The organism is Streptomyces sp. NPDC091371 (assembly GCF_040684275.1).
Classification (GTDB): domain Bacteria; phylum Actinomycetota; class Actinomycetes; order Streptomycetales; family Streptomycetaceae; genus Streptomyces.
On sequence record NZ_JBFBFP010000001.1, the window covers coordinates 114058 to 222849 of the forward strand.

The window sequence follows — 108792 nt, forward strand, 5'->3', positions numbered from 1 at the left end:
GCATGGAGATGCCGAAGTCGGACAGCCGCAGGTGCGGCCGCCCGGTGCCGGTGGCCTCCATCAGGATGTTGGCCGGTTTGATGTCGCGGTGGACGACGCCCTCCGCGTGCACCGCCGCCAGCCCCGACAGGAGCTGGTCGAGCAGCGCGCACACGAATCGGGGCGGCAGGGGGCCGTAGTCGCCGATCACGTGGGCGAGGGAGCCGCCGCCGACCAGGTCCATCGTGAACAGGACCTTGTCGTCGTCGGCCGCCCAGCTGGCCGGGGCCAGGACGTGCGGGTGATCGATGCGCAGGGCCTGCTCCCGGACGAACCGGAGCAGGGTGTGGGCATCGCTCTGCAGCAGGACCTTCGCGGCGACGTACCGGCGACGGCGGTGGTCCCAGGCCCGCCACACGGCACCCGCACCACCGCGCCCGATCGGATCGATCAGCTCGTACCGGCCGGCGAAGATCTCACCCATCGCTGCGCCCGTCCCCCGTCACCCGTTGTCCGCTTGTCCGTCTGTCAGTTCTGGTGTGACTCGTAGTGGGCGACCGCGTCGGCGGTGCGGCCCGCTCCGTACACCCGGAGGAACTCTGCCAGTTCCGGGTGGCTGGGGGCGAGGGAGGCCGCCGCGTCGATGATGTCGCCGGCGGCGGAGACCGAGCGCAGCAGCGACTGGATCTCGCGGACGACCCGCTTGACGGTGGGAGCGCCCGAACCGGTGGGGGTCTGGCCGCTGTTGCTGAGGACGGAGCCGCCCTGGGTCTTCTTGATCTCGTCCATCCGGTCGGTGGCCTCCGCCGCGCTGACGCTTCCGTCGGCCACCTGGCCCGCGAGATCCTGGAGTGCCTGGACGCGCTGGACGACGGCCGGGTTGCCGATCTTGGCGCGCTGGCCGCTCATCAGCTGGGACAGCATGGGCGCCGACAGTCCGAGCACGGCAGCGAGGCGGGCCTGGTTCAAGCCGAGGTCATCTATGAGCCGGCGGAAGAGCGCTCCGAGCGGCTCCCCGTACCAACTGCGCTGAAGCTCTCTGGCTCTGGCCGTGGCCTCTTGCTGAACTGCGTCCACTCTTACTACTCCCCTTCGCTGGTGCGAACCTCGCGAGCATCTTACGGAGAGTGGTCGCGGGGCGGGAGTCCCTATCATTTTGCGAGATGAGGGGGTACACCCGGTACTCTGTTCTGCGGAACGACCCCGATTTCCCGGGGGACAGTTGCGTCCAGTTCCACGGGGCCTTAGCTCAGTTGGTAGAGCGCTGCCTTTGCAAGGCAGATGTCAGGAGTTCGAATCTCCTAGGCTCCACAGCAAAAGAGGTCCCCCGACCTGCGCAAACGCGGTCGGGGGGCCTCTTTTTCGCTACCGGGTCGGCAGGAGCTCGATCCAGTAGCGGCGCTTGGGGCCGACCAGGGTCTCGCGGACGTCCTCCAGGACGCCGCCGTTCGCCTCGATCGCGCGTACGGACGCCGTGTTGTCCGGGTCGCAGGTCAGCAGGACCCGGTCCATGCCCAGGACCCGGGCCTCGTGCAGGACCTCGCGCAGCGCCCAGGTGGCCAGCCCCCGGCCGCGTGCCGAGGGCCGGACGCTGTAGCCGATGTGGCCGCCGGCGTCGAGGAGGAAGGCGTTCAGGTAGTGGCGCAGGTCGATGGCGCCGAGATAGGTGTCGCCCTCGGCGATCCACCAGTACGTCGCGTGGACGCGGCCCTGCTCGACCGGCACCGTGCGGTCGCTCCGCCGGTGCAGCGTCTCCACCCAGGCCGCGAACCCCTCCGGGCTCTCCACGTCGTCCTCGGAGCCCAGCCCGGCCCCGTCCATGTGCGCGTCGGGACCCCACTCCTCCTGCGCGGCGAGCCAGGAAGCGTGCAGGCGGGCGGTGGGGGCGACGAGTTCAGGCATGCTCCGGACGATAACAACCGGCCCGTGGCGTTTACTGGCTGCCGGTGCCGGCCCAGCCCCCGTACCGGTTCGTGCCCCGTGATCCGTGACCGCGACTGGAGAGAACCGACAATGACCCGCAAGTTCGTGTTCCTGCTCGCCAGCACCCGCCTGGACGGCAACACCGAGACGCTCGCCCGCCAGGCCGCGGCCGCCCTCCCGGCGGAGGTCGAGCAGGAGTGGATCCGGCTGAAGGACCTGCCGATCCCGGCCTTCGAGGACCGCCGCCACGACGGCGCCGGCATCTACCCGGAGCCCGAGGGCAACGCCAGACTGCTCCTGGACGCCACCCTCTCCGCCACCGACCTGGTCTTCGCCTCGCCGCTGTACTGGTACAGCCTCCCGGCCACCGCCCAGCTCTACCTCGACCACTGGTCGGGCTGGATGCGGGTGCCCGGCCTGGACTTCAAGCCGCGGATGGCCGGCAAGACCCTGTGGGGCATCACCGCACTGGCCACCGAGGACCCCTCGGTGGCCGACCCGCTGATCGGGACCCTGCGCCACACCGCCGCCTACATGGGCATGCGCTGGGGCGGATCCCTGCTCGGCCGGGGGAACGCCCCCGGCACGGTCCGGGACGACACCGAAGCCCTGCGGGGCGCCGACGGCTTCTTCCTGAACGACCGTGAGTCCCTCACGGTGTGAGGGACTCACGGTCGTGATGGCCTACGCGGCCGATGTTTCACGTGAAACATCGGCGGTCCCGCGCCGGGCGGCACCCCCCGGCCGCAGCAGCGTCGCGGCCAGGGCCATCGCGGCCACGAGGAGCGCCGAGCCGATGAGGAACGCCAGGTGGTAGCCGCCGGTGAGGGCCTCGGCCGGTGAACTCCCGCTCCCGGTCAGGGACTCGGTGCGGGAGGCCGCCAGGGTGGACAGCACGGCCACGCCCAGCGCCATCCCGATCTGCTGGGTGGTGTTGAACAGCCCCGAGGCGAGTCCGGCGTCGCGCTCGTCGGCGCCGGACATGCCCAGCGTCGTGAGGGCCGGCAGCGCCAGGCCGAAGCCGGCGGCCAGCAGCATCACCGGCAGCAGGTCGGTGAGGTAGTCGGCGCGCACCGGGAGCCGGGTCAGCAGGCCGAGGGCCACGACGAGCAGTCCGAGGCCGGCGAGCAGGACGCCCCGCTCCCCGAACCGGGCGTTCAGCCGGGCGGAGACGCCGAGGGAGACCGCGCCGATCACCAGGGCGGCGGGGAGCATCGCCAGGCCGGTGGCCGCGGCTCCGTAGCCCAGCACCTTCTGGAGGTAGAGGGCCACCAGGATCTGGAAGGAGAACAGCGCGGCCACCATCAGCATCTGCACCAGGTTCGCGCCGACCACCGTGCGGGAGCGGAAGATCCGCAGCGGTACCAGCGGGGTGCGGGCCTTGGCCTGGCGCAGGGTGAACGCGGCCAGCAGCGCCGCCGAGAGGGCCCCGAGGCCGAGGGTGTGCGCGGAGGTCCAGCCGTACTGCTCCACCTTGACCACGGTGTAGATGCCGAGCATCAGTCCGGCGGTGACCAGGACCGCGCCGAGTACGTCGGCACCCGCGCGCAGGCCCGGTCCGCCGAGGGCGCTGTCGGCGGGCAGGGCGGGCAGGGCCAGCAGCAGGGCGGCGAGCCCGATGGGCAGGTTGATGAAGAAGATCCAGTGCCAGTCGAGGGCGTCCGTCAGCACACCTCCGAGCACTTGGCCCAGCGAGGCGCCGGCCGCGCCGGTGAAGGAGAAGACGGCGATCGCCTTCGCCCGCTCGCGCGGCTCGGTGAACAGGGTGATCAGGATGCCGAGGCTGACGGCGGAGGCCATCGCGCTGCCGACCCCCTGCAGGAAGCGGGCGGCGATCAGCACGGCGGGGGAGGCGGCGAGGCCGGCGAGGATCGAGGCGCCGGTGAAGACGGCGGTTCCGGCCAGGAACATCTGCTTGCGGCCGATCAGGTCGCCGAGGCGTCCGGCGAGCAGCAGCAGGCTGCCGAAGGCGATCAGGTAGGCGTTCACGACCCAGCTGAGACCGGCCGGGGAGAAGCCCAGGTCGCTCTGGATGGCCGGCATGGCCACCGTGACGATGCTGCCGTCGAGGATCGTCATCAGCATTCCGGTGGAGAGCACGCCGAGGGCGGTCCAGCGGGAGTGCAGGCCGCGCGGGGCGGCGGTGGCCGCCGAGGGGGCGGTGGGCGGAGCGGAGGTGAGCACGGCAGGCATCGGAACTCCAGTCGGTGGGGCGGCAGCGGTCGGTGCGGCCAACTGGTATGACCGTAGCAGATAGTTTTGTTGCAGACTATTTTCTTCGGATCGAATCGGTAGAGTGGATCGCATGACCGCCATGGCACCCACCCGGACCGAGCCCGACCTCTCCTTCCTCCTGGACCACACCAGCCACGTTCTGCGCACCCGCATGGCAGCCGCCCTCGACGAGATCGGCCTCACCCCCCGCATGCACTGCGTCCTCGTCCACGCCCTGGAGGAGGAGCGCACCCAGATCCAGCTCGCCGAGATCGGCGACATGGACAAGACGACGATGGTCGTCACCGTGGACGCCCTGGAGAAGGCCGGCCTGGCCGAACGCCGCCCCTCCGCCAAGGACCGCCGGGCCCGCGTCATCGCCGTCACCGACGAGGGCGCCGCCGTCGCCGTCCAGAGCCAGCGCATCGTCGACCAGGTCCACGCCGACGCCCTCGCCTCCCTCGGCGAAACCGAGCGCACCGCCCTCCTGCGCGCCCTCGGACGCCTCGTCGAAGGCGACCTCGCCACCCCCTCCGAGAGCCCCCGCCCGGCCCGCCGCGCCCGCCAGTAGCAGCCCCCGTACGTCTCCCGCACCTCTCCCGCACCTCTCCCGCACCTCTCCCGCAGGTCCCCCGAACGGCCCAGTCACAGGGCCGCCCGGCGCCCCCTGCCGGACAGTGGAGGAAGGCACCCAGCCGAGGGGGGCACCACCACGCCGGAGGCGTACACACCATGGGACTCTTCGACTTCCTGAAGTCCGACAAGAAGAAGGCGCACGAGGCCGCCGAGAAGGCGAAGGAACAGGTCGAGCAGCAGATGGCCAGGGGAAGCACGCCCCCCGTGAGCCAGGCCTCCGACGCCGCCTCCGCCACCAGGGCCGCCGCCGAGCGCATGGCGGCCGCCGCACCCCCCAAGCCCGCAGCCCCGACCCCCGGGTCGGCCGCCCACAAGGCCGTACCCGTCGCCCCCAAGCCCACCCCCATGCCGCCGAAGCCCACCGCGGCCGGCGTCATGCCCGGCGCCCCGCACACCCCCACCCCGGCCTCCGCCGCGCACAAGGCCGTCCCGGCCGCGCCGGGCCGCAAGCCGATGGCGACGGCCAAGAAGCGCACGTACACCGTCAAGCCCGGCGACTCGCTCTCCGCGATCGCCCGCCACCAGCTCGGCAACGAGGCCCGCTGGCGCGAGCTCTACGCCATGAACAGGGGCGTCATCGGCGCCAACCCCGACCTCATCCACCCGGGGCAGGTCCTCACCCTCCCCACCTGACCGACGCCCGGCGCGGACAACGGGAAAGAACGAAAAGAACGAAGGGGCCCGGATCCACCCAGGATCCGGGCCCCTTCCGCGTCACTCGCCCCTCAGGGCACTCTCAGGACGCTCAGAGCTTCGTGTCCGGCGAGCTCGACCCCGCCTCGCGCTCCTTCTCCGCCAGCTCGTCGTCGAAGCTCGCCGGCTCCGCGTCGCTCGCCGACAGCTCCGTCGCCGCCGGCGGTTCGACGAGCCAGTCCGGGTTCGCCTGCTGGTCCCACCACTTCCACGCCGCGAACGCAACGCCGGCCACCACGCCGGCCAGCACGAAGCCCTTGACCCACCGGCCCGCACGCGCCCGCCGCTCATGGCGCCGCACCAGCTGCTGCACCTCCTTGGCCGACACCTGGCCGCGCAGCGCCGCCAGGGCAGCCGTCGACCGCGAAGCAGCCTCCTCGGCGACCGGAGTGGCCGCCGCGATCGCGCTCTCGATGCGCGGCTGCGTGTATTCGGCGGCCTGGCGCGCCGCCACGAGCGTCTGCTGCACCGCCCTGGTCGCCGCCCGGTCCACATTCGGCGGCACGTGCGTGCGCGCCGCTCGGATCCGGGGCTGCACATGGCATTCGTACGTCGAACGGGCATGCCGCGCGGCCCCGTGGGCGGCGTGCGACACCTTCGGAGCCAGCAGGTCGTTCGCCTCGTGCGCGTAGTGCACCGCCGCGTCCTTGGCGGATCCGGCGTACGGCACCACCACTTCCGCCGCGTGCTTCACGGCTTCCCTGGCGTGCTCGGCGGCCAGGTGCATGTCCTTGCGGGTCACTGGAACCTCCTACTCGGCGGTGGACACAGTTCACCTTTCCACCCTTTCCCGGATCATGCCCTGCATATCGCTGCCCGGCATGCGTGACAGGGCATACGGGTGGACGATTTCTGTGCCGTACAGCCCTCCGTGCGACCATCTGGACCGACAGTGACGACTATGGAAGGCAGATCCGTGGCCGAGAAGCTCTACGCCACCCTGAAGACCAGCGAAGGCGACATCGAGATCGAGCTGCTGCCGAATTTCGCCCCGAAGACCGTCCGCAACTTCGTGGAACTCGCCACCGGCGCCCGTGAATGGACCCGTCCCACCGACGGCCAGAAGACCACGGACCCGCTCTACGACGGCACCGTCTTCCACCGCGTGATCAGCGGATTCATGATCCAGGGCGGCGACCCGCTCGGGAACGGCACCGGCGGCCCCGGCTACCAGTTCGCCGACGAGTTCCACCCCGACCTGGCCTTCACCAAGCCCTACCTGCTCGCCATGGCCAACGCCGGCCCGGGCACCAACGGCTCGCAGTTCTTCATCACCGTCGCGCCCACCGCCTGGCTCACGCGCAAGCACACCATCTTCGGCGAGGTCACCGACCAGGCCAGCAAGCAGGTCGTGCACGCCATCGCGGCCAGCGCCACCAACCCCCGCACCGAGCGGCCGGTGGAAGACGTCGTCATCAAGTCCGTCGTCATCGAGAAGCGCTGACCCACGACCCCGGGGGAACCGATGGACACCGACCGTCTGCCGCGCTGCTACCGCCACCCGGACCGCGACACGGGAATCAGCTGCACCCGCTGCGAGCGTCCCATCTGCCCCGAGTGCATGATCAGCGCCTCGGTCGGCTTCCAGTGCCCCGAATGCGTCCGAGACGGCTCCGGCACCGGGCACCGCCCCGCCGCGAACGTGCCGCGCAACCTCGCGGGCGGGGTGGTCACGGGCGACCCCCAGCTGGTCACCAAGATCCTCATCGCGGTCAACGCCGCGGTGTTCCTGCTCGGGCTGGTCGCCCCGGCCGTCGTCATCCACCTGGAGCTGCTCGGCCGGTACCGGGAATTCCCCGGCGGCCCCATCGAAGGGATCTCCACCGGCCAGTACCACCGCCTGCTGACCTCGGTGTTCCTCCACGTCGAGTGGTGGCACATCTTCGGCAACATGATCGGCCTGTGGTTCATCGGCGGCCCGCTGGAAGCGGCCCTGGGCCGCGCCCGCTACCTCGCCGTCTACCTGCTCTCCGGCCTCGGCGCCAGCGCCTTCGTCTATCTGCTGAGCCCGCCGAACACCCCGACCCTCGGCGCGTCCGGCGCCGTCTTCGGCCTGCTCGGCGCCACCGTCGTCCTGGCGCGCCGGCTGCGCTACGAGATGCGGCCGGTGATCGTCATGGTCGTACTGATGCTGGTGCTGACCTTCGTACCGCTCGGCGGCGCGCTGTCCGTGTCCTGGCAGGCCCACGTCGGCGGCCTGATCACCGGCGGACTGCTGGGTCTGGGCATGCTGTGGCCCGCCACCGGCAGGAACCGCACACTGGTCCAATGGGGAACCTGCGCGGCGGTATTCCTGCTGGCCGCGGCGGTGATCCTGCTCCGGACGGCGGAACTCACCTGATCACACCACCGTCAACCCTCCACAGAGTTATCCACAGATCTTCTGTCTTTTCCTCAGGTGTGGATGACGCTGTGGATAACTCATGGGGAGAGCTTGCGTCAGAGACGGATCGGTGCTGGATCCGGTGTCACTTCCACTGCGTCGAGACGCCGAATCCCGCCGCGATGAATCCGAATCCGACCACGATGTTCCAATTGCCCAGGGATTCGATGGGCAGGCGGGTCTCGGTCACATAGAAAACGACGATCCACGCGAGTCCGATGAGGAAGAGCGCCAGCATGACCGGAGCGACCCAGCTGCGGTTCGTCAGCCGGATGCTCTGCGGCTGCCGAGTCGGCGGCGGCGTGTAGTCGTCCTTCTTGCGGATACGTGACTTCGGCACGAGGGGCTCTCCTGTCGATGGGCTGGGGACCTTGCCTGCCCCGGGCGTCCGTTAGCGTAGTGGACCTGTGGCGTTGAAGGAGAAGGGTACGTTGAGCAATTCCGACGACTCCTCCGCGGGTGTCCGACGCCGGGCCAGGCCGGTCCGGCTGCTGACGGCCGCGGTCTTCGCCCTGGCCGGGCTGCTCTTCGTCACCAGCTTCAACACCTCCAAGGGTACGAACCTCCGGACCGACGCCTCGATGCTGAAGCTGTCGGACCTCATCCACGAGCGCAGCCAGAACAATGCCGAGCTGGAGCAGAGCATGGGCGCGGTACGGCGCCGGGTGGACGCCCTCGCCGAGCGTGACGACGGCAGCACCAAGGCCGAGGACGCCAAGCTGGCCGCCCTGCGCGCGGCCTCGGGTACCGAGGAGCTGTCCGGCAAGGGCCTGACGGTCACCCTCAACGACGCCCCGCCGAACGCCACCGCCCGCATCCCCAACGTGCCCGAGCCGCAGCCCAACGACCTGGTGATCCACCAGCAGGACCTGCAGGCCGTGGTGAACGCCCTGTGGCAGGGCGGCGCCGAGGGCATCCAGGTCATGGACCAGCGGCTGATCTCCACCAGCGCGGTGCGCTGCGTGGGCAACACGCTGATCCTCCAGGGCCGCGTCTACTCGCCGCCGTACAAGATCTCGGCGGTCGGCGACCCGGCCGCGCTGCGCAAGGCGATGGCGGCCTCGCCGGCCCTGCAGAACTACCAGCTGTACGTGAACGCGTACGGGCTCGGCTGGAAAGTGGACGAGCACAAGGCGCTGACACTTCCGGGCTACTCCGGCACAGTGGACCTCCACTATGCGAAGCCGGTGGGCCCTGCCAATGAAGCGAGTCACTCCTGACCTCGTACTGCGCCTGGTGGTACGGACGTTCAGCGAGGTGTGCCTGACCGCGGGCACCTTGATCGTGCTGTTCGTGGCGTACGTGCTGCTGTGGACCGGGGTCAAGGCCGACCTGGCCATGGAGGGGGAGATGTCGGCCCTGCGCGACCGCTGGGCGGCGGCCCCCGCGGCCGCCCCCGCCCCCGCCCCGCAGCCGACGGCCGCCGCGCCCGCTCCCGCCCCGGCCGCCCCTCCCGCACCGGAGCCGGCGGGCTATCCGGCGGGCCGGGCCTTCGCCGAGATGTACATCCCGCGCTTCGGCCGGGACTGGAAGAAGCCCGTCCTGGAGGGCACCGACCCCGAGGTGCTGAAGAAGGGCCTCGGCCACTACCCGGGCACGGCCCGCCTCGGCGCCGCCGGGAACTTCTCGGTCGCCGGCCACCGCCGCACGTACGGCGACCCCTTCAAGGACTTCCCCGAGCTGCGCCCGGGTGACGAGGTGATCCTCAAGGACGCCACCGGCTGGTACACGTACACCGTGCGCGGCGGTCCCCTGCGCACGCTGCCGACCGAGGTCGGGGTGGTCGACCCGGTGCCGGCGAAGTCGCCGTTCACGACGCCCGGCCGCTATCTGACCCTCACGACCTGTGACCCGGAGTGGGGCCACAGCCACCGGCTCGTCGTCTGGGCGGAACTGACCGGCACGCGCGCCGCGGGGCAGGGCAGGCCGGAGGGTTTGGCGAGCTGACCCACCCGCCGGGCCGCTGGCTTTAGTCTGTTCGCGTACCGCCTCCCGCGGTGCTTGGAACAAACGTGGACGAAAAGGAAACAGGCGGCATGTACGGCTGGATCTGGCGTCATCTGCCGGGCAACGCGTGGGTACGCGCGCTGATCTCCCTCGTACTGGTCCTCGCGGTGGTCTTCGTGCTCTTCCAGTACGTCTTCCCCTGGGCCGAGCCGCTCCTGCCTTTCAACGACGTGACGGTGGACGAGGGATCGGGAGTCACTCCGTGAGCGCGCGCATTCTTGTCGTGGACAACTACGACAGCTTTGTCTTCAACCTGGTCCAGTACCTCTACCAGCTCGGGGCCGAGTGCGAGGTGCTGCGCAACGACGAGGTCGAGCTCTCCCACGCGCAGGACGGTTTCGACGGCGTGCTGCTCTCCCCGGGGCCCGGGACGCCGGAGGAGGCGGGGGTCTGCGTCGACATGGTCCGCCACTGCGCGCAGACCGGCGTCCCCGTCTTCGGCGTGTGCCTCGGCATGCAGTCGATGGCGGTGGCGTACGGGGGCGTCGTGGGCCGGGCGCCGGAGCTGCTGCACGGCAAGACCTCGCCGGTGGTCCACGAGGGCCAGGGCGTGTTCGAGGGGCTGCCGTCGCCCTTCACCGCGACCCGCTACCACTCGCTCGCCGCCGAGCCGCCGACCCTGCCGGACACGCTGGAGGTCACGGCGCGGACGGAGGACGGGATCATCATGGGCCTGCGCCACCGCGAGTACGACGTCGAGGGCGTCCAGTTCCACCCCGAGTCGGTGCTCACCGAGTGGGGCCACCGGATGCTGGCGAACTGGCTGGTGCGCTGCGGTGACGCGGGCGCGGTGGAGCGGTCGGTGGGGCTCGCTCCGGTGGTGGGCAAGGCCGTCGCGTGACGGCGGTCGCGCCGTCCGCGCCCACGGAGGGCCGGGCCGCGCGACGCAGGGCAGCGCAGGAGGCCGCCAAGCGGGCCGCCAGGCAGAGCAGGAGACGGGGCGGGCGGCGGCGCAGGCGGCCGGCGTCGGGCGGACCGGTGATCGTCCTGAGCCGGCTGGGCGGCGAGCTGTTCATCACGATGGGCGTGGTGATGCTGCTGTTCGTCGCCTACCAGCTCTGGTACACGAACCTGCTGGGGCAGTGGACGGCGGACGGCGCCGCGGGCTCGCTCCAGCAGACCTGGCAGCGGGAGCCGGGCGGCGGCACGCCTTCCGGGGACGGGGGCGGGGGCGGGGCCGGGGCCGCGGCGCCGCCGGTGACGGCCTTCGAGCCGGGCCAGGGTTTCGCGATCCTGTACATCCCGAAGCTGGACGTGAAGGTGCCGGTCGCGGAGGGCGTCAGCAAGCCGAAGGTGCTGGACCGGGGGATGGTCGGGCACTACGGCGAGGGTGCGCTGAAGACGGCGATGCCGGCGGACAAGCAGGGCAACTTCGCGGTGGCGGGCCACCGCAACACACACGGCGAGCCCTTCCGCTACATCAACAAGCTGGTGCCGGGGGACCCCGTGGTGGTGGAGACCCGGGACGCGTACTACACGTACGAGACGACCTCGACGCTGGCGCAGACCCCGCCGACGAACGTGTCGGTGATCAAGCCGGTGCCGGAGGGTTCGGGGTTCACCTCGCCCGGGCGGTACATCACGCTGACGACCTGCACGCCCGAGTTCACCAGCACCTATCGGATGATCGTATGGGGCAGGATGACCGATGAACGCCCGCGCAGCCAGGGCCCGCCGCCCGCGCTGACCAGCTAAGGACGAATCGCCGTGTCCCGTGCCCGCCGCCGCACCGCGGCCCCGCCCGCGCCTGAGCCCGCCGGCGGCCGCAGCCTGCTCGCCGGGTTCCTGAGCCTGCTGGGCGAGGTCCTGATCACGGCGGGCCTGGTACTGGCCCTGTTCGTGGCGTACTCGCTGTGGTGGACGAACGTCCTCGCGGACCGGCAGGCGTCGGCGCGCGGCGACGAGATCCGCCAGCAGTGGCAGGCCCCGGCGACGGCCGCGCCGGCGGAGCCGGGTGCGCTGGACGTCCAGGGCGGGATCGGCTTCCTGCACGTCCCGGCGATGAAGAACGGCGAGGTGCTGGTCAAGAAGGGCACCGACCCGGACACCCTCGACGACGGCGTCGCGGGCTACTACACGGAGCCGGTGAAGTCGGCGCTGCCGTGGGACGGGAAGGGGAACTTCACCCTCGCCGCGCACCGGGACGGACACGGCGCGAAGTTCCACAACATCGACAAGGTGAAGAACGGCGACGCGATCGTCTTCGAGACGCGGGACACCTGGTACGTGTACAAGGTCTTCGCGGAGCTGCGCCAGACGTCGAAGTACAACACGGACGTGATCAACCCGGTCCCGAAGGACTCGGGCAAGACGGCCGAGGGCCGCTACATCACGCTGACCACGTGCACGCCGGTGTACACGTCGAAGTACCGGTACGTGGTGTGGGGCGAGCTGGTGCGGACGGAGAAAGTGGACGCGGGGCGGACGCCGCCGGCGGAGTTGCGGTGACTGACCTCCTTTGAGGAGGTCAGTCAGCGGTGGACCTGTGGATAAGTCGGCGTTTGATAGTGACAACTTGTCACTATCAAGTCAGCGCAGCACCTGGAGCTGGACTCCCGCGCTCCAGGCCTCCAGAAGGCCCCTGTGAACGGCTGTGACGCCTCCCTGGGCGGCGATGGCCAGGGACTCCCGGGTGAAGGCGCACGTGGCCACGTAGAGGGCCACGTCGGCCTTGTGGAGGACCTTCGAGGCGCCGAGGAACTTCTGCATCTCGCCGCTGAGCACGTGCCGGAAGGGCGCGAAGTTCTTGCACTGCACGGCGACCGTGCGGCCGTCGGCGGTGCGGGCGGAGATGTCGACCCCGCGGTCGCCGCCGTGCCCGCCGTACAGCTCGACGTCGGTGCAGCCGTCACGCCGCAGCAGCCCGGCGACGTGCTCTTCGAACTCCCGCCAGTTCATGGCGTCGATGGTCCCGATGACCCCGGTGAGGGCCTTCACGTCCTGGCCGCGCTGGAGGCGGCTGAGCTGGATGTCGTGCTCGATGAGTTTCATCTGGATCTGCTGGACGTCCTCCCGGAGGGAGATCAGCTCGCGGCTCTGCTCGCCGGATGTCTCGATGAGAGCGTTGAACATGGGCACGACGGTCTTGCCGAGTACGTCCGTGATGCGGCTGTCGACGCGCTCGTCGAGCCCGTCCCAACTCGCCCTGTGGATAAGGTTATCCACAGGGCGAGTACGGACCTCGTACTCGGCGTCGAGGAGGTACGTACGCACCTGACGTGCGACTTCGCTGTCCCGGAGGAGCATTCCAACGTTGAGTACGGCCCGCCGGGAGAAGATCGCGAGTGACGCGGAGCGTGACTGGGAGCGACTGAGTGCCTTAAAGGCACTCAGTTGTGTACCTGTCAGGACGTGATAGCCGTTGGCTTCCAGCTCGTCGCGGTGGTCTGCGATAAGTGAGCGGATGGCTGTGACGTTCACTTCGTAGTACGCCGCCACCATCGCCGTCGTCACGTGCAGCCCGTCCGGCAGCAGGGACAGCGCCTTCACCTTGTCCAGGACGTGCGTCCGTTCCAGCACGCTCGTGCGCAGGGTCTTGGACTCCAGCAGTACCGACTCGTTGATCACGGCTCTCCGCTCCTCCCCGGCGGAGCCCGATACCCCACCCCATCCGGGGTAACGAATTCGCACATATGAAGACACGTACGGAAAAAGGTCCGGCCCCTCTCCTCGGAGAGGGGCCGGACCCATACGTGCGGGGCGGGTGCCGCGGTTAGCGGCGGCCGCCCGTCAGGCCTCCGAAGAGGCCGCCGTCCTGCTGCTGGCCCGCGGCCGTCCAGATGTCGATGTTCGTGCCGGTGTTGACCGGGCTGCCGGCGGTCGGGTTGGTGGCGATCACCAACGCGTTGTCGTCCGTCGGGCCGGTGATGGTGCCCGGCTTCAGGTTGGCGCGGCGGAGTTCGTCCTTGTACTGGCCCAGCGTCCGGTTGGCCGGCTGCGGGACCGTGGTCTGCTGGCTGGCCTTGGCGATGGTCACGTTGACCGTCTTGTTGACGTCCAGCGACTCACCCGGCGCGTACTGCTGCTCGATGATCGTCTTCGGCGCGGCCCCGGGGGACTCGACCTCCGTCGTGCTGCCGAGCCGCAGCTTCGCCGCGGTGAGGGCCGCGATCGCCTCTTCCTTGGTCTTGCCCTTGAGGTCCGGGACCGTGGCCTTGGAGAGTTCCTTGGCGACGGTCAGCGTGATGACGGAGTTCTTCTCCGCCTCGCCGCCCGCCTTCGGGTTCTGGTCGAGGACGGTGCCGGCGGGGCGCTCGGACTCCTGGGGCTTGCGGTCGACCTGGAAGCCCCTCTCCTTGAGCATTGCCTCGGCCTGTTCGTAGGTCAGGCTGACCACGCTGGGGACCGGGACCTTGGGTGCGCCCGTGGAGACCGTCACCGTGACCGTGGAGTTCTTTTCGACCTTGGTGTCGGGGGCCTTGTCCTGCTTGCAGACGTTGCCCTTGGGCTGGTCCGGGCAGGCCTCGTCGGCGCCCTTGACGACCTTGATGCCGACGTTCTCGCCGCTCTTCTGGGCCTGTTCCAGGGTCTGGCCGATGAGCTTGGGTACGGAGGGCCGGTTGTCGGCGGTGTCGCTCATGAAGGCGCGGCCGATGAGGATGGCTCCGATGAGGACGAGGAGGCCGGCCGCGACGAGCAGGATCGTGGAGGCTTTGCTCTTCTGGCTCTGGCGGCGGCGCGGGCCCTGGTCGTAGCCGCCGTGGCCCTGGTTGCCGCCGTAGCCGCCGTCGTTCTGGTTCATCGGCGGGAGCATGGAGGTCTGGCCGGGGTCGGCGGTGCGCAGGGCGGTGGTGGGCTGGTCGTAGCCCTGCTGTCCGTAGCCGTGGCCCTGGTCGCCGGGGTAGCCGTAGCCGGCGGCGCCCATGGCGGCGGTGGCGGCTACGGGCTGGCCGTCGAGGCAGGCCTCGATGTCGGCGCGCATCTCGTCGGCGGACTGGTAGCGGTAGTCGGGGTCCTTGACCAGTGCCTTGAGGACGATGGCGTCCATTTCGGGCGTGATCTCGGGGTCGAAGTTCGACGGCGGCTGCGGTTCTTCCCGTACGTGCTGGTAGGCGACGGCGACGGGGGAGTCGCCGACGAACGGGGGCCGGACGCTGAGGAGCTCGTAGAGGAGGCAGCCCGCGGAGTAGAGGTCGGAGCGTGCGTCGACCTGTTCGCCCTTGGCCTGCTCGGGGGAGAGGTACTGGGCGGTGCCGATGACGGCCGCGGTCTGTGTCATGGTCATGCCGGAGTCGCCCATGGCGCGGGCGATGCCGAAGTCCATGACCTTGACCTGGCCGGTGCGGGTCAGCATGACGTTGGCGGGCTTGATGTCGCGGTGGACGATGCCGGCGCGGTGCGAGTACTCGAGGGCCTGGAGGATGCCGATGCACATCTCCAGGGTGCGCTCGGGCAGCAGTTTGCGGCCGGAGTGCAGGAGTTCGCGCAGCGTGGATCCGTCGACGTACTCCATCACGATGTACGGGATGGAGATGTTGTCGACGTAGTCCTCGCCGGTGTCGTAGACGGCGACGATCGCCGGGTGGTTCAGCGACGCGGCCGACTGGGCCTCGCGCCGGAACCGGGCCTGGAAGGACGGGTCGCGGGCGAGGTCGGCGCGCAGGGTCTTGACGGCGACGGTACGACCGAGCCGGGTGTCGTGGGCGAGGTAGACCTCGGCCATGCCACCGCGGCCGAGCACGTGGCTCAGCTCGTACCGGCCGCCGAGGCGACGCGGCTCTTCCATAACGTGCAGCCCTCTCCGTCAGTCCCGACCGCACCTGTGTGTGGTCCGGCGGTGTGCTGTTCGCGCAAAGGCTACCGGCCGATCGTCTGTGATCGGATCGTGGCCACAGTCTGATACTGGACCGGTACCGTGCGCTCGGATCCGGGCGTGATCAGTGATGTGGATCACTCCGCCGCGGTCCGTCATCAGTGGGTCACTCCTGGCTCATGCCGGGCCGGTTCAGCCCTTGCTCTTGTTGAGGACGGCTTCCATGACCGCCTTGGCCACGGGGGCGGCGAGGCCGCCGCCGCTGATGTCCTCGCGGTCCGCGTTGCTGTCCTCGATGACGACGGCGACGGCGACGGGGGAGGTGCCGTCGGGGTTCTCGGCGTAGGAGATGAACCAGGCGTAGGGCTTCTTGGCGTTCTTCTCGCCGTGCTGGGCGGTGCCGGTCTTGCCGCCGACGGTGGTTCCGTTGATCTTGGCCTTGGTGCCGGTGCCGTTCTCGACGACGTTGACCATCATCTGCTGGACCTTCTGCGCGTTGGCGGCGGAGAGGGGCCGGCTCATTTCCTGCGGCTCGTGCTTCTCGATGACGTCGAGGTTGGGGGCGGTGAGCTGGTCGACCATGTACGGCTTCATGAGCTTGCCGTCGTTGGCGATCGCGGCGGTGACCATGGCCATCTGGAGCGGGGTGGCGGCGGTGTTGAACTGGCCGATGGCGCTCTGGGCGTTGCCGTCCTTGCCCATGGTCTTGTCGTAGATGCTGGCGAAGGCGCGGACCGGGGTGTCGATCTTGTCGTTGTTGAAGCCGAACTTCTGCGCGGTCTCCACCATCTTGTCGCGGGTGACCTTGTCGCCCATGTTGGCGAAGACCGAGTTGCAGGAGACTTCGAGGGCCTTGTTGAGGCTGAACTTCTCGCAGTTCATGTTGTGCGAGTTGGGCAGTTGGGTCCTGGTGCCCGGCAGGATGTACGGCTCGGGGGTGTCGGTCGGGGCGTTGATGTCCTGGACGACGCCGTGCTCGAGGGCGGCGGCGGCGGTGACGACCTTGAAGGTGGAGCCGGGCGGGTAGGTCTCGCGCAGGGCGCGGTTGACGAGCTTCTTGTCCTCGCTGTCCTTCAGTTCGACCCAGGCCTTCTCGTCGGTCTTGGAGTTGCCGGCGAAGCTGGAGGGGTCGTACGAGGGGGTGGAGACGAGGGCGAGGATGGCGCCGGTGCGGGGGTCGATCGCGGCGACGGCGCCCTTCTTGCTGCCGAGCTTGTCGAAGGCGGCCTTCTGGGCGGCGGGGTTGAGCGTGGTGACGACGTTGCCGCCCTGCTTCTTCTCGCCGGTGAACATGCCGATGGTGCGGTCGAAGAAGAGCCGGTCGTCGTTGCCGGTGAGGATGCCGTCTTCGAGGGATTCGAGCTGGGTGGAGCCGAAGGCCTGGGAGGCGTACCCGGTGACGGGGGCCCACAGGGGGCCGTCCTTGTAGGTCCGCTTGAACTTGTAGTCGCTGCCGTCGGTGACCGCGGAGCCGGTGATCGGTTCGCCCGCGACGATGATGTTGCCGCGTTCGGTGGCGTACTGGGCGATCTGGACCCGGCGGTTCTCCTTGCGCGTGCTGAGTTCCTCGGCCTTTACGTACTGGAGCCAGTTCGTACGGATCAGCAGCGCGAGGACGAGCAGCCCGCAGAACAGCGAGATGCGGCGCAGGGGCTTGTTCATGACGGGCGGACCACCTGGGTCATCTCGGAGTCGGGGGACGGGGCGGGGGCCGGGGCGGGGCGGCGTGCGGTGTCGCTGATCCGGATGAGGATGCCGATGAGGGCCCAGTTCGCGAGGACGGAGGAGCCGCCCGAGGCGAGGAAGGGCATGGTCATGCCGGTGAGGGGGATGAGGCCCATGACTCCGCCGGCGACGACGAAGATCTGGAGGGCGAAGGCGCCGGAGAGACCGATGGCGAAGAGCTTGCCGAAGGGGTCGCGGGCGGCGAGCGCGGTGCGGACACCGCGTTCGATGATCAGGCCGTAGAGCAGGAGGAAGGCCATGACCCCGGTGAGGCCGAGCTCTTCGCCGACGGTGGCGAAGATGAAGTCGGAGTTGGTGGCGAAGCCGATCAGATCGGAGTTGCCCTGGCCCCAGCCGGTGCCGAGGACTCCGCCGGAGCCGAAGCTCATGATCGACTGGGCGATCTGCTCGCACGCGCCGGCGTCGCTGTCCATGCGCTGCCAGCAGCCGAAGGGGTCCAGCCAGGCGCTGACGCGGGCTCCGACGTGGCTGGAGAAGGAGGCGACGACGACGGCGCCGCCGACGGACATCAGCAGGCCGATGACGATCCAGCTGGTCCTCTCGGTCGCCACGTACAGCATGATCACGAACATGCCGAAGAACAGCAGTGAGGTGCCGAGGTCGTTCTCGAAGATCAGGATGAGCAGGCTCACGGCCCAGATCACGAGGATCGGGCCGAGGTCGCGGCCGCGGGGCAGGTAGAGGCCCATGAACCGGCGGGAGGCCAGGGCCAGGGCGTCGCGCTTCACCATCAGGTAGCCGGCGAAGAAGACCGCGAGGACGATCTTCGCGAACTCGCCGGGCTGGATGGAGAAGCCGGCGACGCGGATCCAGATCTTGGCGCCGAAGACGTCCGCGCCGAGGCCGGGGACGAGCGGCAGGAGGAGCAGCACCAGGGCGGTCACCATCGAGATGTAGGTGAACCGCTGGAGCGTGCGGTGGTCCTTGAAGACCAGGAGGACGCCGGAGAACAGGGCGATGCCGAGCGCCGTGTAGAGCATCTGGTTGGGCGCGGACTCGGAGAACGCGCCGAAGGCCGCCTTGGCGCGGTTCTGCAGGCGTTCCGACTGGTCGAGGCGCCAGATCAGCACCAGGCCGAGCCCGTTGAGCAGGATGCCGAGGGGCAGCAGCAGCGGGTCGGCGTACTTGGCGTAGCGGCGTACGACGAGGTGCGCGATCCCGGCGAGGGCCGCGAGGGCGAGGCCGTAGAGCAGCATGCCGGGGGGCAGGCTGCCGTTCATCGCGAGGCCCACGTTGGCGTAGGCGAAGATCGGGATGACCACGGCGAAGCCGAGCAGCAGGAGCTCGGTGTTCCGCCGGCTCGGCAGCTCGATGGCGCCGATGGTGGTCGTGTTGGTGACAACGCTCATGGTGTGGCGGGCCCCCTGTGCCCGCGAGTGTCTACTGCTTGACGCACAGGCCGACCACTTGCTGCTCCGCGGGAGTCAGTGTGGCGCCCGGTGTCTGGCCCTGTGCCTCGGCCTTGCGGCGTTCTTCGTCCTTCTTGCAGGCGGAGACCTGGACGCCGAGTTCGTCGACCTTCTCGCGGGCGCCGGAGAGGCTGCCTTCGCTGATGGTGTCCTCGACGAGCTTGCGCTTGAAGGGCGGGAGGTACTTCAGTTCGATGTCGGGGCGGTCGGTCTCCACCTTGGAGAGCTCCAGCGGCCCGAGCTTCTGGCTGATGCCGCGGAAGAGCGCGACGTGTTCGCCCTTGATGCCGACGTAGTACTGGGTCTGGGTCCAGCGCCAGCCGGCGTAGAGGCCGCCGCCGATGACGCCGGCGACGATCAGCAGGGTCAGGGTGCGGGTGGCCCACTTGCGCCCTTTGCCGCGGCGCCTGCGGGGGTGGTCGTACGTGTCCTCGTAGCCGGAGTCGGGTTCGTAGGCGTCGGCTTCGCCGAAGCTGCCGTATGCGCCGCCGCCCTGGTTCTGGTCGGGGTAGCCGCCGTAGCCGGGGGCCTCGCCGCTGCCGGGGGGGCCGAAGGCGCCGGCCGGGGGCGGGACCTGGCGGCCCAGGCCGGAGGCGCGGCCGGCGGGGGTCTGCATGGCGTTGCCGCCGTCGAAGAGCTGGTGCTGGTTCTCGGCGACGGCGCCGACGACGACGGGGGTGTCGCTGACCTGGGCGGCGAGGGTGTCGCCGCTGTCGGTGTCGAGGACGTCGGCGACGATGCAGGTGATGTTGTCGGGGCCGCCGCCGCGCAGTGCGAGCTGGATGAGGGACTGCACGGTGGCGCGGGGGCCGTGATAGTCGGCGAGGGTCTCTTCCAGGGTCTGGTGGGAGACGACGCCGGACAGTCCGTCGGAGCAGATCAGGTAGCGGTCGCCGGCGCGGACCTCGCGGATGGAGAGGTCGGGTTCGACGATGTCGCCGCTGCCCAGTGCGCGCATGAGCAGCGAGCGCTGCGGGTGGGTGGTGGCTTCCTCTTCGGTGATGCGGCCCTCGTCGACGAGGCGCTGCACCCAGGTGTGGTCCTGGGTGATCTGGGTGAGGACGCCGTCGCGCAGCAGGTAGGCGCGGGAGTCGCCGACGTGGACGAGGCCGAGGCGCTGGCCGGTCCACAGGAGGGCGGTCAGGGTGGTGCCCATGCCTTCGAGCTGGGGGTCCTCCTCGACCATGGCGCGCAGCTGGTCGTTGGCGCGCTGCACTGCCGTGGCGAGGGAGGTGAGGATGTCGGAGCCCGGGACGTCGTCGTCGAGCTGCACGAGGGTGGAGATCACCTCGGAGCTGGCGACTTCGCCCGCGGCCTGGCCGCCCATGCCGTCGGCGATCGCGAGGAGACGGGGTCCGGCGTAGCCGGAGTCCTCGTTGCCCTCGCGGATCATGCCCTTGTGTGATCCGGCGGCGAACCGCAGGGACAGACTCATGCGCACCTCGCCGGTCGGCTCCGGGTACAACCGGTCTCGAGCCACACTGCCCACCCTCCGGTCGGGAGCGCGCGGGTGTCCGTGTCCTCGGTGGGACGGATCGCCGCAGCGCGCTCGCTCCGCTCGCTCATTCTCGTACTACTTCCGCAGCTCGATGACGGTCTTGCCGATGCGGATCGGGGCGCCCGGCGGAATGGGCGTCGGGGTGGTCAGCCGGGTCCGGTCGAGATACGTGCCGTTGGTGGACCCGAGATCCTCGACGATCCACTGGCCGTCCCTGTCGGGGTAGATCCTGGCATGGCGGCTGGACGCGTAGTCGTCGTCCAGCACGATCGTGGAGTCGTGGGCGCGGCCGAGCGTGATCGTCTGGCCGGCGAGGGCCACGGTGGTGCCCGTGAGGGTGCCCTCGGAGACGACGAGCTTGGTGGGCGCACCGCGGCGCTGGCGCTGCTGCGGCGGCGCGGACTGCCGGCCGGCCTGCTGCGGGGCGCCGGTGGCGCCGCCGCGGCGGGAGCCGCGCTGGGTCACTCTCGTTCCGAAGAGGTCGCTGCGGATGACCTGGACGGCCACGATGACGAACAGCCACAGAACGGCCAGGAAACCCAACCGCATGACCGTCAGGGTCAGCTCTGACATTGCCCCCGCTTCACCCTTCGGCTTGCCGGTAAATGATGGTGGTGCTGCCCACGACGATCCGCGAGCCGTCGCGGAGCGTAGCGCGGGTGGTGTGCTGCCCGTCCACCACGATGCCGTTGGTGGACCCGAGATCCTGGATCGTCGAGGGCGTTCCGGTCCGGATCTCACAGTGCCGGCGCGATACGCCGGGGTCGTCGATCCGCACGTCGGCTTCGGTGCTTCGGCCGAGTACGAGCGTGGGGCGCGAGATCTGGTGGCGGGTGCCGTTGATCTCGATCCAGTGGCGCCGGGGGGCGCCGCTGCCGGGTACGGGGGCGGGTCCGCTGGGGGCCGGTCCGCGGCGGGGGGCGCCCGGGGGCGGTCCGGCGGGCATCGGCGGGGCGGAGACCGGGGGGTAGCCGTAGCCGCCCTGGGGGCCCTGGGGTGCGGCTCCGGGCTGGGAGGTGCTGGAGGCGAGGGTGCGGCTGCGGACGCGGTACAGGCCGGTGTCGAGGTCGTCGGCCTTTTCCAGGTGGACCTTGATGGGGCCCATGAAGCTGTAGCGCTGCTGCTTGGCGTACTCGCGGACCAGGCCCGCGAGCTCGTCGCCGAGCTGCCCGGAGTAGGGGCTCAGGCGGTCGTAGTCGCCGGCGCTGAGTTCGACGATGAAGTCGTTGGGGACGACGGTCCGCTCGCGGTTCCAGATGGTGGCGTTGTTGTCGCACTCCCGCTGGAGGGCGCCGGCGATCTCCACCGGCTGGACCTCGGACTTGAAGACCTTGGCGAAGGTGCCGTTCACCAGACCTTCGAGTCGCTGCTCGAACCGCTTCAGGACTCCCATGGGGCACCTCCTCCGTCGTTGTCGCCCTGTACTGCTTACTGATCGTATCCACGCGTGGCGGATTCGGCTGGTTCCCCATCGGTCCTGTGAGGACGAGTGTTGGTCCTCACAGGGGATCGTAGGGGCGGCCCGAGGACAGTGTCCCGCACCGGGAGCGGAGTGCGGGAGGGGCTGTCCACGGCGGGCTTGGGGGGTGCGGGGAAAGCGATGTGAATCCACCCCGTCCGACGTGCTAATGTTTCGACGTCGCCAGGGGAACGGCCCGAAAGGGAAGAACCACTGGGACGCTGCTCGGGCGAGTGGCGGAACGGCAGACGCGCTGGCTTCAGGTGCCAGTGTCCTTCGGGACGTGGGGGTTCAAATCCCCCCTCGCCCACATCGACGAATGGTCGTCACCGCGAAAGCGGTGGCGGCCTTTCGTGTTTTCGCGGGGTGTGCTCCGTGCCTGGTGCCGGTTGTGGTGTGCGCTGCGTTCCCCGGCAGGTGTGATGCGGATCGCTTTCGCCGGGTCCGGCCCGCGGAGGTCGAAGTCCGGGGCCGGGCGGGCGGCTTCGGGTCGGGTTCAGGGGCGGTTCAGACCCGTTCCAGGGGCCGGAAGGGGCCCTGGGGGAGTTCCGTTTCGATCGTGTCGCCGGGGCGGACGACGCCGCCTTCCCGCACCGTGGTCATGATTCCGGCCTTGCGTACGACGTTCCCGGCTTCGTCGCGGCCGACGACCTGCTTCAGCAGGCCGTCCTGGAAGGCGTCGATCTGCAGGCAGGGGTTGCGCAGTCCGGTCACTTCCAGCACCGCCGCGTCGCCGATGCGCAGGAGGGTGCCGGTCGGCAGGCCGAGCAGGTCGATGCCGCGCGTGGTGATGTTCTCGCCGAGCTGGCCGGGCGCCACCTCGAATCCCTGGTCACCGACCTCGGTGAAGAGCTCTTCGTGGATGAGGTGGACCTGGCGCAGGTTCGGCTGGGTCGGGTCCTGTGCGACGCGGGAGCGGTGTTTGACCGTCACGCCGGCGTGTACGTCGCCTTCCACGCCGAGGCCGGTGAGCAGGGTGATGCTGTCCCGGTTCGGCTTGGTGAACGAGTATTCGCCGTTGCTGCTGACTGCCGTCACTGTCGCGTTCATTGCTGGGAGCCCCCTCCTCGGTGGTGCGGATCGTCCACGACTGTAGACGGGCGTGGACGTTCGACTTTCGTTGCGCGGGGCGCGACGAAAGGGGGCGGCGGGGCCGGGGTCCGGGTGTCTAGGGTCGGGCGCGTGGATGTCATGGCGAAGGCACGGGCGGGCTGGGACTGGTTGAAGGGGCCCGAGCCCTGGACGCGGCGGATGCTGGCGGGGGATCTGGCCATCGCCGTCGTGATGGGCGTGCTCGGCCTGGGGGTCGAGGAGCTCGACAAGGGGTCCGGGCAGCGGATGGCGGCGTCCGTGGTGGCCGTGGTGGTGTTGACCCTGCTGCGGCGGCGGCTGCCGGGGACCACGCTCGTGGTCGGTTCGGCGGCGGCGGCGGTGCTGCCCGGGGCGTTCCTGATCACGGTCCTGCTGGGCTGGTCCGCGGGGCGCCGGATCGTCGGGGTGGGCAGGGCGCTGGTCGCGTTCACGCTGGCGTTCGCGGCGGCGGTGGGTCTGAGCGTGTGGGATCAGTGGTCGCAGATGCGGCCGTTGCTGGTGCTCGTGTTCACCACGCTGGTGTTCCTGGTGATCACGCTGATGCCGGGTCTGGCCAGCCGGTACTGGTCCCAGCGCCGGACCCTGCTGCGGGCGCTGCAGGAGCGCAACGGCCAACTGCTGCGCGAGCGCGCCATGGTCGCGGGTCAGGCGCGGCTGCGCGAGCGGCAGCGGATCGCGCAGGACATGCACGACAGCCTCGGTCACCAGCTGGCGCTGATCTCGGTGCACACGGGCGCGCTGGAGGTGGATCCGAAGCTGACCGACCGCCAGCGCGAGGCGGTGGGTGTGCTGCGGCAGGCCTCGGTGGCGGCGATGCACGAGCTGCGCGAGGTCGTCGGGATCCTGCGGGACGGGGTGGAGGCGCCGCTGCCCGTGGAGGAGGCGGCGCAGCCGGCGGCGCGCGGGGTGGCCGGGATCGAGGGGGTCGTGGAGGCGGCCCGGGGCGCGGGTACCGAGGTGCGGCTGAGGAGGTCGGGGCAGCCGAGGCCGCTGGTGGCGGCTTGCGACCACGCGGCGTACAGGATCGTGCAGGAGGCGCTGACGAACGCGTACAAGCACGCTCCGGGGGCGCCGATCACGGTGGAACTGCGCTACGAGGACGACTCGCTGGTGGTGGAGATCGCCAATGGGCCGGCGCCCGGTCGGGGGGCCGGTGAGGTGGTCTCGGGCGGGCAGGGGCTGACGGGGCTGCGGGAGCGGGCGCGGCTGGTCGGCGGGATGGTGCACGCGGGCGGGACCGAGGACGGCGGGTTCCGGGTGGCGGGGGTGCTGCCCTACGGGGCGGGGCCGGCCGGGGTCGCGGAGCCGGCCGACGACTTCGGGCAGCAGGCCCAGGCGCGGGGGGTGTGGAGCCGCAAGGGTTCCAAGAGCGTGCCTCCGATGGACTGGGACGCGGTGGACCGGGAGTTGGCGGTGCGGGTGCGCAGCCGCTCCGGGAGCGTGGCCATGGGCTGCGGGATCGCGTTCGCGGCGGTGGTGCTGCTGGTGATCGTGGTCGGGATCGGGGTCGCCGTCGTACTGGGGTCGGTGAACAAGTCGATGATCGACCGGGCCGAGTTCGACGCGGTGCGGGTGGGCGAGTCCGAGGAACTGGTGCGCGGCAGGCTGCCCGAGGGTGGCAACCTGCTGACGTCGGGAATGGAGTACAAGGGGCCGCCGCGGCCGGAGGGCGCCAGTTGCCTGGTGCTGCTGTCGACGGAGCCCCAGGAGAACCTCAACAGCGACACCGTTTTCCGGTTCTGCTTCAAGGACGGCAAGCTCGTCGACAAGCAGGTCTACGAGGTCAAGCAGTAGGAGCGCGGGTGACAGCCGAAGTGATCAGAGTGGTGATCGCCGACGACGAGCCGCTGATCCGGGCCGGGATCAGGATGATCCTTACCTCGGCACCGGACATCGAGGTCGTCGCGGAGGCGGCGAACGGCCGGGAGGCGGTGGAGCTGGCCCGTTCGCACGCGCCGGACGTGGTGCTGCTGGACATCCAGATGCCCGTGATGGACGGGCTGACCGCGCTGGGGGAGCTGGTGCGGGCGGTGCCCCAGGCGCGGGCGCTGATCCTGACGACCTTCGGGGAGAAGGAGAACGTGCTGCGGGCGCTGGGCCAGGGCGGTGCGGGCTTCCTGCTGAAGGACTCGGCGCCGGGCGAGCTGATCGGCGCGGTGCGGGCGGCCGCGGCCGGGGACGCGTACCTCTCGCCGGGAGCGACCCGGCACGTGGTGGACCAGCTGGCGTCCGGGAAGGCCGCGGTGCGCGGCGAGGAGGCCCGGCGGCAGGTGGCGGAGCTGAGCGAACGGGAGCGCGGGGTGCTGGCGCTGCTGGGGGAGGGGCTGTCGAACGCGGACGCGGGCCGGCGGCTGCACATGAGCGAGGCGACCGTGAAGACGTACGTGAGCCGGATCCTGGCGAAGCTGGGGTGCGAGAACCGGGTGCAGGCGGCACTGCTGGCCAGGGACGCCGGGCTGTAGGTACGGTCAGCCCGTTCTGGCAGCGATCAATGTACGGGTGACGGGTGGGGGCGGCGCGGATGGCGGCGGTTGTCGGGCAGCGTGCGGGGCAGCGGATCCCTGGGGTGGCGGGCTTCGCGCCGCGGGTGGCGGCCGGCTCGCCGAAGGAGGAGGGCAGGGCGCTGCGCGGCCGCGTGCCGCGGTCGGCGCACGCCCGCTTCGAGGTGCCGGCCGGGCGTCCGGACGCCGTGCGCGCGGTGGAGGAGTCCAACGCGGGGCGGGTCGCCGAGCTGACGCCGATACGGGTGGGGCGGATGGCCGCGAACCCGTTCGCGTTCCTGCGCGGGGCGGCCGGGCTGATGGCGCACGACCTGTCGGGCGGCGTGGTGACCGGCATCGGCACGCAGCTGTGCGGGGACGCGCACGCGGCGAACTTCGGGCTGTACGGGGATGCGCGGGGGCGGCTCGTCATCGACCTGAACGACTTCGACGAGACGGTGTTCGGTCCGTGGGAGTGGGACGTGAAGCGGCTGGCGGCCTCGCTGGTGCTGGCCGGGCGGGTGGCCGGCGCGGACGAGGACACCTGCCGGGCGGCCGCGCTGGACGCGGTGGGCGCCTACCGGCGGACCATGCGGCTGCTGGCGAAGCTGCCGGCGCTGGACGCGTGGAACGCCATCGCGGACGAGGAGCTCGTCTCGCACACCGATGCGCGTGATCTGCTGGGCACGCTGGAGCGGGTCTCGCACAAGGCCCGTAACAACACCTCGGCCCGGTTCGCCGCCAAGTCGACGGAGATCGGGCCGGACGGCGGGCGCCGCTTCGTGGACGCGCTGCCGGTGCTGCGCCGGGTCGGGGACGAGGAGGCGGCGGCCGTGGCGGCCTCGCTGGGCCCGTACCTGAGCACGCTGCAGGGGGACCGGCTGCCGCTGCTGGCCCGGTACGCGATCCACGACGTGGCGTTCCGCGTGGTGGGGACCGGGAGCGTGGGCACCCGTTCGTACGTCGTGCTGCTGCTGGACCACCGGGGCGAGCCGCTGGTGCTGCAGGTGAAGGAGGCGCGGCCGTCGGTGCTGCTGCCGCACCTGCCGGCGGGCTTCGAGACGGGGCCGGTGCAGCACGAGGGGCGCCGGGTGGTGTCCGGGCAGAAGCGGATGCAGGTGGTGTCGGACATCATGCTGGGCTGGACCACGGTGGAGGGCCGGCCGTTCCAGGTGAGGCAGTTCCGCAACCGCAAGGGGAGCGTGGACCCGGCGGCGCTGGCCGTCGACCAGATCGACGACTACGGGCGGATGACCGGGGCCCTGCTGGCCCGGGCGCACGCGCACAGCGCCGATCCGCGGCTGCTGGCCGGCTACTGCGGGAAGAACGACGAGCTGGACGAGGCGGTGGCCGCGTTCGCGGTGGCCTACGCGGACCGCACGGAGGCCGACCACGCGGATCTGGTGGCGGCGGTGCGGAGCGGGCGGATCGCGGCGGAGCTGGGCGTCTGACGTGACCCCTCGCCGGGCGCCTTGCGGCGGGCCGGGCGGGGTGGTGGGTGCGGCGCCGCTGCGCGAGCGGCTCCGGGCCGCGCCCGGGCGCTGGATGGGGCGATGTTTCACGTGAAACATCGCCCCTTGTGGGGGGCCGTAGGCTGGCCGGGTGAGCGAGTACACCGAGCAGCCTGAGCAGACCGCCGACGAGCGGCCCGAGGCGCGGCTGGAGCGGGCCGTGCGGGCCGCCGAGCAGGCGCTGATCGAGTTCGAGATCGCGGTGGAGACCTTCCGGGTGGAGGTGGAGAACTTCTCCCGCCTGCACCACCAGAAGCTCGGCCCGATGTACACGCGGCTCGACGAGCTGGACGCGCTGATCGCCGAGGCGAAGGCGGCCCGTACCGGGGATCCCGAGGACCTGCGGCGGGCGCGGGACGCGCGTTCGCTGGTCATGCCGATGCCCGGGGTGGACGAGCTGTTCCACGACTGGATGGGCTCGGAGGGGATCTCCGACGACGCGGGTGCGATGCTCACCGACCAGCCGGTGCGGCCGCCGGAGCGGGTGCGGCCGACGGAGGAGGTACGCCGGCTCTACCGCGAGCTGGTCCGCCAGGCCCACCCGGACCTCGCCCAGGACGAGGCCGAGCGGGAGCGGCGCGACGCGTTCATCGCGCGGGTCAACGCGGCGTACGGGCGCGGCGAGGAGAAGCTGCTGCGCGAGCTGGCCGAGGAGTGGGCGGCGGGGCCCGTGCCGGAAGCGGCGGTGGTGCCGAGCGAGAGCGAGGAGCTGTACGCCCGGCTGGAGTGGCTCTCGCAGCGCAAGGAGCTGCTGGCGCTCGTCGCCAAGGAGCTGGAGGACAGTGCGATCGGGTCCATGCTGAGGATGGCCCCGGACGACCCGGACCGGCTGCTGGAGGAGATCGCGGAGCAGCTGCTCGCGCAGGTTTCCGAGCGGGAGGCGGAACTGGCCGAGGCGCTGGCCGCCGGTTGATGTGGGCCGGGGGGCGGGGCGGGTGCGGCGCCGCTGCGCGAGCGGCCCGGGCTGCGCCCGGCTTTCGGGGCTCCGCCCCGGACCCCGCGCCTCAAACGCCGGCGGGGCTGGATTTGCCCCCGGCGGGTCGGAGGGTGCCGGCGGGGCTGGATTTGGCTGCGGCGGGTGTGGATGGGGGGCTGGTGGGGCGGATAGGTTGGGGGTCGGATCTGTGATGAGAGAAGGCGACGTATGAACTTCGGACCGCTTCCCTCGGTGGACGCCGCCGCGGTGCCCTCCGAAGGCTTTGTCCTGGACGTCCGTGAGGACGATGAATGGGCGGCCGGGCACGTCGAGGGTGCGCTGCACATCCCGATGAGCGACTTCGTGGCCCGCTTCGGTGAGCTGACGGAGGCCGTCGAGGACGGCCGCCGGGTGCACGTGATGTGCCGGGTGGGCGGGCGTTCCGCGCAGGTCACCCAGTACCTGGTGCGCCAGGACATCGACGCCGTGAACGTCGACGGCGGGATGCAGGCCTGGGAACGTGCCGGGCGCCCGATGGTGACGGAGAGCGGGAACCCGGCCTTCGTCCTCTAGGCGAGGGGGTGGGCGGCCAGGAGGTCGCCCAGGGCTTCCTCGTGGGCCGCGGCCGGGCCCAGCTGGAGTTCCAGCTGCTTGGCCCACGCGTGGTAGCGGTGCAGCGGGTAGTCGGTGTCGGCGCCGAAGCCGCCGTGCAGGTGCTGGGCGGTCTGCACGACCCGGCGTACGCCCTCCGAGGCCCAGATCTTGGCGACCGCGACGTCGCCCGAGCTCGGCAGCGGGCCGCCTGCTCCGGCGGTCGCCGCGTCGAGCCGCCAGGCGGCCTGCCAGAGGGTGACCTCCATGGCGCGCAGGTCGATGTAGCGGTCCGCGGCCTGGACGGCGACGGCCTGGAAGGTGGCCACCGGGAAGCCGAACTGCTCGCGCTTGCTCGTGTATTGGCTGGTCATCGCTAGGACGCCTTCGCCGAGGCCCAGGGCCAGGGCGCAGGTTCCGGTGGCGAGGAGCTGGCGCAGCCGCTCCCAGGCGCCCGGGGTGTCGATGAGGTGCGTCGCGGCCACCCGTACGCCGTCCAGGGCGAGTTCGGCGAGCCGCTCCCCGTTGGTGGAGACCTGTTCGGCGAGCGCGAGGCCGCAGGCGGTGCGTGCGACGAGCGCGAGGACGGCTTCGCCTTCTCCGGTGTGGGCGGGTACGGCGATCCAGTCGGCGCTCTGTGCCCAGGGGACGGCGGTCTGGGTGCCCTCCAGGATCCATTCCGTGCCGTCCCGGCGGGCGAGGACGGCGAGTTCGGCCGGGTCGTGGCCGGAGCGGCCGTGCGCGGCGACGGTCAGGACGAGGGTGCCGCGCCCGGCGCCGGGCAGCAGGGCGGCGGCCAGCTCGGGGCTGCCGTGGGCCTGGACGGCCATGGCGGTGGCGCAGTGCTCCAGCAGCGGCACCCGGGCCAGTACCTTCGAGGCCTCGCGCAGCACCAGGCACAGGGCGATGGCGTCCAGGCCGGCGCCGCCGTGTTCCTCGGCGAGGACCAGGCCCAGCAGGTCGGACCCGGCGAGTTTGGCCCACAGCGGGCGGTCGAAGTCGTCGGCGACGGCCCCGGGGGTGAGCGCGGGGCTGGGCACGCCGTCGGCCGCGACGTCCGCGAACACGGCCTTCGCCGCTTCGACGGCCGCCTGCTGCTCCTCGGTGAAGGTGAAGTCCACTGCCTGTCCTCCCGTGCGCGCACCGGATCCGTTCTGTCTGACGGTGCGTCAAGATAGAACACGTTCCTGGAAATGGACAGGGCCCTGTGGCGGCGCAGGGGGCGGGTGCCCGGCGGTTCAGCGGTCGAAGTCGATCTCCACTTCCTCCGTCACCGCGTGCGACTGGCACGCCAGGACGAAGCCGGCCTCGGTCTCCTCGGATTCGAGGGCGAAGTTCCGCTCCATCGTGACCTCGCCCGTCACCAGGAACGCCCGGCACGTGCCGCAGACGCCGCCCTTGCAGGCGTAGGGGGCGTCCGCGCGGTTGCGGAGCACCGCGTCGAGGAGGGATTCGCCGTCCTGGACCGGCCAGGTGCCGGAGCGGCCGTCGAGGCGGGCGGTGACCCGCACGTGGGAGGCGGCCGTCGAAGCAGCGGTGCGGACCGGGGCCGGGGCGGTGTCCTCGACGTGGAAGATCTCCTCGTGCACCCGGGTGCGGGCGACTCCCAGCGCGGCCAGGGCCCGCTCCGCGCCCTGCACCAGCCCGTAGGGGCCGCACAGGAACCAGCCCGTCACCTCCGCGACGGGCAGCAGCGCGGGCAGCAGGCCGGCCAGGCGCTCCTCGTCGAGGCGGCCGGAGGGCAGCCCGGCTTCCTGCTCCTCGCGGGAGAGGACCGTCACCAGCTGGAAGCGGGCCGGGTAGCGGTCCTTGAGGTCGGCGACCTCCTCCAGGAACATCGTCGACGCGGCCGTGCGGTCGCTGCGGACCAGGCAGAAGCGGGCGTCGGGCCGGGCGGAGAGGACGGTCGCGGCGATCGACAGCACCGGGGTGATGCCGCTGCCGCCGACGATCGCCGCGTAGTGCCCGGCGGCCGGGGCGGTGGCCGGGTCCAGTACGAACCGGCCGGCCGGGACCATGACGTCCAGCACGTCCCCGGCGGCGATCTCCTTGTGGGCGAACGTGGAGAACTCGCCGCCCTCCACCAGCCGCACGCCGACCCGCAGCAGCTCCGGGCCCGGGCCGTCCGGCGCCGGGGCGGGGGAGCAGATCGAGTAGGTCCGCCGGATCTCCGCGGCTCCCTCGGGGGCGGCGCGGCGCAGGGTCAGGTGCTGGCCGGGGGCGTGCCGGTAGTCCTCGCGCAGTTCCTCGGGGACCCGCAGGGTCAGGGCCACCGAGTCGTCGGTGAGCCGGTCGACGTCCGCCACCGTCAGCGGGTGGAACGCGCCGTGGCGGGGTGCGGCCATCTACAGCTCCTTGAAGTGGTCGAACGGTTCGCGGCAGGCGACGCAGCGGCGCAGTGCCTTGCACGCGGTGGAGGAGAACCGGCTGAGCAGTTCGGTGTCGGTCGATCCGCAGTTCGGGCAGCGGACGGACAGGGTGAGCGGGACCGGCCCGCCGGCCGCGTGCGGCCGGGGCGGGGCGATGCCGAACTCGGCGAGCTTGCGGCGGCCCTCGGCGCTGATGTCGTCGGTGGACCAGGCGGGGGAGAGCACCGTGGTCACCCGCACCTCGGGTATGCCGTGGCCGGTGAGGGCCCGCTCGATGTCGGCGGACATGGCCTCGATGGCCGGGCAGCCGGTGTAGGTGGGGGTGAGGGTGACCTCGGCGTGGCCGTCCTCGTGCATCCGCACGCCGCGCACCACGCCGAGCTCCCCGAGGGTGAGCACGGGCAGTTCGGGGTCGGGAACGGACCCGGCCAGTTCGGCCAGCTCCGCCTCCAGGCGGGTGGTCGCGGTGCCGGTCACCATGACGCCCCCGGATGGCTGCGGTGCAGGTGCTGCATCTCGGCGAGCATCCGGCCGAACGGCTCGGTGTGCAGGCCCTGGCGGCCGGCTCCGGCCGCCCAGGCCCCGGTGCGGGGCCCTTCGGGCAGGTCGAGCCCGGCCCGCCGCAGGACGTCGCCCACGGCGGCCAGCCAGCGCTGTTCCAAGGCGGCCCAGTCCACGCCGTCGAGCCCCTCCACCGGCTGGAACATCTCGCCGGTGAACTTCCACAGCGCGGCCAGCGCGGCCCGCATGCGGTCGTGGCTCTCCCGCGTGCCGTCGCCGAGCCGCAGGGTCCACTGCTCGGCGTGGTCGCGGTGGTACGCGGTCTCCTTGACGGCCTTGGCCGCCAGCGGGGCGAACGGGCCGTCGCCGCGCGCCAGTTCCCCGTACAGCTCGTGCTGGTGGAAGGAGAAGAACAGCTGGCGGGCGATGGTGTGGGCGAAGTCCCCGTTGGGCTGCTCGACCAGCTGGAGGTTGCGGAAGGAGCGCTCCTCGCGCAGGAAGGCCAGCTCGTCCTCGTCACCGGCCATGGACAGCAGGATGCGGGCCTGGCCGAGCAGGTCGAGGGCGATGTTGGCGAGGGCGACCTCCTCCTCCAGGACCGGGGCGTGCCCGGCCCATTCGCCGAGGCGGTGGGAGAGGATCAGCGCGTCGTCACCCAGGGCGAGGGCGGCCGACATGGTGACATCGGTGCTGGTCACAGGTGGCTCACCCCCTCCGGGATGTCGTAGAAGGTGGGGTGCCGGTAGGGCTTGTCGGCGGACGCGGCGAAGAAGGGGTCCCGCTCGTCCGGGGAGGAGGCGGTTATCTCCGTGGAGGGCACGACCCAGATGGAGATGCCCTCACCGCGCCGCGTGTACAGGTCGCGGGCGTTGCGCAGGGCCATTTCCGCGTCGGGGGCGTGCAGGCTTCCCGCGTGCGTGTGCGAGAGGCCTCGCCGCGAGCGCACGAACACCTCCCACAGGGGCCAGTTCTGCGTCATACCCGTGCCTCCACGTCGTTCTGTGCGTTCTGTGCGTTCCCTGCGGCAGCGTTCGCCGCTTGCTTCTCCGCGTACGCCGCGGCCGCGTCGCGCACCCAGGCGCCCTCTTCGTGGGCCCTGCGCCGCTGGCCGAGCCGCTGCTCGTTGCAGGGGCCGTTGCCCTTGAGGACGTCCCAGAACTCGGCCCAGTCGATGGCGCCGAAGTCGTGGTGCCCGCGCTCCTCGTTCCACTTGAGGTCCGGGTCGGGCAGGGTCAGGCCCAGGGCCTCCGCCTGCGGGACGGCGATGTCCACGAACCGCTGGCGCAGCTCGTCGTTGGAGTGCCGCTTGATCCGCCAGGCCATCGACTGGGCCGAGTGCGACGACTCGTCGTCCGGCGGGCCGAACATCATCAGGGAGGGCCACCACCAGCGGTCCACCGCGTCCTGCGCCATCGCGTGCTGGGCCTCGGTGCCCTTGGACAGGGCCATGAGGAGCTCGAAGCCCTGGCGCTGGTGGAAGGACTCCTCCTTGCAGATCCGGACCATGGCGCGGGCGTACGGCCCGTAGGAGCAGCGGCAGATCGGCACCTGGTTGGTGATCGCCGCGCCGTCCACGAGCCAGCCGATGGCGCCGACGTCCGCCCAGGTCAGGGTGGGGTAGTTGAAGATCGACGAGTACTTCTGCTTGCCCGCGTGGAGCATGTCGAGCAGCTCGTCGCGGCTGGTGCCGAGCGTCTCGGCCGCGCTGTAGAGGTACAGCCCGTGGCCGGCCTCGTCCTGCACCTTGGCCATCAGGATGGCCTTGCGGCGCAGCGAGGGGGCGCGGGTGATCCAGTTCGCCTCCGGCTGCATGCCGATGATCTCGGAGTGGGCGTGCTGGGCCATCTGGCGGACCAAGGTCGCGCGGTACTTCTCGGGCATCCAGTCGCGCGGTTCCACGCGCTCCTCCGCCGCCACGGCCGCGTCGAACGCCGCCGCGAGCTGTGCGCTCATGTCCGGATCTGTCTCCGGGGTCACTGCCACCATCCCGGCCCCTTGGTAAGAGTCTGCCGTCCGCCCGACCGACCGATCGTTCGGTTCATCCTCTTCAATGGTGAGACGGCGGCCCGTAGGGTGTCAACCTCTGTGGTCAACCCTGTGGACGCCGGAGGATCGGGGCGGGATGGATTCCTACGAGGACGAGCGCGGCGGAGGGGCCGCCGAACCGCCCGTTTCGTCGGCCGTTCCACCGCCGCCGCGGGTGCCGGGTATCGCCGGACTGGCCACCCCGTACCGGGTCGTGGCCGCCCTGGCCCTGGGGGCCGTGGCCGCGGCCGCCTGCGCGCACCTCGCGCTCGTCTTCCTGCACGTCGCCCCGTCCAACACGGTGAGCAAGCAGCACGCGAAGACGGTCGACGACTGGATCTACCCCGAGTTCGAACAGAACTGGAAGCTCTTCGCGCCCAACCCGCTCCAGCAGAACATCGCCGTGGAGGTACGCGCCCAGGTGCGCACCGCCGCCGGCGAGCTGGTCACCACCGACTGGCGCGACCTGAGCGCCGAGGACGCCGCGGCCATCCGGCACAGCCTGCTGCCGAGCCACACCGAGCAGAACGAGCTCCGCAGGGCCTGGGACTTCTTCACCGGCTCCCACGACGACGACAACAACCCGAACGGGGAGCGCGGCGAGCTGTCCGAGCAGTACCTGCGGCGGATCGCGGTGGCCCGGCTGACCCCGGAGCACGTGGAGCGCGCGGGCGGACGCCTGCTGCAGATCCAGCTGCGCTCGGCGACGACGGCGGTGGCCGCGCCGAAGTGGAGCGACGAGAACACCGACACCCAGACGTACTACCGGGAGCTGCCGTGGTGGACCGTGTGAGAGCCGGTCTGGCGAGGGGGCTCGCGCAGGTCACGGGGCGGGCGCTGGGCCCGTACCAGAGCGCCGTGGTGCGCATCGGCTTCGCCGGGACGTGGCTCTTCTTCCTGCTGCGGGAGTTCCCGAACCGCGGCGAGCTGTACGGGCCGGACGGGCCGTGGAGCTGGGAGCTCGCCGAGCGGCTGACGGACTCCAACGGGGCCTTCAGCGTGCTGATGTGGTCCGACTCGGCCGTGTGGTTCGAGATCGTCTACGCGGTCGCCGTGCTGGCGAGCGTCGGGCTGCTGCTGGGCTGGCGGACCAGGGCCACGTCCGTGGTGTTCATGATCGGGGTGCTGTCCCTGCAGAACCGCAGCGTCTTCATGGGCGACGGCGGGGACAACGTCATCCACCTGATGGCGATCTACCTGGTGCTGACCCGCTGCGCGCAGGTGTGGTCGCTGGACGCGCGCAGGGCCGCCGGGCGGGGGTCGGCCTCGGCCGGCGCCGCAGGGCCGGTGCTGTGGGGCGTGCTGGGGGTGCTGTACGCGTACGGGACGGTGACCTGGCGGTTCAGCGCGGGCTGGGTGGCGGCGTTCGCGGCGCTGTGGGTGGTGTGCGGGCTGTGGTGGCTGGTGGACCGCTACGAGCCGGAGGGGGAGGGGCGGGCCGTCCTGGACGTCCTGGCCAACCTGCTGCACAACGCGGGGATGCTGGTGATCATGGCGGAGGTCTGCCTGATCTACGCCACGGCGGGCTGGTACAAGATCCAGGGCTCGCGGTGGCAGGACGGGACGGCCTTGTACTACCCGCTGGGGCTGGACTACTTCACGCCGTGGCCGGGGCTGTCGGGGGTGCTGGCGGGCAGCGGGACGCTGGTGCTGCTGCTGACGTACGGGACGGTGGCGGTGCAGGTCGCGTTCCCGTTCACGCTGTTCAACCGGCGGATCAAGAACGTGCTGCTCGGGGTGATGATGCTGGAGCATGCGGGGATCGCGGTGCTGTTGGGGCTGCCGTTCTTCTCCTTGGCGATGATCGCCGCCGATGCGGTGTTCTTGCCGACGGGGTTCTTGGTGTGGGCGGGGGCGCGGGTGGCCGTGGTGCGGTTCGGGCGGCGGCGGGTTGCCGCGGAGGCGGAGCCGGCGCTTGCTCCTGCGGAGCCGGCCCCGAGCGCGATCGGCGGCTGAGCCCCTGCCCGGACCCCGGTCCTCAAACGCCGGACGGGCTGAAGCACCTGGGGCTCCGCCCCAGACCCCGCGCCTCAAACGCCGGCGAGGCTGGATTTCGCTGAGGAGCGGGGTCCGGGGCGGAGCCGCGGGGAACGGTGGAAGGGCGGGTAGGGGACGGCCCCGCGCAGCGGTGTGGCTGGGGGCGGACCTTAGGGTCGGGGTATGAGTGATGCGCAGGGGACCCGGGAGATCGTGCGGGAGTGGCAGGAGGCAGCCGGGGACGGCGGGCTCGTGCTGCTCGACGGGTTCCACGCGTTGAAGCACGCCCTGCGGTTCGGGGCCGACGTGCGGATGGCCGTCGCCGATGAGCCGGAGGCCGTACGGGGGCTGGCGGCAGCGCTGGCTCCCGATGTCGAGGCGGACGTGGCCCGGCTCGTGCGGCAGGCTCCGCTCAAGGGGCTGCTGCCCCGTGTGCACCCCACCGGGGTCGCCGCGCTCGCCCGGCGGCCCGACCGGGCGGCGGGCATCGCCGGGCTGGGCCGGATGCCCAGGTCCGCGCCCGTCGTCGTGCTCGACAACCCCCGCAACCTCGGCAACGTCGGCGCCGTCGTCCGGCTCGCCGCCGGCTTCGGTGCCACCGGCGTGGTGACCCGGGGCGACCTCGACCCCTGGCACCCGAACGTGGTCCGGGCCGGCGCCGGGCTGCACTACGCCACCATCGTGGAGCGGCTCGAACTGGACGAACTGCCGCCCGGGCCGCTCTACGCGCTCGACCCGGAGGGTGAGGACATCCGCGCCCTCACCCTCCCAGACGACGCCCTGCTCGCCTTCGGCTCGGAACGCCACGGCATCTCGCCCGAGCTGCGCGCCCGCGCCGATCACCTGGTGTCCCTGCCGATGCGGCCGCAGGTGTCCAGCTACAACCTGGCGACCAGCGTTGCCATGGCGCTGTTCCACTGGGGTGGGCCCCGCCAGGATTAGGCCTGGCGGCGGACCTCCACCACGCGGAAGCGGTTCGAGACGAACGCGCCGTCGCAGAGCGCCGCGTTGGCCGCCGGGTTGCCGCCCGAGCCGTGGAAGTCCGAGAAGGCCGCCGTCTGGTTGACGAAGACCCCGCCGGTCAGGTTCAGGGAGAGCTGCGCGGACTCCTCCAGGCAGACCTCCTCGATGGCGCGCTCGGTGTCCGCGGAGGTCGTGTAGGCGCCGACCGTCATCGCGCCCTTCTCGCGGACCGTGCGGCGCAGGAGCTCCAGGGCGTCCGTGGTGGAGTCGACCGCCACCGCGAAGGAGACGGGGCCGAAGCACTCCGAGAGGTACGGGGCCTCCGGGTCCGGCTTGCCGGCGTCCAGCTTGACCATCACCGGGGTGCGGACCACCGCGTCCGGGAACTCGGGGTTCACGATCTCGCGGGAGGGCAGCGCGACCTCGCCGAGGGCGGCGGCCGCCTCCAGGCGGGCCTTGACGTCCGGGTTGACCAGGGCGCCGAGCAGCGCGTTGGCCCGGGCGTCGTCGCCCAGCAGGCCGCCGACGGAGGCCGCGAGGTCGGCGACGACCTCGTCGTACGTCTTGTGGCCCGCTTCGGTGTCGATGCCGTCGCGCGGGATCAGCAGGTTCTGCGGGGTGGTGCACATCTGGCCGCTGTAGAGGGAGAGCGAGAAGGCCAGGTTGGACAGCATGCCCTTGTAGTTGTCGGTGGAGTCGATGAGGACGGTGTTGACGCCCGCCTTCTCCGTGTAGACCTGCGCCTGGCGGGCGTTGGCCTCCAGCCAGTCCCCGAACTCCGTCGAGCCGGTGTAGTCGATCAGCTTGATCTCGGGGCGGACGGCCAGGGTCTTGGCGATGCCCTCGCCCGGGCGCTCCACCGCGAGGGCGACCAGGTTCGGGTCGAAGCCGGTCTCGGCGAGCACCTCGCGGGCCGCCTTGACCGTGAGGGCGAGCGGGAGGATCGCGCGGGGGTGCGGCTTGACCAGCACCGGGTTGCCCGTGGCCAGCGAGGCGAACAGGCCCGGGTAGCCGTTCCACGTCGGGAAGGTGTTGCAGCCGATCATCAGGGAGATGCCGCGCGGGACCGCGGTGAAGGTCTTGCCGAGCTCCAGCGGCTCCTTCTTGCCCTGCGGCTTCGACCAGTCGGCCTGCCCGGGGACCCGGGTCTGCTCCTCGTACGCGTAGGCCACGGCCTCCAGGCCGCGGTCCTGCGCGTGGGGGCCGCCCGCCTGGAACGCCATCATGAAGGCCTGGCCGGTGGTGTGCATGACCGCGTGCGCGAACTCGTGGGTGCGGGCGGAGATCCGCGCGAGGATCTCGATGCAGACCAGGGCGCGCGCCTCGGGGCCGGCGTCGCGCCAGGCGCCCATGCCGGCCTTCATCGCGGGCAGCAGTACGTCCATGTCCGCGTGCGGGTACTCCACGCCGAGCTGGGGGCCGTACGGGGAGACCTCGCCGCCCGTCCAGCCGTCGGTGCCGGGCTGGTCCAGCTCGAACCGGGTGCCGCTGAGGGCCTGGAAGGCCGCGAGGCCGTCGGCGGGGGCGGTCTCGCCGTACGCCTTGGGGTGCTCGGGGTGCGGGGACCAGTAGGCGCGGCTGCGGATCGCGGACAGGGCCTGGTCCAGGGTGGGCCGGTGCCTGTCGGAGAGCGCGGACAGCTGGGGGACGGTGAGCTCGGCGGCCATCAGGGACCAACTCCTCGTTGAGCCGGGCGAAGGAGAGCAGACTGGAGTTAGAGTAACCGAACGATCGGTCGGGACAAGAGGGCCCGGCGGACCTGTGGATAAGTCGGTGCGGGAGGATCAGGACATGACAGCAATCGAGCGGTCCCGCACAGTGGCGGTCATCGGCGCGGGAACCATGGGTCAGGGCATCGCCCAGGTCGCCCTTCTCGCAGGTCACCGCGTGCTGATCTACGACATCGACGCCGCGCTCGCCGCCGACGGGGTCTCCTTCGTGCAGGACCGCGTCGAGCGGATGGCCGCCAAGGGCCGTCTCGATCGCGCCGAGGCCGAGGACGCGATCGGCCGAATCGATTCGGCCGCCGCCCTCGCCGAGCTCGCCGGCGCCGCCCTCGTCATCGAGGCGGTCGTCGAGAACGTCGAGGTCAAGCGCGCACTGTTCAAGGCCCTCGAAGAGGTGGTTTCGCCGGACGCGCTGCTGGCCACCAACACCTCCTCCCTCTCCGTCACCGAGCTCGCCGCCGGTCTCGCGCACCCCGGCCGCTTCCTCGGCCTGCACTTCTTCAACCCGGCCCCGCTGCTCCCGCTCGTCGAGGTGGTCAGCGGTTTCGCGACCGACGCGGCCGCCGCCGACCGCGCGTACCGCACCGTCCTCGGCTGGGGGAAGACCCCGGTCCGCTGCGCCGACACCCCCGGCTTCATCGTCAACCGGATCGCCCGCCCCTTCTATGCCGAGGCCTTCGCGGTGTACGAGGAGCGGGGCGCCGACCCGGCCACCATCGACGCCGTGCTCCGCGAGAGCGGCGGCTTCAAGATGGGCCCGTTCCAGCTGACCGACCTGATCGGCCAGGACGTCAACGAGGCCGTGACCCGCTCGGTGTGGGAGTCCTTCTTCCGCAGCCCCAAGTTCACCCCGTCCCTCGCGCAGCGCCGGCTGGTCCAGTCGGGCCGGCTCGGGCGCAAGTCGGGGCACGGCTGGTACCCGTACGGCCCGGACGCCGTCGCCCCGCTGCCGCACACCGCCGGCCCCGAGGACGCCCCGGAGAAGGTCACCGTCGTCGGTGACCTGGGCCCCGCGGCGCAGCTGACCGAGCTCCTGGAGGAGGCCGGGGTCGCGGTGACGGCCACCGGGCCCGGAGGCCCGTACATCCAGCTGCCCGGCGAGGGCCAGCTGGTCCTCGCGGACGGCAAGACCTCGGTGGAGTTCGCGGACGTCGTCTACTTCGACCTCGCGCTCGACTACCGCTCCGCCACCCGGATCGCGCTGTCCGCCAGCGCGGACACCAGCGAGCGGACCCTCGCCGAGGCGATCGGCCTCTTCCAGAAGCTCGGCAAGCAGGTCTCCGTCATCGGCGACGTCCCCGGCATGATCGTCGCCCGGACCGTCGCGATGCTGATCGACCTGACGGCCGACGCGGTCGCGCGCGGCGTCGCCTCCGCCGAGGACATCGACACGGCGATGCGGCTCGGGGTCAACTACCCGGTGGGCCCGGCCGAATGGCACGACCGGCTGGGCCGGGACTGGGCGTACGACCTGCTGCACCACCTGGACGAGCGCTGTCCCGGCGGCCGGTACGCGCCCTCGCTCGCGCTGTTCAAGCTCGGGTACGAGGCGGGCGAGGACGACGACGCCACGGCGGACGATACGGGGGAGACGGAATGACGACGGCCAAGCGGGACACCTACACGCCCGAGACGCTGCTGTCCGTCGCCGTCCAGGTGTTCAACGAGCGGGGCTACGACGGCACCTCGATGGAGCACCTCTCCAAGGCCGCCGGCATCTCCAAGTCCTCGATCTACCACCACGTCGCGGGCAAGGAGGAGCTGCTGCGCCGGGCCGTCAGCCGCGCCCTCGACGGCCTGTTCGCGATCCTGGAGGAGCCGGGCGCCGTACGGGGCCGCGCGGTCGAGCGCGTCGAGTACGTCACGCGCCGCACGGTCGAGGTCCTGGTCTCGGAGCTGCCGTACGTGACGCTGCTGCTGCGCGTGCGCGGCAACACCCGCACCGAGCGGTGGGCGCTGGAGCGCCGCCGCGAGTTCGACCACCAGGTGGCGGACCTGCTCAAGGCCGCCGCGGCCGACGGCGACCTGCGGGCGGACGTGGACATCCGCCTCGCCACCCGGCTGCTGTTCGGCATGGTCAACTCCCTGGTCGAGTGGTACCGCCCGCACCCGGGCACGAGCCACGCCCAGCTCGCCGACGCGGTGGTCCACATGGCCTTGGACGGGCTGCGGGTCGCCCGCTAAACGGGGGGCGCCGGGGTGGGGCGGCGTGTGAGCACGCCGCATGAGCACCTTCCTGGGTGGCCGGGGCCGGGGCCGAACTGGAGGCCCGGGGCGGGATCGTGCTGCGGCGAGCAGGACGCGGCTGCCGGTGACCCTGACGGACGTCGACTGGCCCGGCGGCGACCCCGTCTGGCCGCCGCCCGGCTACGGCCCCCGGACACCCCCTAGTCCTCCGAGATCGTCGGGTTGGCCGGCCGGTCCGGGGTGGAGTCCAGGAGGTCCGTTTCCTCGAAGACCAGGAGGGTGCGGGTCGAGAGCACCTCGGGGATGGACTGCAGGCGGGTCAGGACCAGCTCGCGCAGGGTCCGGTTGTCCGGGGTGTGGACGAGGAGCAGGACGTCGAAGTCTCCGCTGACCAGGGCGATGTGGGCGGCGCCCGGGAGTTCGCGGAGCTTCTCGCGGACCGTGCGCCAGGAGTTCTGGACGATCTTCAGGGTGATGTAGGCGGAGGCGCCCTGGCCTGCCCTTTCGTGGTTCACGCGGGCCGCGAACCCGCGGATCACGCCGTCGTCGATGAGCCGGTTGATCCGGGCGTAGGCGTTCGCGCGCGAGACGTGCACCTGTTCCGCCACGGACCGTATCGACGCGCGGCCGTCCGCTTGGAGCAGTCTGATGATCGACCGGTCGATCGGATCCAGCGGCCGGGGTGCCGCGGGCGCGGCGGGTGGTGCCGGCGGGGTCCCGGGGACGCCTCCTGGTGGGACCGGTGCGGAGCCCGCTCCGGCCATTTGTTCATCCGGCATTGCCCGATGCCTCCCTCTCCTGGACGTCCTGCGTCCATCCCAGAGCCCCGGCGCCCGTTTGTCCACAGCCTGGAGCCGCCTGTAGCCAAATTGCGCGGACAACCGAACAATCGGTAGGTGAGGCGCCTCACACCCGAGCCGTCGCCCTGCCCGCTTCCCACGAGGAGGTGTACGCCGCCATGACGGTCCAAGAGCTGCCCGGTGCCGGTGCGTCCCACCGTTCCACCCCGCCGCCCGCCTGGAGGCCCCGTACGGACGCTGCTCCGCTGCTGCCCGACGCCGAGCCCTACCGGGTCCTGGGCACCGAGGCGGCCGACCGTCTCGACCCCGCGCTGATGCGCCGCTGCTACGCCGAACTGGTGCGCGGCCGTCGCTACAACGCGCAGGCCACCGCGCTGACCAAGCAGGGGCGGCTCGCCGTCTACCCCTCCACGGTGGGCCAGGAGGCCTGTGAGATCGCGGCCGCGCTGGTCCTGGAGGAGCAGGACTGGCTCTTCCCGAGCTACCGCGACACCCTGGCGGCCGTGGCGCGCGGACTGGACCCCGTACAGGCCCTGACCCTGCTGCGCGGCGACTGGCACACCGGCTACGACCCCCGCGAGCACCGGATAGCCCCGCTGTCCACCCCGCTCGCCACCCAGCTGCCGCACGCGGTGGGCCTGGCGCACGCCGCCCGGCTGCGCGGGGACGACGTCGTCGCCCTGGCGATGGTCGGCGACGGCGGCACCAGCGAGGGCGACTTCCACGAGGCGCTGAACTTCGCCGCCGTCTGGCAGGCCCCGGTGGTCTTCCTCGTGCAGAACAACGGCTTCGCGATATCCGTCCCGCTCGCCAAGCAGAGCGCCGCCCCGACGCTGGCCCACAAGGCCGTCGGCTACGGCATGCCCGGCCGGCTGGTCGACGGCAACGACATCGCGGCGATGCACGAGGTGCTGACCGAGGCGGTCCGGCGGGCCCGGGCCGGCGGCGGTCCGACCCTGATCGAGGCCGTCACGTACCGGATGGAGGCCCACACGAACGCCGACGACGCGACCCGCTACCGGGGTGACGCCGAGGTCGAGGCCTGGAAGGCGCACGACCCGGTCGAGCTGCTCGAGCGCGAGCTGACCGCGCGCGGGATCCTGGACGAGGCGGGCGTGCAGGAGGCGCGCGAGGACGCCGAGCGGATGGCGGCGGCCCTGCGCGAGGGGATGAACGCGGACCCCGTGCTGAACCCGATGGACCTGTTCGAAAACGTCTACGCGGAGCAGACCGGCCTGCTGCGCGAGCAGGCGGCCATGCTGCGAGCCGAGCTGGAAGCCGGGGACCAGGAGTGACGACGGTGGCGGCGAAGTCCGCGAAGTCGGGGGTCAAGCCCGCGACGATGGCGCAGGCCCTGACCCGGGCCATGCGCGACGCGATGGCCGAGGACCCGACGGTCCACGTCATGGGCGAGGACGTCGGCACGCTCGGCGGGGTCTTCCGGATCACCGACGGGCTCGCGAAGGAGTTCGGCGAGGACCGCTGCACGGACACCCCGCTCGCGGAGGCCGGGATCCTGGGCGCGGCGGTCGGCATGGCCATGTACGGGCTGCGGCCGGTCGTGGAGATGCAGTTCGACGCGTTCGCGTACCCGGCCTTCGAGCAGCTGATCTCGCACGTCGCGAAGATGCGCAACCGCACGCGCGGCGCGATGCCGCTGCCCATCACCATCCGCGTGCCGTACGGCGGCGGGATCGGCGGCGTGGAGCACCACTGCGACTCCTCCGAGGCGTACTACGTGGCCACGCCCGGCCTGCACGTGGTGACCCCGGCGACGGTCGAGGACGCGTACGGGCTGCTGCGCGCGTCGATCGCGAGCGACGACCCGGTGGTCTTCCTGGAGCCCAAGCGGCTGTACTGGTCGAAGGCCGATTGGTCGGCGGAGGCGCCGACGGCCGTCCCGGGGATCGGGAAGGCGCTGGTGCGGCGGACGGGCACGAGTGCCACGCTGATCACGTACGGGCCCTCGCTGCCGGTGTGCCTGGAGGCGGCCGAGGCGGCGCGCGAGGAGGGCTGGGACCTGGAGGTCGTGGACCTGCGCTCGCTCGTGCCGTTCGACGAGGAGACGGTCGTGGCGTCCGTACGCCGGACCGGGCGCGCGGTCGTGGTCCACGAGGCCGCCGGCTTCGGCGGACCGGGCGCGGAGATCGCCGCCCGCGTCACGGAGCGGTGCTTCCACCACCTGGAGGCGCCGGTGCTGCGCGTGACGGGCTTCGACATCCCGTACCCGCCGCCGATGCTGGAGAAGCACCACCTGCCCGGTGTGGACCGGATCCTGGACACCGTGGCCCGCCTGCAGTGGGAGAACTGATGCCGCAGGTAATGGAGTTCAAGCTTCCCGATCTCGGGGAGGGCCTGACCGAGGCCGAGATCGTCCGCTGGCTGGTCGCGGTGGGCGATGTCGTCGCCATCGACCAGCCCGTGGTCGAGGTCGAGACGGCCAAGGCGATGGTGGAGGTTCCGTGCCCCTACGGCGGTGTCGTCACCGCCCGGTTCGGGGAGGAGGGCACGGAACTGCCCGTCGGGGCGCCGCTGATCACCGTGGCGGTGGGGGTGGCCGCGGTGGAGTCCGCCGCGCCCGAGGCGGAGTCCGCGGGCTCCGCGAACGCGCCCCGGCCCCTGATCGGTTACGGCTCGGACCACTCGCGCCCGGCGCGTCGGCGACGGGTGCGACCCGTCACCGCCGCGGTCTCGGCGCCGGTGGCTCCGGCCGCGCCGGTGGCTCCCGTTGCTCCCGTTGCTCCCGTTGCTCCCGTGGCTCCCGTTGTGCCGGCCGGGCCGGTGCCGGTGATCTCGCCGCTGGTGCGCAAGCTCGCGCGGGACGGCGGGGTCGATCTGCGCACGCTGTCGGGCTCCGGACCGGACGGGCTGATCATGCGGGCGGACGTCGAGGCGGCGCTGGCGGCGCTGCGGGCGCCGGAGCCGGTCGCCGCCGCCGTCGCTCCCGTGCGGGGTGACCGCGTGCCGCTCAAGGGCGTGCGCGGGGCGGTCGCGGAGAAGCTCTCGCGCAGCCGGCGGGAGATCCCGGACGCCACCTGCTGGGTCGACGCGGACGCGACCGAGCTGATGGCCGCGCGGGCCGCGATGAACGCGGTGGGCGGGCCCAAGATCTCGGTGCTCGCGCTGCTGGCCCGGATCTGCACGGCCGCGCTCGCGAAGTACCCGGAGCTCAACTCCACGGTGGACCTGGCGGCGAACGAGATCGTCCGGCTGCCGTCGGTGCACCTGGGCTTCGCCGCGCAGACGGAACGCGGGCTGATGGTCCCGGTCGTCCGGGATGCGCACGCGATGAACCCGGAGGCCCTGTCGGCGGAGTTCGCCCGGCTGACGGAGCTGGCGCGGGGCGGGAAGCTGTCCCCGGCGGACCTCACCGGCGGGACGTTCACCCTGAACAACTACGGGGTGTTCGGGGTCGACGGCTCCACGCCGATCATCAACCACCCGGAGGCGGCCATGCTGGGTGTTGGGCGGATCATGGCGAAGCCGTGGGTGCATGGGGGTGAGTTGGCGGTGAGGCAGGTCGTGCAGCTGTCTCTGACGTTCGACCACCGGGTCTGCGACGGGGGTACGGCGGGGGGCTTCCTGCGCTACGTCGCGGACTGCGTGGAATCCCCGGCGGTGCTGCTGCGCAGCCTGTAGCCGTCCGGCGGGGGCGGTTGCCGCTGCGCGGAGCCGTCCCCCACCCGCCCTTCCGCCGTTCCCCGGGCGCTGCCCGGACCCGGTCCTCAAACGCCGGACGGGCTGAAAGACCCTGGGGCGGAGCCCCCGACAGCGGAGCCGCACACGAAGCCCCACCGGCCCCCTCAGGGAAGCTTCGGTGGGGTCCAGTTCGCGTGGCGGAGGATGGCGTTGATCGTGGCTCCCGAGGGGGCCAGGCGGAGGGCCGTGTTGCGGGCGGACACCGCGAGCGGGTGGGACAGGCGGTGGCCCAGGCGGCCGGCCTGGCGGGCCGCGCGGGCCACGCTCTGGGCGCGGGGGCGGCGTACGGCGTCGTACCGGGTCAGCGCGGCCTCCACGGACGGCCCCGCGGCCAGCTCGGCGGCCAGCACCACCGCGTCCTCCAGCGCCTGGCACGCGCCCTGCCCGAGGTTCGGGGTCATGGCGTGCGCGGCGTCCCCGAGCAGCGCGACCCGGCCGACCGCGTAGGCCGGCAGCGGCGTGACCAGCTCGTGGATGTCGTGGTGCAGGACGTCCTCACTGCGGGTGGCGGCCAGGAGTTCGGGGACGGGCCGGTGCCAGTCCCCGAAGCGGCCCGCCAGAAAGGCGAGCGGGTCCCGGTGTCGGATGCCGGCCGGGGCGGCGAGCACCGCGTGCCATTCGGCGCGGCCGTCCGTGAAGCCGATGTGCCCGAACTCCGCGCCCGGCCCCCACGTCAGCTCGAAGTCGGTGTCCAGCGGGACCGGTGCGGCGGTGATGGCGCGCAGGACGGTGGAACCGCTGTAGACGGGGCCGGGGTGCCCGGGGAAGAGCTCGGCGCGGATGCCGCTGCGCACCCCGTCGGCGGCGACGAGCAGGTCGGCGTCGGCCAGGGAGGCGAGCGTGCCGACGCCCGTGCGCAGGCAGGGCTCCGGCAGGGCCGCCTGCAGCAGCCGGTGGAGTTCCGCGCGGGGGATGCCGGTCATCGGGGTGCCGAGGGCGCGTTCGAGGGCCGCGCCGTCCATCCGGGAGAGCACGCGCCCGTCGGGGGTCCGGGTCCCGCCCGTGTACTGGCGGCGCGCGGCGGCCCGTACGGCCCCGCCCACGCCCAGCGCGTCCAGGGCGCGGATCCCGTTGGCGGCGAGGGAAATTCCGGCGCCCGCGTCGTCCAGGACGGCGGCCCGTTCCAGCACGGTCACCTGCCAGCCCGTGCGGTGCAGCCCTATCGCGGCGGCGAGCCCGCCGATGCCCCCGCCGACCACCACTGCCGTGCCACTCATGGCGCACCTCCCGTTTCTACAGGTGTAGAAGTCCTGGGGGTGCAGCGTACTCCGAGGTTTCTACAGGTGTAGAAATGGGGGGTGAGTGAAGAACGCCGAACCCTGCTGGCCGACGCGGCCCTCGAAGTCCTGGCCGCATCCGGCATGCGCGGGCTGACCCACCGCGCCGTGGACCGGGCCGCCGGGCTGCCGGCCGGCACGACCTCGGCCTATTTCCGTACCCGGGCCGCCCTGCTGACCGCGCTCGTACGCCGCCTCGTGGCCCGCGACCAGGCCGAACTGCAGCGCACCGGCGAGGCGGCGCCCGTCCCGCGGACCCCGTCCGAGCTGGTCGACGGCTTCGCCGCGCTGGCCCGGAGCCGGCTGGCGGGGGAGGGCAGGACCCGCTCCCTCGCCCGCTACACCTGCGCCGTCGAGAGCGTCCGCGATCCGGAGCTCCGCGAGATCCTGGTCCCGCGCGACAACGCGGGCCGGGACCTCGTACGGGCCTTCGTCGCGGCCCACGGCGCCCCCGACCCGGACGCCCGCACGCACACCCTGCTGGCGTGCGTGGACGGGCTGATCCTGGACCGGCTGCTCGCGGGGGCCGAGGAGGTCGGCCGCGACGACCTGGAGGGGCTGGTGGCCGCCGCGCTCAGGCCGCAGGCACCGTGAGCAGCACCTTGCCGACGTGGCTGCTCGCCTCCAGGACGCGGTGGGCCTCGGCCGCCTCCGTGATCGGGAGCGCCGCGTGCACCACCGGGCGGACGCGGCCCGCGGCCACCAGGGGCCAGACGTGCTCCCGTACGGCCGCCACGATGGCCGCCTTCTCCTCCAGCGGCCTCGCCCGCAGGGTCGTCGCGGTGATCGCCGCCCGCTTGGCCAGCAGCGCGCCCAGGTTCAGCTCGGCCTTGACGCCGCCCTGGAGGCCGATCACCGCGAGGCGGCCGTTCACCGCGAGGGCGGCCACGTTCCGGTCGAGGTACTTCGCGCCCATGATGTCCAGGATCACGTCGGCCCCGGCCCCGCCGGTCGCCGCCTTGATCTCCTCCACGAAGTCCTGCTCGCGGTAGTCGATCAGGATGTCCGCGCCCAGTTCGGCGCAGCGTTCGAGCTTCTCCTTGCTGCCCGCCGTCACCGCCACCCGCGCGCCGACCGCCTTGCCGAGCTGGATGGCCGTCGTGCCGATGCCGCTGGACCCGCCGTGCACCAGCAGGGTCTCGCCGGGGCGCAGGCCCGCCACCATGAACACGTTGGACCACACCGTGCAGACCGTCTCGGGCAGCGCGGCCGCCGCCACCAGGTCCATGCCCGCCGGGACGGGCAGCAGCTGGCCCGCGGGGACGGCCACCTTCTGCGCGTAGCCGCCGCCCGACAGCAGGGCGCACACCTCGTCGCCCACCGCCCAGCCGGACACCCCGGGCCCGATCTCGCTGACCCGTCCGGAGCATTCGAGGCCGGGGTAGGGGGAGGCGCCGGGCGGCGGGTTGTAGAACCCCTGGCGCTGGAGGAGGTCGGCGCGGTTCACGGCGCTCGCCGCGACCTCGACGAGGACCTCGCCCTCGCCTGCCACCGGATCGGGTACGTCGGTCCAGACGAGGGCCTCGGGGCCGCCGGGCTGCTCGATCGTGATCGCATGCATGGCCCGGAGGCTAGCCCAACTACTCGGCCTGGCCCAGCGGCACGGGCGCGGAGGCGGGCGGTACCGCGCGGACGATGGTGATGAGACGGTCCGTCAGCTGGAGCGGGCCGGCGTGCGGGTCGTCGTAGGGCAGCAGCCGGTGTCCGCGCAGCACGCTCACCACCAGGTCGGAGGTCTCCCGGACCGACTTGCCGACCTCGGACTTGTTCACGGGCCGTTCGATGAGGTCGAGGCCGCTGCCCTGCTGGATCAGGTCCTCCATCACGGCTCCCGCGCTCGGGCTGAGCACCGACAGGCCCAGCAGCCGGCCGGCCGCGCTCGCGCTCGTGATGACCGCGTCGGCCCCGGACTGGCGCAGCAGCGGCGCGTTCTCCTCCTCGCGGACGGCGGCGACGATCTTCGCGCCCCGGTTGAGCTGGCGGGCCGTCAGGGTCACCAGCACCGCCGTGTCGTCCCGCTGCGTGGCGATGACGATCTGCCGGGCCTTCGTCAGTTCGGCGCGCAGCAGGACGTCGGAGCGGGTGGCGTCGCCGACGACGCCCGTGAACCCCTCCGCGTTGGCCGTGTCGATCACCTTGGCGCTGGGGTCGACGATGACGACCTGCTCCTTGGCGAGCCCGGTGGCCAGCAGCGTCATCAGGGCCGAGCGGCCCTTGGTGCCGAAGCCGACGACGACCGTGTGGTCACGCAAGTTCTTCCTCCAGCGGTTCAGCCGCCACTCTTCCCTCGTGCGCTCCGTGAGGACTTCCAGGGTGGTACCGACCAGGATGATCAGGAACAGCACGCGCAGGGGCGTGATGAGCAGGATGTTCGTCAGCCGCGCGCTGTCGCTGTACGGGACGATGTCGCCGTAGCCGGTCGTCGACAGGCTCACGGTCGCGTAGTAGACGCAGTCGAGGAAGTCGACTTCCTCGTCGGCGTTGTCGTGGTAGCCCTCGCGGTCCACCCACACGATGAGGACCGTCAGGAACAGCACGAACAGGGCCATCAGCAGGCGTTTGGAGACCTGCCGCAGCGGTTTCTCGACGATGCGCCTGGGCAGTTTGATGCGCCGGGAGACGAGTTTCTCGTCGGCGCCGCGGGCCATGGCGTCCTGGCCGTGGAGTTTCACGTGAAACATCCCCCCGAGGCCCAGGGCAGGTCCAGGATCTCCAGTTCCTGCCCGGACCGCGCTCCGTTCGGCGGTACGACGGCCAGCGCGTCGCCGGCCGCCACACCGCGCAGCATCGCGGGGCCGTTGTAGCGCAGCGGGACCGCGTGTTCGTCGCCCAGCCGCACCGGGACGAGCCGGGTGTCGTGCGGGTGGCCCGGTACGTCGCCCTCGACCGCCGCCGTGTAGCGCGGGCGCCGGCGGCGGCCGGCGAGGGCGCGCAGCAGCGGTTCGGCGAGGGTCAGGAGCCCGGAGACGGCGGCGAGGGGGTTGCCGGGCAGCCCCACCAGGTGCCTTCCGTCGGCCCGGTCGCCGATCCGGGCCAGCAGCATCGGATGCCCCGGGCGTACGGCGACCCCGTCGACGAGCAGTTCGGCGCCGGCCCGCTCCAGCACGGGGTGGACGTGGTCGACGGGGCCGGAGGCGGTGCCGCCGGTGGTGACCAGGAGGTCGGCGGTGGAGGTGGTGACGGCCTTCAGCAGGGCCTCGACCCCGGCGGGGTCGTCGCCGAGCCGCCGGGTGGCCACGACGTCGGCGCCGAGCCGGGTGAGCCAGGGGGCGAGCATGGGGCTGAGGGCGTCGCGGATCAGACCGTCGTGCGGGAGGCCCTCGGTGAGGAGCTCGTCGCCGAGCACCAGGATCTCCACGCGGGGCCGGGGCCGGGTGGTCAGCGCGTCGTACCCGGCGGCCGCGGCGAGGCCGAGCACGGCCGGGGTGACCAGGGATCCGGCGGGCAGCAGCAGGTCGCCGGAGCGGCACTCCTGGCCGCGCGGGCGGATGTCCTGGCCGGTGGTGACGGGCCGCTCGGCAAAGAGCTGGGCGCCGGACTCGCGGCTGTGCTCGCTGCGGATGACGGCGGTGGTGTCGGCGGGGATCCGGGCGCCGGTGGCGATCCGTACGGCCTCGCCGTCCGCGAGGGCCTCGGGCCGGTCGGTACCGGCCAGCACGCCCTCGCCGGTGCGCACGGTCCACGGGCCGGGGCCGGAGACGGCCCAGCCGTCCATGGCGGAGGTGTCGAAGGACGGGAGGTCGGTGAGGGCGTCCAGGGGCTCGGCCAGCACTTCGCCGAGGGCGTCCGCCAGGGGCACCCGGTGCGTACGCGCCCGGACCCCGCTCCCGGCGCGGACGGCGGCCTCCCGGGCCCGCGGCCAGGGGAGCGCGCGGTGGCCCCCGCCGCCGTCGCCGGCACCGGATCCGCCGCCGGAGCCGCCGTGCGGGCCGTGGCCGGGGCCGCTGCGGCTGACCAGGGCCAGTGCCTGGTCGAGGGCGTGCTCGGCGTCGAGGGGGGTCATCCGGAGCCGTTCTGGTCGGCGGTGTCGGCTTCCGCGGCCCAGCGCAGTGCCAGGTCGGCGGCCTTGCGGGAGGCCTCGGCGACGGCACGGGCGGGGTCCGCGCCGGTGGCTTCGGCTTGGGCGGCCGCGTAGCCGACGAGGAAGGTGGTCAGCGGTGCGGCGGGCCGGGCGACGCCGTGGGCGGCGTCACGTGCGAGGTCGAGCAGGGTCGTGGTGTCGACGTGGAGGTCGATGCCCAGCTCGTTCTTGACTGCGGTGATCCATTGCTCCAACACGTTTCCATGCTCCCTGATCCGGGCCCGGGCCGCCGCAAGGTCCTCCCAGGTGTCGCAGTCGAAGGAGGCCAGGGGCGCCGCTTCGATGTGCGCGAGGTCGAGTTCGGCGGTGAGGGCGCGCAGCGGGAGGCCGCCGAGGGTGCTGTGCTCGGTGGCGAGCAGGGCGATCTCGCGGCGCAGCGGTTCGGCCCGGTAGGCGGCGACGAGGGGCTGGTCGCGGCCGTCGGCGTCCCGCAGCATCGCCCCGTCCGCGGTGTCCGTGCCGGGGGCGTCGAGCAGGGCCCGGACGGTGTCCCGGTCGAGGAACGGCAGGTCGGCGGAGAGTACGAGGACCACCTCGGCCGTGGTGTGGCGGAGCCCGGCGTCCAGCGCGGCGACGGGGCCGGTGCCGGGGGGGTCCTCGCGGGTCCACAGGACGGGGCGGGAGGTGGGGTGGCGGCTGCCGACGACCACGGTGGTGCGGGCGCCCTGGCAGGCGTCGAGGACGCGGTCGAGGAGGGTGCGGCCGCCGACGCTGAGGGCGGGCTTGTCGGCCCCGCCGAGCCGCCTCGCGGCGCCGCCGGCCAGCACGATTGCGTCGTAGCTCATCCCCCGAGTATGCGTCGGCCATGTCCCCTGCGGGGAGGCACACTTACCGGCCGCTTATCCGTGGCGCGGGGGCTGCGGTGCGGGTGGGGGTGCGGCGCCGTTGCCGGGGGGCTCCGCCCCCGGACCCCCGCGCCTCAAACGCCGGCGGGGCTGGAATCGCCCCGCGGGGTCCGGGGCGGAGCCCCGGCAGTGGCGCCGCACACGGCACAGGCGGGTCCCGTCGCGCAGTGGGGGCGCGGCGGGACCCGCCTGGTTTCGGCTGACCGCCGGGGGCTAGAGGTACGGGCCCGAGCGGACCGGGCCGTGGCCGTCTTCGTCGTCCGTCGGGGCCCCCGGAGGGAGGGCGCGGCGCATCTGTTCCAGTTGGGCCCGCGCCGCCATCTGCTGTGCGAACAGGGCCGTCTGGATGCCGTGGAACAGGCCTTCCAGCCAGCCCACCAACTGCGCCTGCGCGATGCGCAGTTCCGCCTCGGAGGGAATGGCCTCCTCGGTGAACGGGAGGGACAGGCGCTCCAGTTCCTCCACGAGCTCGGGAGCCAGGCCGTCCTCCAGCTCCTTCACCGAGGCCGCATGGATGTCCTTGAGCCGGACCCGGCTCGCCTCGTCGAGAGGCGCTGCACGTACCTCTTCCAGGAGTTGCTTGATCATGCTGCCGATCCGCATGACCTTGGCGGGCTGTTCGACCATCTCCGTCACCGGGACCTCGCGCGACTCGTCATCGGCGCCGCCGACCGCCATCCCGTCCTGTCCCACGATCAAGACGTTCGGGGGGCTGTCCTGCGACCGTTCACTCCTCGGCATCTCCATGCCAGTCATTCTCTCGCACACCTTCGTCAGCAGACGTGTGCCCCCGTACGGGCGTGATCCACCCTGTACGGGGGCACGGTTTCAGCCGGCCGTCCGCCGGGCGAGCGCGCCGCTCGAACGGGTGACCAGGGCGGCGAGCAGTGCCGCGCCCAGCGGGACGGCGACGAGGAGCATGCCCAGGGTCGGCCAGGGCACCGCGATCGGCATGTACGGCATGTCGTCGAGCGTCATCGAGCCGCTCGCGATGTCCGACTGGAAGAGCCGCTCCATCGCCCGGCGCTCGGTGAGACGCAGCCCGATCGCGGGCAGGATGCCGGCCGCCGAGCCCAGGACCACGCCCATCAGGGCGACCACCCCGCACTGGAAGCCGCTCAGCGTGCGCCGCACCCGCGGTGAGGCGCCGACCGCTGCCAGGGTCTTCAGGTCGGCCTCGGCGTCGGCCTGGGCGAGCCCGGTGGCGATGCCGGCCGCGCCGATGGTGACCAGGCCGGCGAAGACGGTGAGGGCGAGCAGGGTGAGGCTGTCGTCGCCCTGGTAGCCCGCCTCGATGCGGACGTAGGCCTCCACGCCCATTCGGTCGATCTCCCCGGCGACCTTCTGCCGCTGCTCGGTGCCGGCGGTTCCGTCGAGGCTGAAGTAGGCGCCGAACGGGGCCGTGGTCAGCCCGGTGGCCTTGGCGGCCGCCGGGGGCAGGATCGCCTGGATGCCCCAGCCCTCGGCGCTGTCGGGCGCCTGGTGGACGGGGAGGGCCTTGTCCTCGCCCGGCGGGTCCTGGCCGGGCTTGGCGATGACGTCGGCCGCCTCGGAGTCGGTGATGACCCGCAGGGTGAGCTTGCCGTCCTTGACGTTGCGCTTGTCGAAGGAGACGGCCTGTCCGGCCTTGAGGGCGGCGACGGAGCCCGGATCGGTCACGGCGAGTACGGAGAGCAGCGTCTCGTCGGCGACGACGATCTCGTGCTGGGCGCCGCGCCGGCTGCGCTGGCAACGCCAGTCCTGGCGCAGTTCCTTCGCCTGGTTCGGGTCGGCGGAGGGGGGCAGGCCCACGATGCCGTCGAGCGGGCAGCGCTGTTCCCTGGGCGTGATGATCTCGACGCGGCCGCAGCCCGGTTCCGAGGAGTACGGCTCGCAGCCCGGCTTGCCGACGACGAGACGGTCGACGTCCGCCCGCACGCCCAGCGGGAGTTGCTTGGAGAGGACCTCGCGCAGGGCGGGCACCTCCTTGTGGGCGCTGTTCTCACTGGTCTCCAGCAGTCCGGTGCCGTGCGGCAGGTCGGCGACGTACGCGTGCCGCCTCTGCACCTCGTCGCTGTGCTGGTACGTGGCCACCGCCACGCTTCCCGCCACGGCGGCCAGTACCGCGGCGACGGCGGGTGCCGTACGCCCCCGGTTGCGCACGGCGTCGCGCAGTGCGAGCCGCGGCGACAGCGGCAGCCACCGCCCGAGCCGCCCGAACAGGCCGACCAGGACCGGGGTGAGGGCGACGATGCCGAGCTCGGCCAGCGCGCTGCCGGCGGCCACCACGGTGGCGCCCATCTGCGAGGTCGTGCCGTACAGGGCGATCGCGGCGCCGGCGCCGACGGCGATCAGGCCGATGACGGGCAGCACGCGGTTGGCGTGGCGGACCCCGCGGCGGCCGGTCAGCGAGGCCAGTACGGTCTGCCGGGACGCGGTGACGGCGGGGACGATCGCGGCGAGCAGGCCGGTCACCACGGCGAGCAGGGCGATGCCGGCGAGTTCCAGCGGGCGGAAGTCGAGGCCGCCGAAGCGGTTGCCGAGGTACTCCTCCAGCACCGGCCGCAGCACGATGGTGAGCGCGATGCCGACGGCCGTGCCGGTGACGGCGGCCACGGCGCCGATGACCAGGCCGCCGGAGAGCACGATGGAGCGGATGTGCCGCCGGTCGCCGCCGTTGGCGCCGACCAGGCCCAGCTGGCGGCGCGAGCGCCGGGCGCCGACCGCGAAGGCGGGTCCGGCGAGCAGGCAGATCTCCAGCATCGCGAGGCCCACGATGGTGGCGAGGGTGGCCATCTGGACGGCTCTGTTGCCGCTGGTGGTGTAGCGCTCCTTCGGCTCCTGCCGGTACAGCGGCACGTCGGAGTCGGCGGGCGGGTCGAGGGCGACGGCGCGGGAGGTGACGACCAGGCCCTTGGCGTTGGCCGCCTGGACCATGTTCCACGTGAAACCATCGCCGCCGAGCTTGACCAGGTAGGAGGCCTGGGGGTGCAACCCGGGTGCTCCGGAGGCCTGGAGGGCCTGGTCGAGCGGGGTGAACAGGGTCCCGGGCGGGGCGATGAGCTCGTCCCGCTTGAGCTCGTCCGGCACCTCGTAGGCGCCGACGATCCTGTACGAGGAGTTCATGCCGCGCGGGGTGACCGAGGAACCGACGTGGAACCCGGAGTTCTTCAGGAAGGCGGTGGTGGCGATGACCTCGCCCGCGGTCTCGGGCAGCCGCCCGCGGTCGACCGTGATCAGCCCGGCCGTCAGCGGGCTGAAGGTGTCGAGTTCGCGCAGTTCGGTGTCGAGCAGCCCGTGCCGGGTGCGGACCTTGGCGTACGCGTGGGAGTCCTTGACCGTCTGGACGCCGGCCGGGAGCGCCGCGCCCACCGGATCCGCCTGGTCCTCCTTGGGCCTGGGCCGGTAGACGTGGTCGTCGAAGCCGCCGGCGGGCGCGAAGCCGGAGCCGTCGGGCTTCTGGAAGATGGGCCCGCCCATGGACGAGGAGCGCACCCGGGCGTCGGCGGCGCCGACCTGACGGGCGACGGCCTGTTCGGGGGAGAGCTGGGCGCTGCGCAGCGTGAGGTCGGCCGCGCTCACCCCGACGATCGGCAGGGCGAGCATCGCGAGGACCAGGGAGCTGCGGCCCTTGGCGCGCCAGGCGTCGCGGCGGGCGATGCGCAGCGCCGCGACCCAGGAGTGGTACCAGCCGTGGAGCGAGGAGGTCACGGGCGGGCCGCCTGCCCGGAGAGCAGGGAGTCGGCCCCGCTGCGCAGGGTCTCGTCGATCACGTTGCCGTCGCGCAGGAAGACCACGCGGTCGGCCCAGGCGGCGAACCGCGGCTCGTGCGTGACGAGGATCCCGGCCGCGCCGGCGTCGCAGCGCGAGCGCAGCAGGGCCAGGACGGACTCGCCGGTCTCGGAGTCGAGGGCGCCGGTGGGTTCGTCGGCGAGGACCAGGCGGCGGTCGCCGACCAGGGCGCGGGCGATGGCCACGCGCTGCTGCTGGCCGCCGGACATCTCGTCGGGGAAGCGGTCGGCGAGGGAGCCCAGGCCCATCTCCTCCAGTGCGGCGAGGGCGGAGACCCGGGCCTTGCGGGCGGAGACGCCGTCCAGCTCGCGGGGCAGGGCCACGTTCTCGGCCGCGGTGAGCGCCGGGATCAGGTTGTAGTCCTGGAAGACGTAGCCGATGCTGCGGCGGCGGAGCGCGGCGAGTTCCTTGCGGCCGGCGGCCGTGATGTCGGTGCCTTCCACGATGACCCGGCCGCTGGTCGGGGTGTCGAGTCCGCCCGCGAGGGTGAGCAGCGTGGACTTCCCGGAGCCGGACGGGCCCATGACGGCGACGAGTTCGCCGGGGTACACGGAGAGGTCGATGCCGCGCAGGGCGTGGACCTCGGTGGCGCCGCTGCCGTGGGTGCGGACGAGCCGGTCCAACTGCAGTACGGGTTGCTGGGTCTGGTGCTGTTCGGACATGAAGGGTCCCCCCTGGAACGGTGGTTCAGCCTCGCCGGAAGCGTCCGGTACGGGGCCGGGTGGTGGAGGTCGGGGCCGGAGCCGGGGTCACGGCGTCTTCGGCGGCGGCCCGCGGCGGTTCGGGGTGGGGCGGTTCGGCCTGGGGCGGTCCGGGGTGTGCGGCTCTCCCGTCGGCCGGGAGGGAGAGCCGGACCAGCCGGGCTTCGCAGTGGTCGAGCCAGCGGGCCTCGGCCTCGGTCTGGAAGATCAGCTGCTCCAGGACGAGCAGCCAGGCCACGTCGTCGCGTTCGCGGGACCGCCCGCTCTCGACCGCGGCGAGCGCGGTGGCCTTGAGCCGGGTGTAGTCCTGCATCGCCTTGATGGTGGCGTGGCGTTGGGCCTGGATGACGGCGCGGATGTCCACGCCGGGGGCGCCGACGGCCATGGCGAGCTTGATGGACAGCTCGTCGCGGGGCGGGTTGGCGCGGTCGACGGGGCGCTCGTACCACTCGCGCAGTTCGCTCCGGCCGGAGTCGGTGATGGCGTAGAGGGTGTGCCCGGCGGAGTCCTCGCCGCCGGGCGCGACGAGGCCGTCCCGTTCGAGGCGGGCCAGGGTGGTGTACACCTGCCCGACGTTGAGGGGCCAGGTGGAGCCGGTGCGGGATTCGAACTCGGTGCGCAGCTGGGAGCCGTACCTGGGGCCCTGTTCGAGCAGGGCGAGCAGGCCGTGACGGATCGACATACTCGGTATGTATACCGAGTATGCTCGCCGGCGGCAACTGCCTCGGGCCGCTCCCGCGGCTCCTTACGCGCTCCGGCGCAGCCGCATGCCGAGGTAGCCCAGGCCCAGTCCCATCAGGGCGAACCCGGTGCCCAGCGGCATTATGTGCGCGGCCAGATCGGCGGCCCGCTCGTTCGGCTCGGTGCCCAGCGCGCTGATCGGCGCGGGCGGGGTCGGCTCGGTCCGCACGGGTTCCTGCGGTTCGGTGCGCGGGCGGACCGGAAGGGGCCGGGCGGCCACCACCAGCTCCGGGTTCGCGGGTTCGCCGGCCGGTCGTCCGGGCCGGTCCCGGCCGACCCCGGCCGCGGAGCCGGCCAGCTCCCGGGGGGTGTCGTCCGGCGGCGCGGGGGCGGCGGCGCGGGGGGCGGGGGCGAGGTGCCAGGCGTAGGCGTAGGCGGGGGCGGTGGGCGCGAGCGCGGCGGCGGCGAGGGCGGCGCAGGCCAGCCAGCGCGTCGGGCGGAAGCCTTGGATCACGGGGTGCCCCTCCCGTCCCGAGCGTGCAGATCGTGCGGAGATATGCGCTCAGATTTACATAACGGGGCAAAAGCGGCATCCCGGGCGCCCCATCGGGGTGCCCGGGATGCCGGTCTGGAGCAGTGTCCGCGCTATTCGGGGTTACCGGTCGACACGGTCAGCGTGTACTTCGTGCCTTCCTTCGCGATCGGGTCGCCTTGCCGCGGCGACTGCTCGAGCACGGTGTCCTTGCCGTACACGGCCTCGTCCTTCTCGACGATGTCGTACAGGCCCCCCGAGGCCTGGATGCAGGCCTTCACGGAGAGCAGGTTCTTGTACCGCAGGTCCGGCGCCGAGAACTTGCCGTCCTCCCTGTAGTGCCTCGTCGGATCCTTGCACTTGGCCGGGTCGATGGTGCGAGAGGTGTCCGGCCCCTTGAACCCGGCCTTCGCGGGGGCGGAGGAGCTGGTCGTGCCGCCCGCCGTCGAGCCGCCCTTGTCCTTCTCGTCGTCGCCGTTGGCGATCACCGCGATCAGGCCGCCGATCGCCAGCAGCGACACCGCGATCGCGCCCACGACCACCGGCATGTTCCGCTTGCCGCCCGCGCCGCCGCCCGAGCCCGACGGGCTCTGCGAGGTCGCGGGGGAGATCGTGTACGGCGGCGGGGTCTGCGGCGAGTACGCCTGCGGCGCGGGAGTGTGCGGCGCGGGCGTGTGCGGGTAGGCGTAGCCCCCCTGCGCGTGCGGCTGCGGCGCCGGCGTCGGCGGCCCGTACGGACCGGGCGGCGGGGTCTGCGGGACCGAGTACGGCTGCTGCACCGACTGCGGCTGGGCCTGGAAGCCGGAGTCCACCGGCGGGAACACGGCCGAGCCGACGCCCGACCCGCTGTTCGCGGGCCCGGCGCCCTGGATGATGACCGGCGCCCCGGTCTGCCCGGCCGCCCGCACCCGGGCGATCTCGTCGGCCATGGCCGCTGCCGTGTGGAAACGCTCGTTCGGGTTCTTCTTCAGCGCGCGCGCCACCAGCGCGTCCATCGCCGGCGTCACCGACCGGTTGATGGAGGACGGAGCGACCGGCTCCTCCTGCACGTGTGCGTACGCTATGGCCAGCGGCGAGTCCGCTTCGAACGGGAGCCGCCCGGTCAGCAGCTGGAACAGCATGATGCCGACCGAGTACAGGTCGGAGCGGGCGTCCACCGCGCGGCCCAGCGCCTGCTCGGGCGACAGGTACTGCGGGGTGCCGACGACCATGCCGGTCTGCGTCATCGAGGTGACCCCCGACTGCATGGCGCGGGCGATGCCGAAGTCCATGACCTTGACCACGCCGCGCTTGGTCATCATGACGTTGCCCGGCTTGATGTCGCGGTGGACGAGCCCCATCTCGTGGCTGGTGTCCAGGGCGGCCAGTACGTCGGCCGTCACCTTCAGCGCCTTGTCGGCCGGCATCGCGCCGTACTGCGCGATGTCCGCCTGGAGCACGGAGCCGAGCGGCTGCCCCTCCACGTACTCCATGACGATGTACGGCATGAGCGAGCCCTCGAACTCGTCCTCACCCGTGTCGAACACCGAGACGATGTTGGTGTGCGACAGTTTCGCTACAGCCTGGGCCTCGCGACGGAACCGCTCGCGGAAGGACTGCTCGCGCCCGAGCTCCGTGTGCAGCGTCTTGATGGCCACCTGGCGGTCGAGCGCCGTGTCGTGCGCGAGGTACACGGCGGCCATGCCGCCCTCGCCGAGCAAATCCCGTAGCTGGTAACGGCCACGGGCCAGGGAACCGCCTGCGTACCGGCCCTGAGTGCCGTCCTGGCTCATGACTGTTGCTTCCCCTCAGCTGCTTGTGTCGCGCCCAGTCTGCCGGAGGGCAAGCACACGTCAAGCCAGGTACCCGTTCTGTGACCGCGCTGCCACAGGACTGCTTGTCCGAACGGCGACCGGGTCCGAGGCTGTAGCGTTCATCGGAGCACCAAAGAAGAGGTATCCGCCCAGCTGCGGCCGAGAGAGACGACAGGCGAGGACTGATGGCACCCGAACCCGAGGGAAACGGCGCCGGGATGACCGAGGGTCCTGAGCACTGGGGCGCCGGCGGCCTGGTGGGAGACGGCCGTTACCGGCTGACGCACCGGCTGGGCCGGGGCGGCATGGCCGAGGTGTTCGCCGCCGAGGACGTACGCCTGGGCCGCACCGTCGCCGTCAAGCTGCTCCGCGCCGACCTGGCCGAGGACCCCGTCTCGAAGGCCCGCTTCACGCGTGAGGCACAGTCCGTCGCCGGGCTCAACCACCACGCCGTCGTCGCCGTGTACGACTCGGGCGAGGACCGGGTCGGCCCGAACACCGTCCCGTACATCGTGATGGAGCTCGTCGAGGGCCGCACCATCCGCGACCTGCTGATCAGCGCCGAGGCCCCGGGCCCCGAGCAGGCGCTCATCATCACCTCGGGCGTGCTCGAAGCACTCGCGTACTCGCACCAGCACGGCATCGTGCACCGCGACATCAAGCCCGCCAACGTCATCATCACCGAGACCGGCGCCGTGAAGGTGATGGACTTCGGCATCGCCCGCGCCCTGCACGGCGCGCAGTCGACGATGACTCAGACCGGCATGGTCATGGGCACTCCGCAGTACCTGTCGCCGGAACAGGCCCTCGGCAAGGCCGTGGACCACCGCTCCGACCTGTACGCCACCGGCTGCCTGCTGTACGAACTCCTCGCCCTGCGGCCCCCCTTCACCGGCGAGACCCCGCTGTCGGTGGTCTACCAGCACGTGCAGGACGCCCCGGTGCCGCCCTCACAGCTGCCGGAGGGCCACAGCATCCCGCCGGAGCTCGACGGCCTGGTCATGCGCTCCCTCGCCAAGGACCCGGACGACCGGTTCCAGAGCGCCGAGGAGATGCGCGGGCTGGTCCAGTACGCCCTCCAGATGCTGCACGACCAGGGGCCGGGCACCGGCACCTGGAACACCGGCCCGGTCACCATGGCCCTGCCGCACGGCCGCGGCCCGGCCCAGACCACGGCCATGTCCACGGGCGGGACGGGCGGCCAGCCGGCCTACGGGTCGAACGCCATGACCTCGCAGTTCCAGCAGCCGATGGTGCCGCCGCTGAACCCGGACGACGGCACCGCCTTCCCCGGCGGCGGCCAGGGCGGACGGGGCGGCTACGACGGCTACGACGGGTACGACGACCGGGGCAACGGCAGCCGCTGGAAGATGTGGCTCTTCGCGGTGCTCGCGGTCGTCGCCGTGGCGGTGGGCGTGGCCTACGCCGTCAGCGAGGTGGGCGGCAAGAAGGGCGGGGACGGGCCGAGCACCCAGCAGAGCACTCCCGGCGGGCAGCCGAGCACGCCCGGAGCCTCGGCGGACACGCCGTCGCACCAGACTCCGGACCACACTCCCTCGTCCAACGACTTCTCGGTCCAGCCGAGCAAGAGCCGGACGCAGAGCTCCACCCCGTCGACCTCGCCAACGCCGACGACGTCGACCTCGCCGACGCCGACCGAGTCCAAGAGCAGTTCACCGACGGTCTCGCCGTCGCGCAGCTTCTCGTTCTCGCCGTCGCCGTCGAAGAGCGACGGCGACAGCCCGCGCAACGTGGACGACGCGGAATAGCGGAAGCAGGGATCCCGGGATCCCGGAGCGTCAGAGGGCGTGCTGGTACGCGCGGTCCGGGCTTCCGGCGAGCGAGTGCACGCTGAAGAACTGGGGTTCGATGCGCATGTAGACGGGGTCGAAGACCGCTCCGTCCACGAAATGCGGACCGGAGCCGAACAGTTCCAGTTCGGCGGTGGTCGGCTCGACGATCTGGGCCGTTCCAGTGAACTGGACCGACCACAGCCGGGGGTCCCCGGAATTGAAGTTGTCCGCCCCGTAGGCGACCACGCTGCCGTTGCAGGCCTGGTGGTAGCCGAAGCCGGCGTGCATCCTCAGAATGACCTTGTCCTCCACCACGATGTGGCGGGCGAGGGCGAGGAAGGGCAGCGCGCGCATGCTGGTGGCGACTCGGCCGTAGGGCACCTGGCGCAGCAGTTCGATGGCGTGGAGTTCCTCTGGGGACATGCGTCCCACTTTCCGGTACCGACACCGTGCCGGGAAAGAGGAGCCCGCCCCCATGATCGAGGACGTTGGTCCCGAATTGAACAGCTCGCCCCGTGGAATGAGAAGGCCACGGGGTGTCACGCTGCGTCATGGAAACGGGTAGATCAATTCCGCTTTTCGGCCTGCAGGCGGGCCACATAGGCCGCGGCCTGGGAGCGGCGCTCCATGCCCAGCTTGGAGAGCAGGCTGGAGACGTAGTTCTTGATCGTCTTCTCGGCCAGGTGCAGCCGCTCGCCGATCACGCGGTTGGTCAGGCCCTCGCCGATCAGGTCGAGGATCTTCCGCTCCTGCTCGGTGAGGTTCGAGAGCCGGTCGTCGCCCTTGCCGTTCTTGCCGTCGCGCAGCCGCTCCAGCACCCGGGCGGTGGCCACCGGGTCCAGCAGCGACTTGCCCGCCGCCACGTCCCGTACGGCGCTGAGCAGCTCATTGCCGCGGATCGCCTTGAGCACGTAGCCCGAGGCGCCGGCCATGATCGCGTCGAACAGCGCCTCGTCGTCGGCGAACGAGGTCAGCATCAGGCACTTGACGTCCTCGTTCTGGGAGCGCACCTCGCGGCACACCTCCACACCGCTGCCGTCCGGCAGCCGGACGTCGAGCACGGCCACGTCGGGGCGGGTGGCGGGGATGCGGACCAGGGCGTCGGCTGCCGTACCGGCCTCGCCGACGATCTCGATGTCCTCTTCGACCGACAACAGCTCATGGACACCCCGACGTACCACTTCGTGGTCGTCCAGGAGGAATACCTTGATTTTTCCGTCTTCGCGCACGAAGTCAGTTTCACACACTCACCTCTTCCCTGCCGGAGTTACCCGGGATAACGTGCCGTTGTTCCGGCCCCCTGCAAGGCTGTGACCAGTGGTTGTTCCCGCTTCCCCGGATTTACTTGGAAATCCAAGCAAAATCGCAGGTCAAGCGGGGTTTCGCAGTTATGCGGCGCACTGGGTAACGTGCAATGCGCAGGGCACTCGCCGGGGCACCTGTCACGCCTTGATCCCGTACGCGGAGCGCACCCACCCCGTGCGCTGGTACGGATCCAGGTGAGCCGCACTGGACCCCGGAGAACCCGGGTGCCGGACCGACGGAGGAGCACCAAGTGACCGTGGAGAGCACTGCCGCGCGCAAGCCGCGACGCAGCAGCGGCACCAAGCGGGCGGCAGGCGCGGCAAACGCCGCCAAGCCCGCCGCTGCCACCGCGCAGACGCAGGACGCTGAACCTCAGCTCGTACAGCTGCTGACGCCCGAAGGGGACCGCGTCGAGAACGCGGAGAACGCAGAGTTCGCCCCCTTCGTCGCCGACATCACCACCGAGGACCTGCGCGGGCTGTACCGCGACATGGTGCTCACCCGCCGTTTCGACGGTGAGGCGACCGCACTCCAGCGGCAGGGCGAACTGGGCCTGTGGGCCTCGCTCCTCGGCCAGGAGGCTGCGCAGATCGGCTCCGGCCGGGCGCTCCGCGGCGACGACTACGTCTTCCCGACCTACCGGGAGCACGGCGTGGCCTGGTGCCGCGGCGTCGACCCGACCAACCTCCTCGGCATGTTCCGTGGCGTGAACCACGGCGGCTGGGACCCGAACACCAACAACTTCCACCTGTACACGATCGTCATCGGCTCGCAGACCCTGCACGCGACCGGTTACGCGATGGGTGTGGCCAAGGACGGCGCCGACTCGGCCGTCATCGCCTACTTCGGCGACGGCGCGTCCAGCCAGGGCGACGTGATGGAGGCCTTCAACTTCTCCGCCGTCTACAACTCGCCCGTGGTGTTCTTCTGCCAGAACAACCAGTGGGCGATCTCCGAGCCCACCGAGCGCCAGATGCGCGTGCCGCTCTACCAGCGCGCCCAGGGCTTCGGCTTCCCCGGCGTCCGCGTCGACGGCAACGACGTCCTGGCCTGCCTGGCCGTGACCCGCTGGGCGCTGGAGCGGGCCCGCCGGGGAGAGGGCCCGACCCTGGTCGAGGCGTTCACGTACCGCATGGGCGCGCACACCACCTCCGACGACCCGACGAAGTACCGGCGGGACGAGGAGACGGTGGCCTGGGAGGCCAAGGACCCGATCCTGCGCCTGAAGGCCCACCTGCTGGCCACCGGGGGCGCCGACGAGGCGTTCTTCGAGGAGCTGGAGGCCGAGAGCGAGGCCCTGGGCAAGCGGGTGCGCGAGGTCGTGCGCGCCATGCCCGACCCCGACACCATGGCGATCTTCGACAACGTCTACGCGGACGGGCACGCGCTCGTCGACGAGGAGCGCGCCCAGTTCGCCGCCTACCTCGCGTCCTTCGAGGAGGGTCACTGATGGCTGTCGAGAAGATGTCGATCGCGAAGGCGCTCAACGAGTCGCTGCGCAAGGCCATGGACCAGGACCCGAAGGTCCTGATCATGGGTGAGGACGTCGGCAAGCTGGGCGGTGTCTTCCGGATCACCGACGGCCTGCAGAAGGACTTCGGCGAGGAGCGGGTCATCGACACCCCCCTCGCGGAGTCGGGCATTGTCGGCACCGCGATCGGCCTGGCGCTGCGCGGGTACCGGCCGGTCGTGGAGATCCAGTTCGACGGGTTCGTGTTCCCGGCGTACGACCAGATCGTCACGCAGCTCGCGAAGATGCACGCCCGTGCGCTCGGCAAGATCAAGCTGCCGGTCGTCGTGCGCATCCCGTACGCGGGCGGCATCGGCGCGGTCGAGCACCACAGCGAGTCCCCGGAGGCGCTCTTCGCGCACGTGCCGGGCCTGAAGGTGGTCTCCCCGTCGAACGCGTCGGACGCGTACTGGATGCTCCAGCAGGCGATCCTCAGCGACGACCCGGTGATCTTCTTCGAGCCGAAGCGCCGCTACTGGGACAAGGGCGAGGTCGACACCGAGGCCATCCCGCACCCGCTGCACAAGGCGCGGGTGGCCCGGGACGGCGCGGACGTCACCCTGGCCGCCTACGGCCCGATGGTGAAGGTGTGCCTGGAGGCGGCGGCCGCGGCCGCCGAGGAGGGCAAGTCGGTGGAGGTCCTGGACCTGCGGTCGATGTCCCCGGTGGACTTCGACGGGATCCAGGCGTCGGTGGAGAAGACCCGTCGGCTCGTCGTCGTCCACGAGGCTCCGGTCTTCCTGGGCGTGGGCTCGGAGATCGCCGCCCGCATCACGGAGCGGTGCTTCTACCACCTGGAGGCGCCGGTGCTGCGCGTGGGCGGTTTCCACGCCCCGTACCCGCCGGCCCGCCTGGAGGACGAGTACCTGCCCGGCCTGGACCGGGTGCTCGACGCCGTCGACCGCTCGCTGGCGTTCTGAGGAGCCACGTTCATGACCATCCGCGAATTCAAGATGCCCGACGTGGGCGAGGGCCTGACCGAGGCCGAGATCCTCAAGTGGTACGTCCAGCCCGGTGACACCGTCACCGACGGGCAGGTCGTCTGCGAGGTCGAGACGGCGAAGGCGGCCGTCGAGCTGCCGATCCCGTTCGACGGCGTCGTGCACGCGCTCCTCTTCGAGGAGGGCGTCACGGTCGACGTCGGCCAGGTGATCATCTCGGTACGGACCGAGGGTGGCGCCGAGCCGGAGCCGGTGGCCGCCGAGGCCGCCCCGGCCGTCGCTGCCGCGCCCGCCCGCCAGCCCGTGCTGGTCGGCTACGGGGTCTCCGAGGCATCGACCAAGCGCCGCCCGCGCAAGGCGGTCGTGGGGACGCCCGCGCAGAACGGCACGGCTCCCGCTCCGGCCCCGGTCGCCGCGCCGGTGCTGCCCGCCGTCCCGGCCCAGCCGGCCGGTGAGCGTCCGCTGGCCAAGCCGCCCGTGCGCAAGCTCGCCAAGGACCTCGGCATCGACCTGGCCTCCGTCGTCCCCACCGGGGACGGCGGGGTCGTGACCCGCGAGGACGTCCACGCGGCGGCCGCCGCGGCCATCGCCCCGCAGGCCGCCCCGGCCCCGGCGGCGGTCTCCGTACCGGCTCCGGCCGCACCGGCTCCGGCCGCACCGGCCCAGGCTCCGGCCGCCCTCGCGGTCGAGCCCGGCGCGCGGGAGACCCGTATCCCGGTCAAGGGCGTCCGCAAGGTGACCGCGCAGGCCATGGTCGGCTCGGCCTTCACCGCGCCGCACGTCACCGAGTTCATCACCCTCGACGTGACCCGCACGATGAAGCTGGTCCAGGAGCTCAAGGACGACCCGGACCTCGCCGGTCTGCGGATCAACCCGCTGCTCCTGATCGCCAAGGCGGTCCTGGTGGCCATCCGCCGCAACCCGGACGTCAACGCGTCCTGGGACGAGGCGGCCCAGGAGATCGTGCTCAAGCACTACGTCAACCTGGGCATCGCGGCGGCCACCCCCCGCGGGCTGATCGTCCCGAACATCAAGGACGCCCACGCCAAGACCCTCGGCGAGCTCTCGGAGTCCCTGTCCTCGCTGGTCGCCACGGCCCGCGACGGCAAGACCTCCCCGGCCGACATGCAGAACGGCACCATCACCATCACCAACGTCGGCGTCTTCGGCGTCGACACCGGCACGCCCATCCTGAACCCCGGCGAGTCCGCGATCCTCGCGGTCGGCGCGATCAAGCTCCAGCCGTGGGTCCACAAGGGCAAGGTGAAGCCGCGCCAGGTCACCACCCTGGCCCTGTCGTTCGACCACCGCCTCATCGACGGCGAACTCGGCTCCCGCTTCCTGGCCGACATCGCGGCGGTCCTGGAACACCCCCGCCGCCTGATCACCTGGTCCTGACCGGACGCGCGCACGCGTGCCCTCCCGCCGCCCACGGGCCGGTGGGAGGGCACGCGCGGGTCCGCCCGCGCCCGGATCGGCGGATCAGCAGGTGATGTAGCTCATCTGCACCGAGGTGAAGGTCCTGCCCGACGGGGCGTAGAGGTTCACCGGCGAGGAGTCGCCCTTGGGGCCGGCCCAGGCGCTGTCGTGGTAGCCGCCGCCCGAGAGGTACCCACGCACGAACGGACAGCGGCCGTCCGCATTGGTGTCGTGGACGGTGCCCGTGACACGGGTGTTGCCGTCGCACCACTGGCCGTTGGCGTAGCCCTGGCTCGAGCTGATGGACCAGTTCTGGTTGCAGGCGAGCACGCCCGAGCTTCCGGCGCTCGCGGCGGGAGCCGTCACCACGAGTGCGGTGGCGGCGAGGCCGACGGCGGCGAGGGCACTGCCGAAGGTGTGGCGCTTGCGAGACGAGATCGTGCTGATCACGGTACCTCCCAAGAGGGTGCAGGGTCGCTGATCGCTCCCTGACGCAAAGTCAAACTAGCTACTCGCGCCGCTGATCGATGCGCGTCGCGGTGAACTGCCCGCCCCGTGGGCACGCATTGGCCCGAACCATTACCGGCCCGCGGTGACCCTTCCGAGGGCCTATACCGCTGGCCAGTGCCCTGCCGCCGGCAGCGGACGGAAACCTCCGCCGGACCGGCCGCACGCAGGCAGTTGGCGCGACCATTTCGGTGCTCTCGCGGGCGGGGGACCCGGGCAGCGGGCCGGACGAAAACGCCTGGGCAGGGGGCCGGTGCCGTGTGATCATCGCCGGATGTTCTTTCGCGCTGCCACCGCAGACCCCGCCGACATCGACCGCGCCCTGGCCTACCCGGCCGACGAGCCCGTCGCCGCCCTGACCGCCGACAAGATCCGCGAGGAGCTCGCCGAGAACCGGATGCGCCCCGAGTGGATCTGGTTCGCCGAGGACGAGGACGGCGAGATCCTGGCCCGCGCCCTGTGGTGGGGGCGCGCCGACAGCGAGCGGCCGATCGCGCTCGACTGCCTCCAGGTGCGGTCCACGGTGTCCGACGAGCCCGGTGTCGCCGCCGCACTGCTGGCGGCCGGGCACGAGGCCTTCGGCAACCGCCCGCTGTACAACATGACCCTGCCCGCCGACTGGCGGGAGCGCCCCGAACTGCTCGGGGCGATCACCTGGCGCCTGGAAGCCGGCATCCGGACCGGCCTGAGCAGCGCGATCGAGCGGCTGCGCTACGAGTGGACCCCCGAGGCGGGCACGCCGGAGCCCACCGGCCGGCTCGTCTTCCGGGAGGGCACCGACGAGGAGTTCCTGGAGGCCTTCGTCCGCCTCTCGGAGGGCAGCCTCGACCAGCACACGCAGGCCGAACTCCGCACGATGGACGCGGAGCAGCTCGCCCGCGAGGACATCGAGTTCTACCTCGACTGCCCCGGCGAGCGCTCCTGGTGGCGGCTCGCCCACCTCCCGGACGGCACCCTCGCGGGCATGGCGATCCCCTCGGCGACCCCGTACCACCGCAACGTCGGCTACCTGGGCGTCGTACCGGAGCAGCGCGGCAAGGGCCTGATCGACGAGATCCTCGGCGAGATCACCCGCTTCCACGCGGCCGAGGGCGCCGAGCGGATCACCGCGACCACCGACACCGTCAACGCCCCGATGGCCGCCGCCTTCGACCGCGCGGGCTACGGCGTCAGCGAGATCCGCCTGGTCCTGGAGGTGCCGTCCGGGGCGTGAGCCCGGAGAGGTAGCCTCGCGCCGGGAGGGGGGTCCGGGGTGCCATTCGCCGAACTGCAGGTGTACTCCGTCGAGGAGGCCGACGTCACGGGCGGCGTGTGCGTCGTCCGCTGCGTCGGCGGGGTCGCACGGGCCGGGCAGGTCTTCGCCGTCGGGGAGCTCCGGCTCTGGCTGCGCCGCATCGAGCGGTACGGGCGGCCCGTCGCCTTCTTCGACGCCGGGCACACCGCGAAGGTCCACCTCACGGGCGCCGTGGTCGCGCTGCTCAGCCGGGGCCAGGTGCTGACCTCGGTCCCGCCCGACGGGCACACACTGCCGGACCTGGAGGCCTGGCTGGCCACGGACCCGCCGCTGCTCGACGAGCCCGCCCCGCGGCCCCTGCGGGTCATGGCCGGCTCGCGCATGCAGGACGAGCGCCTGCCGGACGAGACCCGCCTGCGCTGGGGCCGGGTGGCGCTGGCCGCGGTGTACCGCTGCGCGCGGGCCGAGGGGACGAGCGACCTGGCCCGGGCGCCCGAGGTGGCCTACGTACGCGGCTACCTGATCCGCACCTTCGGCCCGGAGCGCGGCGGCGACCCGGCGGCGCTGTGCCGGGAGCTGCTCGCGCTGATCGACCTGACCCCGCGGGAGGCCGCGGAGCGGGGGCGGATCTGGCGGGACCTCCCCGCGGCCGAGATCCTGCACCTGCGGCGCATCAAGTTCCTGATCCCGTGGCTGGTCCTCGTACGGCCACACCTCGCGGAGGACGATCCGCTGGCGGAGGCGGTGGACGTGTGGGCGGCGGTACGGCCGGAGCTGCCTTAGGTTTTGTCCGGCGGATCACGAGTTTCCGCGCGGGTGGGCCTTCTTCGGGTAGCGGCGGTAGAAGTCCGCCAGCTCCTCGAGCGCCTTCGCCGCGCGGGCCGTCACGTCCGCCCTGCCCACCTCGTGGTGGGCGACCGGGAACCAGACCGTGCCGGGCTTGCGGTCCCATTCGAAGACGTCCGGCGCGGCGGCGCGGACGTAACAGATCGTGCCCACCGGGTTGGAATCGAAGGCGAGTTCGAGCTCCTGGAAGTCCGTCCGGCCGCCGGTCGGGTCGCTGACGAAGACCGGCTGGAACTCCTCCGAGTACGACTCCGCGTGCTTGATCTGGTCCTTGACCAGGTGGGAGTACCGCTCCAGATAGCCGAGTTCGCCGAAGGCGTCGAGCGCCGCCGCCACGGCCGGCAGCGGATCGACGTGGAGGAAGTCGGTGTCGGTGAGGACGGTTCCGGCGGCGTCCTTCAGGGCGATGCGCGTGCGCAGCGCGAAGTCGATGCCGAGGGCCCGGCCGTCGAAGTCGGTGAACGGCGCGTACCAGGGGAGCCGCCCGTCGAACGGGATCTGCCGCTCCGTGCCGGCCGGGATGGCGAAGCGGACGCCCCCGGTGTGGAAGAACGCCAGGTGGTCCGTGATCACCGCGCCACTCCGCCGATACATCGTGGCGACCGGCTGGAGGACGATGTCCTCGGTCAGCAGGTCGGCTGCCCCGGCGCGGATCACCAGCCGGCCGCTGACCTCGGCGCCCGGGCGGAGGGTGCGGGTGCTGATCCTGCTGTCGATCTCGGGCCCGTCGGCGCCCGCGTCGCCGTCCCCGATCGTTTCCTCGCCCGCCTCGAACAGCTTGCGGAATGCCACCGTCCGCCCCCTCCCCGTACGCCTTGGGGCACGAGCCTAGCCGGAGGCCGGATCCCCGCCGCGGGTTAGGCTTTTGGGGGCTCGACAGGGGAGGAAACGGTGGGGCTGCTCAGACTCTTGGGGTTCGGGCGCGGGGGCGGGGACGACGGGGGTACGCGCGAGGCCGCCGCCGCTCAGGACAAGGCGCCGCCCGAGATCGACACCGTCATCGGCACTGTCGACGCGCGGCCCGGCGAGTGGCTCAATGGCGAGGTCGTGTTCCGGGGCGGCGGTACGGGGCTGAAGGTCGACCGCTACGACCTGTGGGTCATGGCCAAGGCCCTGACCACGTACGGTGCCACGCGCGAGATGGAAGTGGCCCGGCTCGTGCCCGCCGGCTGGGAGAACTCCGCCGAGGTGGCGCCCGGCGCCGAGCACCGGATCCGGTTCAGCGGGCGGCTGCCCTGGGAGTGCCCGGTCACCGAGCTCGGCGGCCGGTCCATGGGTATCGACCTGTCGGTGGTCACCACGGTCAGCGTCCGCGAGACCGACGTGGTGAAGGACATCGACTTCCTGCACGTGGCCGCGCCGCCGCTGCACGAGGCGGTGATGGACGCGTTCTTCGCCGACGGGTACAGCCGCGTCGAGGCACAGCTGGCGGACGAGACCGCCCCGTACGTCGAGCAGCGCCGCTCCTGGCTCCAGAACTACTACCTGGAGGACCCGGGCCGGGGGGTCGACGACTTCGCGGAGATCGAGGTGTCCCTCGTCAACAGCCAGGTCGGCGCCCTCGTCTTCGTACGCCGTGCGGACCGGGACAGGATCGGCTGGCAGCAGAAGCCCCCCGCGCTGTGGTTCCCCGTCGCGCATCACGAGGTCGGCGAGGCCGACCTCGGCGCCCGCGTCCGCGAGGCGCTGGCCGACCTCCCAGGCCTGGACCGCCTCGGGAGGCGGTGAGCCCGCTTTCGCGCGGTGGGCGTTCTGCCGGACACCCCCTAGCCCTCTGCGCGGGCGGCGTTGCCGAGGACCTTGGTCGGGGTGATGCGGACGACGACCCGTACGGCCTCGTCGGCGCCCTCCGCGTACTCCTTGCCGCCGCCCGGGCCGAGGTACTCCTCGGCTATGCGGACGGCCACCGCGCGGCCGGTGTCCTCGGTGACGGTGGCGGTGCCGCGGATCTCGGCGTACTGGTAGGGGTTGGCCAGGTCGAAGACGGTGATGCCGACCCGGGCGTCCCGGACGATGTTCCGCTCCTTGCGGCGGCCCTGCTCGGTGGAGATCAGGATGTCGTGCCCGTCGCGGCTCACCCAGACCACGGAACTCTGGGGGCTGCCGTCGGGGTTGAGGGTGGACAGGACGGCGGGGTGGGGCGCGTCCAGCAGCCGGCGCACGGCGCCGTTCAGCTCAATTGTCATGCGGGCCAGGCTAGTTGGCGGTGCGGGATTCGGCTCTCCGACTAGACGAAGTCGGGCCGTCGATGGCCAGCTCGGCCCAGACGGTCTTCCCGACGACCCGCTCGGCGGCGCCCCAGCGCTCGGAGAGTGCACCCACGATGTGCAGGCCGCGTCCGTACTGCTCGTCGTGGCCGGCCACCCGCGGCTCGGGCCGCCGCTCGCCTTTCGGGTCGGTGACCGCGATACGGAGCACTGCTCCGCGGAGTTCCACCTCCACCCGGAGGTACCGGTCCCACACCGAGCCGTGGAGCAGTGCGTTGGTGGTCAACTCGCTGGTCAGCAGGGCCGCGTCCGCTGCCGCGTGCGGGTACCCCCACGCCACGGCGAGCCACGCGGCCCGGCGCCGGGCCGCCGGTACCGAGTCCTGCCGGGGCGGGTAGTTCCGTACGTCGTACCTGTCCATCTCCCGAGCACCTCCTGTGCGGGCGGTGGCATGCCGGCGCCTTGTGGGCAGCGCGGTGCACTTCCGCCAACTGACGCTGTGCAGTGAGCAGTTCGTCACCGACGGTAGGGGGCTGCCAGTTCTGGGGGCAAGCGGTTCGGGGAATATATTCCCCGTACGGATTACGGGGGTGTCGACGCCTGCGCGCGGGGGCGGGAGACTGAGCCGGTGAACCGTGGAACACGTGAGGGCCAGGGAAACCGGACGTCGACGGTGCTGGGGCGCCGGCTGGGCGGGGAGCTGCACAAGTTGCGCGCGGCTGCGGGCAGGACGCAGCTCCAGGCGGCGCAGGCGATCAGCGCCACGGCGACGAAGATCGTGAAGATGGAGAGCGGCTGGGTGCCCATGCGGGACCCGGACATCCGTGTGCTGTGCGAGTTCTACGGAGTCGCGGACGCGAAGTTCGTCAGTGGACTGCTCGACCTGGCCCGGCTCGACCGTGAGCGCCGGAAGGCCAAGGGCTGGTGGCAGCAGATGCACCTCGTCGGCAACCTGGCCGAGTACATCGCCATGGAGGAGGTCGCCACGCGCATCCGCACGTGGCAGCTCGCGCTCATCCCCGGCCTGCTCCAAACCCCCGAGTACATCAGGGCATTGGGCGTGAAGTCCGAGTGGTCGCACCCCGACGAGATCGAGGTGCTGGTGACGTCACGGACCAAGCGGCAGGCGCGGCTGTGGGGCGACTCGCCCCTGGAGTTCCACGCGGTGCTGTGGGAGGCGGCGTTGCGCCAGCAGATCGGCAGCCCGGACGTGATGCGCGGGCAGCTCAACCACTTGGCCGAGATGGCCAGACGGCCCCATATCCACGTGCAGGTGCTGCCCTTCCGCGCGGGAGCGCACCATGGCGCATCAGGTGCGTTCAACATCGTCTCGTTCGCCGAGCCCGGGGCTTTGGACGTGGCCTATGCCGAGACCGTCGCAGCTAAGGTGTGGGTGGAGGGTTCGGAAGGCAACGAGGCGTTCAGCCAGGCCTTCGCCCGGGTGTCCCGCCTGAGTCTTTCGCCGCACGACTCCATGAACCTGATCGACGCCATCAGCAAAGGTATGTAGCCCGTGAACGAGTTCGAGTTCGTGAAGTCCAGCTACAGCGACGACAAGGCTGACAGCGAGTGCGTGGAGGTGGCGATGAACGTGACGGGGACGGTCGCCGTCCGGGACAGCAAGCAGACGGCCGGGCCGGTCGTCCGGGTCACCGGCACCGCGTGGGCGGCCTTCGCCGGGGCGGTGCGGTGAAGGAAGTCACCGTGTACTGGCGGCCCGGCTGCGCGTTCTGCATCAAGCTGCGCACGCAACTGCGGCTGGCCGGGATCCCGTACGGGAAGGTCAACATCTGGAAGGACCCCGACGCGGCGGCCTTCGTGCGGAGCGTGGCCGACGGCAACGAGACCGTGCCGACGGTAGTGGTCGGCGACCACCCCGCCATGGTCAATCCGAGCCTTGGCCAGGTTCGGGAGGCCCTGCACGGCTGAGCACGCCGGCCCGGCAGAGCGGTTTCCAGTAACGGAAACCCCAGTCCCTTGCACGTCATGAGCAGGGCTCGGGATGATCGATCCGTGGATGGCAACCGGTAGAGGGGGCACCTTGCTTGTTCGGAAACTTGTCAGCTCGTGCGATGACGGGGACTGCCCCACGTTGTACGTGACAGACCGGCAGACCCTGCTCGTGCAGGGCGAGACCCCAACCGACCACGGCCTGACGCTGCCTGGGCGCGAGACGGTCGTGGAGATCCCCATCGAACTGATTCGAAGGGCCGTCCGTGACAACCTCATCTAGGACTCTCGGGGAGTGGTTCGAGGAATTCGAGGGCGAAGCGTTCCGGCTGGAAACCATGGACGACTACAGCCGGTCCGGAGGAGTCGAGGCCTATCAGGCGTTTCTGGCCGGCGAGCCCCAGCCCGCCTCGTACAAGGCGGCGGATTGGGTGGCCACCGTGAGGAAGGCCACGCAGGCGGGTAAACGCATGTATCGCGTCCACATCCTTGCCCGGCCGCTGACCCCGTATCTGCAGTTTGAACTCGGGTGGGGTTATCAGCGCAACGCGCAGGCCGGTGAAGAGTTCTATATTCTCGACGTCACGGAGCGGGAGAATCCAATTCCTGACGCTCCTGACTTCTGGCTGTTTGACGATCAGAACTGCGGGGTCATGAGCTACGACAAGGCTGGCAAGTATCTCGGATCTGAGTTCGTTGACCAGGACAGGGTGGCCGAATTCACTGCATATCGCGATGTGGCTATGGCGCACGCCGAGCCGTTCTCTGAATGGTGGGCAAAGTACGGAGCGTGAACAGAACGGATCTGGGGGCCGCGCTACGGGCGCTGCGAGAGGCGTCCGGCAAGGAGGCCAAAGCTGTCGCCCGTGGCGCGCTCATGTCTCCGAGCAAGCTCAGCAAGATTGAGAACGGCCGTACGTCGCCAGGCGTCATGGACGTGGAACGCATCCTGACTGCCATAGGTGTATCCGATGAGGTCAAGGCCGAGTACATGGCCGCAGTGCGAGCAGCGGCGACCGAGGCGGTCGCGTGGCGGCAGTTCCGGCGACTGGGATACCACAGGAAGCAGCATCAGATTCGTGCTTTGGACGAGTCTATGGCCGTTCTCAAGCTGTTTCAGCCCGCGCTGATTCCGGGTCTGTTGCAGATTCCTGAGTATGTGCGCGCAATCCTGGCGCGGAAGGATCTGGGGGAGGAGGCTCTGTCTCGTACGATTGCCGCGCGCATCGACAGGCAGCAGGTGCTGTACGACTCGGCCAAAGTGTTTCAATTCGTTATCACGGAGTCCGTCCTGCGGTGGCGAATGGTGCCTGCAGTGATGATGGCTGCCCAGCTCGACCGGCTGGTCTCCGTGTCGCGTCTGCCGAATGTGAGTATCCGAATCATCCCCCTTTCTGTCGGTCAACTGGACGTACCGGCCCATTCGTTTGTGATACGAGATGAGAAGGTGGTGACGGTCGAAACCATTCACGCGGAGCTGGCTATCACCGATCCTCGGGATGTCGCTCTCTATGTGAAGAAGTTCGACGGATTCGCTGCCGCAGGACTTTCCGGTGATGCGATGCGGGGGCTGCTCGAAGGCATCCGGGATGAATTCTTGCGAGAACAGGAAATGGGCTAGAACCTCGTCGCCCGCTCCCGACAGCATGGGCTGCCGACAGCACCCCCATCCGTGGAGAGAGGGAGTCTCACGATGACGACGACGCTGGAAACCCCTACCGCTTTGCGGTGCGGACGGGACCTCGTACGGCCCGAGCTGTTCGCGCGGCTGGCCGCCTTCTGCGCCGAGGAGTACGGGCAGGAACGGGTCCTGGCGGAGAGGGTGATGGACCAGGCGCTTGCCTTCCTCAAGGTCATGGGCGACGACCGTGCGTTCGACATGACCCCGTCCGAGACCGTCGACCCCGGATGGCACTCGTTCGTACTCCACACACAGGCGTACGCCGCGTGGTGTGAGGAGCAGTTCGGGTACTTCCTCGGTCACGAGCCCAAAGCCGCCGTCCGCACCCGCCCCCTGATCGGCTCCGTCGCGGAGCGCATCAAGGCGGCCGGGTTCTTCGTGGACGAGCGGCTGTGGGGTGCCGCGAAGGAGTGCAACCCGCCGGCCTGCTGCGGCGACGGCGACGGCTGCTGATCCGGCTCGAAGGAGAGCCCCGGGTGCGGCCAATGCGCCCGGGGTTCACCCCGAACAGAGGTATAGCGCATGTCAGTTGAAGAGACTCTGGCCGGGCGGAGCCGTGTCACGCTGTTCCGGATGTTCGGCTCCGTCTTCGGCTACGCCACCCACTCGCTCGATGCGCGGAACCTCGGCGAAGTCGCGGTAGTCGGCCCTCTGAGCCCGGGTGTCGAGTGGGGTCGGTTGTGGCAGATGGCGCGGACGATGTGCCGTCCCTCCGACGGGGACGGCGAACACGCGCGATGGATCATGGCGCAGGCGAACCGCTCGTTCATCTGCGGGAGCGATGTGGTCGTGAAGCTGCCCCAGGGGACGTGGAAGCTCGTGCGGGGGAAGTGCGCAGACCTCGGCGGGTACTGCAATCGTGATCACCTCTGGACGGGAGCCCTGACCGTGGAGGAGGTCACCCCGGACCAGGTGGCTGCGTACGAGCCGGTCTACCAGGCGTAGTCAGAGCGGACCCGACTCCGCCGTGGTCAGTCCGAGGCCCCGCCGGTTCCGGGAGGCCGCCGGCCTTCGATGACGGGGGTCAGGCCGTTGAGGAGGGCCCGCAGGCCGAAGTCGAAGAGGGCGTCCAGGCGCAGGTCGTAGCCGTTCTCGAACGCGCCGACCGTCTTGGCGAAGGCCGGGAAGCGGCCGGACTCCACCAGTTCGCCGAGGGCTTCGGCACGGCTGTCCATCCACTGCTCCTCCGACTGGCCCGTCGCCGCTTCGGCGTGCGCCTCCATCTCCAGGTGCACCGCCAGGCCCTGGACGTGGCTGAACAGCAGCACGTGGATGTCGAACACCGTGGTCGGGTCGAGGCCGTGCCCGTCGAGGGCCTCCAGGACCCATTCTCCGTGGACCATCAGGTTCGGTACGAGCAACGGGCGGGTGAGGGAGCCCAGTTGGGCCAGCCACGGGTGTTTCCGGTACAGGCGCCACAGGGTCCGCCCGCTCATCTCGATGCGGGAGCGCCAGTCCTCGGGGGCGTCGGCCGGGTAGGTCTCCTCGCCGAATGCCGCGTCGGCCATGAGGAGGACGAGGTCCTCCTTGCTCGGTACGTACCGGTACGTCGACATCGGCGCGACGCCGAGCCGGCCCGCGATGCCGCGCATGGAGAGCGCGGCCAGGCCTTCGGTGTCGGCGATCTCGATGGCGGTGCGGACGATCCGGTCGAGGGTCAGCTCCCGCTCGGGATCCGGGGCCGGTGACGGGCGTCGGCGGGGTTGTGGGGCGGGCACCGTTCCGGCGACGACCGTGCCGGTGCGGGGGCGGGTCTCGACGAGGCCCTCCAGGCGCAGGGTGGTCAGCGCCTTGGTGGCGGTGGCGAGCGCGACGCCCCAGTCGCGGGCCATCGCGCGCGTCGAGGGGACCGGGTCTCCGGGGCCGAGCTCGCCGTCGGCGATGCGCTGCCGGACGGCGGCGACGATGCGCAGGTAGGGCGGATCCCCCGCCGGGGGTGTGGCCTTCGTCACGTCCTGCCGCCTCCCTGTCCTGTACTAGTGCAGAGGGTAGCAGCGGCGATGTCGGTCGGGTGGCGTCTGCCCTAGTACAGGTTTGCTGTTTGGGCAGTTGAAGGGGGGTGCGTGGGCCCGTACGTTCAGTGCGTACGCCGTACGGACCCGCACAGCGACGGAGGACCAACCCATGCAGACCGTACTCATCTCAGGCGGCGGAATCGCCGGTCCCGTGCTCGCCCACTGGCTGCGCCGCCACGGCTTCCGGCCCACCGTCGTCGAGCGCGCCCCCGGCCGGCGCCCCGGCGGGCAGGCCGTGGACATCCGGGGCGTCGCGCTCGACGTCATGCGGCGGACGGGCCTGCTGGAGCAGGCGAGCAGCGTACGGACGCGGATGCGCGGGATGTCGGTCCTCGACCCCGAGGGCAACGAGGTCCACCGCTCCACCGAGGCCACCTTCAGCAGCGGCCGGCTCGACAGCGAGGACATCGAGGTGCTGCGCGACGACCTGGTGGGCTTGGTGTACGAGCACACGCGGGAGGACGTCGAGTACCTCTTCGACGACACCGTCACCGCGCTCCACGAGGACGAGACGGGCGTGCGGGTCGACTTCGCGCGCCACGCCTCCCGCACCTTCGACCTCGTGATCGGGGCGGACGGGCTGCACTCCACCGTGCGGCGGCTGGCCTTCGGCCCCGAGGAGCGGTTCTCGCACCACCTGGGCAGCTACCTCTCGGTGTTCGGCGCGGAGAACTTCCTCGGCTTGGATGACTGGCAGATGTGGCTGAGCGACGGCGACGCCGGCTTCGGGATCATGCCGGTGCGCGACAACACCGAGCTCAGGGTCGCCTTCGGCTTCGCGTCCGCCCCGCTCGCGGACGGCCTGGGGCGCGACCTCGGGGCCCTGCGGGAGCTGGTCGTCGGCAAGCTGGAGGGGCTGCGGTGGGAAGGGGCGCGGCTGGCGGAGGCCGCGCGGAAGGCGCCGGACTTCTACTGCGACGCCATGGCCCAGATCCGCATGGACGAGTGGTCGCGCGGCCGGGTGGCCCTGCTCGGCGACGCCGGCTACTGCCCGTCGCCCCTCTCGGGGCAGGGCACCAGCCTGGCCCTCGTGGGCGCCTACGTACTGGCCGACTCCCTCGCGAAGGCGCCCGCCGGCGACCACCGGGCGGCCTTCGCGGACTACGAGCGCCGGATGCGGCCCTTCGTCGCCGCCAACCAGGCCCTGGCCACCGAGAACCCGGGCGGCCCGGCCTCGGAGGAGTCCGTCGAGCGTGCCAAGAACGCCATTTCTCTGGACGACTGACGCAGCACAGGCTCAGATGTCGCCCATGGATCTGTACGAGATCGCCTACCTGGCGGGCGGGCGACGGCGGGTGGCCGAGGTGGCGTTGCTCGCCCTGCGGGAGCGCGGGCTGGTCACCGTGCTGGGGCCGCGGGTGCGGGCCGAGCGGCAGGCGGCCGACGGGCATCCCGTCGAGCGGGCCCTGACCGCGCTGTGCCCGCGCGGGAAGAGCGTGGCGTCGGTGCTGGCCGCCCTGGCGGAGGGGCCGGAGGTCGCGGAGGTACGGAGCCGGCTGCGCGCTGCCTGGCTGCTGGGCCGGCACCGCTCCCGCCCCACGGCGGCCGGCCGGCGGGAGCGGGCTGCGGCGCGGGCGTCGGGCGCGTGGCCCGCGTACGTCTTCGACGGGCCGCCCGCGGTGCCGGACCGCCTGCTGCGACGGGTCGTCCAGCAGGCGCAGCCGCTGCCCGGCGGGCTGGGCCGGTCCCTGATCCGGATGGGCCGCGCCCTGGACCGCGCGGACCACCGGGACGACGACCACGGCGGGTCCGCGTCCTGCGGGAGCGCCTGCGGCGGGGGCGGGGGAGGTGACTGAGGCCTTGGGACGCGCGGCGGTGCGGCTACGGCTGACGGACAACGCGGCGGTACCGCCGGGCCGCCAGGCCCCAGTACAGGCCGAACAGCAGCCAGTACGGGGACCAGAGCAGCAGGTCCCACCAGGCCTGTTCGCGCGCGAGGTCCGCGTACTGGGCCGGTACGGAGGCGCGGCCCGACAGCACGCGCAGGTCCCCGGCGAAGCCGTAGCCCAGCAGGCCGGTCGCCCTGGCCAGCATGAACGCGCAGCCCGCCCACGCCCCGGCGAGCACCGCCCCGCGGCGCAGCCGGCCGTGCGGGCCGAAGCGGCCGGCGAGGTGCAGGGCGGCCGCCATGCCGAGCAGCGCCAGGGCCACAGAGAGCCAGTGTCCTGCCACCATGACGCCGTCGCGGGCCAGCAACTCCTCGCGCAGGGCGGGCGGTAGCGGGGTCTGGCGGGCCAGGAACGCGCCGCCGAGCGCCCAGTCGAGCTTCAGCAGCCCGTACGCCAGCGCGCAGCCGAACGCTCCGTACGCCGCCCACGGGCGGCCCCGCCCCGGGCTGCGGGTCCGGGCGGCGTACGACACGGTCACCACCCCCCAGGCCGCGAGCTGGACCCCGCTCAGGGCCCAGTCCAGCGGGGACGCCCCGCCGCCCGCACGCGCCACGGTGGCCACCGCCCCCGCCAGCTGCATCGCCACCGCCAGAGCGAGCGCCCCCAGCAGCGCCCAGCGGGGTATCCGCGCCCCCCAGCGGGCGACGGCCGCCCACACCACCACCGCCGCGCCCGCCCCCAGCACCGCATTGCCGGCCTGCGCCAGTGCGGGGTGCTCGAAGCGGGCCTGTACCTCGGGGGGCGCTGGGCTGCCCGGCATGCCGATCTGGCCGCGCAGCGCCATGTACACCTTCAGCCCGGCGTAGACCAGCATCCCGCCGCCCGCCACCCACGCGGCCACCCGCACCCCGCGCCCCGCGGGCACGTACCCCTCGACCGTCATGCCCCCATGCTGGCGACGGCCCCCGCCACCCCGCGTCCGGCCAGGGGAGCATCCGCCTCCCCCGCGTGGGGGAGGGGCGTCGGCCATGAGGCAGATCAACGGCGTGTCCGGCGGGGGTGGCCCGCCGGATCCCGTCATGGTCGGCCCGATGGCGAAGTCGAGCTGAAGGGCGGCAGCCCCATGAAACCCACTCGGATGCGGGCGGCCGTGGTCTCCCTCGTGCTGGCGACGGTGCTGGCCGCAGCCGGCAGCGGCTCGGCGCAGGCGCGACAGCAGGAGCCGGCGCGGACCACGGCGGAGGCCGCCGTACCGACACCCGATCACAACTGCAAGTCCCCTGACGGGACCAACCTCAACACCTTCCTCGGCATCAGCGAGCGGATCATCGGCCCCCCGGCCTGCCGCGAAGCGTTCGTGGGCGAGCAGTGGGTCCGGTCCTTCCCCGGCTGGGGCACGGCGGCCAGCGGCGTCCGCGCCCGGTACCCGCGGGGCTACACACCTGCCCGGTTCGACCCGATGGACGACTTCCTCTCGAAGCTCCTCGGGGCCCGGGTCGTCAACGACATCGGCACCGCCCAGGAGCGGAGCCACACCTTCGGCCCGGAGGTGATCCGCCGCATCGCGGACTTCGACGGGATTCCGTTCGCCTACTTCGGCTCGCCCCCGCTGTCCTCGCTGAGCGCCGGCGCGCACACGACGACGGTCTTCATGCGGTTGAGCGCGGAGCACTGCGACGGGCTGGGCCGCCGCCCGGCCGACAACTGTCTGCCGGGAGGTGAGTTCGTGTACCACGGCCCCATCCCGGTCAGGTTCTTCCCGCTGAACGAGCAGCCAGTCTGACGGGGCATCACCTGAGGGTGATGGTGAACGTGCAGGTCAGCGGGGCGTATACGCCGGTTGCGCGGCGTGTCATGGGTGCGGCAAGTGGGGCTCCGGTTGCGGGGGGTGACGGGGTGTCCGTAGGTGGAGCGGGGCACGTCCCATGCCCCGCCCGTCGTCGTCTCCCGACAGGAGAGATCCGTTGCGCCGCTCCACCCGTTTCTCCCGCTACACCGTTCCCGCCGCCCTCTGCCTGACCCTGCTGGCCGCGTCCCCCGGCCTCGCGGGGGCCGCCAACGCCCCCGAGCGGCCGCCGGCCCCCGTCGCCGGGAAGGCGATCCCCGGTACCGAGGCGCTGCTCGCGCAGGTGCAGTCGCTCGGGGCGGTCGGCGGGCTGCTGAAACCCGTCACCGATCTGCTCAGCGCCGTGCTGAAATCGCCGGACGGCAAGATCCCGGAGGCGGACCTGGCGGCGCTGAAGGAGAAGATCGACACGGCTCTGGCCGACGTGAAGAAGAGCCTGCCGCCGGCGCCCGCGGTTCCCGTGCCGGTTCCGGACGCGCCGATCAAGCCGCCCGTGGACCTGCCGGCGCCGGTCCCGGAGCTCCCGGTGGAGCCGCCGAAGCTGCCGGTCGAGGCGCCCAAGCTGCCGGTCGAGGCCCCGAAGCTGCCCGTGGAGGCCCCGAAGCTCCCGGTTGAGGCGCCCAAGCTCCCCGTGGAGGCCCCGAAGCTGCCCGTCGAGGCCCCCAAGCTCCCCGTCGCGGCGCCCAAGCTGCCCGCCGACGCGAAGCCCAAGGCCGCCGACGGCCCCCTGGACCTCGTCACCGCCGCCCTCGACAAGCTCAAGGCCTCCATCGGCGCGCTCACCAAGACCGCCGGGCCCTGCGGCTGTTCCACCGACGCCAAGGACAAGGCCACGGGCGTCGTCACCGACCTGGTCGCCGCCCTCGTCGCGCTGCTCACCGGGGCCGGTCTGCCCGGTCTGCCCCCGCTGCCGCTCGACCCGCCGAAGGTCCCGGTCCCGGCGCCGGTTCCGCTGCCCTGACGGCCGCGACGGCCGCGACGGCCGCGAGCGCCGCCTCCAGCCGTGCCACGTCCTCGGCGTCCTTCCGGCGCCGGGGACGGCCCGGCACCCACACCGGCATCATCCGCTTGATCTCGATCTGGGCCTCCGGCGAGACGACCGGGCACGCGAGGCCGCGCAGCCGGCCCGGCTCGGGGGCGGACAGCATCCCCTCCGGCCACGCCGTTCCCGCCCACGGGCCGCCCGCCACCACCACCCGCCCCTCCGCGTCCCGCGCGACCAGCGCGAAGCTCAGCTCCTCGCCGTCGCGTACGAGGTCCAGCTGCTGGTCGTCCGCGCGAAGGACCTCGTACCCGCGTCCCACGAGGAGGCCGGTCAGCCGGTCCGCGTCCCGCGACCAGGCGAACCAGTCCACGTCCTCGTGGGGGCGGGTGATCTCGCCGAGCCAGAAGTCCATGGCCCAGCCGCCCCGCAACCAGACCTCCACGCCCAGGGTCACGACCTCCTCGATCATGGCCAACTGGCGTTGTTCGCGTGCTCGGTTCATACCCCGACCGTACGTGCCCCCGCGTGCGCCCGCGCGACCGCGCGGACCCCCTTGACGGGTTCCGCCGCCGGGGAGACGCTCCCGGGTCTGGCATTCGTACGGTTGCAGCTGGGGGGCGCTATGCCGGAGGAGTCCGTCCTGTCGGCGGGGGAGTTGCGGGCGCGGCTCGCGGAGCGCGGGGCGCGGTGGTCGGTCTCGGAGCACCTGGCCGACGAGGAGCCCGTACCGAGGCCTTCGCTGGGTCTGGTGCCCGGGGCGAACCTGACGACCGCCGAGGAGGCGGGGGCGCTCGATCTGCGGGGGCTCATCGGGCACGCGAGCGGGAACCCGCACCTCACCCGCCGTCGGGCCGCGCACGGGCTGCTGGCGGGCCCGCCGGCGACCGGCACCGCCCGGCCCGCCGCGGTCGACTGGCGCAGCCGCTGGGGCTGGCCGTGGATCACCAAGGTCAAGGACCAGAACCCCTGCGGCTCCTGCTGGGCCTTCGGCGCCGCCGGCCTGGTCGAGTCGATGGCCCGCATCGAGCACGGGGTGTGGGCGGAGCGCTCCGAGGGGGACGTGCACGACGGTCTGCGGTTCACCTGCGGGCAGGGCTCCAACCCCGAGACCGCGCTCGACTGGATCAAGACCAACGGGGGTCTCGCCGACCCGGACTGCTGGCCCTACAGCACCCCGCCCGCCGGTCTGCCCGCCACCCGCCGCGACGCCTGGCGGGCCGAGTACACGCCCAGCTGGGACCGCTCGGGCCGCACGGTCCGCATCGGCGACTACGTCCGGCTCGGCGACGTGGAGCAGCAGAAGGTGTGGCTGGACACCGTCGGGCCGCTCACCGCCTGCTTCGACGTCTACGACGACTTCTTCGGGCTCGGATCGGGCGTCTACCACCGGACCAGCGACCGACTGGCGGGCGGGCACTGCGTGTTGGTCGTCGGCTACGACGACGCGGCCGGCTGCTGGCTCTTCAAGAACTCCTGGGGGACCGGCTACCACGTCGGCGGCTACGGCCGCATCGCCTACGGCGAGGTCAACATCGACCACTGGGCCAAGTGCGGCCTGCGCGGCACCAACATCGACCCCTGGAGCAAGCGCCGCCTGCACGCCGGGAACGTCTACGAGAGCGGCAACGGCCGCGCCCACCGCAACTTCGAGCTGCTCGGGACGACCACGGGCAACCGCCTCCAGCACTGGTGGCGCGACGGCGACTCCCCCTTCCTCTGGGCCCGCGGCGGCGTCTTCGCGAACGACGCCTCCGGGCAGCCCGCCTTCACCGGCACCACTTACAACCGGAACATGGAGTCCCTGCACGTCACCACGGGCGGCCGGATGCGCCACTGGTACTACGAGCAGTCGGCCCGCGTGTGGCGCGACGGCGGCGCCTTCGGGCCGGGCGACGCGGCCGTCGGATCCACCCCGGCCTTCATCCAGAGCGACTACGGCAAGCCGGGCAACTTCGAGGTGGTCGTCCGCACCGCCGACGGCCGCCTGAACCACTGGTGGCGGATCAACGGCGCCCCCTGGACCTGGAACGACGGCGGCCGCTTCGCCTCCGGCATCGCCCACTTCGGCCCCGCCCTCGTCCAGACCCGCAGCCGCCACCTCGACCTGGTCGCCGCCCGCACCGACGGCCGGATGCAGCTGTGGTGGCGCGACGACCCCAACGGGTTCGCCTGGCGGGCCGGGGAGGTGTTCGGATCCGGGGTGACCTCCGCGCCCTGCCTGATCGAGGCCCAGTACGGGGCCGCCGACGAGGACACCGCCGGGAACTACGAACTGTGCGTGGCCGTGGCCGGGGGCCGCGTCGAGCACTGGTGGCGGGGGAACGCCTCCGGCGCCGCCTGGAGCCGCAGCGCCGTCTTCGGGCACGACGTCGCCTCGGTCACCGGGATGCTCCAGGGCAGCTTCGGGTTCAACCTGGAAGTGATCGTGCTGCGCACCGACCGCCGTCTCCAGCACTACTGGCGCGACGGAGCGGGCTGGCACGAGGGGTCGGTGATCGGCCCCGTCTGAGGCTGAGGTCCTGTTCCGGATCCGGGAGGTCGTGGCGGGTGGAGGTGCGCGAGGTCGCCCTCGCCGCCGGTGAGTCGTACGAGCTCAGGCTCACCGGGCGCGGGGCGCGCGGGTACGTGTGGACCTGGCAGGTGACCGGGGACGCGGACGCCGTGTCGGTGAGCGAGGCCGCGCCCGCCCCGGCGCAGGTGCTGCCCGGCGCGTCCCTGGAGCGGACGTACGTGGTCCGCGCGCACTGCCCGGGAGGGCGGGCCCGCATCCGCTTCGCGCAGGTCCGGCCGCCGTACCCGCAGGAGGCGCCGTACGACGAGTTCGTGCTGGAGGTGGCGGTCACTGCCGGCTGAGCTCCCATTGGCGCCCGTTATGGATCGCTTCGATCTTCGTCGTGGTGCCGGGAGCCGGGCGCTCCTAGGTTCGTGGGTGAGCGACAACCACCAGCCGAGTCCCGGAGGTCTCCCCATGTCCGACCAAGCGGTCCGTTCCGTCCTCGCCGACTACTTCGACGGGCTCTACCACTGCGATACGGAGCTGCTGGGCCGGGTCTTCCACCCTGAGGCCGTCTACGCCACCGCCACCGAAGGGCCCCTGCTGCGGCTCGGGATGGACGAGTACCTGCCGGTCGTCGCGCGCAGGGAACCCCCCTCCGCCCGGGGGGAGACCCGCCGGGACCGGATCGTCTCGGTCGAGTTCGCCGGGCCGGTGACCGCGCTGGCCCGGGTGGAATGCGCGATCGGCCCCCGGCTGTACACCGACTTCCTGACCCTGCTGCGGGTGGACGGGCAGTGGCGGATCATCGCGAAGGTGTTCCACTTCGAGACGGACGAGGACGCCCTGTCCTGAGCAGCGCCCAGTGCTGTACGGATTCCAGCGGGCCGCGCTCGAAGCGGCGCAGCCACCGTCCCGACGCCACCGCCAGTACGAGGGACACGGCCGCCCACAGGCCCATCACCCACCACGGCCCGCTCCCGCCGAAGTGCTCGGCGAGGCCCAGGCCGATGCCGTAGCAGAGCAGCATGCAGATCAGGTTCTGGGCGACGTAGCAGGACAGGGCGGTGCGGCCGACGGAGCCGAGGGCCTTCGCACCGGGCACCGCGAAGCGGTCGAGGACGGTGCCGATCAGGCCGATGTAGCCGACGGCGACCAGCGGGGCGATGCCGTAGCGGCCCAGGACGAAGAGGTCCGGGCCGCCGAGCGCGGCGGCGGCGCCGAGCGGCAGGCCGAGCCCGAGCCCCCAGGCGGCCATCCGGACGCGGATGCGCCGCCCGGCGGCGGTCGGGGTGAAGGCGCCGGCGCGGTGGAGCCGGACCCCGAGGAGGAAGAGGAACACCAGCAGCCCGAAGGAGAAGACGGGCTCGATGCGCAGGGCGGCGAAGTGGCCGAGCCGGAACGCGATCTGGGCGCCGTAGCCGCCGTCGGCGTAGAGCCGCACGGCCTCCGGGTCGGGGGCCTCCGGGCCGGCGTCGGCCTCGGCCAGGGCCCCCAGCGTCACCAGGGCGACCAGCGCCAGGTGCACCCCGGCGGCCGTCCACAGGGCCACCCGCCGCACGCGCTCCGAGCGGGCCAGCAGCCAGGCGACGAGGAGCGCGGTGACGGCGTACCCCATCAGCACGTCCCAGGCGAAGACGAGGAAGAAGTGGAGGGTCCCCTCCAGGAAGAGGAAGGCGGCCCGGCGCGGGTAGCGCCCCGGCCAGGGGTCGCCCCGGCGCGCGGCGGAGTCGTACTGGATGGCCAGGCCCACACCGAACAGGATCGTGAGCAGCGCCAGGAACTTCCCGTCGGCCAGGAAGCGGAAGACGGCCTCCGCGATGGTCGCGGGGGAGGGGTCGGCGACCGGCTCGGGGGCGGTGAGCCCGCCCTGGAGCACGCTCCACTCCGAGCCGGGGGAGGCGAAGATCCAGACGTTGGTCATGAGCGTGCCGAGGACGGCGGCGCCCCGCAGGACGTCGAGGAGCGGCAGCCGGGCGGCGGTCGCGCGGGCCGCGCCGGCGGTGAGTGTGTCGGCCATGCCTCCAGCGTCCCGGCGCGCGGGGTTTTGTACGTCCTGCCGGTGGACGAAGCCGGGGTACACCCTTCGATGCAGCAGTGGGCGCGCGGCGTCCGCATCCTGGACACCGCCCGGCTTGCACCCCTGTTGTATCTATGCTGTGCGCATGCCAGCCGCCATCAGCGTCACAAGCGCTCCGACCGCCGCCGAACGCGTCTACCAGCACGTCAAGCAGGGTGTCCTCGACCGCCGCTACGAAGGCGGCACCCTCCTCACCGAGGGCGAACTCGCCGAGGCCGTGGGCGTGTCCCGCACGCCGGTGCGCGAGGCGCTGCTGCGGCTGGAGACCGAGGGGCTGCTGAAGCTCTACCCGAAGAAGGGCGCGCTGGTCCTGCCCGTCTCCGCGCAGGAGATCAACGACGTACTCGAAACCCGGCTGCTCGTCGAGGAGTTCACCGTACGACGAGCCGTCCCCGCGCCACCGGGCCTGCTGGACCGGCTGGCCGCGCTGATCGAGGAGCAGCGCCGGCACGCCGCCGAGGGCGCCCTCCCCGCGATGATGGCCGCCGACCGGGCCTTCCACGCCGAGATCGTGCGCGCCACCGGCAACCAGATCCTCATCCGGCTCTACGACCAACTCCGCGACCGGCAGCTGCGGATGGGCGTCGCCCTGCTGCACGCGCACCCCGACCGGCTGGAGCGGACCCTCTCCGAGCACACCGAGATCCTGGACGCGCTGCGCGCCGGGGACGCGGACACGGCCGCGGCGGCCGTCCGCGGGCACATCGGGCGGGTCGACGCGCTGGTGCGGGGGACGGGCCGGTGACCGCCGCCTCCGTGATCAAGGACCCCCCGGGCGGGCGCAGGGCCGTCGCCGTCTGGTGCATCGGCGTCGCCGTCTACTTCGTCGCCGTGATCTTCCGGACCAGCCTGGGCGTGGCCGGCCTCGAAGCGGCGGACCGCTTCCACGTCAACGCCTCCGCGCTGTCCGCGTTCTCGCTGCTCCAGCTCCTCGTCTACGCGGGCATGCAGGTCCCGGTCGGGCTGATGGTGGACCGGCTCGGCACCAAGAAGGTGCTGACGCTGGGCGCGGTGCTCTTCACCGTCGGACAGCTCGGCTTCGCGCTCTCGCCCTCGTACGGGATGGCGCTCGCCGCCCGCGCGCTGCTGGGCTGCGGCGACGCGATGACGTTCATATCCGTGCTGCGGCTCGGCACCCGCTGGTTCCCGGCCCGCCGCGGGCCGCTGATGGCGCAGCTCGCCGGACTGGTCGGGATGGCCGGCAACCTCGTCTCCACCCTCGTCCTCGCGCCCGTCCTGCACGGGGTCGGCTGGACGGCGGCCTTCGCGGGCAGCGCGGCGGCGGGGCTGGTCGTCCTGGTGCCGCTGGTGCTGTTCCTGCGGGACCACCCCGAGGGGCACGAGCCGCCGGCGGCCGCGGCGCGGGGCGCGCGCGGGTTCGTACGCCGCCAGATCAAGGAGTCGTGGAGCGAGCCCGGCACCCGGATCGGGCTGTGGGTGCACTTCACGACGCAGTTCCCGGCGATGGTGTTCCTGCTGCTGTGGGGCATGCCGTTCCTGGTCGAGGCGCAGGGGCTGTCGCGGACCACCGCGGGCGGGCTGCTGACCCTGGTGGTCGCCTCGAACATGGCCCTCGGGCTGGTCTACGGCCAGATCATCGGCCGCCGCCAGTCCTCGCGGATCCCGCTCGCGCTGGGCACCGTCGGGGTCACCGCCCTGCTGTGGGGGTCGGTCCTGGCCTACCCGGGGGACCGGGCGCCGATGTGGCTGCTGATCACCCTGTGCGTGGTGCTGGGGGGCTGCGGTCCCGCGTCGATGATCGGCTTCGACTTCGCCCGCCCGGCCAATCCGCCGGAGCGTCAGGGCACGGCCTCAGGGATCACCAACATGGGCGGTTTCATCGGCTCCATGACGACACTGCTGGCGGTGGGCATCCTGCTGGACGCCACCGGGGACGACTACCGCATCGCCTTCTCGACGGTGTTCGTGCTGGAGGCGCTGGGCATCAGCCAGATCCTGCGGCTGCGGGGACGCGCCCTGGCGCGCGAACGCGAACGCGAACGCGAACGCGCCCGCGCGGCGCTCCCGGCCCAGCCGCCGGCCCCCCGCACGGCCCCGGCCGAACCCGAACCGGGGCGCGCCCTGGCCTGAGCCGGCCGCCGGGCCGCGCCGCCCCCGGCGTCCCCGGCGGTCCCGGGACGCGTGCCGGATTCCGTACGGCCCGGGGCGCCGGCCTGCGGGCCGGCCCATGCCGTCCCAGGGTGTCCCAGGGCGCCCCGGGACCGGTTGGGGACCGGGCGGGCGCGGCCCATCGTCTCCTTCACGGCCACGCACGGCCGTTCCCGTGAAGGAGACCGACATGCACCTCGCAGAGCTCGCCGGGCGCCTGCTGCTGGCCGCCGTACCGGAGTTCCTCGGCGCGCTGGCCGCCGCCCTCGCCGTGACCGGCGCCGCCTGGGCCCGGCGCCGGCTGTCCGGCCGCCGTCGCGGCGACGGCGGCCGGTGACAGGCCCCCGCTACGGCGTCACGGCGTCATCGCGTCGGCGTCACGGCGTCACGGCGAAGTTCGCCAGGATCGCGTCCGCCAGCTCCGGGTCGCCCTCGACCTTCACCCGGTCCGCGACGGTCCGCGGCCGGACGCGGCCCGCCGCGAGGCGGACGTACGTCTCCCAGTCCAGGGTGAGCGTGACCGCGGGGCCCAGCGACGGCGACTTGTCGAGCGTCCCGCGGCCCTCCGCGTCGACGCGCACGGTCCGCATGAACTCCAGCGGGCCGTGCACGTCGATGACCACCGCGGAGTGCGCCGGGGCCCCCGCCAGCTTCGCGACCACCTTCGGCAGCCCGGCCAGGAGGATGTCCCGCGCCACGTACGCGCCGGGCGAGTCCCAGTTGCCCGGCGCGCCCAGCGCCGCCCGCAGGTCCTGCTCGTGGATCCACACGTCGAAGGCGCGCAGCCGCAGCGCGTGCTCCAGCGTCACCTGGTCGCCGAGCGGCCCCCGCACCAGCGTGTCCGGATCCCGCTTCTCGTTGCGCAGCTGGCGCGAGCGGCGGATGACGGTGTACTCCAGCTCCGAGGTCATCTCCGGGGCGGTGTGGTGGCGGCGCACGTCCACCTGCACCTCCATGTACCGGCTGAACTCGTCCACCACGTGGCGCAGGTCCCGCGCCACGGTGTGGATCGGCCGGGGGTCCCCGAGCTGCTCGCATTCGATGCCGATGATGTGTGACACGACGTCACGGACCGACCAGCCCGGGCACGGCGTCGCCCGGTTCCAGTCGCCCTCCGACAGGGGGAGGACCAGCTCGGATATCGCCTCGATGGAATGCGTCCACGCGTCGGCATAGGGCTGGAGGCTGGGATGCGGATGGACGGTCAACGGGACCCCTCGCGGTGCTGATCAGTGGCGCGTTCGGAAGCAGTGGCTCGCTTTCCAAAACTACGCTGCCGGTGAGCACCCCGGCAGTGCTTTCGTGTGACGATCGTAGGCCCGAGTTGACGGCTTGAACGCCAGAACGGTGGTAGTGTGCGCGCCTCGCTGATCCAAATCGCAGTGAACGAGGGCGAGTCGGTGTCTTCCCGACGTGCCCGGGTGGCCGATCTCGTACGGGAACAGGCCGGGTCCGATCTTGTCGTCCTGCCCGAACTGTGGACGGTCGGGGCCTTCGCCTACGAACTCTTCGAGACCGAGGCCGAACCCCTGGACGGCCCCACCTTCGAGGCGATGTCCAAGGCAGCCCGCGACGCCGGGGTCTGGCTGCACGCGGGCTCGATCGTCGAGCGCGCCGGCGACGGGTCGCTCTACAACACCGCCCTCGTCCTCTCCCCGGAGGGCGAGCTGGCCGCCACCTACCGCAAGATCCACCGGTTCGGCTTCGACCAGGGCGAGGCGGTGCTGATGACCGCCGGGGACTCCCTCACCACGGTGGAGCTGCCGGAACAGACCCTCGGCATCGCCACCTGCTACGACCTGCGCTTCCCGGAACTCTTCCGCGGCCTGGTCGACGCCGGCGCCACGACGATGGTCGTCGCGGCGGGCTGGCCCGCCCGCCGCCGCGCGCACTGGACCCTGCTGAACCGGGCGCGCGCCGTCGAGGACCAGTCGTACGTCCTGGCCTGCGCCCTGGCCGGCACCCACGCGGGCGTCGAACAGTCCGGGCACAGCCTGGTCGTCGACCCGTGGGGCGAGGTGCTGGCCGAGGCGGGCCCCGGCGAGGACGTCCTCACGGTGGACCTCGACCCGGCGAAGGTCGCCGAGACCCGCGCCCAGTTCCCGGCCCTGAAGGACCGCGTACTGGGACTGCGGGCGCCGCGCTAGATCTGGACGGCGTAGGCGGTTCGATAGGGCGGGCACCGTCGGATCCCGGAGAAACCTCGATCAGTCGGCCTCCTCCTGCTCCTTCTCCCCGGAACCACAGCGCCTTGCCGCCGACGAGGAAGGCGTGGCGCCCGTCCTCGTCCTCGATCCATTGACGATCCTCCCCGCGTTATTGCACGGGGATTCCCTTCAGCTCGCGTGGGCGGGCTTAGGGGCTTCACGCATCCGCCGCCGGCTGGTGGCCGGGACTCGCACCCTGGGGATGCTGCGCGTGCTGTTGATCTCCGAGCCACCCGTCCGGCGGGTTCGGGCCTCGATCTCCACCGAGGCATTGTGGTCGGCATCATCCTCATGCCCGCACCGGGTGCAGGCGAACAGCCGACCGCATCCCTTGCGGGACTCGGGATCGACCTGGCCGCAGGCGGCGCAGGTCTGAGAGGTATGGAACGGCGGGACGGCGACGAGTACGGACCCGTACATGCGGGCCTTGTACTCAAGCTGTCGCCGCCGTTCGCCCGGGGTGTTGTCGAGGATCGACCGGTTAAGCCCAGCCTTCGCCCGGACGTTCTTCCCCGGGACCTTGGTGGTGCCCTTCGCGGACTTGGTCATATTCTTCACACGCAGGTCCTCGATACCGATCAGGCCGTGGCTTTTGGCGAGGTCGGTGGTGAGCTTGTGCGTGAAGTCCCGGCGCCGGTTGCCCCGGCGGGTGGTGAGGCTTGCGATCTGGGCGATCGTCGTGCGCAGGCGGCGGCCGTACTTCCCACCGCCGTGTTTCTTCGCGTAGGTGATCTGGCGGGCCTTGCGCTGCTCCAGCGCCTTGAGTCGCTTCTTCTCTTTGGTGGTCAGTGACGGGGGCATGAGGCGGGGTGTGGTCTCGGTGGACACGAACGCGGACGCGGCGACCCCGAAGTCCACCCCGCACGTGGCGTACCCGTTCGGTGCGTCCGGCTTGCGGCCGGTGTGGACACCGAAGGAGATGTGCCAGCCGTTGCCGTCTCGGGACAAGGTGGCGTTGCGGATTGTGCCCCCGATGGCGCGGGAGAGTCTGAACCGTAGCCAGCCGAGTTTCGGCAGACGGACCTCAGCCCAATGCCGGTTCAACTTCCGGACCTCAACCGCCTGCCCTGGAAACGGAATAGACAGGCGATGGCCGCGCTTCTTCCGCGCCGGAAATCGGGCCGGATGCTCGGGGTTCCAGAAATTGTCATACGCATGGTCGAGGCTGCGCAGGATCTGCTGACCTGTCTGAGCCGGAAGGTCGCCGATCCAGTCCAGTTCGGTGCGGGCAGCGGTGAGCTGCTTGCACTGCTCGCCTGACCGCAGGCTGTACCGACGCTGCTCCCACAGGTACACGCGCTGCTCGAGAGCCACATTCCACAGAGCGCGTGCCGTATGCCCCCACCCAGTCAGGACCTGGCCCTGATCACCTGTGGGGTATGCGCGATACTTGCGGCCCGCATCTGCCTTCACGCCCGATACTGTGCCGATGATTTGCTGTCGGCATGCCCCATATCTGGAAAGCGATACATTATGTCTTCACATGCACATCTAGTTTACTTTCATGGCGAATCGCCGACTCGAAACGTTCATCGAGGCCGAGCAGCCGAACCGTCCGCTCGGCCTCGACGGCTGTACTGGGACTGATCGTGACAGTTCGCCCGGATGGCCGGCATTTTGTCCCATACGAGGTATTTCATGCGCTGATCCGTGCCCGCGATAGGTTGCCGCCATGCCTCTCCTCTACGTGACCGACCTGGCGTACCCGTCGCGCGGCCGCCGCTACTGCGACGAGGACATCCTCCTCACCTCCCGGCTGCGGGCCGCCGGCTTCGAACTCGCCCTGTGCCATCCGGCCGACGCGGAGGCGCTCGCGCCCCTGGGCTTCGACGCGGTGGTCGTCCGCAACAGCGGGCCCGTCCTGCACTACCAGCAGGCCTACGACTCCTTCCGCGCGGCCGCCCTCGCCGCCGGGACCCGCGTCTACAACCCGCTCACCGGCCGCGCCGACACGGCGGGCAAGCAGTACCTCCTCGACCTCACCGCGGCCGGGTACCCGGTCATCCCGACCGTCGACGACCCGGCCCGGCTCTCCGAGCTCCCGCAGGTCCCCGCGTACGTGGTCAAGCCCAAGCAGGGCGCCGACTCCATAGGCCTCACCTTCACCGCTGACCCGCAGGGCCCGGCGGGATCGGTCCTCATCCAGCCCCGCATCGACTTCACGTACGAGGTGTCCTTCTACTTCGTCGACGACGCCTTCCAGTACGCCCTGTACGCCCCCGACCCGGCCCGCCGCTGGGACCTCGTCCCCTACGAACCCACCGCGGCCGACCTGGCCTTCGCCCGCGCCTTCGTCGAGTGGAACACCCTCGTCCACGGCATCCAGCGCGTGGACGCCTGCCGCGCCCCCTCCGGCGAACTCCTGCTCGTGGAGCTGGAGGACCTGAACCCGTACCTCTCCCTGGACCTCGTCGCGCCCGACGTCCAGGACGCCTTCGTGGCGGCCCTCACCAGATCCCTGCACTCCTTCCTCGGCTCCACCACGGCCTGATGTCAGACCCGGCTGCCACGCTTTCCCCATGGACAAGCAGACGTTCTGGAAGCTGATCGAATCGGCCCGCGCGGAGGCTTCGTCGCCGGACGAAGTGGCGCAGCGCGCGGCGGAACTCCTCGCCGCTCACCCGGAGCCGGAGATAGCGGCGGCCCAGCAGGTCCTGTGGGACCTGCTGTCCGAGTCGTACAGCGCCCCGCTCTGGGCCGCGGCCTACGTGATCAACGGCGGCTGCTCGGACGACGGCTTCGACTACTTCCGCGGCTGGCTCCTCACGCAGGGGCAGGCGGCCTACGAGGCGGCCCTGGCCGACCCGGACTCCCTCTCCGCCCACCCCGCGGTGCGCGAGGCCGCGGCGGAGGGCCTGGAGCTGTGGGACGAGGACGCCCTCTCGATCGCCTGGACCGCCTACGAGTCCGCCACAGGCCGCGAACTGCCCGCCGACTCCTTCACGATCGGCTACCCGCCGCTGGACCCGTCCTGGGACTTCGACTTCGACGACACGGAGGAAACCGCGGCCCGCCTGCCCAAGCTGAGCGCCCTCTTCGACTAGAGCCTGCTGGTGTCGAGGTCGATCCCGAACGGCTCGGGCAGCCGCACCGGCGTCCCGAAGGCGTGCGGCCCGTCGACCTTCGTATAGCCGAGCCGCCCGGGCTCGGCGAACAGGGTGACGGTCTTGTCCATGCGGTCGACCAGCAGGTAGAGGGGTGCGCCGTACTCGGCGTACCGCTTGCGCTTGACGAGACGGTCGGTCTCGGCATTGGACTCGGAGGTCACCTCGACGACGAGCAGGGTCTGTTCGGGCACCAGCGTGTCGCCGCCTTTGGCGAGCTCTTCGGGGACGACAGCGATGTCCGGCACGTACCAGTTCGCGGACCGGGGGAGGTCCAGGTTGCCGGACCCGGTGACGCACCCGAGCTCCCGGACGCGGGGATAGATCTGGTACCGGACCTGTTCCGCGGCATGCTCGTGGTCCCACGTCGGAGGTGTCACGGCGTCCCCGCCCCCTTGGATCACGCCTTCGATGATCTCGACACGGTCACCCTGCATGTGCTGGATGGCGTACTTCAGCGCACGCTCTGGTTCGATGCCCTCGCCGTAGTCGTGCGCGGTGGTGGTCATGCCGGACGCCTCCTTCGCTGCCTGGATCCAGACTCCCACGTGCCCCCTCCGCCCGTCGTCACCCGAACGGGTGCGCGGGGAGGACCGTCACTCGTAGCGGTACAGGAGCGACTCCCGCTCGCTCTGCCGGATCTCCTCGATGGTCAGTCCGGGCAGGCCCAGATGGGAGAGGGTGACCTCCGCGGAGCTCGGGACGGCGTCCTGCGCGAGCCACTCCTCGGGCTTCCAGGCACTGCCGCGCAGGAGCGCCTTCGGGCAGTGCTGGTAGGCCTCCTCGACCTCCACCACGATCGCGGTGCGCGGGGGCTTGCCGACGGGGGTCAGCTGGGCCAGCAACTGCGGATCCGCGGAGACGCAGGCCTTGCCGTTCACCCGCAGCGTGGTGGTGCGGCCGGGGATCAGGAAGATCAGGCCGGCGCGGCCGGTCTCCACGATGTTGCGGCTGCTGTCGAGCCGCTTGTTGCCGGTGGCGTCGGGGATGGCGAGGGTGAACTCGTCCAGCACGGCCACGAACCCGGGCGGCCCGCCCCGGGGAGTCACGTCGCAGGTCCCGTCGGCGCCGGCGCTGGCGACGAACACCAGGGACGACCGCCCGATGACCGCGCGGGCCACGTCGTGGATCCGGTCCACGGCCTTGCGGCGGACCAGCTCGCTGGGCTCTTCGTACAGCTCGCTCAACTCGGCCGTGCTCTGGACGGCGGTGGCGTTCAGGGCGTCGAATATGCGCCCGTTCGGAGGCGTGGTGGCTGTCACGTGCACGCACGCTATCCGAAGTGATCCACATGGGGGCGCCTCAGCGTTCGCCGTCGTCCTCGTACGGGGGGATCGTCCAGCGCAGCACGGCCTGGCCCGCCGCATCGCCGCCCAGGGTGACCGGGTACACCTGCCCGAAGTCCCGCTCACCGGCGTGCCGCACGGAGTGGTCGCCGGGATCCCAGTCGATGCCGAGCACCGGGCACCCGGCGACTTCGACCACCCCCGCGAGCAGCTCGTGGTCCTGCCCGGCCCGGTGGACGAGGTGGTAGTCGGTGTGCTCGTCCACCGAGACCACCAGGCCCCGACCCCGATCGTGTCCGTCGACCCATGCCACGAGCCGGTCCGCGAGCTCCCGCGCCTGCGCCAGCGGCAGATCCCGCCATCCCCGCGGCCCGCCCTGGTAGGCCGCCCGCCCGACCGGCGTGCCGCCGAACTCCGCGCAGGCGGCCTCCACGTGAAGTCCCCAGTACCTGACGTCCGCCAGGCCGCTGCGCGCCCCGCCGCCGCCCAACCCGGTGAAGGAATCCAGGGCGCGGGCGTCGCCCAGCACCATCCCGCAGCGGTCCACCGGAAGATCCCCGATCGCCAGCTCGGGACCTCCGGCCCACGGCAGCCCGAGGCCGACCTCCAGCACCCCGATGGTCGGCGCCCCGTCGAAGGGTGACGGCTGCACGGTCGCCCGTACCGCCAGCGGCCGGTCGGCGGCGGCCGCCACGGCGACGGCCTCGGCCTCGTCCTCCAGGAGATGGCCGCCCCCGGCCCGTGCCGCGTCCGCCGCTCGGACGGACAGCGGCTGGTCCGTCTCCTGCCAGAAGTCGATCCACCCGGCCATGCCGAGCACGAGCACCCCGGACGGTGCGGTCACAAAGCCCAGATCGGTCGCTGCTTCAGCCATGCGGGCATTGTCGTACGGGCGTGACGGGCGGTTCACGCGCGGATGGCAAGCTTGAAACATGAACGATGCTGCCCCGGCGCCCACCCCCGCGCCCGCGCCCCGCCGTGCCCGTGTCCGTGCCCCCGAGCTGATCGGCAAGGGTGGATGGCTGAACACCGGCGGCAAAGAGCTCACCCTCGCCGACCTGCGAGGTAAGTGCGTTGTTGTGGATTTTTGGACGTTCTGCTGCATCAACTGCCTGCACGTCCTCGACGAGCTGCGCGAGCTGGAGGAGAAGCACCGCGACACCGTCGTGATCATCGGCGTGCACTCGCCGAAGTTCGTGCACGAGGCCGAGCACGCCGCAGTCGTCGATGCCGTCGAGCGGTACGAGGTGCACCACCCCGTCCTCGACGACCCCGAGCTCGCCACCTGGAAGCAGTACGCCGTCCGCGCCTGGCCCACGCTCGTGGTGATCGACCCCGAGGGGTACATCGTCGCCCAGCACGCCGGCGAGGGGCACGCGCACGCCATCGAGCGGCTGGTGGTGGAGCTGGAGGCCGAGCACGAGGCCAAGGGGACGCTGCGGCGCGGGGACGGGCCGTACGTGGCGCCCGAGCCGGTCGCGAGCGACCTGCGGTTCCCCGGCAAGGCGCTGCTGCTGCCCAGCGGCAACTTCCTGGTCTCGGACTCGACGCGGCACCAGCTCGTCGAGCTGGCCGCCGACGGGGAGAGCGTCGTACGGCGCATCGGCAGCGGGAGCCGCGGATTCACGGCGGAGAGCTTCAGCGAGCCGCAGGGCCTTGCGCTGCTGCCGGACGGTCGGGTCGTGGTCGCCGACACCGTGAACCACGCGCTGCGCGTCCTCGACCTGGAGACCGGCGCCGTCGAGACCGTCGCCGGGACCGGGCGGCAGTGGTGGCAGGGCTCGCCCACCTCCGGTCCGGCCCTGGAGGTCGACCTGTCCTCGCCGTGGGACGTGGCCTGGTGGCAGGGCAAGGTGTGGATCGCGATGGCGGGCGTGCACCAGCTGTGGACCTGGGATCCGGAGGAGGGGACCGTCGGCGTCGCCGCCGGTACCACCAACGAGGGACTGCACGACGGGCCCGTCGCCGAGGCCTGGTTCGCGCAGCCGTCCGGGCTCGCCGCGGCCGGGGACCGGCTGTGGATCGCCGACTCCGAGACCAGCGCCCTGCGGTACGTGACGGACACGACGGAGGGGTACGTCGTCGAATCCGCCGTCGGTACGGGCCTGTTCGACTTCGGGCACCGGGACGGGGACGCCGGCCAGGCGCTGCTCCAGCACCCGCTCGGGGTGACGGCCCTGCCCGACGGGTCGGTCGCGGTGTGCGACACGTACAACCACGCGCTGCGGCGCTACGACCCCGCCACCGGGCAGGTGTCGACCCTCGCCACCGATCTGCGCGAGCCGAGCGACGCCGTGCTCGTCGGCGGGGACATCGTGGTCGTGGAGTCCGCCCGGCACCGGCTGACCCGGCTGCGGCTCCCGGAGGAGGCCGTACGGGTGGACGCGGTCGCCCACCGTACGCAGCGGGCCGCCACCGAGGTGGCCCCCGGCACGCTCCGGCTCGACGTGGTCTTCCAGGCGCCCAGCGGGCAGAAGCTCGACACCCGCTACGGGCCCTCCACGCGGCTGCTGGTCTCCTCGACCCCGCCGGAGCTGCTCGCCGCCGGCGAGGGCGCGGGTACCGACCTGTTCCGCGAGCTGGTCCTCGCGGACGGCGTCACCGAGGGCGTGCTGCACGTCTCCGCGATGGCCGCGTCCTGCGACGACGACCCTTCCAACGAGTACCCGGCCTGCCACGTCCACCAGCAGGACTGGGGCGTGCCCGTCCGCGTGACCGCGGACGGGGCCGGCCGGCTGCCCCTCGTCCTCGCCGGGATGGACGAGGAGGAGTAGAGCGTCGCCGCCTTCCTGGGGGCTCAGGCCTCCAGGAAGGCCACCAGGGCGTTGGCGAGGAGGTACGGGTCGTCGGCGCCGCACAGTTCGCGGGCGCTGTGCATCGAGAGGATCGCGACGCCGATGTCCACGGTCTGGATGCCGTGGCGGGCGGCCGTGATCGGGCCGATCGTCGTGCCGCAGGGCATCGAGTTGTTGGAGACGAAGGTCTGCCACGGCACGCCGGCCCGCTCGCAGGCGCTCGCGAACACCGCGCGCCCGCTGCCGTCCGTCGCGTACCGCTGGTTGACGTTGACCTTCAGGATCGGGCCGCCGTTGGCGCGCGGGTGGTGCGTGGGGTCGTGCCGCTCACCGTAGTTGGGGTGCACGGCGTGGCCGGTGTCCGAGGAGAGGCAGATGGTGCCGGCGAAGGCGCGGGCGCGGTCCTCGTAGGTGCCGCCGCGCGAGAAGACTGAACGTTCCAGCACGTTGCCGAGGAGCGGGCCGTCCGCGCCGGTGTCCGACTGGGAGCCGTTCTCCTCGTGGTCGAAGGCGGCGAGGACCGGGATGTGGTCGAGCTTGGCGCCGGTGGAGACCGCCGCCAGCGCCGCGACGCCCGCGTGCACCGACAGCAGGTTGTCCATGCGCGGGCCGGCCAGCAGTTCGCGGTCGCGGCCGAGGTAGGCGGGCGGCTCGATGGAGTGGACCATCAGGTCCCAGCCGGCCACCGAGCCCTGCGGCAGGCCCTCTTCCTCCTCCAGGAAGGCGATCAGGTCGCCCTCCTGGACGTCGCCGAGGCCCCAGATCGGCTGCATGTGGCGCTGCTTGTCGAGCTTGAGCCCGTCGGTGTTGACCGACCGGTCCAGGTGCACGGCGAGTTGGGGCACGCGCAGCAGTGCGCGGTCCACGTTGACGAGGCGCTCGGTGCCGTCGCGCAGGGTCAGCCGGCCGGCGAGGCCGAGGTCCCGGTCCAGCCAGGTGTTGAGCAGGGTGCCGCCGTAGATCTCGACGGCGATCTGCCGCCAGCCCTGGGAGCCGGTGTCCGGCAGCGGCTTGACCCGCAGGTTGGGGGAGTCGGTGTGCGCGCCGATGATGCGGAACGGGGTGTGCGCGGCCGCGCCCTCCGGGACGTACCAGGCGATGAGCGCGCCGCCGCGGAGCACGAACTTGCCCCCGGTGCCCGCGTCCCAGGCGTCCGTTTCCGACAACTGCCTGAAGCCTGCCTTCTCCAGCCGCTCGGCCGCGTTGGCCACGGCGTGGTACGGCGACGGACTGGCCGTCAGGAAGGTCATCAGGTCGTCGGTGTGGCCGCGGTCGAAGCGGGCGGGAGAGCTCATGTGTGTCACCTTAACGACGGTTGTGTACGCCATGGCCGGACTGCGGCGGATAGCCGAGAGCCAGGGGCCGCGGGGCGTGTGGTCTGCGGTCCCGGTGCGTGCGTCTCAGCCCGGCGGGCGCTCGAAGCGGCGCTGGAGCTGTCTGCGCTCGCCGCGGCGGATGCGCGGGAGCATCTCCGGGGTCTGCGCGGAGCGCTGCGCGCGTCTCTTGCGTCCGGCGCAGAAGATACAGGCCTCGCCGGGGGGTGCGTCGGGGTCGATGGGGGCTCCGGGGTGCTCGGAGCAGCCCGAGGCGTTGCGGGGGCGGGACAGTTCGCGGGCGACCATGAAGGCGCGGTGGAGGTCGTCCGCGATGCGTACGAACTCGTCGGCGGGAGAGGACAGGCCCAGGTGGAAGCGCTGGTCCTCGACGGTGCGCAGGTACTGGCGCAGCAGCTGGAGGGTGTACGGGCCCTCGGGCACCGGGTAGCCGAGGCGGCGCTGCTCGACCGCGGCGGGGGCGGCCGGGCGGGCGCCGTGCAGGCGTTGCCCGAGGCGGCGCCGGTCGTTGCAGATGAGGCAGCGGCCCCAGCCGTCGGGGGCCTCGGGGTCGAGGGCGCCGTTGGGGTGCTCGGGGCAGCCGGTGTAGCTCCTGGCGGGGGCCAGGCCGGCGGCGGTCTGGAAGGCCACGTAGAGCGCGTCGGCGATGGCGTCGTACTCGGCGGGGTGGGCGCCGTCGTACAGCTCGCGCAGGTGGTCGCCGAGGCTGCCCAGGCTCGCCTGCAGCTCCTTGAGGGCGTACGGCCGCCCGGTGGGGACGGAGTACCCCCTGCTGCCGTGCTGATCCTGTGGACTCATGCGTATGAGCGTCCCATGGACGGCTGACATCGGGGAAAGCCGCAGACCAGGGCGGGTGCGCTGCGCTGTGCCGCGCTTGAGGGGGGTGGGTGCGGGCACCGGGTCGCACGACCGGTGCCCGCGCCCGCCCGGCCCCGGGCGTGCGGGCGGCCGGGCCTCAGTGTGGAGGGCCCGGCCGCCGCACCCGCACCGCGTGCGTGTGACCTGCGGGGCGGCGCAGCCTAGAAGGCGGCCTCGTCGAGGTCCATCAGGGTGTTGTCGACGGCCTCGGCCAGCGCGCGCTGGACGGAGACGCCGGGCAGGACCTGGGCCGCGAAGAACTTCGCGGCGGCGATCTTGCCGGTGTAGAAGGGGACGTCCTTCGCGGAGGCGGTCGCCAGCTTCTCGGCGGCCACGGCGGCACCCTTGAGCAGCAGGTATCCGACGACGACGTCGCCCGAGACCATCAGCAGGCGGGTGGTGTTCTGGCCGACCTTGTAGATGTTCTTGACGTCCTCGCCGGTGGCGGTGAGGTCGACGATCATCTGGCCGACGATGGCCTCCAGGTCCACGGCGGCCTTGGCCAGCGCGTCGCGCGCCGGGGCGAGCTCCTCGCCGCCGACGGCCTCGGCCAGGAACTTCTTGATCGTCTCGGAGAGGACGTTCAGGGAGGCGCCCTGGTCGCGGACGATCTTCCGGAAGAAGAAGTCCTGGCCCTGGATCGCGGTGGTGCCCTCGTAGAGGGTGTCGATCTTGGCGTCGCGGATGTACTGCTCGATCGGGTACTCCTGCAGGTAGCCGGAGCCGCCGAAGGTCTGCAGGGACTGGGCGAGCTGCTCGTAGGACCGCTCCGAGCCGTAGCCCTTCACGATCGGCAGGAGCAGGTCGTTGAGGCCGATCAGCGAGGAGGCGTCCTCGCCCGCCGCCTGCTTGAGCTGGATCTCGTCCTGGACGGAGGCGGTGTACAGGACCAGGGCGCGCATGCCCTCGGCGTACGCCTTCTGCGTCATGAGCGAGCGGCGCACGTCGGGGTGGTGCGTGATGGTGACCTTGGGCGCGGTCTTGTCCATGAAGTTGGCCAGGTCCGGACCCTGCACGCGCTCCTTGGCGTACTCCAGCGCGTTCAGGTAGCCGGTCGAGAGCGTCGCGATGGCCTTCGTGCCGACCATCATGCGGGCGAACTCGATGATCATGAACATCTGGCGGATGCCGTCGTGCTTGTCGCCGATCAGCCAGCCCTTGGCGGGGTGCTTGTCGCCGAAGGTCATCTCGCACGTGTTGGAGGCTTTGAGGCCCATCTTGTGCTCGACGTTCGTCGCGTAGACGCCGTTGCGCTCGCCCAGCTCGCCGGTCTCCCAGTCGAAGTGGAACTTCGGGACGAGGAAGAGCGACAGGCCCTTGGTGCCCGGGCCGTGGCCCTCGGGGCGCGCGAGGACGTAGTGGAGGATGTTCTCCTCCATGTCGTGCTCGCCGGACGTGATGAAGCGCTTCACGCCCTCGATGTGCCAGGAGCCGTCCTCCTGCTGCACGGCCTTGGTGCGGCCGGCGCCGACGTCCGAACCGGCGTCCGGCTCGGTCAGGACCATGGTGGAGCCCCAGCGCTTCTCGACCGCGATCTGCGCGATCTTCTTCTGCGCCTCGTTGCCCTCCTCGTGCAGGACGCCGGCGAAGGCCGGGCCGGAGGAGTACATCCAGATGGCCGGGTTCGAGCCGAGCAGCAGCTCCGCGTAGGCCCAGACGAGGGAGCGCGGGGAGACGGTGCCGCCGATCTCCTCCGGGATGCCCATGCGCCAGTACTCGGAGTCCATGAAGGCCTTGTAGCTCTTCTTGAAGGAGGCCGGGACCGGCGCCGTGTTCGTCTCCGGGTCGAAGACGGGCGGGTTGCGGTCGGCGTCCGCGAAGGACTCGGCGAGCTCGTTCTCGGCGAGGCGGGCTATCTCGGACAGGACGTCCTTGGCGGTCTCGGAGTCCATCTCCTCGAACGGACCGGTGCCGTACAGCTTGTCGCGGCCGAGCACCTCGAAGAGGTTGAACTCGATGTCGCGGAGATTCGACTTGTAGTGCCCCATGGCGACGGCTCCGTTAAGGCTCGGGGAGACAGGTTCCTCGTACATACCAATCGGTAACGTCATGATGCTACCCGCCGGTAATAAGGCGCAACCCTTACCCCTGGGACTGTGACGACCCTCTCGGCAACTCGCACCACACAGTTTTGCCCTGCGCTGCTTGAGCGACGCCCCAGCGCAGCGATACGGCGGCCGGCAGGGCGAGGCCCCGGCCGGACTCGTCGGCGTCCGCCGCCTGCCGCGGTACGGGCTGCGCCCGGGCGTCGGGGTCGGTGAGCTCGACTCGCGTACGAGTTGCCCTTCCGGTGACGCGCAGGGTGACGGGCGTGCCTTCGCCAGGGCGTCGGCCAGTCGCTGCGCGGTGGCGGCCTGCGCTACAGCAACGGGTCCGAGGGGCTCTGCGTCGAGGTGGGTGACGGCCTCGCCGGGCTGGTCCCCGTGCGGGACTCCAAGGTCGAGGACGGGCCCGTCCTCGTGGTCTCGGCGGCGGCCTGGGCCCCCTTCCTGGCCAACCTCAAGGCCCACTGACCGGAACTCGGCGGCTCCGCCGCCCCCGGCCTCGGTAGGCTTCGCCTCATGTACGGCTACGACCAGAACCCGGGCGCGCAGCAGCAGTACGCCCCGCAGCAGCCGCCGCAGGGCTACGGGCAGCAGCCGCCGCTGTACCCCGAGCCCTCGCCGCCCTCCCTCGCGGACGCGGTGCGCGCCTTCACGACCGGGTCGCTGTCCGCCGAGGACTTCCAGCAGGTTTTCGCCGGCTCGAAGGTCTACTGCCCGCGCGGCGAGACCCCCGGGTTCCTGGCGCTGCACAACACGCAGCAGCCGGTCATCCCGATGTTCACCACGCTCAAGGAACTGCGCCGGTACGCCGGCAAGGAGTCCAAGTACTTCGTGATCACGGGCGCCGAGGTCATCGACCTCCTGCCGACCGGGTACGGCTTCGTCCTCGACATGGAGGGCGACCACCGGATGGTCTTCGACGCGAAGGCGGTCGAGCAGATGGTCGACTTCGCGATGCGCCGTATGTATGGCTGACCGGAGCGCCTGAGTTCCGGACGGGGGCGGGGGCGAGCTCGATGCTGCGGGTGCACTTCACGACCGAGGACCTGTTCAACGTCACTTTCGCGAGCGAACCGCTGCCGCTGGTGGAGCTGGCCATGGCACTGGTCGCCTGCCAGCGCCTCGATGAGCAGGCGGTTTTCGGCCGCTGGCGGGGCCGCGCGGCCCGGGAGCTGTCGGGTGCCGGGGTGCGGCCGCTGCTGGAGCTGCTGCGGCCGGACGGAGACAACCCGCAGTTCGTCGAGCCTTACGCGCGCACCCTGGAGGAGGGGCTTGCCGCCGTACGGGAGGCGGGCTCCCGGCTCAGCCCCGAGGAACTGGTCCGGGTGGCTGCCCGGGCCCCCGGCTCCGCTTCCTGGCTGCGCGCGCTGTGGCGGCAGGACCGCGAGGCGTGGGACCAGCTCGACGGCGCGCTGCGGGCTGCACACGAGGTGCTCGTGGCCCCGTACTGGAGCCGTATCCGGCAGTCCTTCCAGGCGGACGTGGCCTGGCGCACCCGGCTGCTGGCCGCCCACGGCATCAAGGCGGCGCTCGCGAGCACGCACCCCGCGGCCGGCTGGGCGGGCACGGCCTTCGAGGTCGACCGTGAGCCGGCGTACGAGGTGCACCTGGCGGGGCGCGGGCTGCTGCTGATGCCCTCGCCGTTCTGGACGGGGCGCCCGCTGGTCGCGGAGGGCCCGGCGGGCCCGGCGGGGGCGTACCTGCTGTTGTACCCGGCGCTGACCCCGCTGCCCCTGGTCGCCCCGGGCCCGGCCGAGGGCGCGCTGGACGCGCTGCTGGGCCGCACCAGGGCGGCGGTGCTCCAGCTGCTGGTCCAGCAGCGCACCACCTCGGAACTGGCCCGGGACCTCGACATCAGCCTGCCCTCGGTCTCGGAGCACACCCGCACCCTGCGCGCGGCCGGCCTGATCACCACCCGGCGGGACGGCAAGGCGGTCCTCCACTCGGCGACGGGGCTGGGCGTGGACCTGCTGCACAGCGGGGGCTGAACGTTTCGGCGACGGCCGAAAGCATCGCGCCCCGGGCGGCGGCTGCCGAGTATCGGTGCAGCGGGGGAAGCCCGCTCCTACCGATCAGGGGAGAGTGCGATGTCTCGTACGTCGTTACGCACGAAGCTCGCGGCGCTGGCGGCCACGGGGGTGATGGCGCTGGGTACGGGGGTCCTGGCGGCGGCACCGGCCGAGGCGGCGGTCGCCTGCCCGTACGAGTACTTCTGCGCCTACCCGGAACCCGGGTACGGGGGCCAGCCCATCATGCTCTGGTCCTGCAGTGACGTCCGGTACATACCGTGGTCCAGTACTGGATCGTGGATCAACAACCAGACCTCGGGTACGCGTGCACGGTTCATCTACTCCGGCGGGGCGAGCAGCTACACCGACGGCGCCTGGTCCGTAGCGCCCGGTGGCGTCAACTGGAGCCAGATCTACTACATCGACCCCTGCTAGCCACGCTGGTCCCTCCCGTCGCGCCCGTCCCGCCGCACACCGCGGCCGGGGCGGGCGTGCGCGTGTCTTGGGGAAGCCCTGCCGGTGCTCCCGGTCTGAAGTGCGTGCGCCCGAGCCCTGCTCTAGCGTCGGAAGGGCGAGGGTGACCGATGCGTCGAGCCGGTCGCCTCTCCGGGTGCCTGCTCCGCGCCGCCCCCGCCCGTGGTCCGGCGCACTCGCGGATCGCGTGACCGACCGAGAGAGCAGGTGTCGCATGCGTTCGTCGGCTCGTATCCCCAGCATCCTCGCCGGCCTGGCCCTCGCCGTCGGCGGCAGCGTGTTCGCCGTCCCTGCCGCGCATGCGAACAGCCAGCAGTGCGAGCAGTACGTCGCCCAGCAGAAACTGCAGGTCACTGACGACGTCCGGCAGGCGTGCTACCAGGGTCAGATCGGCAACCAGACCAGCTGCAGCGCCACCCTCACCGGGGCCGGCATCTCCAAGGACGTCGCGGCCCAGGCCTGTCGGGTGGCTCCGCAGTAGCGGCCGCGGGGGTCTGTGCCAGGGGTGAGCCCCGGGGGAATTTCCCCCGGGGCTCCTTCTGTTCTGCGGGGTGTGGCAGAAAGTTCGAGTTTCAACTAAACTCGGAGCAGAAGGAGGTCCTGACCATGCCCGCAGTGACTGTTGAGAACCCGTTGACCCTTCCGCGAGTGGCCGAGCCGCAGGCCGCCGCCGCGCGCAAGGTGCTGGCCGTCGTCTCCGCTCCCGGTGGGTTCGAGGGCGAGGGATTCCCGGTGCGCCGCGCGTTCGCCGGGATCAACTACCAGTACCTCGACCCGTTCATCATGATGGACCAGATGGGCGAGGTGGAGTACGCGCCGGGCGAGCCCAAGGGCACCCCCTGGCACCCCCACCGCGGCTTCGAGACCGTCACGTACCTGATCGACGGAACCTTCGTCCACCAGGACAGCAACGGCGGTGGCGGAGTCATCAACGGCGGTGACACCCAGTGGATGACCGCCGGTTCGGGCCTCCTGCACATCGAGGCCCCGCCGGAGGCCCTCGTCGTGTCCGGCGGGCTGTTCCACGGCCTCCAGCTGTGGGTCAACCTCCCGGCCTCCGACAAGATGATGCCCCCGCGCTACCAGGACATCGGCGGCGGCCAGGTCCAGCTGCTGACCACCCCGGACGGCGGCTCCCTGCTCCGCGTGATCGCCGGCGAGCTCGACGGGCACCAGGGCCCGGGCATCACCCACACCCCGATCACGATGATCCACGCGACCGTCAGCCCGGGCGCGCAGATCACCCTCCCGTGGCGCGAGGACTTCAACGGCCTCGCGTACGTCCTGGCCGGGCGCGGCTCCGTCGGCGAGGACCGCCGGCCGGTCCACACCGGGCAGACGGCCGTCTTCGGCGAGGGCGGCTCGATCACGGTGCGGGCGGATGAGGCGCAGGACTCCAACGCCCCGGCCCTGGAGGTCGTGCTGCTCGGCGGGCGTCCGATCCGGGAACCGATGGCGCACTACGGGCCGTTCGTCATGAACAGCAAGCACGAGCTCCAGCAGGCCTTCGACGATTTCCAGGCGGGCCGGCTGGGCCGCATCCCCACCACCGCGCGCGCGGGCCTCGGCCACCGCGGTACGGGCGAGGCCGAGGAGGGCTGACGCCCGTGGGCCCGTTGGGCCCCTGGGACGGTGCAGGGACGGTGCGACCGGGACCACTCCGGAGCGGGGGTGGTCCCGGTCCCGTACCCGGTCTGAGCGGTACCCGGTCTGAGTACCCGCGCGCGGGCAGGTGAGTAGCCGGGCGCCTGTGCCGGACCCGCGCACAGCGTTGGATCGGGGCATGGACACCGCCGCCCCCTCAGCGACCCCCACGGCTCCGACCCCGTCCCCGGCTCCTGCGGGAGCCAGGGACCGGACCCGCCTCTGGGCCGGTCTGTCCGCGGCGATCTTCCCCGTGGTCTTCGTGGGAGCGGTCGTCCTGCTCCTGTCGTCCGTGCGGGTGTCGGGCTGCGTGACCTACGGAGTGGAGTGTCCCCGGGGGCTGCCCGGATGGCTGTTCCTGTGGAGCGCCGGCGCCGCGGGAGCGGCCTTCCTCGTCGCGCTGGCCGCGCCCCGCCCGCGGGTCCGCCAGTGGGCGCTGGCCGTACAGCTCCTCGCGGAGTGCACGGCGATCCTGGTGGTGCTCAGCTACCACCCGGGCCCGGCCTAGGCCCGCGCCCTCCCGGTCAGGCGGGATCCACCGGTCCGGGGACCGCGCCCTCGCCGTACCGGGCCCGGAGTTCTGAGATCACGCCGAAGACGGCCGCGGCCAGCGGTACCGCGAGCAGCATCCCGAGGATCCCGGCGACGCTCGCCCCGGCCGTGATGGCCAGCATGACCACCACCGGATGCATCTGCACCGTGCGGCTCTGCACCAGGGGCTGCAGGACGTACCCCTCGATCACCTGGACCAGGAGCACCACGCCCAGCACCCACAGGCCGATCACCCAGCCCCGGTCTGCGAGGGCGACGAGGACCGCCACGGCGCCGGAGAGGAAGGCGCCGAGGTAGGGGATGTAGGCGGTCACGAACACCAGGGCTGCCAGGCCCACCGCGCCCGGGACGTCGAGGATCAGCAGGCCGATGCCGATCAGCACGCCGTCGACCAGGGCCACGAAGGTGGTCCCGCGCATGAAGCCCTCGACGGCCTCGAAGGCCCGCCGGCCCATGGCCTCCATCAGGTCGCCCGAGCGGCTCGGGACGAGCGAGCGCAGCGTTCCGACCGCGTGGTCGGAGTCGCGGAGGAAGAAGAAGATCAGTACGAGTGCCAGCAGGGCCGTCGCGATCATCGTCCCGACCACGCTGAGCCCGGCGACCACGCCCGAGGCGGCCGTGCCGCCGAACTTGGTCAGCAGGTCCTTCGAGTTCTTCGCGACGTCCTCCACCGAGGTGCCGAGCGCCCCGAAGTGCTCCGCGAGGCTCTCGCCGGCCCGCCGGAGCGCGTCGACGATCTGGTCGCCGGTCTCGATGAGCGCGAGGACGACGATGTACGAGGCCCCGCCGACCACGGCGACCACGGCCAGGCAGGTGAGGGCCGCGGCGAGGGAGCGGTTGACCTTCATGCGGACCAGCCGCCGGTGCATCGGCCCGAGCAGGGCGGTGCCGAGCACGGCGAGCAGTACGGGCGTGACCACGGTCCGGAAGACGGTGCACAGCCAGACGACGAGGGCCAGTACGGCGGTGACGAGCAGGACGACGGCGCACCAGGCGGCGAGGCGCCTCACGGGCTCGGGGAGCAGGGAGTTCGGCACGCCGTCATCCAATCACCTTTGATGATCGGTTCAGGGCAGCGGCTCAGCAGCTGGTCACTTGGTCGGTCGGGTCGGTGGTGCATGTGTCGCGTCCGGCTCCGCCGTCGACCATCTCGGCGACGCCGTCCCGGGTGTTGACGGTGTCGGCGCCCGCGCCGGCGCCCACGGTGTCCGTGCCCGGACCGGCGGCGATGGTGTCGTTGCCGGACTCGCCGGTCAGGGAGTCGTCGCCGCTTCCGCCGTCGAGGGTGTCGCCGCCGGGCCCGCCGTTCCGTCGCCCGAGAACGACAGGTCCAGGTCACCGGCCGCCGCGTGTGCGGTCGGTGCCGGCCCGAACGCGGTCGCCGCGGCCAGCGCGGCCACCCCGACGGCTCGTCTCCACTTGCTCAACGTCAGCTACCTGTCGCCGCGCCCCCTTGGTCGGCGTACAGGGTGTACGGACACGCATGGCACCGGGCGACCGGAACGCCGCCGGGTCAGTCGGACGGCGGCTTCGACTGCTCGTACAGCTCGAACCAGATCGACTTGCCCTCGCCCTGCGGGTCCACGCCCCAGGTGTCGGCCAGCATCTCCATCAGCAGCACCCCGCGTCCGCTGGAGGCCATCTCGCCCGGATGCCGCTTGTGCGGGAGCTCATCGCTGGCGTCCGCGACCTCCACGCGCAGCCGGCGGCCGCCCAGCTCGCCGACGGCCTCCGCGACCAGCAGCGCGTCGCCGTCGGTGTGCATGAGGACGTTGGTCACCATCTCGGAGACCATCAGCACCGCCGAGTCCACCTGTTCCTCGTCGGCCCAGTCGTGGAGCAGCTCCCGGATCTGCTGCCGCGCGCCCGCGATCCGCTCGGGTTCGGCCTGGGCCACGGTCAGCATCGTGCGGCGGGCCGGGCGGGACGGGTGCAGCAGCGGGGTCCCGCAGCCGCAGCCCTCGCCCTCGCGGCACAGCAGCACCACGGCTATGTCGTCCTCGCGGCGGTCGGCCAGCGGGCCCGTCGTGTGGTGCGAGGACGGCCCGTGCACGGCCTGGACCAGCAGGTCGGCGAGCCTTTCGAGGTGGCCGCCGTCGAGGTCCGCCCCGTCCTCGGGGCCGGGGGTCTCGGACTCCAGGATCGCGCGCAGCCGTGCCCAGCCGGTGTCGAGGTCGTGCCCGCCGGTCTCGATGAGCCCGTCGGTGCAGAGCATCATCGTCTCGCCCGGCTCCAGGGTGAACCGGGTCGTGGGGTAGTCGGTGTCGGGGACGATCCCGAGGGGGAGGCCGCCCGCGGTGGGCCGCATCAGGACGGTGCCGTCGGTCATCCGGATGGCCGGGTCGGGGTGGCCGGCGCGGGCCACCTCCAGCATCCCGGTCCGGGGGTCGCATTCCGCGTACAGGCAGGTCGCGAAGCGGGGGCTCTGGTCGTCCGAGTCCTCGTACGAGTCCGTGATGCCCGCCAGGAAGCGGGAGGCGCGCGAGAGCACCGCGTCGGGGCGGTGGCCCTCCGAGGCGTACGCGCGGACCGCGATCCGCAGCTGGCCCATCAGGCCGGCCGCCCGCACGTCGTGGCCCTGGACGTCGCCGATGACCAGCGCGAACCGTCCCGAGGGCAGCGGGATCATGTCGTACCAGTCGCCGCCGACCTGGAGTCCGCCGCCCGTGGGGACGTAGCGGGCGGCGATCTGCATGCCGGGGATCTCCGGGCCGAGCTGGGGCATCATCGACCGCTGCAGGCCGGTGGTGAGTTCCCGCTCGGATTCGGCCACGCCGGCGCGCTGGAGCGCCTGGGCCAGCATCCGGGCCACGGTCGTCAGGACGGAGCGCTCGTCGGGGGAGAAGGACACCGGGTGCTTGAAGGCGGCCATCCAGGCGCCCATGGTGCGGCCGGCCACGATGAGGGGCAGGAAGGCCCAGGAGGTCCGGCCGAAGCGCTGGGCGAGCGGCCAGGTGGCCGGGAACCGCCGTTTGTAGTCCTCGGGGGTGGGCAGGTAGATCGCCCGGCCGGTACGGACGACCTCCGCGGCCGGGTAGGCGGTGTCGAGCCGCATGTCGGAGAAGGGGCCCTCGTCGCCGGGGCCGTGCCCGTGGTGCCCGATGATCGACAGCCGGTCCCCGGCCACGCCGAAGACGGCCAGCCCGTCCGGGCTGAAGCCGGGCATGGACAGGGAGGCCGCGACCCGCAGCACCTCGGCGGTGGACCGGGCCTCGGCCAGCGCGCGCCCCGCGTCGAGCAGGAAGGCCTCGCGGGAGCGCCGCCAGTCGCCGGTGATCGGGGTGTGCGCGGCGGTGGTGCCGGGCTGGGGCTCGGCGATCTCCTGGATGGTGCCGATCAGCTCGTAGTCGAGGCGGCCGTCCGCCGTCCGGTTCTCCAGGGGCTTCGAGCGGCTGCGTACGGTGCGCAGGACGCGGCCGTCCTCGTCCATGATCCGCAGCCGGGCCTCGGCGAGGGTGCCCTCGGCGACCGCGAGGTTGACGATGCCGTTGATCTCGTTCCAGTCCACCGGGTGG

General features: G+C 71.9%; 115 protein-coding genes, 2 tRNA genes and 2 pseudogenes (2 of these 119 cut by a window edge). 63 read left to right on the top strand and 56 right to left on the bottom strand.

All coding sequences use genetic code 11. The features are described 5' to 3' along the window. Together AB0O21_RS00515 and AB0O21_RS00520 are read right to left on the bottom strand one after the other, a co-directional pair. Window positions 1–463 carry the start of a serine/threonine-protein kinase gene (locus tag AB0O21_RS00515; protein WP_365164405.1) on the bottom strand. It extends 848 nt beyond the left edge of the window, so only the first 463 of its 1311 coding nucleotides appear in the window; it begins with the start codon at window positions 461–463; the stop codon falls past the left edge of the window. Between the two features lie 44 nt (window positions 464–507). Continuing rightward, complete coding sequence (locus AB0O21_RS00520; RefSeq protein ID WP_365164407.1) at window positions 508–1056, bottom strand: DNA-binding protein; 549 nt, start codon at window positions 1054–1056, stop codon at window positions 508–510. Between the two features lie 161 nt (window positions 1057–1217). Between AB0O21_RS00520 and AB0O21_RS00525 the strand changes: the two genes are divergently transcribed. After that, a tRNA-Ala gene (locus AB0O21_RS00525) sits at window positions 1218–1290 on the top strand. A 54-nt stretch (window positions 1291–1344) separates the two neighbouring features. On the opposite strand, the gene AB0O21_RS00530 is transcribed toward AB0O21_RS00525, so the two are convergent. Then, on the bottom strand, window positions 1345–1881 hold the full coding sequence (locus AB0O21_RS00530; RefSeq protein ID WP_365164409.1) for a GNAT family N-acetyltransferase: 537 nt from the start codon (window positions 1879–1881) through the stop codon (window positions 1345–1347). Window positions 1882–1992: 111 nt separating this feature from the next. Between AB0O21_RS00530 and AB0O21_RS00535 the strand changes: the two genes are divergently transcribed. Further along, the gene (locus AB0O21_RS00535; RefSeq protein WP_365164414.1) at window positions 1993–2565 is read left to right on the top strand and encodes an NAD(P)H-dependent oxidoreductase; all 573 of its coding nucleotides are present in this window, start codon (window positions 1993–1995) and stop codon (window positions 2563–2565) included. 21 nt (window positions 2566–2586) lie between these two features. Here the strand turns inward: AB0O21_RS00535 and AB0O21_RS00540 are convergent, their stop codons facing one another. Then, a complete protein-coding gene (locus AB0O21_RS00540; RefSeq protein ID WP_365164416.1) occupies window positions 2587–4095 on the bottom strand; it encodes an MFS transporter in 1509 nt (502 codons plus the stop codon). Window positions 4096–4207: 112 nt separating this feature from the next. On the opposite strand from AB0O21_RS00540, the gene AB0O21_RS00545 reads away from it, so the two are divergent. Both AB0O21_RS00545 and AB0O21_RS00550 read left to right on the top strand, forming a co-directional pair. Next, window positions 4208–4687, top strand: a complete 480-nt coding sequence (locus AB0O21_RS00545) for a MarR family winged helix-turn-helix transcriptional regulator (protein ID WP_365164418.1) — start codon at window positions 4208–4210, stop codon at window positions 4685–4687. Window positions 4688–4848: 161 nt separating this feature from the next. Next, window positions 4849–5385: a LysM domain-containing protein gene (locus AB0O21_RS00550; protein WP_365164420.1), complete on the top strand. Its 537-nt coding sequence runs from the start codon at window positions 4849–4851 to the stop codon at window positions 5383–5385. A 112-nt stretch (window positions 5386–5497) separates the two neighbouring features. Here the strand turns inward: AB0O21_RS00550 and AB0O21_RS00555 are convergent, their stop codons facing one another. After that, window positions 5498–6187, bottom strand: a complete 690-nt coding sequence (locus AB0O21_RS00555) for a DUF5324 family protein (protein ID WP_365164423.1) — start codon at window positions 6185–6187, stop codon at window positions 5498–5500. A gap of 174 nt (window positions 6188–6361) precedes the next feature. Between AB0O21_RS00555 and AB0O21_RS00560 the strand changes: the two genes are divergently transcribed. Together AB0O21_RS00560 and AB0O21_RS00565 are read left to right on the top strand one after the other, a co-directional pair. Continuing rightward, window positions 6362–6889: a peptidylprolyl isomerase gene (locus AB0O21_RS00560; protein ID WP_365165397.1), complete on the top strand. Its 528-nt coding sequence runs from the start codon at window positions 6362–6364 to the stop codon at window positions 6887–6889. A gap of 21 nt (window positions 6890–6910) precedes the next feature. After that, window positions 6911–7786: a rhomboid family intramembrane serine protease gene (locus AB0O21_RS00565; protein WP_365164425.1), complete on the top strand. Its 876-nt coding sequence runs from the start codon at window positions 6911–6913 to the stop codon at window positions 7784–7786. A 127-nt stretch (window positions 7787–7913) separates the two neighbouring features. On the opposite strand, the gene crgA is transcribed toward AB0O21_RS00565, so the two are convergent. Continuing rightward, complete coding sequence (gene crgA / locus AB0O21_RS00570; protein ID WP_329382439.1) at window positions 7914–8168, bottom strand: cell division protein CrgA; 255 nt, start codon at window positions 8166–8168, stop codon at window positions 7914–7916. Window positions 8169–8259: 91 nt separating this feature from the next. On the opposite strand from crgA, the gene AB0O21_RS00575 reads away from it, so the two are divergent. The 6 genes and pseudogenes from AB0O21_RS00575 (at window position 8260) to AB0O21_RS00600 (ending at window position 12283) form a co-directional block, all read left to right on the top strand. Further along, complete coding sequence (locus tag AB0O21_RS00575; protein WP_365164428.1) at window positions 8260–9048, top strand: DUF881 domain-containing protein; 789 nt, start codon at window positions 8260–8262, stop codon at window positions 9046–9048. Beyond that, on the top strand, window positions 9029–9775 hold the full coding sequence (locus tag AB0O21_RS00580; RefSeq protein WP_365164430.1) for a class E sortase: 747 nt from the start codon (window positions 9029–9031) through the stop codon (window positions 9773–9775). Before AB0O21_RS00575 ends, AB0O21_RS00580 begins: the two co-directional genes overlap by 20 nt. Before the next feature lie 65 nt (window positions 9776–9840). Beyond that, a complete protein-coding gene (locus AB0O21_RS00585) occupies window positions 9841–10041 on the top strand; it encodes a hypothetical protein (protein ID WP_329391308.1) in 201 nt (66 codons plus the stop codon). Next, a complete protein-coding gene (locus AB0O21_RS00590; protein ID WP_365164432.1) occupies window positions 10038–10676 on the top strand; it encodes an aminodeoxychorismate/anthranilate synthase component II in 639 nt (212 codons plus the stop codon). The genes AB0O21_RS00585 and AB0O21_RS00590 overlap by 4 nt, the downstream gene beginning before the upstream one ends. Before the next feature lie 134 nt (window positions 10677–10810). Continuing rightward, window positions 10811–11530, top strand: a pseudogene (locus AB0O21_RS00595) (class E sortase); the annotation flags it as partial. 12 nt (window positions 11531–11542) lie between these two features. Continuing rightward, complete coding sequence (locus AB0O21_RS00600) at window positions 11543–12283, top strand: class E sortase (protein WP_365164433.1); 741 nt, start codon at window positions 11543–11545, stop codon at window positions 12281–12283. An 81-nt stretch (window positions 12284–12364) separates the two neighbouring features. On the opposite strand, the gene AB0O21_RS00605 is transcribed toward AB0O21_RS00600, so the two are convergent. The 7 genes from AB0O21_RS00605 to AB0O21_RS00635 form a co-directional block, all read right to left on the bottom strand. Then, window positions 12365–13402, bottom strand: coding sequence for a restriction endonuclease (locus tag AB0O21_RS00605; protein WP_365164435.1), 1038 nt, complete (start codon window positions 13400–13402; stop codon window positions 12365–12367). A gap of 145 nt (window positions 13403–13547) precedes the next feature. Next, entirely contained in the window at window positions 13548–15560 is a 2013-nt protein-coding gene (pknB, locus tag AB0O21_RS00610; RefSeq protein ID WP_365164437.1) for a Stk1 family PASTA domain-containing Ser/Thr kinase, read from the bottom strand. Between the two features lie 219 nt (window positions 15561–15779). Continuing rightward, complete coding sequence (locus AB0O21_RS00615; RefSeq protein WP_365164439.1) at window positions 15780–17249, bottom strand: penicillin-binding transpeptidase domain-containing protein; 1470 nt, start codon at window positions 17247–17249, stop codon at window positions 15780–15782. Further along, window positions 17246–18682 carry an FtsW/RodA/SpoVE family cell cycle protein gene (locus tag AB0O21_RS00620; protein WP_365164441.1) on the bottom strand — a complete coding sequence of 479 codons (1437 nt, stop codon included), beginning with the start codon at window positions 18680–18682 and terminating at the stop codon, window positions 17246–17248. The genes AB0O21_RS00615 and AB0O21_RS00620 overlap by 4 nt, the downstream gene beginning before the upstream one ends. Before the next feature lie 31 nt (window positions 18683–18713). Then, window positions 18714–20177: a PP2C family serine/threonine-protein phosphatase gene (locus AB0O21_RS00625; protein WP_365164443.1), complete on the bottom strand. Its 1464-nt coding sequence runs from the start codon at window positions 20175–20177 to the stop codon at window positions 18714–18716. 138 nt (window positions 20178–20315) lie between these two features. Continuing rightward, entirely contained in the window at window positions 20316–20813 is a 498-nt protein-coding gene (locus AB0O21_RS00630; RefSeq protein WP_365164445.1) for an FHA domain-containing protein, read from the bottom strand. Window positions 20814–20823: 10 nt separating this feature from the next. Then, entirely contained in the window at window positions 20824–21633 is an 810-nt protein-coding gene (locus tag AB0O21_RS00635) for a DUF3662 and FHA domain-containing protein (RefSeq protein WP_365164447.1), read from the bottom strand. 293 nt (window positions 21634–21926) lie between these two features. Between AB0O21_RS00635 and AB0O21_RS00640 the strand changes: the two genes are divergently transcribed. After that, window positions 21927–22009: transfer RNA gene (locus tag AB0O21_RS00640), tRNA-Leu, on the top strand. A gap of 197 nt (window positions 22010–22206) precedes the next feature. Here AB0O21_RS00640 and AB0O21_RS00645 read toward each other — a convergent pair. Then, a complete protein-coding gene (locus tag AB0O21_RS00645; protein WP_365164449.1) occupies window positions 22207–22749 on the bottom strand; it encodes an MOSC domain-containing protein in 543 nt (180 codons plus the stop codon). Window positions 22750–22890: 141 nt separating this feature from the next. On the opposite strand from AB0O21_RS00645, the gene AB0O21_RS00650 reads away from it, so the two are divergent. From AB0O21_RS00650 to AB0O21_RS00670, 5 genes are all read left to right on the top strand, one after another. Further along, window positions 22891–24585, top strand: coding sequence for a histidine kinase (locus AB0O21_RS00650; protein ID WP_365165399.1), 1695 nt, complete (start codon window positions 22891–22893; stop codon window positions 24583–24585). A gap of 8 nt (window positions 24586–24593) precedes the next feature. Then, on the top strand, window positions 24594–25253 hold the full coding sequence (locus AB0O21_RS00655; protein ID WP_365164452.1) for a response regulator transcription factor: 660 nt from the start codon (window positions 24594–24596) through the stop codon (window positions 25251–25253). 59 nt (window positions 25254–25312) lie between these two features. Then, window positions 25313–26722, top strand: coding sequence for a DUF2252 domain-containing protein (locus AB0O21_RS00660; protein ID WP_365164454.1), 1410 nt, complete (start codon window positions 25313–25315; stop codon window positions 26720–26722). A gap of 151 nt (window positions 26723–26873) precedes the next feature. Then, window positions 26874–27695: a J domain-containing protein gene (locus AB0O21_RS00665; RefSeq protein ID WP_365164456.1), complete on the top strand. Its 822-nt coding sequence runs from the start codon at window positions 26874–26876 to the stop codon at window positions 27693–27695. A gap of 231 nt (window positions 27696–27926) precedes the next feature. Further along, a complete protein-coding gene (locus AB0O21_RS00670) occupies window positions 27927–28271 on the top strand; it encodes a rhodanese-like domain-containing protein (RefSeq protein WP_365164459.1) in 345 nt (114 codons plus the stop codon). Here the strand turns inward: AB0O21_RS00670 and AB0O21_RS00675 are convergent. The 6 genes from AB0O21_RS00675 to paaA form a co-directional block, all read right to left on the bottom strand. Next, window positions 28268–29410: an acyl-CoA dehydrogenase family protein gene (locus AB0O21_RS00675; protein ID WP_365164461.1), complete on the bottom strand. Its 1143-nt coding sequence runs from the start codon at window positions 29408–29410 to the stop codon at window positions 28268–28270. The genes AB0O21_RS00670 and AB0O21_RS00675 overlap by 4 nt on opposite strands. A 117-nt stretch (window positions 29411–29527) precedes the next feature. After that, window positions 29528–30634: a 2Fe-2S iron-sulfur cluster-binding protein gene (locus tag AB0O21_RS00680; RefSeq protein ID WP_365164463.1), complete on the bottom strand. Its 1107-nt coding sequence runs from the start codon at window positions 30632–30634 to the stop codon at window positions 29528–29530. Beyond that, window positions 30635–31138, bottom strand: a complete 504-nt coding sequence (gene paaD, locus AB0O21_RS00685) for a 1,2-phenylacetyl-CoA epoxidase subunit PaaD (RefSeq protein ID WP_365164465.1) — start codon at window positions 31136–31138, stop codon at window positions 30635–30637. After that, window positions 31132–31836, bottom strand: a complete 705-nt coding sequence (gene paaC / locus AB0O21_RS00690; protein WP_365165401.1) for a 1,2-phenylacetyl-CoA epoxidase subunit PaaC — start codon at window positions 31834–31836, stop codon at window positions 31132–31134. The genes paaD and paaC overlap by 7 nt, the downstream gene beginning before the upstream one ends. Before the next feature lie 17 nt (window positions 31837–31853). Next, complete coding sequence (paaB, locus tag AB0O21_RS00695) at window positions 31854–32138, bottom strand: 1,2-phenylacetyl-CoA epoxidase subunit PaaB (RefSeq protein WP_365164467.1); 285 nt, start codon at window positions 32136–32138, stop codon at window positions 31854–31856. Next, complete coding sequence (gene paaA, locus AB0O21_RS00700; protein WP_365164469.1) at window positions 32135–33145, bottom strand: 1,2-phenylacetyl-CoA epoxidase subunit PaaA; 1011 nt, start codon at window positions 33143–33145, stop codon at window positions 32135–32137. Before paaA ends, paaB begins: the two co-directional genes overlap by 4 nt. 136 nt (window positions 33146–33281) lie before the next feature. On the opposite strand from paaA, the gene AB0O21_RS00705 reads away from it, so the two are divergent. The 3 genes from AB0O21_RS00705 to AB0O21_RS00715 all read left to right on the top strand — a co-directional run bounded on the left by AB0O21_RS00705 (window position 33282) and on the right by AB0O21_RS00715 (window position 36103). Continuing rightward, on the top strand, window positions 33282–33977 hold the full coding sequence (locus AB0O21_RS00705; RefSeq protein WP_365164472.1) for a DUF5819 family protein: 696 nt from the start codon (window positions 33282–33284) through the stop codon (window positions 33975–33977). After that, window positions 33974–35140, top strand: a complete 1167-nt coding sequence (locus tag AB0O21_RS00710) for an HTTM domain-containing protein (protein WP_365165403.1) — start codon at window positions 33974–33976, stop codon at window positions 35138–35140. The genes AB0O21_RS00705 and AB0O21_RS00710 overlap by 4 nt, the downstream gene beginning before the upstream one ends. A gap of 204 nt (window positions 35141–35344) precedes the next feature. Continuing rightward, a complete protein-coding gene (locus tag AB0O21_RS00715; protein ID WP_365164474.1) occupies window positions 35345–36103 on the top strand; it encodes a TrmH family RNA methyltransferase in 759 nt (252 codons plus the stop codon). On the opposite strand, the gene paaN is transcribed toward AB0O21_RS00715, so the two are convergent. Further along, a complete protein-coding gene (paaN, locus tag AB0O21_RS00720; protein WP_365164477.1) occupies window positions 36100–37791 on the bottom strand; it encodes a phenylacetic acid degradation protein PaaN in 1692 nt (563 codons plus the stop codon). The two genes, AB0O21_RS00715 and paaN, sit on opposite strands and share 4 nt — an antisense overlap. 124 nt (window positions 37792–37915) lie before the next feature. Between paaN and AB0O21_RS00725 the strand changes: the two genes are divergently transcribed. Together AB0O21_RS00725 and AB0O21_RS00730 are read left to right on the top strand one after the other, a co-directional pair. Continuing rightward, window positions 37916–39451, top strand: a complete 1536-nt coding sequence (locus tag AB0O21_RS00725) for a 3-hydroxyacyl-CoA dehydrogenase (RefSeq protein ID WP_365164480.1) — start codon at window positions 37916–37918, stop codon at window positions 39449–39451. After that, window positions 39448–40035, top strand: coding sequence for a TetR/AcrR family transcriptional regulator (locus AB0O21_RS00730; protein ID WP_365164483.1), 588 nt, complete (start codon window positions 39448–39450; stop codon window positions 40033–40035). Before AB0O21_RS00725 ends, AB0O21_RS00730 begins: the two co-directional genes overlap by 4 nt. 203 nt (window positions 40036–40238) lie before the next feature. Here AB0O21_RS00730 and AB0O21_RS00735 read toward each other — a convergent pair whose 3' ends face one another. Beyond that, entirely contained in the window at window positions 40239–40817 is a 579-nt protein-coding gene (locus AB0O21_RS00735; RefSeq protein WP_365164485.1) for an Lrp/AsnC family transcriptional regulator, read from the bottom strand. Window positions 40818–40996: 179 nt separating this feature from the next. On the opposite strand from AB0O21_RS00735, the gene pdhA (AB0O21_RS00740) reads away from it, so the two are divergent. The 3 genes from pdhA (AB0O21_RS00740) to AB0O21_RS00750 are packed head-to-tail and all read left to right on the top strand — an operon-like array spanning window position 40997 to window position 44477. Beyond that, window positions 40997–42133: a pyruvate dehydrogenase (acetyl-transferring) E1 component subunit alpha gene (gene pdhA / locus AB0O21_RS00740; protein ID WP_365164487.1), complete on the top strand. Its 1137-nt coding sequence runs from the start codon at window positions 40997–40999 to the stop codon at window positions 42131–42133. A gap of 47 nt (window positions 42134–42180) precedes the next feature. Then, window positions 42181–43149: an alpha-ketoacid dehydrogenase subunit beta gene (locus AB0O21_RS00745; protein WP_365165405.1), complete on the top strand. Its 969-nt coding sequence runs from the start codon at window positions 42181–42183 to the stop codon at window positions 43147–43149. Further along, window positions 43149–44477: a dihydrolipoamide acetyltransferase family protein gene (locus tag AB0O21_RS00750; protein ID WP_365164489.1), complete on the top strand. Its 1329-nt coding sequence runs from the start codon at window positions 43149–43151 to the stop codon at window positions 44475–44477. The genes AB0O21_RS00745 and AB0O21_RS00750 overlap by 1 nt, the downstream gene beginning before the upstream one ends. A gap of 164 nt (window positions 44478–44641) precedes the next feature. Here AB0O21_RS00750 and AB0O21_RS00755 read toward each other — a convergent pair whose 3' ends face one another. Then, a complete protein-coding gene (locus AB0O21_RS00755) occupies window positions 44642–45754 on the bottom strand; it encodes an FAD-dependent monooxygenase (protein WP_365164492.1) in 1113 nt (370 codons plus the stop codon). Window positions 45755–45835: 81 nt separating this feature from the next. Between AB0O21_RS00755 and AB0O21_RS00760 the strand changes: the two genes are divergently transcribed. Beyond that, a complete protein-coding gene (locus tag AB0O21_RS00760; RefSeq protein WP_365164494.1) occupies window positions 45836–46408 on the top strand; it encodes a TetR family transcriptional regulator C-terminal domain-containing protein in 573 nt (190 codons plus the stop codon). On the opposite strand, the gene AB0O21_RS00765 is transcribed toward AB0O21_RS00760, so the two are convergent. The 10 genes from AB0O21_RS00765 to AB0O21_RS00810 form a co-directional block, all read right to left on the bottom strand. Beyond that, on the bottom strand, window positions 46389–47375 hold the full coding sequence (locus tag AB0O21_RS00765; protein ID WP_365164496.1) for an NAD(P)H-quinone oxidoreductase: 987 nt from the start codon (window positions 47373–47375) through the stop codon (window positions 46389–46391). The two genes, AB0O21_RS00760 and AB0O21_RS00765, sit on opposite strands and share 20 nt — an antisense overlap. A 19-nt stretch (window positions 47376–47394) precedes the next feature. Then, complete coding sequence (locus AB0O21_RS00770; RefSeq protein WP_365164498.1) at window positions 47395–48495, bottom strand: potassium channel family protein; 1101 nt, start codon at window positions 48493–48495, stop codon at window positions 47395–47397. Beyond that, window positions 48483–49817, bottom strand: a complete 1335-nt coding sequence (locus AB0O21_RS00775; RefSeq protein ID WP_365164500.1) for a molybdopterin molybdotransferase MoeA — start codon at window positions 49815–49817, stop codon at window positions 48483–48485. The genes AB0O21_RS00770 and AB0O21_RS00775 overlap by 13 nt, the downstream gene beginning before the upstream one ends. Next, window positions 49814–50680: an NTP transferase domain-containing protein gene (locus AB0O21_RS00780; RefSeq protein WP_365164502.1), complete on the bottom strand. Its 867-nt coding sequence runs from the start codon at window positions 50678–50680 to the stop codon at window positions 49814–49816. The genes AB0O21_RS00775 and AB0O21_RS00780 overlap by 4 nt, the downstream gene beginning before the upstream one ends. A 273-nt stretch (window positions 50681–50953) precedes the next feature. Next, entirely contained in the window at window positions 50954–51487 is a 534-nt protein-coding gene (locus AB0O21_RS00785) for a bacterial proteasome activator family protein (RefSeq protein WP_329382534.1), read from the bottom strand. A gap of 81 nt (window positions 51488–51568) precedes the next feature. Further along, window positions 51569–54325 (bottom strand): ABC transporter permease, encoded by a 2757-nt coding sequence (locus AB0O21_RS00790; protein WP_365165407.1) that lies wholly within the window; start codon window positions 54323–54325, stop codon window positions 51569–51571. 101 nt (window positions 54326–54426) lie between these two features. Continuing rightward, entirely contained in the window at window positions 54427–55173 is a 747-nt protein-coding gene (locus AB0O21_RS00795) for an ABC transporter ATP-binding protein (RefSeq protein ID WP_365164504.1), read from the bottom strand. A 25-nt stretch (window positions 55174–55198) separates the two neighbouring features. Continuing rightward, window positions 55199–55894, bottom strand: coding sequence for a PadR family transcriptional regulator (locus AB0O21_RS00800; protein WP_365164507.1), 696 nt, complete (start codon window positions 55892–55894; stop codon window positions 55199–55201). 63 nt (window positions 55895–55957) lie between these two features. After that, complete coding sequence (locus tag AB0O21_RS00805; protein ID WP_365164509.1) at window positions 55958–56407, bottom strand: hypothetical protein; 450 nt, start codon at window positions 56405–56407, stop codon at window positions 55958–55960. A gap of 131 nt (window positions 56408–56538) precedes the next feature. Further along, window positions 56539–58197 carry a protein kinase gene (locus AB0O21_RS00810; RefSeq protein WP_365164512.1) on the bottom strand — a complete coding sequence of 553 codons (1659 nt, stop codon included), beginning with the start codon at window positions 58195–58197 and terminating at the stop codon, window positions 56539–56541. A 206-nt stretch (window positions 58198–58403) separates the two neighbouring features. Between AB0O21_RS00810 and AB0O21_RS00815 the strand changes: the two genes are divergently transcribed. Further along, complete coding sequence (locus tag AB0O21_RS00815) at window positions 58404–59987, top strand: protein kinase (RefSeq protein WP_365164514.1); 1584 nt, start codon at window positions 58404–58406, stop codon at window positions 59985–59987. 30 nt (window positions 59988–60017) lie between these two features. On the opposite strand, the gene AB0O21_RS00820 is transcribed toward AB0O21_RS00815, so the two are convergent. Both AB0O21_RS00820 and AB0O21_RS00825 read right to left on the bottom strand, forming a co-directional pair. Then, entirely contained in the window at window positions 60018–60434 is a 417-nt protein-coding gene (locus AB0O21_RS00820; protein WP_365164516.1) for a pyridoxamine 5'-phosphate oxidase family protein, read from the bottom strand. Between the two features lie 143 nt (window positions 60435–60577). After that, window positions 60578–61240 (bottom strand): response regulator transcription factor, encoded by a 663-nt coding sequence (locus AB0O21_RS00825; protein ID WP_365164518.1) that lies wholly within the window; start codon window positions 61238–61240, stop codon window positions 60578–60580. A gap of 326 nt (window positions 61241–61566) precedes the next feature. Between AB0O21_RS00825 and pdhA (AB0O21_RS00830) the strand changes: the two genes are divergently transcribed. Genes pdhA (AB0O21_RS00830) through AB0O21_RS00840 form a run of 3 tightly spaced genes read left to right on the top strand, consistent with a single transcriptional unit; the run spans window position 61567 to window position 65165 of the window. After that, window positions 61567–62766, top strand: coding sequence for a pyruvate dehydrogenase (acetyl-transferring) E1 component subunit alpha (gene pdhA / locus AB0O21_RS00830; protein ID WP_365164520.1), 1200 nt, complete (start codon window positions 61567–61569; stop codon window positions 62764–62766). Continuing rightward, a complete protein-coding gene (locus AB0O21_RS00835) occupies window positions 62766–63746 on the top strand; it encodes an alpha-ketoacid dehydrogenase subunit beta (RefSeq protein WP_365164522.1) in 981 nt (326 codons plus the stop codon). The genes pdhA (AB0O21_RS00830) and AB0O21_RS00835 overlap by 1 nt, the downstream gene beginning before the upstream one ends. A 12-nt stretch (window positions 63747–63758) precedes the next feature. Continuing rightward, complete coding sequence (locus AB0O21_RS00840; protein ID WP_365164524.1) at window positions 63759–65165, top strand: dihydrolipoamide acetyltransferase family protein; 1407 nt, start codon at window positions 63759–63761, stop codon at window positions 65163–65165. Between the two features lie 84 nt (window positions 65166–65249). Here AB0O21_RS00840 and AB0O21_RS00845 read toward each other — a convergent pair whose 3' ends face one another. Beyond that, window positions 65250–65636 carry a hypothetical protein gene (locus AB0O21_RS00845; RefSeq protein WP_365164527.1) on the bottom strand — a complete coding sequence of 129 codons (387 nt, stop codon included), beginning with the start codon at window positions 65634–65636 and terminating at the stop codon, window positions 65250–65252. 331 nt (window positions 65637–65967) lie between these two features. Between AB0O21_RS00845 and AB0O21_RS00850 the strand changes: the two genes are divergently transcribed. Then, window positions 65968–66906 carry a GNAT family N-acetyltransferase gene (locus AB0O21_RS00850; RefSeq protein ID WP_365164529.1) on the top strand — a complete coding sequence of 313 codons (939 nt, stop codon included), beginning with the start codon at window positions 65968–65970 and terminating at the stop codon, window positions 66904–66906. Window positions 66907–66945: 39 nt separating this feature from the next. Then, window positions 66946–67710, top strand: a complete 765-nt coding sequence (locus tag AB0O21_RS00855; RefSeq protein WP_365164531.1) for a hypothetical protein — start codon at window positions 66946–66948, stop codon at window positions 67708–67710. A 15-nt stretch (window positions 67711–67725) separates the two neighbouring features. Here AB0O21_RS00855 and AB0O21_RS00860 read toward each other — a convergent pair whose 3' ends face one another. Beyond that, on the bottom strand, window positions 67726–68565 hold the full coding sequence (locus AB0O21_RS00860) for a sporulation protein (RefSeq protein ID WP_365164533.1): 840 nt from the start codon (window positions 68563–68565) through the stop codon (window positions 67726–67728). Window positions 68566–68664: 99 nt separating this feature from the next. Between AB0O21_RS00860 and AB0O21_RS00865 the strand changes: the two genes are divergently transcribed. Further along, complete coding sequence (locus AB0O21_RS00865) at window positions 68665–69501, top strand: sporulation protein (RefSeq protein WP_365164535.1); 837 nt, start codon at window positions 68665–68667, stop codon at window positions 69499–69501. 38 nt (window positions 69502–69539) lie between these two features. Here the strand turns inward: AB0O21_RS00865 and AB0O21_RS00870 are convergent, their stop codons facing one another. Both AB0O21_RS00870 and AB0O21_RS00875 read right to left on the bottom strand, forming a co-directional pair. Then, on the bottom strand, window positions 69540–69959 hold the full coding sequence (locus AB0O21_RS00870) for a PPOX class F420-dependent oxidoreductase (RefSeq protein WP_365164537.1): 420 nt from the start codon (window positions 69957–69959) through the stop codon (window positions 69540–69542). A gap of 10 nt (window positions 69960–69969) precedes the next feature. Further along, window positions 69970–70401, bottom strand: coding sequence for an ATP-binding protein (locus AB0O21_RS00875; protein ID WP_365164540.1), 432 nt, complete (start codon window positions 70399–70401; stop codon window positions 69970–69972). A 207-nt stretch (window positions 70402–70608) separates the two neighbouring features. Between AB0O21_RS00875 and AB0O21_RS00880 the strand changes: the two genes are divergently transcribed. The 8 genes from AB0O21_RS00880 to AB0O21_RS00915 all read left to right on the top strand — a co-directional run bounded on the left by AB0O21_RS00880 (window position 70609) and on the right by AB0O21_RS00915 (window position 74556). Continuing rightward, on the top strand, window positions 70609–71490 hold the full coding sequence (locus AB0O21_RS00880; protein WP_365164542.1) for a helix-turn-helix transcriptional regulator: 882 nt from the start codon (window positions 70609–70611) through the stop codon (window positions 71488–71490). 3 nt (window positions 71491–71493) lie between these two features. After that, entirely contained in the window at window positions 71494–71673 is a 180-nt protein-coding gene (locus AB0O21_RS00885) for a DUF397 domain-containing protein (protein WP_365164545.1), read from the top strand. An 11-nt stretch (window positions 71674–71684) separates the two neighbouring features. Beyond that, window positions 71685–71909 (top strand): glutaredoxin domain-containing protein, encoded by a 225-nt coding sequence (locus AB0O21_RS00890; RefSeq protein WP_365164548.1) that lies wholly within the window; start codon window positions 71685–71687, stop codon window positions 71907–71909. Between the two features lie 112 nt (window positions 71910–72021). After that, complete coding sequence (locus AB0O21_RS00895; protein WP_365165409.1) at window positions 72022–72213, top strand: hypothetical protein; 192 nt, start codon at window positions 72022–72024, stop codon at window positions 72211–72213. Beyond that, window positions 72197–72724 carry a DUF6879 family protein gene (locus tag AB0O21_RS00900; RefSeq protein ID WP_365164551.1) on the top strand — a complete coding sequence of 176 codons (528 nt, stop codon included), beginning with the start codon at window positions 72197–72199 and terminating at the stop codon, window positions 72722–72724. Before AB0O21_RS00895 ends, AB0O21_RS00900 begins: the two co-directional genes overlap by 17 nt. Then, window positions 72721–73551 carry a helix-turn-helix transcriptional regulator gene (locus AB0O21_RS00905; RefSeq protein ID WP_365164553.1) on the top strand — a complete coding sequence of 277 codons (831 nt, stop codon included), beginning with the start codon at window positions 72721–72723 and terminating at the stop codon, window positions 73549–73551. The genes AB0O21_RS00900 and AB0O21_RS00905 overlap by 4 nt, the downstream gene beginning before the upstream one ends. Before the next feature lie 72 nt (window positions 73552–73623). Beyond that, window positions 73624–74064: a hypothetical protein gene (locus tag AB0O21_RS00910; protein ID WP_365164555.1), complete on the top strand. Its 441-nt coding sequence runs from the start codon at window positions 73624–73626 to the stop codon at window positions 74062–74064. Window positions 74065–74133: 69 nt separating this feature from the next. Further along, window positions 74134–74556: a hypothetical protein gene (locus tag AB0O21_RS00915; protein ID WP_365164557.1), complete on the top strand. Its 423-nt coding sequence runs from the start codon at window positions 74134–74136 to the stop codon at window positions 74554–74556. 26 nt (window positions 74557–74582) lie between these two features. On the opposite strand, the gene AB0O21_RS00920 is transcribed toward AB0O21_RS00915, so the two are convergent. Next, window positions 74583–75563, bottom strand: a complete 981-nt coding sequence (locus tag AB0O21_RS00920; RefSeq protein WP_365164560.1) for a TetR/AcrR family transcriptional regulator C-terminal domain-containing protein — start codon at window positions 75561–75563, stop codon at window positions 74583–74585. Between the two features lie 172 nt (window positions 75564–75735). On the opposite strand from AB0O21_RS00920, the gene AB0O21_RS00925 reads away from it, so the two are divergent. Further along, entirely contained in the window at window positions 75736–76851 is a 1116-nt protein-coding gene (locus AB0O21_RS00925; RefSeq protein WP_365164563.1) for an FAD-dependent monooxygenase, read from the top strand. Next, on the top strand, window positions 76820–77422 hold the full coding sequence (locus AB0O21_RS00930; RefSeq protein ID WP_365164566.1) for a TIGR04222 domain-containing membrane protein: 603 nt from the start codon (window positions 76820–76822) through the stop codon (window positions 77420–77422). The genes AB0O21_RS00925 and AB0O21_RS00930 overlap by 32 nt, the downstream gene beginning before the upstream one ends. 25 nt (window positions 77423–77447) lie before the next feature. Here AB0O21_RS00930 and AB0O21_RS00935 read toward each other — a convergent pair whose 3' ends face one another. After that, the gene (locus AB0O21_RS00935) at window positions 77448–78398 is read right to left on the bottom strand and encodes a hypothetical protein (RefSeq protein ID WP_365164568.1); all 951 of its coding nucleotides are present in this window, start codon (window positions 78396–78398) and stop codon (window positions 77448–77450) included. Between the two features lie 180 nt (window positions 78399–78578). On the opposite strand from AB0O21_RS00935, the gene AB0O21_RS00940 reads away from it, so the two are divergent. Together AB0O21_RS00940 and AB0O21_RS00945 are read left to right on the top strand one after the other, a co-directional pair. Then, window positions 78579–79238, top strand: coding sequence for a hypothetical protein (locus tag AB0O21_RS00940; protein ID WP_365164570.1), 660 nt, complete (start codon window positions 78579–78581; stop codon window positions 79236–79238). Between the two features lie 181 nt (window positions 79239–79419). Continuing rightward, on the top strand, window positions 79420–80262 hold the full coding sequence (locus AB0O21_RS00945; protein WP_365164572.1) for a hypothetical protein: 843 nt from the start codon (window positions 79420–79422) through the stop codon (window positions 80260–80262). On the opposite strand, the gene AB0O21_RS00950 is transcribed toward AB0O21_RS00945, so the two are convergent. After that, window positions 80177–80788 (bottom strand): aminoglycoside adenylyltransferase, encoded by a 612-nt coding sequence (locus AB0O21_RS00950; protein WP_365164574.1) that lies wholly within the window; start codon window positions 80786–80788, stop codon window positions 80177–80179. The two genes, AB0O21_RS00945 and AB0O21_RS00950, sit on opposite strands and share 86 nt — an antisense overlap. Before the next feature lie 120 nt (window positions 80789–80908). On the opposite strand from AB0O21_RS00950, the gene AB0O21_RS00955 reads away from it, so the two are divergent. From AB0O21_RS00955 to AB0O21_RS00965, 3 genes are all read left to right on the top strand, one after another. Beyond that, window positions 80909–82795 carry a C1 family peptidase gene (locus AB0O21_RS00955; RefSeq protein WP_365164577.1) on the top strand — a complete coding sequence of 629 codons (1887 nt, stop codon included), beginning with the start codon at window positions 80909–80911 and terminating at the stop codon, window positions 82793–82795. 38 nt (window positions 82796–82833) lie between these two features. After that, window positions 82834–83139, top strand: a complete 306-nt coding sequence (locus tag AB0O21_RS00960; protein ID WP_365164579.1) for a protease inhibitor I42 family protein — start codon at window positions 82834–82836, stop codon at window positions 83137–83139. Window positions 83140–83254: 115 nt separating this feature from the next. Further along, window positions 83255–83635, top strand: a complete 381-nt coding sequence (locus AB0O21_RS00965; protein WP_365164581.1) for a nuclear transport factor 2 family protein — start codon at window positions 83255–83257, stop codon at window positions 83633–83635. On the opposite strand, the gene AB0O21_RS00970 is transcribed toward AB0O21_RS00965, so the two are convergent. Next, a complete protein-coding gene (locus AB0O21_RS00970) occupies window positions 83586–84800 on the bottom strand; it encodes a DUF418 domain-containing protein (RefSeq protein ID WP_365164583.1) in 1215 nt (404 codons plus the stop codon). The genes AB0O21_RS00965 and AB0O21_RS00970 overlap by 50 nt on opposite strands. Window positions 84801–84945: 145 nt before the next feature. Between AB0O21_RS00970 and AB0O21_RS00975 the strand changes: the two genes are divergently transcribed. From AB0O21_RS00975 to AB0O21_RS00985, 3 genes are all read left to right on the top strand, one after another. Further along, window positions 84946–85605, top strand: a complete 660-nt coding sequence (locus AB0O21_RS00975; RefSeq protein ID WP_365164585.1) for a GntR family transcriptional regulator — start codon at window positions 84946–84948, stop codon at window positions 85603–85605. After that, window positions 85602–86951 carry an MFS transporter gene (locus tag AB0O21_RS00980; RefSeq protein WP_365164588.1) on the top strand — a complete coding sequence of 450 codons (1350 nt, stop codon included), beginning with the start codon at window positions 85602–85604 and terminating at the stop codon, window positions 86949–86951. Before AB0O21_RS00975 ends, AB0O21_RS00980 begins: the two co-directional genes overlap by 4 nt. Before the next feature lie 208 nt (window positions 86952–87159). Continuing rightward, window positions 87160–87306, top strand: a complete 147-nt coding sequence (locus tag AB0O21_RS00985; protein ID WP_365164590.1) for a hypothetical protein — start codon at window positions 87160–87162, stop codon at window positions 87304–87306. A 40-nt stretch (window positions 87307–87346) separates the two neighbouring features. Here the strand turns inward: AB0O21_RS00985 and AB0O21_RS00990 are convergent, their stop codons facing one another. Next, entirely contained in the window at window positions 87347–88177 is an 831-nt protein-coding gene (locus AB0O21_RS00990; protein WP_365164593.1) for a maleylpyruvate isomerase family mycothiol-dependent enzyme, read from the bottom strand. A gap of 147 nt (window positions 88178–88324) precedes the next feature. Between AB0O21_RS00990 and AB0O21_RS00995 the strand changes: the two genes are divergently transcribed. Further along, window positions 88325–89116, top strand: coding sequence for a carbon-nitrogen family hydrolase (locus AB0O21_RS00995; RefSeq protein ID WP_365164596.1), 792 nt, complete (start codon window positions 88325–88327; stop codon window positions 89114–89116). A 189-nt stretch (window positions 89117–89305) separates the two neighbouring features. On the opposite strand, the gene AB0O21_RS01000 is transcribed toward AB0O21_RS00995, so the two are convergent. Beyond that, window positions 89306–90589 carry a transposase gene (locus tag AB0O21_RS01000; protein ID WP_365164599.1) on the bottom strand — a complete coding sequence of 428 codons (1284 nt, stop codon included), beginning with the start codon at window positions 90587–90589 and terminating at the stop codon, window positions 89306–89308. Between the two features lie 259 nt (window positions 90590–90848). Between AB0O21_RS01000 and AB0O21_RS01005 the strand changes: the two genes are divergently transcribed. After that, window positions 90849–91667 carry a hypothetical protein gene (locus AB0O21_RS01005; RefSeq protein WP_365164602.1) on the top strand — a complete coding sequence of 273 codons (819 nt, stop codon included), beginning with the start codon at window positions 90849–90851 and terminating at the stop codon, window positions 91665–91667. A gap of 28 nt (window positions 91668–91695) precedes the next feature. Continuing rightward, complete coding sequence (locus AB0O21_RS01010) at window positions 91696–92220, top strand: DUF4240 domain-containing protein (protein ID WP_365164604.1); 525 nt, start codon at window positions 91696–91698, stop codon at window positions 92218–92220. Here AB0O21_RS01010 and AB0O21_RS01015 read toward each other — a convergent pair. From AB0O21_RS01015 to AB0O21_RS01025, 3 genes are all read right to left on the bottom strand, one after another. Continuing rightward, complete coding sequence (locus AB0O21_RS01015) at window positions 92217–92789, bottom strand: Uma2 family endonuclease (protein ID WP_365164606.1); 573 nt, start codon at window positions 92787–92789, stop codon at window positions 92217–92219. The genes AB0O21_RS01010 and AB0O21_RS01015 overlap by 4 nt on opposite strands. A gap of 87 nt (window positions 92790–92876) precedes the next feature. Beyond that, complete coding sequence (locus tag AB0O21_RS01020) at window positions 92877–93542, bottom strand: MSMEG_1061 family FMN-dependent PPOX-type flavoprotein (protein WP_365164609.1); 666 nt, start codon at window positions 93540–93542, stop codon at window positions 92877–92879. A 40-nt stretch (window positions 93543–93582) separates the two neighbouring features. Beyond that, a complete protein-coding gene (locus tag AB0O21_RS01025; RefSeq protein WP_365164611.1) occupies window positions 93583–94440 on the bottom strand; it encodes a hypothetical protein in 858 nt (285 codons plus the stop codon). Window positions 94441–94498: 58 nt separating this feature from the next. On the opposite strand from AB0O21_RS01025, the gene AB0O21_RS01030 reads away from it, so the two are divergent. After that, window positions 94499–96340 (top strand): NHL domain-containing thioredoxin family protein, encoded by a 1842-nt coding sequence (locus AB0O21_RS01030; RefSeq protein ID WP_365164613.1) that lies wholly within the window; start codon window positions 94499–94501, stop codon window positions 96338–96340. 23 nt (window positions 96341–96363) lie between these two features. On the opposite strand, the gene AB0O21_RS01035 is transcribed toward AB0O21_RS01030, so the two are convergent. The 4 genes and pseudogenes from AB0O21_RS01035 to AB0O21_RS01050 form a co-directional block, all read right to left on the bottom strand. Then, the gene (locus AB0O21_RS01035; protein WP_365164615.1) at window positions 96364–97656 is read right to left on the bottom strand and encodes a M18 family aminopeptidase; all 1293 of its coding nucleotides are present in this window, start codon (window positions 97654–97656) and stop codon (window positions 96364–96366) included. 105 nt (window positions 97657–97761) lie between these two features. Further along, window positions 97762–98493, bottom strand: coding sequence for a hypothetical protein (locus AB0O21_RS01040; RefSeq protein ID WP_365164617.1), 732 nt, complete (start codon window positions 98491–98493; stop codon window positions 97762–97764). A gap of 221 nt (window positions 98494–98714) precedes the next feature. Then, window positions 98715–100541 (bottom strand): acyl-CoA dehydrogenase, encoded by a 1827-nt coding sequence (locus AB0O21_RS01045; protein ID WP_365164619.1) that lies wholly within the window; start codon window positions 100539–100541, stop codon window positions 98715–98717. A gap of 94 nt (window positions 100542–100635) precedes the next feature. Continuing rightward, a pseudogene (locus AB0O21_RS01050) lies at window positions 100636–100875 on the bottom strand (ATP-binding protein); the annotation flags it as partial. Window positions 100876–100946: 71 nt separating this feature from the next. Here AB0O21_RS01050 and AB0O21_RS01055 point away from each other — a divergent pair. The 7 genes from AB0O21_RS01055 to AB0O21_RS01085 all read left to right on the top strand — a co-directional run bounded on the left by AB0O21_RS01055 (window position 100947) and on the right by AB0O21_RS01085 (window position 105233). Further along, entirely contained in the window at window positions 100947–101066 is a 120-nt protein-coding gene (locus AB0O21_RS01055; RefSeq protein WP_365164621.1) for a DUF397 domain-containing protein, read from the top strand. A gap of 48 nt (window positions 101067–101114) precedes the next feature. Then, complete coding sequence (locus AB0O21_RS01060; protein WP_365164624.1) at window positions 101115–101573, top strand: SseB family protein; 459 nt, start codon at window positions 101115–101117, stop codon at window positions 101571–101573. Window positions 101574–101623: 50 nt separating this feature from the next. Continuing rightward, entirely contained in the window at window positions 101624–102586 is a 963-nt protein-coding gene (locus AB0O21_RS01065; RefSeq protein ID WP_365164627.1) for a DUF5937 family protein, read from the top strand. Between the two features lie 99 nt (window positions 102587–102685). Continuing rightward, a complete protein-coding gene (locus AB0O21_RS01070; protein ID WP_365164629.1) occupies window positions 102686–103042 on the top strand; it encodes a hypothetical protein in 357 nt (118 codons plus the stop codon). 253 nt (window positions 103043–103295) lie between these two features. Next, the gene (locus AB0O21_RS01075) at window positions 103296–103562 is read left to right on the top strand and encodes a hypothetical protein (RefSeq protein ID WP_365164632.1); all 267 of its coding nucleotides are present in this window, start codon (window positions 103296–103298) and stop codon (window positions 103560–103562) included. Window positions 103563–103687: 125 nt separating this feature from the next. Continuing rightward, window positions 103688–104683 carry a pirin family protein gene (locus AB0O21_RS01080; protein ID WP_365164635.1) on the top strand — a complete coding sequence of 332 codons (996 nt, stop codon included), beginning with the start codon at window positions 103688–103690 and terminating at the stop codon, window positions 104681–104683. A 181-nt stretch (window positions 104684–104864) separates the two neighbouring features. Then, the gene (locus AB0O21_RS01085) at window positions 104865–105233 is read left to right on the top strand and encodes a hypothetical protein (RefSeq protein WP_365164637.1); all 369 of its coding nucleotides are present in this window, start codon (window positions 104865–104867) and stop codon (window positions 105231–105233) included. Window positions 105234–105249: 16 nt separating this feature from the next. On the opposite strand, the gene AB0O21_RS01090 is transcribed toward AB0O21_RS01085, so the two are convergent. The 4 genes from AB0O21_RS01090 to AB0O21_RS01105 all read right to left on the bottom strand — a co-directional run. Next, window positions 105250–106314: an AI-2E family transporter gene (locus AB0O21_RS01090; protein ID WP_365164639.1), complete on the bottom strand. Its 1065-nt coding sequence runs from the start codon at window positions 106312–106314 to the stop codon at window positions 105250–105252. Window positions 106315–106357: 43 nt separating this feature from the next. Next, window positions 106358–106534 carry a hypothetical protein gene (locus AB0O21_RS01095; RefSeq protein ID WP_365165412.1) on the bottom strand — a complete coding sequence of 59 codons (177 nt, stop codon included), beginning with the start codon at window positions 106532–106534 and terminating at the stop codon, window positions 106358–106360. Further along, on the bottom strand, window positions 106531–106704 hold the full coding sequence (locus AB0O21_RS01100) for a hypothetical protein (protein WP_365164641.1): 174 nt from the start codon (window positions 106702–106704) through the stop codon (window positions 106531–106533). Before AB0O21_RS01100 ends, AB0O21_RS01095 begins: the two co-directional genes overlap by 4 nt. Window positions 106705–106790: 86 nt before the next feature. After that, on the bottom strand, window positions 106791–108792 hold the 3' portion of the coding sequence (locus AB0O21_RS01105; protein ID WP_365164643.1) for a SpoIIE family protein phosphatase. Its footprint extends 155 nt past the window's final position; the window shows 2002 of its 2157 coding nt (coding positions 156–2157); the start codon falls outside the window, past its right edge; the stop codon is at window positions 106791–106793.

What these genes read in the sequence shown, in the direction of transcription:
- AB0O21_RS00530 (WP_365164409.1), bottom strand. Translation starts at nt 1,881, where the DNA reads ATGCCTGAACTCGTCGCCCCCACCGCCCGCCTGCACGCTTCCTGGCTC.
- AB0O21_RS00535 (WP_365164414.1), top strand. Translation starts at nt 1,993, where the DNA reads ATGACCCGCAAGTTCGTGTTCCTGCTCGCCAGCACCCGCCTGGACGGC.
- AB0O21_RS00540 (WP_365164416.1), bottom strand. Translation starts at nt 4,095, where the DNA reads ATGCCTGCCGTGCTCACCTCCGCTCCGCCCACCGCCCCCTCGGCGGCC.
- AB0O21_RS00545 (WP_365164418.1), top strand. Translation starts at nt 4,208, where the DNA reads ATGACCGCCATGGCACCCACCCGGACCGAGCCCGACCTCTCCTTCCTC.
- AB0O21_RS00550 (WP_365164420.1), top strand. Translation starts at nt 4,849, where the DNA reads ATGGGACTCTTCGACTTCCTGAAGTCCGACAAGAAGAAGGCGCACGAG.
- AB0O21_RS00565 (WP_365164425.1), top strand. Translation starts at nt 6,911, where the DNA reads ATGGACACCGACCGTCTGCCGCGCTGCTACCGCCACCCGGACCGCGAC.
- AB0O21_RS00580 (WP_365164430.1), top strand. Translation starts at nt 9,029, where the DNA reads ATGAAGCGAGTCACTCCTGACCTCGTACTGCGCCTGGTGGTACGGACG.
- pknB (WP_365164437.1), bottom strand. Translation starts at nt 15,560, where the DNA reads ATGGAAGAGCCGCGTCGCCTCGGCGGCCGGTACGAGCTGAGCCACGTG.
- AB0O21_RS00615 (WP_365164439.1), bottom strand. Translation starts at nt 17,249, where the DNA reads ATGAACAAGCCCCTGCGCCGCATCTCGCTGTTCTGCGGGCTGCTCGTC.
- AB0O21_RS00620 (WP_365164441.1), bottom strand. Translation starts at nt 18,682, where the DNA reads ATGAGCGTTGTCACCAACACGACCACCATCGGCGCCATCGAGCTGCCG.
- AB0O21_RS00625 (WP_365164443.1), bottom strand. Translation starts at nt 20,177, where the DNA reads ATGAGTCTGTCCCTGCGGTTCGCCGCCGGATCACACAAGGGCATGATC.
- AB0O21_RS00630 (WP_365164445.1), bottom strand. Translation starts at nt 20,813, where the DNA reads ATGTCAGAGCTGACCCTGACGGTCATGCGGTTGGGTTTCCTGGCCGTT.
- AB0O21_RS00635 (WP_365164447.1), bottom strand. Translation starts at nt 21,633, where the DNA reads ATGGGAGTCCTGAAGCGGTTCGAGCAGCGACTCGAAGGTCTGGTGAAC.
- AB0O21_RS00645 (WP_365164449.1), bottom strand. Translation starts at nt 22,749, where the DNA reads ATGAACGCGACAGTGACGGCAGTCAGCAGCAACGGCGAATACTCGTTC.
- AB0O21_RS00650 (WP_365165399.1), top strand. Translation starts at nt 22,891, where the DNA reads ATGGCGAAGGCACGGGCGGGCTGGGACTGGTTGAAGGGGCCCGAGCCC.
- AB0O21_RS00660 (WP_365164454.1), top strand. Translation starts at nt 25,313, where the DNA reads ATGGCGGCGGTTGTCGGGCAGCGTGCGGGGCAGCGGATCCCTGGGGTG.
- AB0O21_RS00670 (WP_365164459.1), top strand. Translation starts at nt 27,927, where the DNA reads ATGAACTTCGGACCGCTTCCCTCGGTGGACGCCGCCGCGGTGCCCTCC.
- AB0O21_RS00680 (WP_365164463.1), bottom strand. Translation starts at nt 30,634, where the DNA reads ATGGCCGCACCCCGCCACGGCGCGTTCCACCCGCTGACGGTGGCGGAC.
- paaD (WP_365164465.1), bottom strand. Translation starts at nt 31,138, where the DNA reads ATGGTGACCGGCACCGCGACCACCCGCCTGGAGGCGGAGCTGGCCGAA.
- paaC (WP_365165401.1), bottom strand. Translation starts at nt 31,836, where the DNA reads ATGTCGGCCGCCCTCGCCCTGGGTGACGACGCGCTGATCCTCTCCCAC.
- paaB (WP_365164467.1), bottom strand. Translation starts at nt 32,138, where the DNA reads ATGACGCAGAACTGGCCCCTGTGGGAGGTGTTCGTGCGCTCGCGGCGA.
- paaA (WP_365164469.1), bottom strand. Translation starts at nt 33,145, where the DNA reads ATGGTGGCAGTGACCCCGGAGACAGATCCGGACATGAGCGCACAGCTC.
- AB0O21_RS00705 (WP_365164472.1), top strand. Translation starts at nt 33,282, where the DNA reads ATGGATTCCTACGAGGACGAGCGCGGCGGAGGGGCCGCCGAACCGCCC.
- AB0O21_RS00715 (WP_365164474.1), top strand. Translation starts at nt 35,345, where the DNA reads ATGAGTGATGCGCAGGGGACCCGGGAGATCGTGCGGGAGTGGCAGGAG.
- paaN (WP_365164477.1), bottom strand. Translation starts at nt 37,791, where the DNA reads ATGGCCGCCGAGCTCACCGTCCCCCAGCTGTCCGCGCTCTCCGACAGG.
- AB0O21_RS00725 (WP_365164480.1), top strand. Translation starts at nt 37,916, where the DNA reads ATGACAGCAATCGAGCGGTCCCGCACAGTGGCGGTCATCGGCGCGGGA.
- AB0O21_RS00730 (WP_365164483.1), top strand. Translation starts at nt 39,448, where the DNA reads ATGACGACGGCCAAGCGGGACACCTACACGCCCGAGACGCTGCTGTCC.
- AB0O21_RS00735 (WP_365164485.1), bottom strand. Translation starts at nt 40,817, where the DNA reads ATGCCGGATGAACAAATGGCCGGAGCGGGCTCCGCACCGGTCCCACCA.
- pdhA (WP_365164487.1), top strand. Translation starts at nt 40,997, where the DNA reads ATGACGGTCCAAGAGCTGCCCGGTGCCGGTGCGTCCCACCGTTCCACC.
- AB0O21_RS00745 (WP_365165405.1), top strand. Translation starts at nt 42,181, where the DNA reads ATGGCGCAGGCCCTGACCCGGGCCATGCGCGACGCGATGGCCGAGGAC.
- AB0O21_RS00750 (WP_365164489.1), top strand. Translation starts at nt 43,149, where the DNA reads ATGCCGCAGGTAATGGAGTTCAAGCTTCCCGATCTCGGGGAGGGCCTG.
- AB0O21_RS00755 (WP_365164492.1), bottom strand. Translation starts at nt 45,754, where the DNA reads ATGAGTGGCACGGCAGTGGTGGTCGGCGGGGGCATCGGCGGGCTCGCC.
- AB0O21_RS00765 (WP_365164496.1), bottom strand. Translation starts at nt 47,375, where the DNA reads ATGCATGCGATCACGATCGAGCAGCCCGGCGGCCCCGAGGCCCTCGTC.
- AB0O21_RS00770 (WP_365164498.1), bottom strand. Translation starts at nt 48,495, where the DNA reads ATGTTTCACGTGAAACTCCACGGCCAGGACGCCATGGCCCGCGGCGCC.
- AB0O21_RS00775 (WP_365164500.1), bottom strand. Translation starts at nt 49,817, where the DNA reads ATGACCCCCCTCGACGCCGAGCACGCCCTCGACCAGGCACTGGCCCTG.
- AB0O21_RS00780 (WP_365164502.1), bottom strand. Translation starts at nt 50,680, where the DNA reads ATGAGCTACGACGCAATCGTGCTGGCCGGCGGCGCCGCGAGGCGGCTC.
- AB0O21_RS00785 (WP_329382534.1), bottom strand. Translation starts at nt 51,487, where the DNA reads ATGGAGATGCCGAGGAGTGAACGGTCGCAGGACAGCCCCCCGAACGTC.
- AB0O21_RS00790 (WP_365165407.1), bottom strand. Translation starts at nt 54,325, where the DNA reads ATGCTCGCCCTGCCGATCGTCGGGGTGAGCGCGGCCGACCTCACGCTG.
- AB0O21_RS00795 (WP_365164504.1), bottom strand. Translation starts at nt 55,173, where the DNA reads ATGTCCGAACAGCACCAGACCCAGCAACCCGTACTGCAGTTGGACCGG.
- AB0O21_RS00800 (WP_365164507.1), bottom strand. Translation starts at nt 55,894, where the DNA reads ATGTCGATCCGTCACGGCCTGCTCGCCCTGCTCGAACAGGGCCCCAGG.
- AB0O21_RS00810 (WP_365164512.1), bottom strand. Translation starts at nt 58,197, where the DNA reads ATGAGCCAGGACGGCACTCAGGGCCGGTACGCAGGCGGTTCCCTGGCC.
- AB0O21_RS00815 (WP_365164514.1), top strand. Translation starts at nt 58,404, where the DNA reads ATGGCACCCGAACCCGAGGGAAACGGCGCCGGGATGACCGAGGGTCCT.
- AB0O21_RS00820 (WP_365164516.1), bottom strand. Translation starts at nt 60,434, where the DNA reads ATGTCCCCAGAGGAACTCCACGCCATCGAACTGCTGCGCCAGGTGCCC.
- AB0O21_RS00835 (WP_365164522.1), top strand. Translation starts at nt 62,766, where the DNA reads ATGGCTGTCGAGAAGATGTCGATCGCGAAGGCGCTCAACGAGTCGCTG.
- AB0O21_RS00840 (WP_365164524.1), top strand. Translation starts at nt 63,759, where the DNA reads ATGACCATCCGCGAATTCAAGATGCCCGACGTGGGCGAGGGCCTGACC.
- AB0O21_RS00850 (WP_365164529.1), top strand. Translation starts at nt 65,968, where the DNA reads ATGTTCTTTCGCGCTGCCACCGCAGACCCCGCCGACATCGACCGCGCC.
- AB0O21_RS00870 (WP_365164537.1), bottom strand. Translation starts at nt 69,959, where the DNA reads ATGACAATTGAGCTGAACGGCGCCGTGCGCCGGCTGCTGGACGCGCCC.
- AB0O21_RS00875 (WP_365164540.1), bottom strand. Translation starts at nt 70,401, where the DNA reads ATGGACAGGTACGACGTACGGAACTACCCGCCCCGGCAGGACTCGGTA.
- AB0O21_RS00910 (WP_365164555.1), top strand. Translation starts at nt 73,624, where the DNA reads ATGACGACGACGCTGGAAACCCCTACCGCTTTGCGGTGCGGACGGGAC.
- AB0O21_RS00915 (WP_365164557.1), top strand. Translation starts at nt 74,134, where the DNA reads ATGTCAGTTGAAGAGACTCTGGCCGGGCGGAGCCGTGTCACGCTGTTC.
- AB0O21_RS00925 (WP_365164563.1), top strand. Translation starts at nt 75,736, where the DNA reads ATGCAGACCGTACTCATCTCAGGCGGCGGAATCGCCGGTCCCGTGCTC.
- AB0O21_RS00935 (WP_365164568.1), bottom strand. Translation starts at nt 78,398, where the DNA reads ATGACGGTCGAGGGGTACGTGCCCGCGGGGCGCGGGGTGCGGGTGGCC.
- AB0O21_RS00940 (WP_365164570.1), top strand. Translation starts at nt 78,579, where the DNA reads ATGAAACCCACTCGGATGCGGGCGGCCGTGGTCTCCCTCGTGCTGGCG.
- AB0O21_RS00950 (WP_365164574.1), bottom strand. Translation starts at nt 80,788, where the DNA reads ATGAACCGAGCACGCGAACAACGCCAGTTGGCCATGATCGAGGAGGTC.
- AB0O21_RS00955 (WP_365164577.1), top strand. Translation starts at nt 80,909, where the DNA reads ATGCCGGAGGAGTCCGTCCTGTCGGCGGGGGAGTTGCGGGCGCGGCTC.
- AB0O21_RS00965 (WP_365164581.1), top strand. Translation starts at nt 83,255, where the DNA reads ATGTCCGACCAAGCGGTCCGTTCCGTCCTCGCCGACTACTTCGACGGG.
- AB0O21_RS00970 (WP_365164583.1), bottom strand. Translation starts at nt 84,800, where the DNA reads ATGGCCGACACACTCACCGCCGGCGCGGCCCGCGCGACCGCCGCCCGG.
- AB0O21_RS00975 (WP_365164585.1), top strand. Translation starts at nt 84,946, where the DNA reads ATGCCAGCCGCCATCAGCGTCACAAGCGCTCCGACCGCCGCCGAACGC.
- AB0O21_RS00985 (WP_365164590.1), top strand. Translation starts at nt 87,160, where the DNA reads ATGCACCTCGCAGAGCTCGCCGGGCGCCTGCTGCTGGCCGCCGTACCG.
- AB0O21_RS01005 (WP_365164602.1), top strand. Translation starts at nt 90,849, where the DNA reads ATGCCTCTCCTCTACGTGACCGACCTGGCGTACCCGTCGCGCGGCCGC.
- AB0O21_RS01010 (WP_365164604.1), top strand. Translation starts at nt 91,696, where the DNA reads ATGGACAAGCAGACGTTCTGGAAGCTGATCGAATCGGCCCGCGCGGAG.
- AB0O21_RS01015 (WP_365164606.1), bottom strand. Translation starts at nt 92,789, where the DNA reads ATGACCACCACCGCGCACGACTACGGCGAGGGCATCGAACCAGAGCGT.
- AB0O21_RS01025 (WP_365164611.1), bottom strand. Translation starts at nt 94,440, where the DNA reads ATGGCTGAAGCAGCGACCGATCTGGGCTTTGTGACCGCACCGTCCGGG.
- AB0O21_RS01030 (WP_365164613.1), top strand. Translation starts at nt 94,499, where the DNA reads ATGAACGATGCTGCCCCGGCGCCCACCCCCGCGCCCGCGCCCCGCCGT.
- AB0O21_RS01035 (WP_365164615.1), bottom strand. Translation starts at nt 97,656, where the DNA reads ATGAGCTCTCCCGCCCGCTTCGACCGCGGCCACACCGACGACCTGATG.
- AB0O21_RS01040 (WP_365164617.1), bottom strand. Translation starts at nt 98,493, where the DNA reads ATGAGTCCACAGGATCAGCACGGCAGCAGGGGGTACTCCGTCCCCACC.
- AB0O21_RS01045 (WP_365164619.1), bottom strand. Translation starts at nt 100,541, where the DNA reads ATGGGGCACTACAAGTCGAATCTCCGCGACATCGAGTTCAACCTCTTC.
- AB0O21_RS01060 (WP_365164624.1), top strand. Translation starts at nt 101,115, where the DNA reads ATGTACGGCTACGACCAGAACCCGGGCGCGCAGCAGCAGTACGCCCCG.
- AB0O21_RS01070 (WP_365164629.1), top strand. Translation starts at nt 102,686, where the DNA reads ATGTCTCGTACGTCGTTACGCACGAAGCTCGCGGCGCTGGCGGCCACG.
- AB0O21_RS01075 (WP_365164632.1), top strand. Translation starts at nt 103,296, where the DNA reads ATGCGTTCGTCGGCTCGTATCCCCAGCATCCTCGCCGGCCTGGCCCTC.
- AB0O21_RS01080 (WP_365164635.1), top strand. Translation starts at nt 103,688, where the DNA reads ATGCCCGCAGTGACTGTTGAGAACCCGTTGACCCTTCCGCGAGTGGCC.
- AB0O21_RS01085 (WP_365164637.1), top strand. Translation starts at nt 104,865, where the DNA reads ATGGACACCGCCGCCCCCTCAGCGACCCCCACGGCTCCGACCCCGTCC.